The sequence below is a fragment of the Sphingomonas sp. Leaf20 genome (assembly GCF_001421535.1).
Taxonomy (GTDB): domain Bacteria; phylum Pseudomonadota; class Alphaproteobacteria; order Sphingomonadales; family Sphingomonadaceae; genus Sphingomonas.
Genome location: NZ_LMKN01000009.1, coordinates 516,412 through 631,754, shown reverse-complemented (window position 1 = coordinate 631,754; position 115,343 = coordinate 516,412). Strand labels below are relative to the sequence as shown.

Sequence of the window (115,343 nt, the reverse complement as noted above, 5' to 3'; positions counted from 1 at the left end):
GATCGCCCGTCGGGCGGAGGATGTCGAGGCCGTCCGCCGCGCCGCGCTGGATGATGAAGACGAACCGGCGGTCGGTCGCCACGGTGGCGAGCGCGAGGCCGGGGGCGACGAACAGCGCGCCCGCGCCGATCGCGGCGGTGGACAGGAAACTGCGACGGGCGATCATCGGATCATCTCCTCAGGAAATCGGGTGAGACCAGCATCAGCGCCAGCGCGCTGGTCGGGCTTTCGGCACGCGCGATCTGCTCCGCGGTCGCGGCGCCCAGCGATGCGGGCATGATCCTGGGCGCCAGCGTGCGCGCATCGATCGTATCGCCGAACGGCGCGGCCAGACGCTGCGCGATCTCGACGCGGCGCAGCAGCGCGTCCGAGCCGGCCCAGCTCGCGGCGACGTCGTCCCACCCGGCGGGCGTACCGGGTTTCCAGACACGCTGGCCGAGCTGGATCTGCAACGCGGCCATCTGCATCTGCCCAGCCTGCCGGCGACCGAGCCCGCGCAACGACGAGATCGACCATTCCCACGGCGTCTTGAACTTGGTGGGGCGAGCGACCCATGCCTCGGGCGACGCGATCAGCGCGCGGTAGAGCGTGGGCAAATCGCCCTTGCTGCGCGTGAAACTTGCCGCGAGCCGCGCGATCATCGCGGGTGGTGGCGCGTCGCCGGCGAAATGGCGGGCGAGCTTGGTCGCGACGTGCGTCGCGGTCGCGGGGGCCTGCGCGAAGTCCGTCAGCGCCGCGCGCGCCTGCGCCTCGCCCTCCTGCGGATAGGCTTTGCCGAGGATCGTGCGCGTGCCCGGCTCATGTCGTGCGGGTTTGAACGCGAACTGGTTCGCGTCTCCGTCCGCATCGCGTCCCGCGCCCAGCCCGTCGACCGTCCAGCCCGTCAACGCGCGCGCGAATTCGGTGACGTCGCCCTGCGTATAGCCCGACCGGACGCCAAGCGTATGAAGCTCCATGATCTCGCGCGCCAGATTCTCGTTCAGGCCGCGCTTGCGGTCGGGATTGCGTGCGGCGGCTGCGCTTTGGGGACCGATGGACTGGATCTGGTTCAGGTAGATGAGCATTGCCGGATGCCGTTCGGCGGCCAGCGCCATATCGGCGAAGCGGCCAAGCACGTGCGGCCGTATCGCGTCACGCTCGAATGCGGCGGCATAGGCGGTCGTCTGCGGATTGTCGGCCGAGATACAGAAATGGTTCGACCAGAAATGCACCATGCGCTCGACGAACGGCGCCTCGGTCGCGAGCGCGCTGTCGGCGCGGGCCTGGACGCCCGCGCGATAGAGCGCCTGCATGTCCTGGCGAAAATCCTGGCGCCCCGCCTTGAGATCGGGCTTCCGATCGACGCCTGTATCCTGCCGGGCGGCGCGGCGGATCGCCTGCTGCTCGGACTGATAGCGCTGCACCGCTTTCCCGGCATCGTCGAGCGCGGCGAACCCCGCGGGACGAACCTCGAACCGTTCGAACTGATCGACCAGCCAGCGGCTCGGATCGGCGGGCGGAAGGTCGCGCGCGCGCGCACCCAGACCGAAGCGGTTCAGCGCGATCGCGGCGGGCGATCGGAAGGCGGGTTGGACAGGCAATGCTCGTACCTCGATGATGTACCAGTGACTTCAACGCGCGTGGCGCCGTTTTCCGGCGCGGCGTGAATCGCGCGACGTCAGTTGCGCGGCGGGGGCACGCGCCCGGCGCGGCGTTGCATCGCGTCGGCAAGCTTCGCGCGGTCCGACTGTGTCAGCGTCGCGGCGAAGGCGACCGCGCGACGCTCCACCGCCGCCCGCACCGCCATGTCGCCGGCGCGCGCGCGGTCGAGCGCGGCGACGACTGCCGCCTGGTCAAGCACCGGCTGGCGCAGCAACAGCGCGGCCTCGGCCTTCGCGGTGCGCGCCTGCACGATCGTCGGCCGCATCGCGCGACGCGCCTCGCGCAACGCCATCCGGAATGGCCGGCGCTCGGATTTGGGCAATTCGGCGCCTGCGATCCTGAGCGACCCGGCGTTGATCATCCCGCCCCCCGTCCGTAGCGAGACGAAGCCCGCGACCAGCGCCGCCGCCAGGAACAGGTTGAGCACGACCGAGACGAGGATCGCGATACGAAGCTTGGTCATGGTCATCCCTCCTGCAGATCGACGGCACCGAACGACGTGACGTTTTCCTGCGGCGCATCGCCCGGCGACACCGTCGCGACCGCCGCGGTACCCGATGCAGCACCCGCGAGCGCCGCTGCGATCCCGATCCCGGACCACCACCAGCGAACGCGTCCGGCGGGGCTCGGGTGCGGCATGGCCCGGCGGCCGGCGATCCGGTCTGACAGCGACGATGCTGGCGCGGGAACGCTCCACGCGTCGAGCATCGTATCGACCGCCGACGCCTCCTGCAGGATCGTCACCGCCTCGGGGTGCGCCGCGAACCGCATCGCGGCGTTCCGCTGATCCTCGGGCCAGCGCGCGATGACACCGCCATAGGCATCCGCAAGTGCGCGGAAGCGATCGAGGGTCATTGGTTCACGCATGCCTCATCCTCTCGTGGCGCGGCGAGCCGCGCGCGCAGCGTCCGCCGGCCACGCGCCAGCAGCGATTCGAGCGCTTCGACGCTGATATCGAGCGCCAGCGCAGCCTGCGCGCCGGACAGATCTTGATAATGCACCAGCAGGATTGCCTCGCGCTGACGCTCGGGCAGCGCGGCGATTGCCGCGGCAACGTCCCGGCCACGCTCGGCGGCCAGCAACGTCGCTTCCGCATCGGGGGCCGGATCGATCGTCTCCGGCAGCGTGTCGGTCGTGACCTCGCGACGCCGCCGCAGGCGGTCGCGGCACAGGTTGAGCACCACGACATGAAGCCAGGTATCGAAGCGCGCCCGGCCCGGCTGCCACGCCCGCGCATGGTTCCAGACGCGCACAAACGCCTCCTGCGCGACGTCCTCGGCCTCGGTCGTGTTGCGCAGCATGCGGGTGGCGAGCCCGAGGATGCGCGGCAGTTTTGAGGCCACGAGCATCCGCGCCGCCGCCGGTTCGCCGCGGCCGACGCGCTCGACCAGCGTCGTATCGGGATCCAGATCGCTCAACCGCGTACCGTCCTACGTCCATGCCGGTCGATCCCGCATCACGTCGCGGTCGCGTCGCGTGCGGGTTTGCCCCTCCTCGCGCGCACCGCGGCGCGCTCTTCGGCGCTCAGTACAGTGTCGCCGTTACCGTCCATCCGCGTGAACCGACGCGTCAGCATGGCATCGATTTCGGCGGTGTCGAGCAGGCCGTCGGCATTTTTGTCCAGTGTCGCAAAGCGTCTGGCGGTCCCCTGCTTGCCACCGGCGGCGAGGAACTCGGCCTGGCTCACCATCCCGTCGCCATCGGTATCGCGTGCCAGCAGCCGTTCCGCATGGCGTTTCAGGAACGCCTGTCGCGTGAGACCCGCCGGCGCGGCCTGTGCTGCGCGGGTCGCCGTGGCGGCCTGCTCGACGGGTTGCGCGCAGGCTTGGACGGAGGTGAGTGCAAGCGCCAGACCTGCGCCGCGCAACGTCATTTCAACGATGGTCTTCATGGCTTTTCCTATCCGGCACACGGCCCGGAGCGAATTGGGTCATTGGTGCCGACAGGGACGGCGGCTGGCGGCGTCCCTGGTCGACCTCGTCCTAGCGGTAGCGCCAGCCGCCGTGCCAGCGATAGCGTTGGCCCCAATAGCGGCGGCCATCCCAATAGCCGCGGCCTTGGTAATAGCGTCCGACCACCACGCGTGGCGCGACGACGACGCGACCGCGATTGGGCCGGCAATAGCCACCGGGGCCACGGTGCGCACCAACGCCGCACCCCTGGCGCGCGTCGGCGGGTACCGGCACCGTCAAAGCCGCCCCGGCAGCGAGTACGGCAAGCAGGATCGTCCTCATCATGCTCCTCCTCAAGGATCCGTCGCACCGCCTGTCGCGGCTGCGAACTCCCTTTTGAACGCGACCAGGCACGGCTTCCGTCGCGATCTCGGCGAAAAAGTTCGCTGGCGCGCAGGCGTCATTACGGTGCGGATCAGGTGGCCGGGTCCTCGTTCAGGGTCCCGGGCAAGGCTCAGAGCTGGTGCGATCAGCTGTGCAGTATTCCGGGATCGGACCGGCTCGCTCGTCCCGTCTCGATATGACCGGCCATTCGCCGCTGCCAGCGCGAACCGGCTTGCTCCACGACGAGATCATACCAGTGGTCGTTGCCGGCGATCGGGTAGATGACGGTTTGCCGGGTGCCGGCCTCGAGCGTGACCATCGTTGCGGGCATGGGCGTATAGGCGTTTGCCCGCACCGTCAGTTCGCATTTGCCGGCACCATGATTGCTCAGCGTCAGCGCGATCGCGTCGCCCGTGCCGCGCCGTTCGCAGCGCAGCTCGGGTCCGGTCGGATCGCGAAATTCGCGCAGGAAGCCGTTGGGGCCATGCACCGCGAGCGCCGACATCGTCGCAAAGCGCCCGGTGACGGTCTTGCCCGCGTCGATGGTATAGAACCACGGGCCGGCCCTGCCGTCGCCACTGTAGACGCTGAACACGGCGGCGGCGCTGCCCGCATTGACGAACGCCAGCGTCCAGCCGGGCGTGCCGTCGTCGACGCCGTGGACCTCCAGCGCGTAGGGGAGGGGGCGTGCCGGACGCTGGCCCGGCTCCTGGCGGGGCAGAGCCTGGCGGGTGGGCACGGTCGGCGCGGGACGTTTCGCCGAGGCGGCAACGCGGATCGCGGCATCCGATGTGTCGGGAAACGCACGCATCGCCGACGCATCGGGATCCGCAAAGTCGAACATCGACGTCAGGTCGCCGGTCACGGCGCGCCGCCAGGGCGAGATATTGGGTTCGGCGACGCCGAAGCGGCGCTCGAGAAAGCGGAGGACGGAGGTGTGGTCGAAGACCTGCGAATTGACCCAGCCGCCCCGCGTCCAGGGCGACACGATCAGCAACGGGACGCGCACGCCCAGCCCGACCGCCTGGCCCTGGTAGCTCTCCCCGCGCGTGTCGATGCTGCTGTACCCCATCGTCGGCGAGATCGCCGGCAGTGGCGCGGGCATGTGATCGAAGAACCCGTCATTCTCGTCGTAATTGAGGATGAACGCGGTCTTGCCCCAGACCGCGGGATTGGCGGTCAGTGCGTCGAGCAGCCGTGACGTCAACGACTCGCCGAACGCGGGCGGTGCCTCGGGATGTTCGGAATATTTGGCGGAGGCGACGATCCACGACACCTGGGGAAGCGTGCCCGCTGCGACGTCGGCGGCGAACGCGGCGACGAGATGGCGCATGTCGCCATCCTTGGAATTTGCCGCGGTAGAGCCCGGCACGATCGCGCGGCCGCGACGATGCAGCACGTCGTCCTGCGCCAACCCCCGGAACGCCTTGAAATAGGCGAGCGAGTTGTCGCCGAAATTATCGTGCTCCTGATAGAGCTTCCAGCTGACGCCCGCGCTTTGCAGACGCTCGGCATAGGTCGTCCACCCCGCAGCGGCGAACCCGGGCTTGTCGCTGGCCGCGTCCCCCGTCCAGTTGCCGTCGTCCGCATTTTCGACCGCGTGCCTGCCCGCGTCGCCGACGCTCAGCCCGCTCGTGCCGGAGAACAGGAACATGCGGTTCGGGTTGGTCGGCCCGTGGATCGACGCGTAATATCCGTCGCCGATCGTAAAGGCGTCGGCCAGCGCGTAATAGAACGGGATATCCGCGCGCGCGAAATAACCCATCGTCAGCGGGGTCTTGTGCTTGATCCAGCTGTTATAGAGTGCCCATTCGGCGGCATCGCCCTTCCAGCTGTGATCGAGGCTCTTGATCAGCGGACCGCTGGTCGTGACGCTGTCCATCGCGAAGGGCAGCACGGTCGCGTCGCCGCCGGGGGTCGGCTGGTGGAACACGCTCTTGCCCGACGGCAGCATGACGGGGCGTGGGTCGCCGAAGCCGCGGACGCCGCGCAACGTGCCGAAATAATGGTCGAACGAGCGGTTCTCCTGCATCAGGATCACGACATGCTCGACGTCGGCGATCGACCCGGTGCGGCGCGTCGCGGGCAGCGCCAGCGCCCTGGCGATCGAGGCGGGGAGGGTGCCCGCCGCGGTCATCGCAGCGAGTGTCTTGAGAAAGGCGCGGCGATCGTTGGGCATGGATGTCCTGCTGCTGGCACGTATCGAGCGTCCTACGCCGCCGCGCCGGGGGCAAGCCCCGCGCGGCGGCACGGGGCTCAGAACCCCTTCTTCACCGAGACGAAGACCTGACGCGGCGCGCCCGCGAGCAACGTCTGGTTGTCGCCGCTGGCCGTGAAACCGTTCGAGCCGATCGTCGAGACATAGGTCTTGTCGGTCAGGTTGGTGACGCTTCCCTCGATCGCGATGCCGTGGAGCGGGCCCTCGCCCTCGAACCGATAGCCGATGCTGGCATCGACGAGGACACGACCGGGCACCGACTGGTCGTTGAGATAGGTGAAGTAGCGCTTGCTCATGTAGTCGGCGCCGGCGCGCGCGGTGAACCCGGCGTGTTCGAGCACGATCTCTCCCTTGAGCATGTGTTCGGGGCTGTCGACGGCCATCCTGCCATCGGTCGCGACGAGCACCGCGCCGTTGGCGGCGAGCACGTCGTCGGCATATTTCGACCTGTTGTAGGAATAGCTCGCGAACAGCGAGAGCGGCGTCACCACGCGGTAGTTCACCGCGACCTCCGCGCCATAGGTGCGCACGCTGCCGACATTGTTCAGCGTTGCCGGGTTGCCGATGATGCCCGCGCCGTTGGCGAAGCCGAGCAGGCGGTTGGAGAAGTCGATATAATAGCCGACGGCGGAGGCCTGGATCGGGCCCTGGCGGAAGCGCAGGCCCCCCTCCGCAGTCTTCGAACGCTCGGGCTTGAGCTGGTCGCGGATGGCGTTGAACCCAGCCTGCGTGGTCGAGAACGGTCCTGTCGTCGCCGACGAAACATAGGCGCGGACGTTTTCCTTATAGTCCGCGAACAGCTCGGCGCCTGGTGCAAGATTGAACAGGACGCCGGCCTGCGGCTGGAACCAGTCCTTCGCGTCGATCCGGCCGACCGCCAGCGGCGATGTCGTCGCCGGCAGCATGATCGCGCGGTTGATGACGTGGAACCCCTTCCACCCGGCGTTCAGTACGACGCGGCCGTCGGCGAGGCGCAGGGTATCGCCGACATGATACTGGATCGTGTCGGTGGTGTATTTGCCGTCCCACTGCGTCAGATAGGGGTTCTTCTGGAATTCGAGCACGTCGCGATTGGGGGTCGCGCTGTCGGTCATGCCGTAGAACCGGCGCGACTGGGTGAAGATGTTGGTCTCGTACCAGGCGCCGAGTTCGAGCGTGTTCGCGCCCGTTTCATAGGCAAGGTTGCTGAGTGCGCCGCCGCGCTTGATCGCATATTCGGTCGTGCGGAAACCGAGCGGGCTGCGCGCCGTGATCGGACTGCCGTCGGCATTGGCGGCGCCTGCGGGCGTCGGCGAATAGGGCGTGATCCATGAGCCTTGGCCCGTGTTGTCATGGTAATAGCCGGTCGTGGTGAGCGACAGTCCGGGCGTCAGGTGCGCGTCGAACGTGACGCCGCCAAGATAGTCGCGACGCAGGCCGCCGGCGTCGTAATAGGCATCGTCGACGGTGCCGAAGCCTGCGGGAAATGCCGTCCCGACGCCCGCCCAGGGCTGCGCGGCGCCCGCGGCGACCGCGGCCTGGTTTTGCGCGACCTTGGCGATCTGGAGCGCCAGCGGGTAATTGTCGGCGATGTTGTCGTTGCGCAGCCCGCGCCGGCGAATGATGTCCAGGCTGAGATCCTGGTAATCCTGTTCGCGGCGATCGGAGAAGTTCAGGAATGCCGACAGGCTGCCCAGCGTCCCCAGGTCCTTGACGATCTTGCCGTTGGCCTGGTGCTGGCGCTGGACGCCGTCGCCCTTCCACTTGTCGGTCGTCAGATAGCCGTAGCTGAGATAGCCCTTGAGGCCGCCGCCGAGGTCGCCGCTGTCGATGCGGGCGAAGGCGCGATAGGTGTTGTCCGATCCGTAGGTGCCGCCGCCCGTGACGTTGGCGGTATCACGGGGCCGGTCGCTGAAGAACTCGATCGTACCGCCCAGATTGCTCGTCGACGCGGTGCCGAGCGCGCCCGCACCCTGCGCGACGTCGGTGCGCGCGACGTTCTCCGAGATGATCGCGCGGCTGATGTGCAACCCGTTGACGTTGCCATAGCTCATGTCGCCGAGCGGCACGCCGTCGAGCGTGAAGCCAAGCTGGTTCTGGTTGAACCCGCGCAGCGAGATCCTCACTGCCCATTCATAGGCGCCGAACGGATCGGCGGCCTGGAAATTTACGCCTGGCAGCTTCTCGATCGCTTTCAGCGGGCTCGTGCCCGGCGTCAGGCGGGCGAGGTCGCTCGCATTGATGCTCTGAATCTGCCGGCTCTCGCCGAAGCCGAGGACCACGATCTCGCCGGTCGACGCGTCATCGGTGGTCGTGGTGACCAGGCCGGGGAGGGGGGCGGGGGACGCTGAGGACGGCGATGCGGGCTCGACCAGCGTCTGCGCAAGGACCGGCGAAGCGATGGCAAGTGCGGCAACACCCGCGAGCAGGCTGGAAAGACGGTTCATGGTGGTCCCCTTGGGCTGCTGTGATGCAGCTTCGGTTCGCGCCATTGCCGATCCGCGTTACCGCCCGGCGACTGTTCGGTGACGTTTTGGCTTTTGCCCGCCGCGGCGGCATATTTTCAAGGGTGGAGAAGGCGGGCCCGGTGTCCCCATCGGACGGCGGATGCACCGACGGCGTGTCACACCGTGTCGTCGATGCCGCCGGGTGTGCGCGAGAAGCGGGGGGCGGGCGCGGGGGTCCGGCTGCCGTCCGCTCCGAGATAGGTTTTCCGGTCGAGAAGGTGTTGATCACTCATCGCCTCGGCAAACGTCAGCACCGGGGTAACGCAGGCGTCCGAACCGGCGAACACCGCGCTCCATTCGTCGCGGGTTCTGCTGGCGAAGGTGCGTTCGAGGAGAAGCGTGGTCTCGCCCCATCGTGCCTCGTCTCGCATCGCTGCGGGATCGTCGGTCTCGATGCCCAGCAGGCGGAGCATCTCGGCCCAGAATTGCGGCTCGATCGCGCCTACCGAGACCTCCCGGCCATCGGCGCACAGATAGGTCCGGTAATAGGGGGCGGTCCCGGCGAGCGGATTGCGCGACTTGTCGAGCGTTATCCGCTCCGAGGGGATGAGACCCGCAAATGTCGCCATCAGGCTGCTCACGCCATCGACGATCGCCGCGTCGACAACCTGGCCCAATCCCGATCGTTCGCGCTCCCACAGCGCGGCCATGATGCCGAACGCGAGGAACAGCGATCCGCCACCGAAATCGCCGACGAGGTTGAGCGGCGGCACCGACCGCTGCCCTGGTGCGCCGATCGCTGCCAAGGCGCCGGTCAGCGCGATATAGTTGATGTCGTGGCCAGCGGTCGTCGCGCGCGGGCCGTCCTGTCCCCAGCCGGTCATGCGGCCATAGACGAGGCGCGGGTTGCGCCCGAGCATGATATCCGGGCCGAGCCCCAGACGCTCCATCACGCCGGGTCGGAAGCCCTCGATCACCACGTCGGTGTCGTCGCACAGCGCAAGCGCCGCTTCGCGTCCTTCGTCCGTACGAAGGTCGAGAATCCGTGTCGTGCGGCCCCGGTCGACGACGGGGTTCGGCCATCCGTTGCCCCCCTTGCGGTCGATCCGGACGACCTCCGCGCCAAGGTCGGCAAGCAGCATCGCGCAGTGCGGCCCCGGCCCGATGCCGGTGAACTCCACGACGCGCAGGCCGACCAGCGGGCCGGAGCGGGGCGCCACGGCCAGATCGCCCGCGCGCGGCGTCATCAGAGCGCCTCGATGATCGTCACGTTGGCGATGCCACCACCCTCGCACATCGTCTGCAAGCCATAGCGTTTGCCGCGCGCGCGCAGCGCGTGGACGAGCGTCGCCATCAGCTTGGTCCCGCTGGCGCCGAGCGGGTGGCCAAGCGCGATCGCGCCGCCGTTGACGTTCAGCCTTGCGGGATCGGCGCCGACATGCCCGAGCCACGCGAGCGGCACTGGCGCGAACGCCTCGTTGACCTCGTAAAGGTCGATATCGTCGATCGACAGACCCGCCTTGCGCAGCGACTTGTCGGTCGCAAAGAGCGGTTCCTCGAGCATGATGACCGGGTCGCCCGCGGTCACCGTCATGTCGACGATCCGGGCCATGGGGGTGAGGCCATGCGCTTTCAGCGCGCGTTCGTTGACGACGAGGACAGCGCTCGCGCCGTCGCAGATCTGGCTGGCGTTGGCGGCAGAGATGACCCCGCCTTCCTGCAGAAGCCGCACCGCGCCGATACCCTCCAGCGTGGCGTCGTACCGGATGCCTTCGTCGCGCAGATGCGGCTCGCCGTCGACGATGACCGCTGCGATCTCGTGCGTGAACGCGCCCGCCTCGGTCGCGGCAGCGGCACGGCGGTGGCTCTCGAGCGCATAGCGATCGAGCGCGTCGCGGTCGAAGCCGTGTTTCCGCGCGATCATCTCCGCACCGTGAAACTGGCTGAACTCCGCGACGCCGAACCGTGCGGCAATGCTCTCGCTCACGGGGCCGGTGCCAATGCCGGCCTGGCGGTGCAGCGACAGGTTGGTGAACATCGGCACGCGGCTCATGCTCTCGGCACCGGCGGCGATGACGACGTCCTGCGTGCCCGACATGACCGCCTGCGCGGCGAACTGGATCGCCTGCTGGGACGAGCCGCATTGCCGGTCGATCGTGACCGCGGGCACGCTGTCGGGCAATCTCGAGGCGAAGACGGCGTTGCGGCCAAACGCGAACGACTGTTCGCCCGCCTGCGTGACGCATCCCGTGATGACGTCCTCGACCGCTGCGGGATCGATCCCGGTCCGATCGAGCAGCGCGTTAAGCACGATCGCGGCGAGATCGGCGGGGTGTACGCCGGCTAGGCGCCCGTTGCGGCGGCCTCCGGCGGTGCGGACTGCGTCGACGATATAGGCATCGGGCATGATCAGGCTCCCACAAAGTGCGGTTGACGGGACGCGGGACGGGCCGTCATCGGGGCGCCATGCGGATCGCGCCGTCGAGCCGGATCGTTTCGCCGTTCAGCATCGGATTCGTGACGATCGCCTCGACGAGCTGTGCATATTCATCCGGCTGGCCGAGACGCGAGGGGAACGGCACCTGCGCACCCAGGCTGTCCTGCGCGTCCTGCGGCAGCATCGCGAGGAGCGGCGTCCAGAAGATACCCGGCGCGATCGTCATGACGCGGATGCCGTAGCGGGCGAGTTCGCGCGCGATCGGCAGGGTCATGCCGACGACACCGCCCTTGGACGCGGCATAGGCCGCCTGTCCGATCTGGCCGTCATAGGCGGCGACCGAGGCGGTATTGATGACGACGCCGCGCTCCTCGCCGATCGGATCGGCGGTGTGCAGCGCGGCGGCGAATTGCGAGAGGACGTTGAACGTGCCGATCAGGTTGATCGTGACGATCTTCGAGAAGGCGGCGAGCGGAAGCGGGTGGCCGTCGCGATCGATCACCTTTCCCGGCGGCCCGATCCCGGCGCAGTTCACGAGGATGCGGGCCTTGCCGTTCACCGCCTCCGCCTCTGCGATTGCGCCGGCGACCGCCTGCTCGTCGGTGACGTCGACCCGGATGAAATGCCCGCCGACCGCGGTCGCCAGCGTCGTACCCAGCTCTTCGTTGAGGTCGAGGATCGTGACCTTCGCGCCGTGCCGCGCGAGCCGCTCGACCGTCCCGCCGCCAAGACCCGAAGCCCCGCCGGTCACGATCGCTGCGACGCCGTCTATCTTCATAAAGTCTGATTCCTATGAAAATTGCGGAGAACTCCGGGGCGCAACTGGGGCCTGTCGGCGGCGCATCGCGGTCGAGCCGCACGCGCCAACGGTCGCCGCATCGGCTTCGGCAGGCGCCAGGGCACGATCGGCAGCGCGGATCACCGTCCGGTCTTCGTCGTGGATCAATCCACCTCTCCTCGGCCGGTTTGGTCAATCCGGCTTCTGTGTCGGGGCAGGTTTGAACGCCCCGTGCCGGTTTTGCGCTCGGGCAGCTAGGTTTTCAACATGTCTTGCGCTCGCGTTGCCACGCGCGGTCCGACCCTGACCGCGGCGTCGGCATCCGGCCCGACGCGTTCATCCAAGGCTTTCGCGGTTTCGCTCCGTCTGGGGTGTCAGAAGACATCCAAAAGGGGACCTATCCGTGCACCGCTTGCTTCTCGCGTCATCCGCCACGCTTGCCATCGCTTCTGCCGCTTCCGCGCAGACGGTGGTCGATACGAAGCGCACGACCGCCGTGCGTACGTCCACGGTCAAGAACGGTGGTGCCGATAGCGTCTCGATCGTCGCGGCGGGCAGCGTCGTGCCGACAAGCGGGACCGCGGTGACGATCGACAGCAACAACGCCGTCAGCAATGCAGGGACGATCCAGGTCACCGATTCGAACGGCGCGTCGGGCATTTCGGCGCAGGCGGGGGTGAGCGCTTCGATCACCAACACCGGCAAGATCATCATCGACGAGACCTATACCCCGATCGATGCCGACAAGGACGGCGACCTCGACGGACCGTTCGCGCAGGGCAGCGCGCGCACCGGGATCCGCACGGCGGGCGCGTTTACCGGCACCATCGCCAACAGCGGCGAGATCACCATCGAGGGGAACGACTCCGCGGGCGTCCATCTGGGCGGACCGCTGACCGGCGCATTCAGCCACAGCGGCAAGACCAACGTGCTGGGCGACCGATCGGTGGGCGTGCGGCTCGCGGCGGTGACGGGGAACGTCACGCTCGGCGGGACCATCACCGCGACCGGCCACGACGCGGTCGGCGCGCGTCTGGACGGCGATATCGGCGGCGCGCTGGTGATCGAGGGACAGATCGGGGTGACCGGCTATCGCTCGACCACGGCGCCGGCGGACCCGTCGAAGCTCGACGCCGACGATCTGCTGCAGGGCGGATCGGCGCTGGTCGTCGCGGGCAATGTGACAGGCGGGATCACGCTGTCGGGGGCAACCGACAAGCTGGCGGATGTCGTGGCCTATGGCGCGGCGCCGGCGTTCCAGATCGGCGCGGCGGACCGGGCGGTGACAATCGGCGCGATCGCCGGCAGCACGCCGGCGGCAGGGCTGGCGATCAACGGTCGCGTGACGGGCAACGGCGTCTACAGCGGTATCGCCGCCACGGGGCTCGCGATCGGCGGGCTGGGTGGTGCCGTCACGATCGCCGGCGGCGTCGCGGTGGCCGGATCGGTGCAGGCCAACGCCACCGGTGCGTCGGCAACGGGCATCCGGTTCGGCGTAGGCGCGACGACGCCCGAGTTGCGGCTGGGCGGAACCGTCGCCGTTACCGGTGGCGGTTCGACGACGACCCAGTCGGTCGCGGTGCTGGTCGACACGGGGGCCTCGGTACCCACGATCCGCAATACGGGCACCGTCCGTGCGGCGGCGACCGGTGCCAGCGCGGTCGCAATCCTCGACCGCACCGGCGGCGTGACCTTGGTCGAGAATAGCGGCGTGATCACCGCGGCGGGCGGTGACGCATCGCGGTCGGTGGCGATCGACCTGTCGGCAAACACCAGCGGCGCGGTGGTGCGCCAGACGGCTCCGACGACCGGTGCCGCGCCGAGCATCACGGGGGCGATCCGCTTCGGCACCGGCAGCGACCGGCTCGAACTCGCTGGAGGTTCGGTCAACGGCGACGTCGCGTTCGGCGCGGGGAGCAACCGGCTCGAGATGAGCGGCGCGAGCAGCTTTGCCGGCACCGCCAGCTTCGGCAATGGCGCGGACACGATCGCGATCGGCGACACGGCCCGCTTCAACGGCACGGCCGACTTCGCCGGCGGTGGCGCCGACACGCTGGCGATCAGCGGCAAGGGCGTCTTTGCCGGGCGACTGGTGAATGCCGGCAACGTCGCTGTGACGGTCGCATCCGGCGGCGGCACGCTTGCGGTGAGCGGCGGTGCGACGATCGGATCACTCAACCTGGGGGACCAGTCGGTCCTGTCGGTCGCGCTGGACAAGGCCAATCCCGTCGCGAACCTGATCACCGTGACCGGCGCGTCGACGATCGGTACGGGCAGCAAGCTCGCGCTGCGCGTCGCCGGGGGCGCCGACATCGCCGGGCAATATGTCGTGTTGCGATCGGGCACGCTGACCGGCGCGCAGAACCTGACGCTGTCGGACGCGACGGTGCCGTTCCTCTACCGGGGGGCGATCGTCGCGGCCGCGCCGAACGAGATCGTCGTCGACGTGGTACGCAAGGCGAAGACCGAGCTCGGCCTCAACACCGCCGCGACGGGCGCGTTCGATGCGGTCGATAGCGCGATCGGCAGCGATGCGAAGCTCGCCGTGGCAATTCGCGGCCTCTATGACGGCGCAGCGTTCCGCGCGGCGATCGATCAGATGCTGCCGAACTATTCGGGCGGGCTGTTCGAAAGCGTCACGCTCGCCTCGCGCGCGGCGGCATCGCAGCTGCGCGAGCCTGCCGGCGCGTTCACCGAAGAGGGCGGCTGGGGGTTCTTTCTCAGCCCGGTCGGATGGGACGCGTCGAAGGCGGAGCGCAGCACGACCGGGTACGATGTCCATGGCTGGGGTCTCAGCAGCGGGCTCGAGCGCAAGACCAGCGCGGGGAATTTCGGCGTCTCGCTCGCCTATCTCAGCGGAACCGACAATGAGGGGCTGGCGGTCAACAAGATCAAGCATAGCCAGTATGAACTCGCAGGCTTCTGGCGCGGGCATTGGGGCGGCTTCGCGGCGCAGCTGCGCGGGTCGGCGGCGTTCGTCTCGTTCGACAGCGTCCGGCAGTTCGATGCCGAACTCGAGACCGAAAACGTCCAGCGTCGCGCGGACGCCGACTGGAACGGCATGCTCTATTCCGGATCGGGTGCCGTATCGTACGAGCAGCCGATCGGGCAGTTCAGCCTGCGACCGGTGCTGGCGATCGACTATTACCGGCTGAACGAGGATTCCTATCGCGAGACCGGCGGCGGCACGGGATATGACCTGACGGTGCGCAAGCGGAACAGCGACGAGCTCGCGGTCACTGCGAGTCTTGCCGCGGGAATCAATTTCGGCGGCGACAATCGCTACGACCAGTGGAGCCGAATCGAGGTCGAGGGCGGCCGGCGCGAGCGCATCGCGGGCGCGCTTGGTCGCACGACCGCCAGCTTCGGCAGCGGCGACGCCTTCACGCTCGATCCCGAGAGCCGTGACAGCGGCTGGACCGGCAAGGTGCGCGCGATCACGGGCACGACCGAGGTGCGCCTGAGCGGGGAAGTCGGCGCAGAACAACGGCTTGGTGACGTCGCGCTGTCGGCGCGCGCGGCCCTCCAGTTCGCCTTCTAGGCGAGGGAGGCATGCCCGGCCGCTGCATGCCTGCAAGGGCAGCGCTCCACCATCCCCCCGGGTGGAGCGCCTTCTCTCTTCCCGGTGGTTCGGCTAGACGGCTGCCTTCCCGCCCCTTCGAACCGGTCATCGTCATGCCGCCCCCCGGATCTCCCACAGGGATCGAGGCCGTCTTCCTCGCCAATCGCGACAAGCTGGTCCGCTTTCTCGCCGCGCGCGGTGCTGCGGATGCGGCCGAGGATCTGGTCCACGATCTGTGGATCAAGGTGTCGGGGCGGGCAGACGGACCGATCGGCAATCCGGTCGCCTATCTGTTCCGCGCCGCGGACATGCTGATGATCGACCGGTATCGCGCGCACCGGCAGGCGACGCTGCGGGACCAGGACTGGAGCGAAGCGCAGGACGATGCCGATCCGACCGCCGAACGCGTGATCGCTGCACGGCAGGAAGCGGCGCAGGTTGCCGCCACGCTCGCCGGACTGGAAGCGCGGACCGCCACGATCTTTCGCCGCGCGCGGATCGACGGCGTGCCGCAGCGGCAGATCGCGGCGGAACTGGGGATCAGTCTCAGCACGGTCGAGAGCAATCTTCGCGTCGCCGCTCGTGCGCTCGCGGACCTGAAGGAACGGATGCGATGACCGACGCGCATATCGACGACGAGGCGTTGGGCTGGGCGATCCGCATGGCGGAACCCGATGCCGACTGGGATGCGTTCCTCGCGTGGCTGGAGGCGGATACGACGCGCTCGGGCCGCTACGACCGCGCCGTGACGATGCTTGACGATGCTGCGGTAGCGGCGGCGGCAGCGGCAGCAGCAGGCGTTGGGGCAGGGGCGACGATGGCGCCGGCGCCGGTCGAATTCGTTGCCCGACCCGCGCGACGCCGCTGGATCGGCGGCGCGATCGCCGCGACGCTCGCCGGTGCGATCGGGCTCGGCGTGTGGACACAGGCGCCGCAACCCTATGCGATCGCCACCGCGGCGGGCGAACAGCGCACCGTGCTCCTCGCCGACGGCAGCAGCATCGTGCTGGCGGGTGCATCGACCGTCTGGCTCGATCGCAGCAATGCGCGCGTTGCCACCGTCGAGCGCGGCGAGATGCTGTTTAGGGTCCGCCACGATGCCGCACGCCCGTTCGCGGTGCAGGCGGGGGCATTGCGGCTTGTCGACCTCGGCACCGTCTTCGACGTCAAGGCGGCGGGCACGCGCATCCATGTCGCGGTGGCCGAGGGCGCGGTGCTCGTCGATCCCGACGGTGCGGCGCTGCGCCTCGATCCGGGCCAGGCCATCTTCGCCGACGGCGCGACGCGGGTACGCCGCACCGTCGCGACGGCGGACGTCGGAAGCTGGCGCGAAGGGCGGCTCGCCTATGACGACGCGCCGCTGGCCGAGGTCGCGGCGGACCTGTCGAGGGAGACCGGGCGACGCGTGGTCGCCGCGCCCGGGCTGACGGCGCGGACGTTCCGCGGCACGCTGGATGTCGAGACCGTCAGGACGCGACCGGCGCTGCTGGGGACGCTGCTCGACGTGACGGTGCGCCAGGATGCGGAGGGCTGGACGCTGGAGCCGCGCGGGTGAAGATGCCGGGAGGCGCCCTCGCGGCACTCCTCGTGGCAGCGGCCCCCGCCGCTGCCGGAACGCTGACGGTCGCGCTGCCCGCGGGCAGTGTCGGGCAGCAGGTGATGGCGCTCGGCCGTGTCGCGCGTATCAGCGTCGTGGTGCCCGATCCCCGGCTCTGGGCGCGACGCGTGCCAAGCCTGCCGGCGGGAATGCATGTGGAGGCGGCGCTCGCGCTGATCGCCCGCCACGCCGGTGCGCGGGTGGAGGCGATCGGGCCGAACAGCTGGCGGCTGGTGGTGCAGCCGACGACCGCGACGACCGCAAGGCCGCTGCGCCCGTTAAGCGCGCGTCGATCCGACCTGCCTCCCGAAAAGAACGCGGACATCGTCGTCACCGCCAGCAAGCGCGATACGACGCGGGACCATTTCGCCGGCCAGTTCGCGCGCGTCGCGGGCCGCGATCTGGAGTTCGGCGGGGCGGGCGGGACGGAGCGGCTCGCCGACCGGCTGACCAGCGTCGCCTCGACCTATCTCGGCGCGGGTCGCAACAAGCTCTTCATCCGCGGCATCGCGGATTCGAGCTTCACGGGACCCACGCAGGCCACGGTCGGCCAGTATTTCGGCGACCTGCGGTTGAGCTACAATGCGCCGGACCCCGACCTGCGCCTAGCGGACCTCGCCGCGGTCGAGGTGCTCGAGGGGCCTCAGGGCACGCTCTACGGCGCGGGATCGCTTGGCGGGTTGATCCGGCTGGTACCCAACGCCCCCGATCCCTCGCGGTTCAGCGGATCGGCGACGATCGGCGGGTCCGCGACGACGCATGGCGCACCGGGCGCGGACACGCAGCTCGTCGCGAACATACCCGTCCTCCTCGACCGGTTGGCGATCCGTGTCGTCGCCAACGCGTCGAGCGAGGGTGGCTATATCGACAAGCCGCTGCTCGGCCGCACCGACGTCAATCGCACCCGCATCGAAGGCGGACGCGCCGCGGCGCATCTCGATATCGCGGCGGGTTGGAGCGTCGACCTGATCGGTATCGGACAGCGCATCCGTGGCGCGGACAGCCAGTACGCCGATCGCGACGGCCGCCCGCTCAGTCGGTCAGCGCCGGTTACCGAAGGCTTTTCGGCAGACTTCGGGCAGGGGCAGATCGTCCTTTCCGGTGGCTTCGGCGACGTGCGCTTCCGCTCGACCAGCGGGATCACCGCGCACGACCTGATGGAGCGGTATGATGCGACCGCGCCCGGCGAGCCGGTACGGCTGTTCGCGCAGGCCAACCGCACCCGGATGCAGGCCAACGAGACACGGCTATGGTCGTCGCGTGCGGATGGGTCGGGCTGGCTCGCGGGGTTCAGCTATGTCCATAACCGCACGCGTCTGACCCGGCTCTACGGCGCGCCCGACGCGCTGCTGCCGACCACCGGGGTCGTCAACGGCATCGCCGAGACGACGGTGTACGGCGAAGGCAGCGTGCGCCTGCTACCCGGATTGCTGACCACCGGGGGATTGCGCGTGACCCGCTCGGTCCTCGACGGGGAGGGCGCCGACATCGCGCAGCGCGTCACGCTGGCGCAACTGGCGACGACCGCACAGCGGGCGCAGACGATCATGCTGCCATCGGCATCGGCGCTGTTCGAGCTGACGCCGCAGGTCCAGATGTTCCTGCGGTATCAGCAGGGCTTCCGCCCCGGCGGGCTCGCGATCGAGGGCGACTTCGTACGCCGGTTCCGCAACGACCGCGTCGCCACGATCGAGACGGGGCTTCGCTCGGGCCGCCCGGGTGCGGACCGGTTCGATGCGGCGCTCACGCTCGCGCACACCTCGTGGCGCGACATCCAGGCGGATTTCATCGACGGATCGGGGTTGCCGAGCACCGCCAACATCGGCGACGGCGAACTCTGGACGATCGAGGCGACCGCGGGCGCGCGGTTGACGAAGGCGCTGCGGATCGAGGGCGCGCTGTCGTTCAACGACAGTCGCATCGACGAACCCTCGAGCGCGCGGCTGTTCGACCTCGTCGGCACCCTCGCCGCCGATCCCGCGGTCACGCGCGCGCAGCTGGCGGCGCGACTGAGCCAGATCCCCAATATCGCGCGCATCACCGCGCGCGCAGGCGCGGTGTACACGCAGCAGCTCGCGGGTGCGAAGGACATCAAGATCGACGGCTGGGTCCGGTACGTCGGGTCGTCACGGCTCGGCGTCGGCCCGGTGCTCGGCCAGAGCCAGGGCAGCTATCTCGACAGCGGCGTCACTGCCCGGCTGGGGCTCGGCGCGCTCGGCGTGACCGCGGGGATCACCAACCTTGCTGACATACGCGGCAATCGCTTCGCGCTCGGCACGCCGTTCACCACCGGTCGCGACCAGGTGACGCCGCTGCGCCCGCGAACGCTCCGGCTCGGGCTCGACGCGGCGTTCTGAGCGGGTGCCTGACAGGCTTCGTCGCTAGCGGCGAAGGCACTGTATCGTCCGCGCGTGGTCGAGATCGCCGCAGCGAACGGGGTTGCAGCACGCAAGCGCGCCGCCGGCCAGGGCGACGTGATAGGATGCCCTGCGCGTTTGTCAGGCGTCCGCGCGCAGCCGGTATCCGACCCCCAGCTCATTGGCGATGACGCTGCCGACGGGTCCGGGATGTTCCAGTTTCTGCCGCAGGTTGCGGATGACGATGCGGAGATATTCGACGCGCGGATCCTCCTCCCCGCCCCACGCCGCGGCGAGCACGCGCTGGTGCGTCACGACCCGGCCGATATGCCGCGCGAGCACCGCCAGCACGTCATGCTCCTTGCGGGTGAGGTGCAGTTCCTCGTCGCCGCGGAACACGACCCGGCGATCGAGATCGATGCTGACGTCGCCGGTGCGCACGATCTTGGGCGTGGTTTCGGGCAATCCGCGATGCCGCAGCGCCACGCGCAGCCGGGCCAGCAGTTCCTCGCTGTCGAACGGCTTGGTGATGAAATCGTCCGCCCCCAGATCGAGCGCCGTGACCTTCTCGTCGACCGCATCGCGCGCCGACACGACCAGGATCACGGCGTCGCCGTGCGTGCGCAGCAACGGGATCAGGCTCAACCCGTCGCGGTCGGGCAGGCCGAGGTCGAGCAGCACCGCGCTCGGATGTTCGACCGCCGCCTGGTGCAGCGCCTGCCGCCCGTCCTCCGCCTCGACCACGGCATAGCCCGCGCGAGTCAGCGTGTTGCGGAGCAGGCGGCGGATCGCGGCTTCGTCGTCCACCACGAGGATCTTTGCGGGCATTCAGGCAAGGCTTTCCGGTTTGAGATCGCGGACGATGAGCGCGCGCGGGAAGATCAGCGCGAAGGCAGCGCCCGGACCGTCGTCGCGGTTCCCGGCCTCGACCGTCATGTCCATCGCCTCGGCGAACGCCTTGACGATCGCGAGGCCGAGCCCCGTCCCGCCGATCGCGCGATCGGACCCCTCGAGGCGGCGGAACGTCTCGAACACTTCGGTTTCCTTGCCTGGCGGCAGTCCGGGGCCGTGATCCTTCACCGCCAGGCGAAGCTCGCCGAAGCGGTGCCGCCCTTCGATCACGATCTCGGTGCCGGGATCGCCGTAGCGCCCGGCATTGTCGAGCAGGTTGAGCAGGCAATGGTGGAGCAACTGCGGGTCGGTATAGACCAGCGGCAGATCGGGCGGGACGTCGAGCCGGACCGCATGCCCCTCCAGCGCGCGCCGCGCATCGTGCGCCGCGCCGGTCACCGCATCGCTGAGGTCGGTCGGTTCGATGTTCAGTTTCAGCGCACCTGCCTCGACGCGCGCCATGTCGAGCAAATTGGCGACGAAGCGGTTGAGCCGGGCGGCTTCGGCCTTGATCGTCGCGATCAGGTCTGGCGTCGCGCCATGCTCGAGCTGGTCCGCCGCGGCGATGACCGCGGTGAGCGGGGTGCGCAGGTCATGGCTGACCGAGGACAGCAGCGCCGCGCGCAACCGGTCGCGCGTCCGCACCGTCTCGACATCGCGCATCTCGACTTCGAGCCGCAACCGTTCGAGCACCAGCGCGGACTGATCGAGCAGGCTGCTGAGCAACGGCAGCTGGTCGGCGCGAACCGGGTCGGCGGTCGTTTCCTTCGCCACGCCGAGCACGCCGAGCACGCGGCCACCGGCTTTCAGCGGCTGGAACAGCCATTCCGATGCCGCGAGCGTGCCCGAGCCCTTGCCGGCTGCCATCCCGGTGTCGAGCGCCCAGGTGGCGGCGGCGGTGTCCATCGTGTCGAGATGGTAGGCCGCATCGCTCGCCGCGAGGATCTCGAGGTTGGTGCCCGTCCCGGCGACGAGCAGGATCACCTGTACGTCGAGCAGCCCGCCGACGTCGTCGCAAATCATCTGCGCGGCGACGTCGATGTCGTTGACGCTGGTGATCTGGCGCAGGAACCCCGCGAGCGTCGCATTGGTCCGCGCACTCGCCGCGGCAAGATCGGCCTGCGCGCGGACGCGCGAGGTCAGCTGGCTCGTCGCGATCGCGATGCCGAGCAGGACGACGACCGAGACGAGGTTCTCGGGGTTGCTGATGCTCAGCGTGCCGACCGGCGGCAGGAAGAAGAAGTTGTAGGCAAGGCTGGAGGCGATGCCCGCGTACAGCCCGGTGCGCAGGCCATACAGGCTCGCCGCCGCCATCACCGGCAGCAGATACAGCAGCGCGACATTGCCGAGATCGAGGATGTGGAGCAGCGCGCTGGCGATGCCGGTGATGCTCGCGACCAGCGCGGTCGTGATCGCGTAGCCGCCCGGCGTCCCCCACTGTGCCGGCCGGCGCCGGCCGCGCTCGCGGCCCGCCTTATCCGCGACGATGGGCAGCACATGGACGGTGACGCCGGGCGTGTCGCGGATCACACGGTCGACGACCGAGCCGTGGAGCCATTCGAACCAGCGCGACCGGTGCGACTTGCCCATCACCAGCTGCGTCGCGCGCGCGTCGGCGAGGAAGTTCTGCAGGCCCTCCACGACATCGGTCGCCGGGACAGTGGCGACCACCGCGCCGAGCTGCGTCGCCAGCGTCATCGCGGCGGCGACGCGCTGATGCTGCGCGTCGGTGAAATGGGCCGCGCGCGGGGTTTCGATGAACACTGCGGTCCACGGGCCCCGCAAGCCGTCCGCGACGCGCTTGCCCGCGCGCACCAGCGTGTCCGCACCGGGCAGTTCGTTGATCGCGACGACGATCCGGTCGCCGCCCGCCCAGGTGCCGCCCAAGCCCAGCGCACGCACGTCGTCGAGCATCCGCGCGTCGACCGCCTGTGCCGCGCGCCGCAGCGCGAGTTCGCGCAACGCCGACAGGTTGGATTTGGAGAAGAAATGCGACAGCGCGCGCGTCGCTTCCTGCGGCAGATAGACCTTGCCCGCCTTCAGCCGATCGATCAGCTCGTCGGGCGGGATGTCGACCACCTCGATCTCGGCCATTTCCAGCACGCTGTCGGGCACCGTTTCGCGGACACGGACTCGGGTGAAGCTGGCGACCACGTCGTTGAGGCTCTCGACGTGCTGGATGTTGACGGTCGAATAGACGTCGATCCCCGCGGCGAGCAGTTCCTCGACGTCCTGATAGCGTTTGGGATGACGGCTGCCCGCTGCATTGGTGTGCGCGAGTTCGTCGACGAGGACGAGGCCCGGCGCACGCGCGAGGATCGCGTCCAGATCCATCTCGTACAGTGTCCGCCCTTCATAGGGGATCGGACGGCGCGGCATGATCTCGTGCCCGCGGGTGAGCGCCTCGGTCTCCGCGCGCCCGTGCGTTTCGACGACGCCGACGACGACATCGGCCCCGTCGCGTCGGCGCGCCGCGCCCTCGGACAGCATTTCGAAGGTCTTGCCGACTCCGGGCGCGGCGCCGAGGAAGACCTTGAGACGCCCGCGACCCTCCTGCGCGGCGGCGCGCAGGAGGGCGTCGGGATCAGGTCTGCCGTCGCCCGAGACCGGCATCAGCGCGCGGGCGCGCCGGAGGCTGGCAAGGCGTCGAGCGCACGGTTGAGTGCGAGGACGTTGACGCGCGGCTCACCCAGGATCGACGCATCCGTCGCATCCGTGACCAAAGTGCGAACCCGCTCGACCGGCACGTTGCGGACTCGCGCGATGCGGGGGGCCTGCGACAGCGCGGCGGCGGGCGACAGGTCGGGGTCTAGCCCCGACCCGCTGGCGGTGACCAGATCCGCGGGCATCGGCCCGGCCACGCCCTCGGCACGGCGTTTCGCGATGTCGGGTTTCACGCGATCGACCAGCGCCTGGCTCGCCGGGCCAAGGTTCGACCCCGACGACGCCAGACCGTCATAGCCCTTGCCGGCCGCCGATGGCCGCGTCTGGAAATAGCGATCCGTCGTGAAGGCCTGTCCCACCACGGTCGAGCCGATGACAGTGCCGCGGGCATCGCGCACCAGGCTGCCGTTCGCCTGGTTCGGGAAGAACGCCTGGCCGATACCGGTCATGGCGAGCGGGTAGACGAGCCCGAGAAGGACCGCGAACAGGATCGTCATGACGATCGCCGGCCGCAGCGCGGAGGTGAAATCCTTGCCCATGTCTGTCCTTCCTTATGCGAGACCGAGGCCACCGACCACAAGGTCGATGAGCTTGATGCCGATGAACGGTGCGACGAGGCCACCCAGACCGTACACCGCGAGGTTGCGTGCAAGCAGCGGCCCGGCTGCCATTGGTTTGTAAGCGACGCCGCGCAGCGCCAGCGGGACGAGGCAGGGGATGATGACGGCGTTGAAGATGATCGCGGACAGGATCGCGCTTTCAGGGCCGCCCAGCCGCATCACGTTGAGCACGCCAAGCCCCGGATAGAGCGCGACGAACATCGCCGGGATGATCGCGAAATATTTCGCGACGTCATTGGCAACCGAAAAGGTCGTCAGCGCACCGCGCGTCATCAGCAACTGCTTGCCGAGGCCGACGATCTCGATCAGCTTGGTCGGATCGCTGTCGAGGTCGACCATGTTGCCCGCCTCGCGTGCGGCTTGCGTCCCGGTGTTCATCGCGACGCCGACATCGGCCTGCGCGAGCGCGGGCGCGTCGTTGGTGCCGTCGCCGCACATCGCGACGAGCCTGCCGCCGGTCTGCTCCTTGCGGATCAGCTCCAGCTTGTCCTCGGGCGTCGCCTGCGCGAGGAAATCGTCCACGCCCGCTTCCGCCGCGATCGCCGCCGCGGTGAGCGGGTTGTCGCCGGTGATCATCACCGTGCGGATGCCCATCGCGCGCAGCTCGCCGAACCGCTCGCGGATGCCGGCCTTGACGACGTCCTTGAGGAAGATCGCGCCGAGCAGACGCCCGTCCTGCGCCACCGCCAGCGGAGTCCCGCCCGCGCGGGCGATCTCGTCGGTGATCCTGCGGAGTTCGGTCGCCGCCGCGGTTTCGCCCGATCCGGCATTGGCGCGCAGGATCGAATCGACCGCCCCCTTCTGGATCAACGTGTCGCCGATCTGCACGCCCGAGATGCGGGTTTGCGCGGTGAACGGGATGATCTCGGCCCCGGTCGGAAGCGCGTCGGTCGTGACGTCGAACGCCTTGCGCGCAAGCACCACGATCGAGCGGCCTTCGGGCGTTTCATCGGCAAGGCTCGCGAGCAAGGCGGCCTCGGCGAGGCGCTGCGGACTGGTGCCGGAGACCGCGCGGAACTCGCTCGCCTGCCGGTCGCCGATCGTGATCGTGCCGGTCTTGTCGAGCAGCAGCACGTCGATGTCCCCCGCCGCCTCGACCGCACGACCCGACTTGGCGAGCACGTTGAAGCGCACCAGCCGGTCCATCCCCGCGATTCCGATCGCCGAGAGCAACGCGGCGATCGTCGTCGGAATCAGCGTGATCAGCAACGCTGCGAGGATCGCCACCGGGATCGACCCGTGGGCATAGGACGCGAAGCCCGGGATCGTGCCGACCGCGATCAGGAAGATGATCGTCAGCCCGACGAGCAACAGCGTCAGCGCGATCTCGTTCGGCGTCATCTGCCGCTCGGCGCCTTCGACCAGCGCGATCATCCGGTCGAGGAAACCCTTGCCGGGTTCGACCGTCACCTTGACGCGGATCTCGTCCGAGATGACGCGCGTGCCCGCGGTCACCGCCGAGCGGTCGCCGCCCGCCTCGCGGATCACCGGCGCGCTCTCGCCGGTGATCGCCGCCTCGTTGACCGAGGCGACCCCCGAAACGACGTCACCGTCGGACGGGATCAGGTCGTTGGTCTCCACCAGCACGATATCACCGACCTTGAGCTGGCTGGCGGGCACCGCATCGAACTGCCGCCCGTCCCCTTTCAGCCGCTTGGCGGTCAGTTCGGCCTTGGTCGCGCGCAACGACGCCGCCTGCGCCTTGCCGCGCCCCTCGGCGAGCGCTTCGGCAAACGTGCCGAACAACACGGTCAGCCACAGCCAGATGACGAGCTGGAGCTTGAAGCCGATCGACAGGCTATCTTGCCCGACCACGAGCAGCACGGTCATCAACGCCGCGACCACGGCGGTGACGAACATCACCGGGTTGCGGATCAGCTCCCTGGGGTTGAGCTTGAGGAACGAGGCCTTGATCGCGGGCACGACGAGGTCGGCCGTGAACAGGCTTTTTGTCTGGGTCTTTGCCATGGTGGCCCCCGATCAGGACAATGTGCCGCTGATCATCGCAAGATGATCGGCGATGGGACCGAGCGCGAGGCCCGGCAGGAAGGTGAGACCGCCCAGGATCAGGATGATGCCGACCAGCAGCCCCACCCACAGCCCGCCCGTCGTCGGGAACGAGCCTGCGCTTTCGGGCGTGTACTTCTTCGCCGCGAGGCTGCCGGCGATGGCGAGCATCGGCACGATGATGAAGAACCGCCCGACCCACATCGCGACGCCCAGCAGCCCGTTGTAATAAGGCGTGTTGGCGGTCAGGCCCGCAAAGGCGGAGCCGTTGTTGGCGACCGCGCTGGTGAAGGCGTAGAGGATCTCCGAGAAGCCGTGCGGCCCCTTGTTGAGCGGCCCTGCCAGCCCCTGTTGCAGCACCGATGACAGCGCGGTCAGCCCGAGGATCATCAACGGCAGCACCGCGATCGCCAGCACCGCGAGCTTCACTTCGCGGCTTTCGATCTTCTTGCCGACATATTCGGGTGTGCGCCCGACCATCAGCCCAGCGACGAACACCGCGAGGATCGCGAACAGCAGAAAGCCGTAAATCCCTGCGCCGACGCCGCCGATGACGACCTCGCCGAGCTGCATGTTGAACAGCGGGATCATCCCGCCGAGCGCGGTGAAGCTGTCATGCATGCTGTTGACCGCGCCGCACGAGGCTGCAGTCGTGACGACCGAGAACAAGGCGGACGCGGCGATCCCGAAGCGGACCTCCTTGCCCTCCATGTTGCCGCCCGCGACGCCGAGATGCTGGAGCACCGGGTTGCCCGCGGCTTCCTGCCAATAAGTGACGGTGACGCCCGCGAGGAACAGGATCACCATCGCCGAGAGGATCGCCCAGCCCTGCTTGGTGTTGCCCACCGCCTTGCCGAACGTCCACGTCAGCCCGAAGCCGATCAGGAAGATCGACAGCATCTGGATCAGATTGGTCAGCGCGGTCGGGTTCTCGAACGGGTGCGCGGAGTTCGCGTTGAAGAAGCCGCCACCATTGGTGCCGAGCATCTTGATCGCTTCCTGGCTCGCGACCGGGCCGAGCAGCAGCGACTGTTTCGCGCCCTCGAGCGTCTGGACGTCGACCACGCCCGCCATCGTCTGCGGCACGCCGCTGGCGATCAGGAACAGCGCGTAGACGATCGAGATCGGCAGCAGGATATAGAGCGTGACCCGCGTCATATCCGCCCAGAAATTGCCGATCGCCTTGGATTCGCGCCGCGCAAAACCGCGGAACAGCGCGAACGCCAGCGCGATGCCGGTAGCCGCGCTCAGGAAATTGTGGATCGTCAGCCCCAGCATCTGGCTGAGGTTCGACATCGTCGATTCCCCGCCATAGCTCTGCCAGTTGGTGTTGGTGGTGAAGCTGATCGCGGTGTTGAACGCGAGGTTCGGGCTGAGCCCGGCCAGCCCCTGCGGGTTGCCCGGCAGCATGCCCTGCAAGCGCAGCACGGCATAGGTGAACGCCATCAACGCGACGTTGAACAGCAGCATGTGCAGCGCATAGCGCCGCCACCCCTGCTCGGCGTCGGGATCGATTCCGGCGAGTTTGTAGAAGCCGCGCTCGACCGGGCCGAGCACGACATGGAGCGGTGTCCTCCGCCCCTCGTAGAGAGTGAAAAGCCACACGCCGACCGGTTTGGTCAGCGCGAGCAGGATGGCGACGAAGCCGAGGATCAGGATCCAGCCCTGGAATGTCATGGTGTCCGCCTCCTTCAGAAGCGTTCGGGGCGGATCAGGACCGCCACCAGGTAGACGAGAAGGCCAATCGCGGTCAGCGCCGCGAGGCAGAGATCGAGCGTCATGCGTGCGTCCTCATGCGTTGTCGCAGAGCCGGGCATAAGCGAGCGTCGCCGCCACCAGCCCGACCATGACGAGAATCCAGAGCAGGTCGTCCATCACCATCTCTCCTCAAAAGGCCGCGGTCAGCGACGCGACGATCGTGCCGCCGGCGATATTGCCGGTGCCGTCTTGTCCCTTGCTGAAACTGGGGCGCAGATAGGTCGCCTCGGCGGCCGAAATGTCAGTGTCGATGTAGCTGACGTTGAAGGTCAGGTTCCGGTAGGTGGCATCCGCGCCGAGCGACCAATCCCAGTATGCCCCGGTCGGCGATACCGCGGTGGCGTTCGGCCCCAGTCCGTCCTGCCCCCAGCTATGCCCGACATGCGCCTTGGCGGTAATCGGCGTGCCCGCCACCGCCAGCGCGCCGTCGCCCCACAGGTACAGATTGTCGTCCTTGTCGCCCGGGCTCGTATAGACGCCCGCCACCGCATCGGCGCCGGTCGCATACCATTTGCCGATCGCCTGCTGCTTGGGGGCATAGGCCGCGCCCGCGGTCAGCGTCGCCGGACCGGTCGTGCCCGTCAGCTTCACATAGGGCTCGGCGAAGTCGGTTTTATCGGCCCCGCCCGGATACATGTACCAGGTGAGGCCGACGTCGAGCGTGGCGTTGTCGGCAAGCTTCGCCTTGTAGCCGCCGATCAGGTCGAGCTCCATGTTGGCGCCGCCGAACGTGCCCCAGCCGGCAAGGTTCGATCCCCAGACGCCCGCGTACAGGCCGCTCTCGTGCGACACCGTGATGCCGCCCTGGACGGCCATTTCCCGGTCGGACTGCGACACGCCGCGGAACCGGTAGTCGGACGCGATCGCCGCCGACCCGCTGATCGTCAGCGCCGGCGGGGGGGCCGTATCGCCGGTGGCCGCGCCCGCGTCGGTCGGGCTCGACTGCGCCTTCGCAGTGACGGGGAAAGCCAGGATCGCGACGACCGCGGCCGCATGACGGAACTTCATTCTTGCACCCCTTGAACGGCGCTCGTCACGTGACGATGCCTTCAGGGATGGGCGATTAGGCGCATCCGTCGTAGCAATTCGAGATCGATTCCGGGAAAAGGCATATAGCGCGCATATAGACGGCGCTTTTTTACGCCGTCCGGCGCTTGCGTCGTCCTACCAGGCTCTGGGGTTGCTGCCGGTGCGTGCCGCCACGGCGTTTTCGATGTCGTTGAGGTCAGCCTGCGACATGATCCCTGCCGCCATCATCTTTCGCATCAGTTCATCGACCAATGCGGCGAGGAAATGGATCTCCGCCCGTTCCGACTTCGTATCTTCGCCCTGGGCATTGACGTCCATATCGCTTGTCTCCGTTTAACCGCGACGGTCATACAAGCGTTATCGAGCGCGCATAAGCCAATCGATCCAATAATCTCCGGGTCAAGGGGCGGGCGGGATCCGTGCCGAACGCACGGCCACGCTGGGGTCGCATGTGCGGTTGCGCGGGCGCGCACGGCGCCCGGGTCAGCGCCGCGGCCGTGCGTTCACGGCCTCGCTTCAGCCTCCCAGATAATGCGATTGCGCGGCATCGGTCGCGCTGATCGCGAGGATCGAGCGTGCCGTGGCAGGCGGGAGGGCCTGGCCGCGCCCGTCGCCGCTGGCGGCAATGACGCGGTTGAGCAGGTCCTGACCTTCGCGCCACCAGCCGACACCGCTTGCGGCGTTCAGATGGCCCTGCGGACCGGCATCGACGAAATGGCTGCCCCAGTCCGCCGCCATGCTGTGCGCCCGTGCCGGCGTGACCCAGGGATCATCGCTGCTCGCGACGACGATCGATGGAAACGGCAGCGGTGTGCGCGGCGTGGGTGCGAAGCCCTTGAGTTCGGCCTGTGCGCCGTTGCGATCGACATCGGCGGGCGCGACGAGCAATGCGCCCGCGACGGGCCAGCCATAGGGTTGCGGACTGAGTTCGGCCCACCACGCCACCGCCAGGCATCCCAGGCTGTGCGCGGCGAGGATGACGGGGGCCTGGGCCCGCCGGATCGCCTCGTCGAGCCGCGTCACCCAGGCGTTGCGGTGGGGCGTATTCCACATGCCGAGCTCGACGCGGACGGTGTCGGGGCGGGCATCCTCCCACAGCGTCTGCCAGTGCGAGGGGCCCGAGCCGCCGAGCCCGGGGACGGTCAGAATGGTCGGCTGAACGCTATCATATGGTGCAAACGAACCCACGGCGCGTCTCCTTTTCCAGGACCCCGTTTTCGCGGGGGGCGGGATCATGACCGCAGGACGCTCTAGGGCACGCCATTCGGTCACGATCCCTGCAGCGAACATAATCCTACCGGTTCGGTAGGCAATAGATATTGCGGCAAAAGGAAGGCAGCTTGCGGTGATCGGATCTGGGCGCGATAGCGGCGCCATGGCGAAGATACGCGCAGACCAGATGCTGGTCGACAGGGGGCTGGTCGAGTCGCGGACGCGCGCGCAGGCGCTGATCATGGCGGGGCTGGTGTTCGCGGGCACGCGCAAGATCGAAAAGCCCGGTCAGACGCTCGCCGAGGATGTCGCGCTCGACGTTCGCGGTCGCGATCATCCCTGGGTTTCGCGCGGCGGCGTCAAGCTTGCGCATGGTCTGGCGCAATTCGGCTGGGACGTCCGCGGCGCGGTGGCGATCGACGTCGGATCGTCGACCGGGGGGTTCACCGACGTCTTGCTGACCCAGGGTGCGACGCGCGTCTACGCGGTCGACAGCGGGACCAATCAGCTCGCGTGGAAATTGCGGCAGGACGAACGCGTCGTCGTCCATGAGCAGACCAGCGCACGGATCCTGACCGCGGCGCATATCCCCGAGCCAATCGACCTGATCGTCTGCGATGCGAGCTTCATCGGGCTTGCCAAGGTGCTCGAGCGGCCGATGCAGTTCGCCAGGCAAGGCGCGCGGCTGATGGCGCTGATCAAGCCGCAGTTCGAGGCGGGGCGCGACGAGGTCGGCAAGGGCGGGGTGGTGCGCGATCCGGCGATCCATGCCCGCGTCTGCGACGCGGTCGTCGCGTGGCTCGAGCAGCAGCGCTGGCAGGTCGACGGCGTGGTCGAGAGCCCGATCACCGGACCCGAAGGCAATATCGAGTTTCTCGTTGCCGCACGGACCGGAACAGTTGGCGCCGCGAAGGAAGTATAACCGCCCGATTGCCGCACATCGTCATAGAATGAACCAGTTATCGCAGCGACGGCGAATGCTTTTGGTTTACGGCGTCGCGTTCGCGCGGCAGGACGGTGCCAATCAAGGGTGAAAGGATGTTTGTGGGCGGTATCGCGTCAAAGGGTCAGTTGCGGATGTCGTTCCTGCGCTGGGCGGTGGTGACCGTTCCGCTGATCGTGCTTCTCGGGTTCCTGTCGGGTCGATCGGTGCCGGTCGGGAGCGAGAGTGCGTGGTATCAGGCGCTCGCGAAGCCCGCGCTGACGCCACCGGGCTGGGCGTTTCCGGTCGCCTGGACGACGCTCTACATCCTGATCGGGCTTGCGCTCGCGATGATCCTCAACGCACGCGGAGCCGCAATGCGGGGAACGGCGATCGCGCTGTTCGTCGCGCAGTTCGCGCTCAATCTCGCATGGACCCCCGTCTTCTTCGGCCTGCACAAGATCGGGCTGTCGGTCATGATCATCGTCGCGATGCTGGCGTTGTCGATCGCCGCAGCCATCGTGTTCGCGCGGATCAGAAAGGCCGCGGCGTGGCTGATGGTACCGTATATGGTGTGGATCAGCTTTGCCGGAATGCTTGCTTACGGTATAGGCGCGCTCAACCCCGACGCCGAAACCCTTGCGGCGCCCTCGCATACCTCCCAGATGTTGTGAGAGATGCGACCCGCAAGATACTAGCAGGATAAAGACAATGCAGTCCGAAAACCGGATGTTCGACGATTTCGTCAAGGTGCTCAACGGGGCGGCAGGGACGTTTGCGGGTGTTGGTCGCGAGGCACAGTCGGGCGTTCGCGAGCGCGCGCGCGAGTGGCTGGGCGGACTCGACTTCGTGAGCCGTGATGAATTCGATGCGGTCAAGGCGATGGCCGCTGCCGCGCGCGACGAAAACGACGTGCTCAAGGCCCGTCTCGATGCGCTCGAAGCCAAAACAAGGGCCGATATCTGACTTTTCCACAGGTTTCTGGACTTTCGGGACGATCGGGGTTGTCGGGGCATTTTTGCCTCGGCACCCTTTGTCGTGCGATAGGGAGTGCCAGGACTATATGATGCTCGATCACGCCGACCACGACCAGGAGGACGCCGCTCCCATCGACATGCTCGAGGCGTATTACGCCGCGCATGGCTGGGAGCATGAGCGTCATGACGACGAGATCGTCGCGACCGTCAAGGGCAGCTGGGCGACCTATGAGTTGCGCGCGTTGTGGCGCGAGGACGACAGCGTCCTGCAGTTCCTCGCGTTTCCAGACATCAAGGTTCCCGACGAGAGGCGACAGGCAGTCTACGAGACGATCGGCCTCGCCAACGAGCAGCTCTGGATCGGGCATTTCGAACTGTGGTCGACCAGCGGCATCCTGTTGTTCCGGCATGCGGCGATGGTCGACGGCGGCGAGGACGGCACGATGTCGTTGTCGGCCGCCGAACTGCTCGTCGAATCGGCGATCGAGGAGTGCGAGCGTTTCTATCCGGTGTTCCAGTTCGTCCTGTGGGGCGGCAAGACGCCGCAGGACGCGCTGGCCGCGGCGCTGATCGAGACGCAGGGCGAGGCGTGACCGGCGGTTTGCACCGCTGCGTGGGCGGCGGCGGATGACGGGGCGTGTCCTGCTGATCGGCTGCGGCAACATGGGCCGCGCGATGCTCGACCGCTGGCTTGCCAACGGGCTCGACCCGCGCGGCGTCACCGTCGTCAGCCCGAGCCTGCGCGCGATGCCCGCGGGTGTCAGTGTCGTCGCATCGCTGCCGGCAGCCGCCGACGCCGCTTTCGACATCGTCATGCTCGCGCTGAAGCCGCAACAGCTTGGCGCGCTGCGGAGCACGCCGCTTGCCGCCTACGCGCCGCGGCTGTTGATCTCGATCCTCGCAGGCGTGGATCTCGCCGCACTCGGCACGCTGTCGCAGGCGCAGGCGGTGGTGCGGGCGATGCCGAACCTGCCGGTCTCGATAGGTCATGGTGTGGTTGCGCTGCACGGCGCCGACGGCGACGCGACGGCGCGGCAGGCGGCCGAGGCCATGATGCAGCCGCTTGGACTGGTCGAGTGGATCGCCGACGAGGCGCAGTTCGACGCGGTGACCGCGCTGGCGGGATGCGGGCCGGGGTTCGTGTTCCGTTTCGCCGATGCGCTGGCCAGGGCGGGGGAGGCGCTGGGCCTGCCCGCGGATCAGGCGGCGCGGCTGGCGATCGCCACGCTCGACGGGGCAGGGCGGATGGCCGGTGCGTCGGACGTGTCGCCCGCGGTGCTTGCCGACCGTGTCGCCAGTCCGGGCGGGTCGACGCGCGAGGGGCTGAACATCCTCGACGACGGCGATGCGCTGGTGGATCTCCTGTCGCGGACGCTCGCGGCGTCCGCGCGGCGTAATACGGAAATGGCCGAGGCTGCGCGCACCGCCAGTTAGCGACGATGCTCCTGCAAATTGCCGCCGGCCGCCGCGCTGCGATCAGCCGCGCAGCTTGATCACCTGCTCGCGCTCGTCTTCGGGGATCAGTCCCTCGAGCACCGCCCAATAGCCGGCAACCGCACCATGCCCGGCATGATTATACGCCGCTGACATCTTCTGCCGCACTGCCTCGAACAGGTCGCTCTCCATCTTGGTGCCGACCGCCGTCAGCCGCAGCAGGCGCTGGCGGCGGTCGCGTTCGCCGGGGCGCACCTCGATGAAGTCGCGGTCGGTCAGCTCGTTGAGGACCCGGCCGAGCGATTGCTTGGTGATCGCCAGCAGCGACAGAAGCTCGCTGACGGTCATGTCCGGCTTGCGCGCGATGAAATACAGCGCGCGGTGATGCGCACGCCCCAGGCCTTGCTCGGCAAGCCCCGCATCGATCGACCGTACCAGATGGCTCTGGCCGAAATACAAGAGCTCCATGCCGCGCCGCAATTCGGGTTCGCGGAGAAACAGGGGTGATGCTTGGGACGCTGAGGCAGGCATGTTGACCGTTCTAGTCATCGGTCCTAGGCGACGGCAAGCCGTGGAAAGAGAGAAATTCGATGCATTCCCCATTGTCGCCGACCACTTCGTCGTCCTCGATGTCGCCGGAACCGGGCGCGACCTTCGCTTTTGAACGCTGTGGCAATCCGGTCGCGGCGAACGAACGGGCACAGCGACTGATCGATCCCGGCTTCGGACGCGTCTTCACCGATCACATGGCGGTGATCCGTTTCAGCGATGCCGAGGGCTGGCATGACGCGAAGATCACGACTCGCGCGCCGATCATGATGGATCCCGCGTCCTCCGTGCTGCATTATGCGCAGGAGATCTTCGAGGGGATGAAGGCGTACCGGCTCGCGGACGGCGGGACCGCGCTGTTCCGTCCCGAGGCCAATGCCCGCCGCTTCCAGGACTCGGCGCGCCGGCTGGCGATGCCCGAACTGCCCGAGGCGCTGTTCCTCGAATCGGTCGAGCGACTCGTGAAGGTCGATCAGGACTGGATCCCCGACAGCGACGGCGGCGCGCTGTACCTGCGCCCGTTCATGTTCGCGAGCGAGGTGTTCCTCGGCGTGAAACCGAGCGCGGAATATCTCTACATGGTGCTGGCCTCGTCGGTCGGCGCCTATTTCAAGGGCGGCGCGCGGGCGGTGTCGATCTGGGTCAGCCAGAACTACACGCGCGCCGCGCAGGGCGGCACGGGCGCGGCCAAGTGCGGCGGCAACTATGCCGCGAGCCTGCTCGCGCAGAAGGAGGCGATCAGCCAGGGGTGCGATCAGGTCGTCTTCCTCGACGCCGCCGAACGCCGCTGGGTCGAGGAACTGGGCGGCATGAACGTCTTCTTCGTGTTCGACGACGGCAGCCTGTCGACGCCCGCGCTGACCGGCACGATCCTGCCCGGGATCACGCGCGATTCGATCCTGACGCTGGCGCGTGCGCAGGGTATCACCGTGCGCGAGGAGCCTTATTCGATCGACCAGTGGCGCGCCGACGCGGCCAGCGGACGGCTTGTCGAGACGTTCGCCTGCGGCACCGCTGCGGTCGTCACGCCGATCGGCACGGTCGCCGCACCCGAGGGCCGCTTCACGATCGGCGGCGGCGAGCCGGGCCCGATGACACTGCGAATTCGCGAATCGCTCGTCTCGATCCAGCGCGGGCTCGCGCCGGACGCGAACGGATGGCTGCATCGGCTCGATTAAGATGCGATAGGGCTTTTCACGTCGAGGCACGCCGCTATAAGGCCGCCTCTGTTGGGGCGTCGCCAAGTGGTAAGGCAGCGGCTTTTGATGCCGCCATGCGCAGGTTCGAACCCTGCCGCCCCAGCCAAGATCCTGAATTGCGCCAGTCGAACCCCGCTGAACCGGGTTTGCAGATCCATCCGGCCGCGGGGCCTGCTTAGCCGACGATCCGGAGGATCGCACCGGGTCGGGAGCGCGTGCGACTCTGCTTGGCCGCTTCCGCTGATCGCATTTCGATCGACGCCCCCAATGCCGCACCGGGCAACTAAATTTTGCCCATGGCAAACTCGAACAGGCTGCCAATCCATACCAACGCGATAGATATTACGCCTCCGAGCGGAGGTGAGGATGCGGCGACCAACGATATTGACGACGATCGACTGGCCCACGGTCATCGTGGCGGCGGTGATTTACGACGGGTGGCTCGCTGTCACCGCGTGGCATGCGGCGATTCCGTGGCCGGTGATGATGATCGTAGGCGGCGCCTTGCTCGCCTGGCACGGATCGCTCCAGCACGAGACGATCCATGGTCACCCCACGCGCCACGCCGTCGTCAACGATGCGATCGGGGCCGTTCCGCTGTCGCTGTGGCTGCCCTATTCGCTCTATCGCCGAAGCCATCGCGCGCATCATGCGGCACACGTCATCACCGATCCGCAGCATGATCCGGAATCACGGTACCGGACAGGGGGCGGCGGCTTCACGGAGATGATAGGACGGCTTCAGGCGACGTTGCTCGGCCAGATGGTCTTCGGACCACCGATCGCGGTCGCGCGCTTCGTGGTCGCGGAGATCCGTCGCGCGACGAGCGAGCCGACGCGGTTCTGTCGCGACTGGGTCGTGCACCTCGTGACGGTCGCGCCGGTGCTCTGGTGGCTCGACCATGTCGGCTTCGGGCTCGTGTCGTACGCGCTGACCGTCGTCTATCCCGCGATGGCGGTCACGATGCTGCGGTCCTATGCCGAGCATCGCGCCGACCTCGCCAGCCCGGGGCGTGCGGCCAGCGTCGAGCGGGGCGGCATCTTCGGCGTGCTGTTCCTCAACAACAATCTGCACGCGGCGCACCATGAGCGCCCGATGCTCGCCTGGTATGACTTGCCCGCCTATCACCGTGACAACCGCGCGCGACTGATCGGCGAGGGGATGCTGGTCTATCGCGGCTATGGCGAGATCGTCCGCCGCTTTGCCTTCACCGCGCATGACGACATGGTCCATCCGCGCCATCGGAGGGCGGGGTCGTGATCCGCGCAGTCGCGTCGCTCGGCATGTATGACCATCCCGCGCAGCAGCGGGCGAACGACCTGCTGTGGGCGGCGATCGCGCGCGCGCTCCGGGAGGAGGGGGGCGACGGGATACCGGACACGCTCGACCGGACGCGCGACGTTCACGCGCTGTGGCGGGATCCCGGGCTGCTGTTCGGGCAGGCGTGCGGCTATCCACTGGTCAGCGAGCCGGATCTCGACCTCCGCATCCTCGCGCTGCCGGTCTACGCGGTGGCTGGCCGAGACGGGCCGACGCATCGCAGCGTGATCGTCTGCCGCAGCGACGACCCGCGCGGATCGCTCGCCGCGTTCCACCGGAGTTGCGCGGCGGTCAACGACCCGCGCTCGAACACCGGCATGAACCTGTTGCGCGCGACGATCGCCCGCGATGCGTTGCCGGCGCCGTTCTTCGACACGATCGTCCGGACCGGCTCGCACCGCGAGAGCGTGATCGCGGTCGGGACGGCGCGTGCCGACATCGCCGCGATCGACGAGGTGACCCATGCGGCGCTCGCGCGGTTCGAGCCCGATCTCGTGGCGCGATTGCGGATCATCGCGTCCAGCCCGGACTCGCCGACGCTGCCGTTCGTGACCGCCGCCACGACCAGCGACGACATGGTCCGCAAGCTCCGCACTGCGCTCGGCCGGGCGATCGCCGATCCTGCGCTGGCCGACGTGCGCGCAACGCTGTTCCTCACCGGTGTCGTGCCTGCCGATGCCGACGCGCTGACACCGATCGTCGCGCGGGAAACCGCGGCGGTCGGGGCTGGCCATGCCGCGCTTGCCTGAATCACCATAAGGATATGTCGATGGCGTATACCGACCACCCGCATGATATCGCATCGACGATCGCCGAGCTTCGCGCCGCGCGGACGGCATGGCGACGCGAGGCGAACGGGCGTCACACCGTAGCCCGCTTCCCGTCGCAGGCGGATATCGCGCACGTGGTCGACGATCTGGTCGCTGCGCTGTTTCCCGGCCGGCTCGGCGAGTATGCCGGTCCCGCGCACGGCGAGGATGCGTTCGTCGAGGTACGCCTTCACCGCGCGTTGTCCGGCCTGCAGCGTCAGATCGAAAGCGAGTTCGCCTATTGGCAGGAGGAGGCGATCCTGTCGTTCGACGTCAGCCAGGCGGCGATGATCGTCGGGCTGTTCGCCGCGGAGCTCGGGCCGATCCGCACGCTGGTCGACGACGACGTCCGCGCCGCGTTCCTGGGCGATCCGGCCGCGCGGAGCGCCGACGAGATCCTGATCTGCTATCCGGGCATCGTCGCGATCCTCTACCACCGGATCGCGCACGCGCTGTACGGCCTTGGCGCCCCGATCGTCGCACGGATCATTTCCGAACTCGCCAACAACCGGACCGGGATCGACATCCATCCCGGCGCGACGATCGGCCGGCGCTTCTTCATCGACCATGGCACCGGCGTCGTGATCGGCGAGACCGCGATCATCGGCGACCGCGTCCAGCTCTACCAGCATGTCACGCTCGGCGCGCGCAGTCCGCTCGGCGTGACCGACGTGTCCGCGCGCGAGCGGCTGGCACGTCATCCGATCGTCGAGGACGATGTCGTGATCTATGCGGGGGCGACGATCCTCGGCCGCGTGACGATCGGGCAGGGCGCGACGATCGGCGGCAACGTCTGGCTGCTCGAGGACGTGCCGCCGGGTGGGGTGGTCGCACAGCCGACCGCGGTGATCCTCGCGGATGCGGCGGCGGACCATCTGCACGAGACGTTACGCGGTCGCGGTGCATGAGGCGCTTCGGCCGGTGCTGCGACGAGGGTGGACCGATCCGGCCGGTGATCGGCGTCCTGTGCTGTAACGAGGTCGCGGAACGCCCGATCCAGGCGGTCGCGACACGCTTCATCGAGCCGCTCGCGCGCTATGCCGGCGCGACCGTCCTGCTGGTCCCGGCGGTGGCCGACACGATCGACGCGCGGGCGCTGGCCGCGCGGCTCGACGGGCTGTTGCTGACCGGGTCGCGCTCGAACGTCGCCGGCGCGCGCTATGGCAAGCCGGATTCGGCGGCGGATACGCTCGACCTGGACCGCGACGCGGTCGCGCTCGAGCTTGCCGCGCGGATGATCGACGCAGCGCGCCCGGTCTTCGGCATATGCCGGGGCCTGCAGGAGCTCAACGTGCTGTTCGGCGGAACGCTCACGGACGTCGTGCACGACAGCCACCACGGGGCGACCGACGACGCGTCGGCGTACGAGACTTTGTTCGATCACGTCCACGACGTCGCGCTCAGCGCGGGCGGGCTGCTCGCGACGGCAACCGCACGATCGAGCATCGCGGTCACCTCGGTCCACCGCCAGGGCGTCGATCGGCTGGGGACCGGGCTGCGGATCGAGGCACGCGCCGTTGCCGATGGCCTGATCGAGGCGTTTTCGGCACGACCGTGCGGCGCCGACGTGCTCGCGGTGCAGTGGCACCCCGAATGGAACGTCGCGGCCAGCGCCGCCAGCCGCGCGTTCTTTTCGCTGATCGGGCAATCGCTCGAGGGCGGCCGCGAGCGGTAGGACGCGCGGGCCAGCCGTCAGCGGCGACGCGCGCTCTGCGTCCGGATCCACGCCGCCGTCTCGTCGGGCCGTGTGACCAGGATCATGTGGCCGCCGTCGATCAGCGTGAGATCGGCGCCCGGCAGCGCGGCGGCAAGACCACGACCATGGACGTCGGGATCAAGCACCTGATCGCCACGCCCGTAGAGGATCGCAGTGGGGACCGACAGGCTGGGATAGGATGCGGCCATCGCCGGCAGATCGTCGTTCGCGGCAACGAGGTCCGCCGATGCGCTGCGGAAGCTCTTGGGGCGGGCGACCAGCGCGCCGCCGCCGCGCGTCACGAAGTCTGCGGGGACGGGTTCGGGTGCGAAGGCGGTTTCCGTCCCGCGCTGGCCGAGCAGGAGCGTGAGCGGCGTCGCGATCGTCCACGCGACCGCGGCACGCGCCGCACCCGAGGTGATCGCCAGCCGGTCGAACGCAGGCGGTATCATCTCCTGCGGCTGCGTCAGCGGCGCGATCAGCGCGAGACCGCCGACCTGGTCGGGGTGATCGAGCGCGAGCGCCAGCGCAACCGCGCCGCCCAGCGAATGACCGACGATCAACGGCCGTTCGAGCCCGAGCGCGGCAATGAAGGCGGCGATCTGCGCGGCCTGCGCGCGGATATTGGCCGCCGCGCCGGGGGCCGAATAGCCCGAGCCGGGGCGGTCGATCACGATCACGCGGTGATCGTTGGCGAGCCGCTCGACCAGCGCATAGCTGAAGTTGCGCATCTGTCCGGCCAGGCCGTGGATCATCACGATTGCCGGCCCGTCGCCGCGGTCCTGATAGTGCATGCGGCGGCCGTCGATATCGATGAACTGTCCGTCCGCGGGGATCAGACGTTCGACGCGGCGCTGCGTCAGCGCGGCGAACAGCGCGAGTCCACCCACGGCGGCAACGGCACCTGCCGCGACGATCGCGCCGGTGCGGACTGCGGGTGCGGGCTTCTCAGCGTCGTGCCGCGCCGCCATCGGCAAGTGACGCGTGTCGCCTGCCTTGTCGAACTTCATGGTGCCATCCTCCAGTTTTCCGAACTTCAACGCTGCCAGATCCAGCACGTAATTCTGGTGCACCTTCCACGGCGCCTTCGACCCCTGATGCGGCAAGATCGCGTTCGCCCGCTGTACATAGCCCGAGGTGAAGTTGAGCATCGGTTCGCGCGTGATCGACGCGTCGTCCGCCCGTGGCGTGCACGATCGATAGCCGTGGTCGTCCATGTGCCGGATCAACCGGCAGGCATAGCGCGCCGAGAGATCGCATTTCAGCGTCCACGACGCGTTGGTATAGCCGAAGGCAAGCGCGAGATTGGGCACGTCGCTGAGCATCATGCCCTTGTAGATCAGCCGGTCTGCGGGGTTCACGAGCGCGCCATCGACGCGCAGCGCGACGCCGCCCATCAGCCGCAGGACGAGCCCGGTCGCGGTCACGACGATGTCCGCGGGCAGTTCGCGGCCCGACGCCAGCGCGATCCCGCCCGGCGTGAACCGCGCGATCCGGTCGGTCACGATCGTCGCCTTGCCCTCGCGCATCGCCTCGAACAGGTCGGCGTCGGGCACGAGGCAGATCCGCTGGTCCCACGGCGCATAGCTCGGCTCGAAATCGCGCTCGACCTCGTAATTGTCGGGCAGCTGCGCGCGGACGCGCTTGAGGATCAGTGCCTTGAGCGTCTCGGGCTTGCGGCGCGCATAGCTGTAGGTCGCGATCCCCAGCAGCACGCTCTTCCACTTCGTCGCGGTGTCGGCGATGCCGCCCGGCAGCCGCCGATGCGTCCAGCGTGCGAAACCGTCCTCCGACGGCCGCGACACGATATAGGTCGGCGAACGCTGCAGCATCGTGACATGCGCCGCGGACTTTGCCATCGATGGCACCAGCGTCACCGCGGTCGCGCCGCTGCCGATCACCACCACGCGCTTGCCGTCATAGTCGAGGTCGTCGGGCCAGTGCTGGGGATGCACGACGCGACCGGTGAAGTCGTCGATGCCGTCGAACGCGGGCGTGAACCCCGCGGCATAATCATAATAGCCGCTGCCCATGTACAGGAAGCTGCAGGTCAGCGATGCGGGCGCGTGTTCCGGGCCGGTCTCGACGTCGAGCGTCCACCGCGCATCGGCGGACGACCAGGACGCGGCGAGGACGCGGACGCCGAAGCGGATGTGCCGATCGATCCCGAACGCGGCGGCGGTGTCGGCGATATAGTCGCGGATCGCCTCGCCCCCTGCGATCGCCTGCTCGCTCGACCAGGGTCGGAACGGGAAGCCGAGCGTGTACATGTCCGAGTCCGATCGGATCCCGGGATAGCGGAACAGGTCCCAGGTGCCGCCGATCGCGTCGCGCGCCTCGAGGATCGCATAGGTCTTTCCCGCGCACTCCGTCTGCACCCGGTAGGCCGCATCGATTCCCGACAGCCCCGCACCGACGATCAGGACGTCGTGATGCGTCTGCGCGGCGGTTGGGGACGATGCGTGCGGTGCTGCGGTTGCCACGTCAGGGTACTCCGATCATGAAGGCGGGACGACCAGCCGGCCCGCACCACATCTGGAAACGGACGTTATCACTTGGCAGCAGACGACGCAATTCCCGAGCATAAGCAGCGGCGGTACCGCGGCCTGACCGCAGACGAGCGACGCGCCAATCGTCGCGAGCGGCTGATCGCGGCGGCGATCACGGCCTATGGCCAGCACGGCTATCGGCAGACCACAGTCAGCACGATCTGTCGCATCGCCGGGCTCACCCCGCGCTATTTCTACGAGGCGTTCGGGAACAGCGAGGCGCTGCTGGTCGCCGCGTTCACCACGGTGACCGACCTCGTGATGGCGCGCGTCGCCGAGGCGGGCAGGGTGGGGGACGGCGATCCCGACGCGCGTCTCGTATCGATGCTGACGACCTATTACGGGCTGCTGCGCGACGAACCCGACATGGCACGGGTGTTCCTGCTCGAGATGTCGGGGATAGGCACCGATGTCGATGCGGTGTTCGATCGCGCGCTGCACGCCTTCGCCGACCTCGCCGCCGCCACGCTCGGTGCGGGACGCGGGGTGTCCGGCGTGCCGAGCCTCGCACGGACAGGCGCGATGTACGGCCTGCTCCATATTGCGCGCGACTGGACCGCGCGGGGGTATGTGGAGCCCGTCGACGCGGTCGTCGCCGCGGCCTTGCCATTATGCCGGTTGCTGACCGGCGACGGCGCGGCAGTCAGGGGGTGTCGCTGACCAGCGCCGCGCCGCCCTTCGCGTCGAGGTCGAGCATCGCGGCCCTGGCCGCCGAATAGCGCGGCCAGTTCGGCAGTCTGGCGCCGTTCGGGTCGCCGCGCTTGACGAAATTGACCAGATACTCGCTCGCGGTCCGCGCCGCGGCACGGTCCGTCGTGCTGGTCTGCGCGCCGTATTTGACGTCGGCGGTGTCGAAGAAGAACGGGATGTCGGTCGCATGGCCAGCCCCGTCGGGCGAGGTGTCACGCGCTGCGGTCGCGACATAGGAGAACCGATAATAATAGGTCGGCACGCCCGCCTGCGACAGCGCCTGCGCGGCGCTGCGGGCGCCGACGATCATATAGCCCTGCGGCCCGCCAATGTCGTTGCTGGTCGCGCCCACCATGACCGGGACCTTGGCGAACCGGCCGTCGCGGTACGCGGCCGCGGGATCGACGGCGATCCTGCCGTCGACGACAGGGCCGCTATAGGTCGGCGCGCTGCCGGGCGGGGTGCCCATCGACGCCAGGTTCAGCCCGTCCACGACCTGCTCGGCGGGGAGCGCGCGCAATCTCGCCAGCGCGTCCGGCGCATCCGCCGCAATCGCCTTCGACCGGGCGAAACTGACGCCGATGGTCTCGGCATCTGCAAGGCTCGGCCCGGGCCCCGCGCGCCCCGACTGGATGACGGCCTTGTGGAACAGCCCGACCCCGAGCGGCGACGACAGCAATGTGTGCACCGACATGCCGCCCGCGCTCTCACCGATGATCGTGACATTGGCCGGGTCGCCGCCGAACGCGGCGATGTTGCGCTTCACCCAGCGCAGCGCCGCGAGCTGATCCATGAAACCATAGTTCGCCAGCATCCCGCGATCCGGATCGGCCTTGGTCAGTTGCGGATGCGCGAACGTCCCGAACCGGCCGAGCCGATAATTGAAGCTGACGACCATGATCCCCTTGCGGGCGAGCGGCGCACCCGAATAGGTCGGCGGCGACGAGCCGCCGTTGACGAACCCGCCGCCGTAGATCCACACCATCACCGGCAGTTTCGCCGTCGCCCCGGCAGGCTTCCAGACATTGGCGTACAGACAATCCTCGGCGGGCGGCGTGCCGAGCGGCGCGGCATCGCTCGGGAAGGGCAGCTGCATGCAGTCATGGCCATACCGTGTCGCGTCGCGCTCGCCGCGCCAGGCGGCGATCGGCTGCGGTGCGCGCCAGCGGAGCGCGCCGACCGGTGGCTGGGCAAAGGGGATGCCCTTGAACGCGACGACGCCATCGCTTTCGCTGCCGCGCAGCGTACCGGTGTCGATCCGTACGCGCGGGGCCGGCTCACCCGTCTGCGCGGGTGCGGCGCTAGCCAGCATCGTGGCGGTCAACATGATCAAGGCGCGCATGGGTATCCCTGGTATGACGACCATCACGGCCTCCGGAGGCAAAGGTGTATGGGCGATTCCGCGTCCTGCATAGTCCGCCGGAGCAGCCGCAGGGCAGATGGTAACGATTGACACTATCTGAGCGAACAGCGTATCTAGTCTCATTCGTTACCACATCGGGAGCTGAGAGCATGGACCATATGGACGTCAATCCGATGGGTCTGGACGGGTTCGAGTTCTGTGAATTCACCTCGGCCGACCCCGACCGCATGGCGCAGCAGCTGGAGCAGTTCGGCTTCGTAGCTGCGTCGACGCACCCGACCAGGGCGGTGACACGCTACAAACAGGGCCGGATCAACCTGCTGCTCAACCGCGAGCCCGACAGCCATGCGGCGGCGTTCCACGCCAGCCACGGCCCGTCGGCGAGCGCGATGGCGTTCCGCGTCAGCGATGCAAAGGCGGCCTATGCGAACGCGATCGCCGCCGGGGCAAAGCCTGCGCCCGCGGGTGCCGTGCTCGACAACATTCCCGCGGTCGAGGGCATTGGCGGGTCGATCCTGTATCTGGTTGACCGGCACGGTGCGGCGGGATCGCTCTACGACGACTGGACGCCCGTTCCCGGTGCCGCGGAGGCGGAGGCCGAGAACAATGTCGGGCTCGATCTGCTCGACCATCTGACGCACAATGTCCGTCGCGGGCAGATGCGGACCTGGGCCGAGTTCTACGGTCGGATCTTCGGCTTCGAGGAGCAGAAGTATTTCGACATCAAGGGCAAGGCGACCGGGCTGTTCAGCCAGGCGATGATCGCGCCCGATCGCGCGATCCGTATCCCGCTCAACGAAAGCCAGGACGACAAGAGCCAGATCGAGGAGTTCCTCAAGGACTATAACGGTGAGGGCATCCAGCATCTGGCGCTGACGACCGAAGACATCTTCGCGACCGTCGAGAAGCTGCGCGCACGCGGCGTCAAGCTGCAGGACACGATCGAGACCTATTACGAACTGGTCGACAAGCGCGTGCCCAACCACGGCCATGACCTCGAGCGGCTCCGCAAGAACCGCATCCTGATCGACGGCAATGTCGGCGAGGAAGGCCTGTTGCTGCAGATCTTCACCGAGAACATGTTCGGTCCGATCTTCTTCGAGATCATCCAGCGCAAGGGCAATGAAGGCTTTGGCAACGGCAACTTCCAGGCGCTGTACGAGAGCATCGAGCTCGACCAGATCCGCCGCGGCGTCGTGACCGTCGACGCCTGAGCGTAGTTGCGGATCCCACCGGGCAGGACAGGAGCGCGTCGCGATGAACGGACAGGGCGAACGGACCGAGACGGGTGAAGGCTATGTCACCGGTTTCGGCAATCACGTCGCGACGGAGGCGGTTCGCGGTGCGCTCCCGATCGGTCGCAACAGTCCGCAGCGCGCGCCGTTCGGGCTTTATGCGGAACAGCTGTCGGGGTCCGCGTTTACCGCCCCGCGATCCGAGAACAAGCGGAGCTGGCTCTACCGGCTCCGCCCGACCGCGCAGCATCCGGCGTTCACGCCCTATGCCGGTGCCGTCCACCTGAAATCGGCACCGTTCGGGAATACGCCGCCCAGCCCCAACCGGCTCCGCTGGGACCCGCTGCCCTGGCCGGCGGCGGGGACCGACTGGCTCGACGGGCTCGTGTCCTATGGCGGCACGGGGTCGGTCGCCGAGCAGACGGGTGTGGGTATCCATTGCTACGCCGCGACCGCGGACATGGAGCGCGCGTTCTTCTCGGCCGATGGCGAACTGCTCGTCGTACCGCAGGAGGGCGCGCTGTCGATCACCACCGAGTTCGGCCGGATCGACGTCGCACCGCTGTCGATCGCGCTCATCCCGCGCGGGGTGCGGTTTCGCGTCGCGCTGACCGACGGGCGGGCGCGAGGCTATGTCTGCGAGAATTACGGCCCGCCGTTCCGGCTGCCCGACCTTGGCCCGATCGGCGCCAATGGTCTGGCCAATCCCCGCGATTTCGAAACGCCCGTCGCGTGGTACGAGGATGTCGATACGCCCTGTACCGTCGTGCAGAAGTTCCAGGGCGGGTTGTGGACGACGACGCTCGACCATTCGCCGTTCGACGTGGTCGCCTGGCACGGCAATCTCGCGCCATGTCGCTATGACCTGACGCGCTTCAACACGATCAACACCGTCAGCTTCGATCATCCCGATCCATCGATCTTCACCGTGCTGACCGCGCCGAGCGACACGCCGGGCACCGCCAATTGCGACTTCGTGATCTTCCCGCCACGCTGGATGGTGGCGGAGGGGACGTTTCGACCGCCCTGGTTCCACCGCAACGTGATGAGCGAATTCATGGGGCTGATCGCCGGCGAATATGACGCCAAGGAAGGCGGCGGTTTCGTCCCCGGCGGGGCCTCGCTGCACAACCAGATGAACGGCCATGGCCCCGATCAGGCGACCTATGACAAGGCGTCGACCGCGGACCTTAAGCCGCACAAGATCACCGGCACGATGGCGTTCATGTTCGAAACCCGCCACGTCGTCCGCACCACCGCCTGGGCCAGTGCGACCCCGACGATGCAGTTCGATTACGACGATGTCTGGAGTGGCTTTTCAAAGGCCCGGCTTTGATCGTCCCGCACGTCTTCCGGGGGCGGGGGCGGGGGCGGGCATAACGTCTCGATCGCCGCGCGCAGGTCGATGATCGGATAGGTTGCGCCGCGCGTGGTGATCGTCGCGGCGATGCGGGCCATCGCCCTGTCGCCGCCGGTATCGCTGAGCAGCTGGACCGACGAGCGTTCGACCGCGCAAAGCTCGTCGACCATGAAGCCCGCCTGATTGCCGTCCGCGGAGGCGAGCACGGTGAACGGCGCACCGTTCCCGCTATCGCCAATCCCGAGGACGCGGTGGAGATCGATCAGCGGAACGCCGCGGCCGCGGTGGATGATGTAATCGTCGATCCCCTGCGACCGATCGGTCAGCCCAAGACCCGACGTCCTGGTCGCGATGATCTCCTCGACCTGCGACAGCGGGATCGCGAAGCGCCGGTCGGCGAGCCGCACGAGCAGGAATGCGCGCAGGGCGTTGGTCCGCTCACGCTCGACGTCCGCGGCGGCCCTCGACCCGGTCCCGGCCTCCGTCTTGTCGCAGATCCGCCCGACCGTACCAAGTTGCGCATCGGCCTGCATCGCGTCGGGATCGAGCAACAGGCTCGGCGCATCGGTGCCATACAGCCCGTTGAACAGGGCGCGGTTGCCAACCACGAATTGCTGCAGCGGCTTGATCTCGTCCGACGCGATCCGCAGCATGTCGTTGACCGCGTCGATCTGAAGCCCGACCAGATGACCCGACGGCAGACGCAGGATCACCGCCGCGGTACGCTGCGTCCGGCGGCATTCGCCGAGCCGCAAAAGCCGCAGCGTATCGACGACCGGGACACGCCGGCCGTTATGCGTCAGCCAGCCGATCCAGAGATCGTCCTCGACCGGACTCGGCGCGATCGCCTGTTCGGGCACCGATGCCTCGATCACGCGCGCGGCCAGACCGAGACGCGCCGCGCCCACCGTGAACAGCAGCGTCGGCACGCCGGTCGTGACGCTGCCCGGGCGGATCGTCGCCGTCGACCGCTCGATCGCGAGCGGCATCGCCTCGAGCGCGGCAAGCGCGGCGATGTCGAGCACCAGGCCGCGCGTGTCGCCGTGGACGAACGCGGCACGGATCAGCGCCGCGCGGCTGGCCCGCGCGCCCCCGGGCTGCCCGGACGCGTCGGTTTCGTCGCGCAGGTCGAGCTGCGTCATGTCGGCGGCGTCGAGCGGCAGCACGCCGGCGATGGACTCGATCGCCAGCCCGATGACGCGGTTCGCGTCGCGCAGGATGAGGATGACGGGGCAGCGCTCTGGTGACGGCACGCCGAGCAGCGCGACCGGGTCGAGGACGGGGACGATCGCTCCGCGCAGGTCGATCGCGCCAATGACCTCGTCCCGCACCGCCGGAAAGGGGAGCAACGCCGCCGGGCGGGGGACGACCTCGCGGATTGCCTCGATCGGCACGGCGAGCGTCAGGCCGCCGACGACCACCGCGCCGTGCAGCCCCGCGGGTGCGCCCCGTGGCGGGCGGGCGGATACCGGCGCGGCGGGAGCGGGGCGGAGCGTCGGCGTCCGTCGCACGACCGCCACCCGGCGCGGCTCAGGCTGCCGCACGTTCGGTGGCGTTCGACAAGGTGCGGATAAGGTCGACGACCTTGGCGGAGGCCTCGTCCTGGACCGAGGTCGACTTGGCGATCGCGTCGATCGCATCGCCCGTCTTGTGGACGGCATCGACGATCCCCACGAACGCGTTGGTCGCCTCCTTCGAGCGTTCGGTTCCGCGCGCGATGCGTTCGAGCGACTCGTCGACCAGCCGGTTGATCTCGCGCGCCGCGGTCGAGCTGCGTTCTGCAAGCTTGCGGACCTCGCCCGCGACCACCGAGAAGCCGACGCCGTGCTCGCCCGCGCGCGCGGCCTCGATCTCGGCGTTGAGGGCGAGGAGGTTGGTCTGGCCCGCGATCTCGCCGATCACCGAGACGATCTCCGCGATTCCCGCCGCCGATTTCTGGATCAGGTCGATCGACTCGATCGCACCACCCAGCGCAGTGCGGCCTTCCTCGGCTTCGCTGCGCGTCCGCCCCGCGAGATCGGTCGCGGTGTCGGTCGCGCCGGTGATCGCGGTGATCGACTGCGTCAGCGCGCCGACATGGTCTGCCATCGACATCGAGCATGACGTGATCTGCTGCTCGAGCAGCACCTGGTCGGTCACGTCGGTCGCGTATTTGATGACGCGCAACGGGTTGCCCTTGAGGTCGAGCACGGGATTGTAGGTCGCCTGGATCCAGACGTCGCGGCCATATTTGCCGATCCGGTGGAAGCGTCCGGAATGCACCTCGCCCTTGTTCAGTTTCAACCAGAAGTCGCGATATTCCAGGCTGCGGATATAGTCGGGCGAACAGAACATCGAGTGATGCTGGCCGACCACCTCGCGCAGCGAATAGCCCGTAGTACGCAGGAAATTCTCGTTCGCCGACAGGACGTTGCCCTCGAGGTCGAACTCGATCACCGCCTGTGCGCGGTTGATTGCGTCGACCTTTGCCTGGTGATCGTTCGCCGCGAGCTTCTGCGCGGTGACGTCGACCGCGAACTTCACGACCTTGACGGGCTTGCCGTTGAGATCGAGGATCGGGTTGTACGTCGCCTGGATCCAGACCTCGGCACCGCCCTTTTTGAGGCGCTTGTATTCGCCCGCGTCATATTCGCCGCGGCCGAGCTTTTCCCAGAACACGGCATAGGCGTCCGACTGCGACGTGCCCGCATCGCAGAAGACACGGTGATGCCGACCGCGGATCTCGTCGAGCGTGTAGCCCGTCAGCGCGAGGAAATTCTCGTTCGCGTCGAGGATCGTGCCGTCCATCGCGAATTCGATCACCCCCTGTGCGCGGTCGATCGCGCGCGCGCGGCCCTCGAACTCGACGTCGCGGCGCTTCTGGTCGGTGATGTCATGCGCGAACTTGACAACCTTGCGCGGCTTGCCCTCGATGTCGAGGATCGGGTTGTAGGTCGCGCGGATCCAGACTTCGCGTCCACCGCTCGCGATCCGCTTGAAGACGCCGGAAACGAATTCGCCCGCGCGCAGCCGGTTCCAGAGATCGGCATAGTCGGGCGATGCGGCATAGCCGGCGTCGCAGAAGGTGCGGTGATGATGACCGACCACGGCGTCGCGCGCATAGCCCATCAGCTCGAGGAAATTGGCGTTGGCGTCGAGCACGGTGCCCGCGAGGTCGAACTCGATGACCGCCTGCGCGCGGTCGATCGCCGCCGCGCGACCCGCTGCCTCGACCATCGCGAGGCGCTGCGCGGTCACGTCCATCGCGACCTTGACCACGCCCGTCGGAATGCCGTCATAATCGAACAGCGGGTTGTACGACGCCTGGATCCAGACTTCGCTGCCGTCCTTGCGGATCCGCTTATATTCGCCCTGGTCGAGCTCACCCTTGCCCAGCCGTTGCCAGAACTGGCGATAGGCCGGGCTCTGCGCATAGTCCGCGTCGCAGAAAATCCGGTGGTTCTCGCCCGTGATCTCGTCGAGCTCATACCCCATCAGCGACAGGAAATTGGCGTTGGCGGTGATCACGCGCCCCGACAGGTCGAACTCGATCAGTGCGAACGCCCGGTCGATCGCGGTGATGCGGCCCTGATTGTCGACCGTCGCCTGATGCTGCGCGCTGATGTCATAGGCATAGCTCAGCACCGAGACGAGCTGGCAGTTCTTGTCGAACGTCGGCACGAAGATCTCGCGTACCCAGACATTCTGCTCCGGGCACGGGGTGTAACGGCGGATGACCGTGTCGGACTCGCCGCGCTCGAACCGGCTCCAATAGGTGTCGGCGTCGTTCGCCTGGCGCTCTGCCGCGGTCCAGAACATGTCGAACCGGCCGCCGGTCATCGCCTCGCGGGCAAGCCCGGTCAGTTCGAAGAACTTGGCATTGCCGTCGATCAGGTGTCCGTCGGGTGAATATTGGCAGATCGCGAGCGCGCCGTTGATCGCATCGAAGCGGTGCACGATGAGCGCGGTATCGTGCAGGCTGCCGGGCGTCACCGCGCCCATGAAGACCAGCTTGCCCCCGGTCCCGGACAGCGCCCCCATCAGGCCCTGGACATGCATGCAATGGCCCTGCGTATTCGCGAGCAGCCCCTCGACCGCGACCGTCGTCGCGTCACCCGTCGCCAGTTGCGCGATCGCGTCGGGGTAGTTCGGGAACAGCGTCGCGAAGGTCGCGATCGCGTCGACCGACGCGAGGATCGTCCGCGCAGCTTCATTCGTCTCGATCAGCGCGCCATCGGCGCTGAACGCGAGAACGATCATCTCGTCTGCCAGCGCGGCGGCGGCGCGCGCGCTCAGGTCGACAACAACACCTTCCAACGACATATGATGCTCCAGCCATCTTTCGCCTCATTATAGGATCGGCGCGACCGCCCCGGACCGAGGCGCGGATTTTGGCGAGGCGATCGTCGCGGCGATTGCGCTTTGCACCGGGCATCGCAGCGCCTAAGGCGCGCCTTCCCCGGGGGGCCGCTGACGCGCGGCTGAGAATTGGGCTGCAGCCCATGACCCGCTGAACCTGATCCGGCTGATACCGGCGTAGGGAGGGCCAACGGTTTTTCCGTCGTCCCTCCGCTTGGAGTGGACGTGCGCACATTCGATCGTGGCTTTTCGACATCTTCCGTTCGGCTCCCGCGCAGGCGGCCTGCGTGCGCGGCGATCGCGCTGGCGGCATCGCTTGCGGCGGCGCCTGCGACGGCTCAGACCGATCCCCGCCCCGACACGCCGTCTGCGGACCCCGCCGAGATCCGCGTCGCCGGCCAACCCGATCCCGCAGGCCTGCTGCCCGACCAGCGCGTGCCCCGCGCGCAAAGCGCGATCTCGGCCGAATTCATTGCCAAGCAGGCGCCGACGCTGAACGCGTTCCAGCTCGTCACGCTGTTGCCCGGCGCGAACGTCGCATCGAGCGATCCCTATGGTCTCTCGACGAGCTCGAGCCTCACGCTGCGCGGGCTGGGTCAGGATCAGATCGGCGTCCTGATGGAAGGCGCCCCGCAGAACGACATCGGCTATTACTTTGCCTATCCGTCGCAGTTCGCCGACCCGGAGAACCTCAGGCAGATCGCGCTGGCGCAGGGGTCGGTCGACATCGACTCGCCGACGGTGGGTGGCGCGGGCGGGCTGTTGTCGCTGAAACTCGACGATCCGGGCGCGCGACCCGGGGCGGTGGTGGACCTGTCGCTCGGCAGCTACGCCGCGCGGCGGGGCTTCGTCCGGATCGATACGGGGACGCTCGGCACCAGCGGGATCAAGGCGTTCCTGTCCTATTCCAATACCCGCGCGAACAACTGGCGCGGTCCCGGCTACGACACCCGCCAGCATATCGACGCCAAGCTGCTCCGCGAATGGGGCGCGGGCAATCGCGCCAGCCTCGCCGTGTCGTACAACGACGCCAACACGTCGAGCTACCCCAGCCCGACGCTTGCCGAATGGCAGGCGCAGGGGCGCGACTTCAACTTCGCGCGCGCGTATCGGGCGGGGTCGACCGACTATTGGCGGCTCTACCGCGCGCCGTTCCGCAACCTCTATGCCGCCGCGCCGGTGCACATCGTGCTCGGCGACCGCGTGACGCTGGATACGACCAGCTATCTCCAGTTCGGCTACGGCAACGCACCCTATGGCACGCAGCTCGCCACGACGGGCAATTTCCTCGGCAACGAGGCGCTTGCCGATCCGATCGCGCTGCCGGGCGCGATCGACGGGGTGGCGACGGTGCTCGGCAACTATACCGGCGACCAGGTCCGTGGCGGCAGCGTCGGCAAGCTGACGTTGCAGGCGGGCGTCCACCGCATCACCGCCGGGCTCTGGTTCGACTATGGCACCGACCGCGTGACGCAATCCTATACGCGCGTCGATGCCGACGGCGATCCTGCGGACCGGTGGGGATATCGCGCAAAGGCGACCCGTACCGCCGATGGCCGTCTGCTCGCCTATGAGAACCAGCGCACCGTCACCGTCACCAAGGCGGGCTTCATCGCCGACAGCATCGCGATCACGCCGCGGCTGACGATCGATATCGGCTTCAAGGGCGTCAACCTGCTCCGCAACGGCCGCAACTATCTGCCCGGTCCGCAGCGCGGGGTGCGGCGGAGCAGTTTCGCGGCATTGCCCCGCGCGGCGATCCACTACCGCCTCGACGATCGGCAACAGCTGTTTGCCAACGTCACCACCAACTTCCGCGCGCCGAACGAATTCGCGCTCTACGATTATTATTATGGCGGCGAGGTCGTGGTGCAGGGCACGAACGCGCTCAAGAACGAATATTCGGTGTCGCAGGAGATCGGGTACCGCTTCATTGGCGAAAGCCTGTCCGCATCGGTCACGGGCTTCCATTACGCCTTCAGCAACCGACAGCTCGCGACGGTGATCGATCGCGGCGGGGCGCAGGTCAACGGGACGCTCAATGTCGGCGGGCAGACATCCTATGGCGTCGATGCGGAGATCGACTATCGGCCGGTCGCCGGGGTCAGCCTGTATCTGTCGGGCGAATATCTGCGCGCGCGGATCGACGACGATCTGCCGATCGGCTCGGACTTCCTGCCGACCCGCGGTAAACGGGCGGTGTCGAGCCCGACCGTCCAGTTCGGCGCCGGCGGCCTCTACGACGATGGCCGGTTCTTTGGCAGCATTGCGTCGAAATATGTCGGTCGCCAATATTCGACCTTCATCAACGACGAGAGCATCAAGGGCTATGCGACGCTCGACCTGTCGATCGGCATGCATCTCGCCGAGTGGCTCGACGGCAAACGCACCGACCTGCGCATCAACGCGATCAACGTGACCGACCCGCATGTGCTCGCGGGCGTTCAGGCGGTCAGCACCAATGCGCGCGACGTGGCGGGGCGGGGCGGGACGATCATCACGGGCAATGCGCCGGCCTATTATGTCGGCAGCGGTGCGGCGGTGATGGGCACGCTGTCGCGCGCGTTCTGACATGACGACGCCGCCGTCCGCTGCCGGCCACCGCGTTCACGGCATGGGCACCGCGCTCGAGGCGCCGACCTGGCCTGCCATCACGCCCGAGGAAGCTGCGGCGATCCTCGCAGGCTTTCCCGCGGCGGGGCGGATGACTGCGCTCGAATGGCATTCGCCGCGCCCCTTTTCGGCGGCAACGCTCGTTCGGACGACGACGGGTGCGTTCGTCGTGAAGCGGCATCATCACCGGCTCCGCTCGCCCGCCGGTCTGGCCGAGGAACACGCGTTCATCGCGCATCTCGCCGCCCGCGGCGTCAGCGTCGCGGAGGTCCTGCGAACCGCATCGGGAGAAAGTGCGGTCACCGCGGACGGATGGACCTATGAGGTGCATCGCCAGGCGCCCGGCGCGGATCTCTACCGCGACCGCCAGTCATGGACGCCGTTCCTGTCGGGCGAGCACGCCGGGGCAGCGGGCGCCGCGCTGGCGCGGCTCCACGACGCGGCGGCCGGTTTCGATGCGCCTGCGCGCGCGGTCCAGCCCCTCGTCACCAGTCTTGCGATCTTGTCGGCCGCGGACCCGATCGTCGCCGTCGAGGCCTATGTCGCAGAGCGCCCCGCGCTCGCAGGCTATCTCGCGACCAGACCATGGCGTCGCGAGCTGGCGGCGCTGTTCGCAACCCTGGGGCAGGGACTCGCGCCACGTCTGGCGGTCCAGCCGCCGCTGTGGACTCACAATGACTGGCATCCCTCGAACCTGTTGTGGGCCACGGACGGCAGCGTAGCGGCGACGTTCGACTTCGGGCTCGCCGACCGTACCAGCGCGGTCCACGATATCGCCACGGCGATCGAACGCACGGCAGTCCGCTGGCTTGATCTGGGGCAGGGGGCGGATGACAGCATTGCCGATCCCGACGCGGCGGTCGCGCTGCTGCACGGCTATGCCACCGTCCGGCCGCTGGGCAGCGCCGACCTCGCCACGATCGCCGCGCTGTTGCCACTGGTGCATGTCGAGTTCGCGCTGTCGGAGATCGACTATTTCGCGGGAATCGCCGGCGATGAGCACGCGGCGACGCTGGCATGGGACGGATATCTGCTCGCGCATGCCGAATGGTTTCGCGCAGGCGCCGGACGCGCGCTGCTGCGTGCGATCACACAGATGGGGAGCCAACGATGACACCGCTCGAGATCGCCGCAGTGCTCGTCAGTTTCACCGGCATCTGGCTGACCGCGAAACGGCGTATGCTGTGCTGGCCCGTCAACCTCATGGCCTGCGCGCTCTATTTCAAGCTGTTCCTCGACGTGCGGCTCTATGCCGACATGGTGCTTCAGGCGCTGTTCGGGATCGCGATCGTCTATGGCTGGATTTCGTGGCAGCGCGGCGCGCGCGATGACGGTGCGATCGTCGTCGAGCGCTTGCCCGCCAGGGCCGTCGTGACCGGCCTCGCCATCGGCGCGGCGGGGGCGGTCGCCGTTGGGTGGTTCACCAGCCGGTTCACCGACGCGGCGCTTCCCTGGATGGACTCGGCGTTGACGAGCTTCAGTCTGGTCGCGCAATATTGGACCGCACGCCGGCATGCCGAAAGCTGGCTGCTGTGGATCGCGGTCGACATCCTGTATGTCGGCATGTTCGTCGTGAAGGGCCTGATGCCCACCGCGGGGCTCTATGCCGCGATGGTCGTGCTCGCGGTGATCGGATATCGGCGCTGGCGGCAGACGGTGCCCGGCTGGCGCGGCTGAGCCAAGCGCTGCGTCATCCTTCGAACTCGCGTTCGACGAACCGCATCCGCCTGACGATCGCGACGAAAAAGGCGGTCGACCACCCCAGCAGGATGATACCGTTCGCCCCCTCGATCGCGCCGACGATCCGCCAGTCGACCCCGAGCAGGACGTCGCCATAGCCGATCGTCGTATAGGTGGTGGTGGAGAAGTAGAGCGCGCTGCCGAGGTCGGCGAGCGCGCCCGTCACCAGGTACAGCGCGGCATAGGCCCAGATCTCGATCCCGTGCAGCACGAACAGTGCGATCGCTGCGCCGACGATCCCGACCACGTCGCGCCAGCGCCGACGCGGACTGAGCGTCTCGTCGCGTCGCCGGATCACCATCAACAGCCCCGCAAGCCCGGCAAGATGGACCAACGTCGTCAGCAGGACCATCGCGGTCGACGTCGCCAGCTGCGTGAAGAGGGTCACTGGCGACCCCCGCATCCGGGCCCGGCGCCGGCGGCACATACGGCACCCCTGCGGCCAGCTATCGCGCCGTCATCGCAACTCCGGCAATGCCGCGCGATCAACGCAGTCCACGCAGATCCGTATGGACCGGGCCGTCGGACCCGGCCGGATAGCCGTGACGGCGCGCCTCGCGATCCTCTTGCGCGATCGCCCGGCACAGCGGTGCGGCCTCGCAATGCGCACAATCGTGTTCGGGATCGGCGACCGCGCGGCATTGGTCGACATAGGCGGACAGCATGCCGTGATGCGCGATCTGCGCCTCGACCGACGCCGCACCCTGCATCCGCTTCGCTTCGCGTAGGACTCGCGTACGGAAGAAGCTCGGGTCGCGCGGCATCATGACGGACTCCTGTGGCGGTCGTGACAGTGTGAGCCCCGGCCGCCTGCGCGTCACTACGCAATTCTACGTAGTGCGCGATCCCGATACCGTCGCGCGGTCCCGCATCTCGCGACGGCGCGCGGGGAGTCCCCACCACGGCGTACCGGGCGAGAGGTGATGCTCGTGATGATAGCCACCGAAATGGAAACAGGTGAGCAGCGACAGAAATTGCGGAATCTTCGCGCTATGCGCGCGATGGTCGTCGAGGAACGGCTCCTCGCGCTCGCGGTGCGGCAGCCAGGTTCCGAACACGAACAGCTGCAGCACCGCCCCGAGCGCGGGCACTGCCCAGAACACGACGATATTGCCGAGCGGCGCGCCGAGGACGAGCGTGTAGACGAGCGCGACCACGGTGATCCGCACGATCTGCCCATGCGAATAATAGGTCCGGAAGAACTGCCCGAACCAGCCGAGCAGGCTCGGATCGCCGCCATGGAAATCGGGGTCGCCCGCACGCCCGGCATGCTTGTGGTGGCGGTGATGCTGCGGCAGCAGCGTCGCATAGGAAAGGCAGGCGTAGAGCGAGAGGCAGAGTGCACCGACCACGGCGTTCAGCCGCGGCTGGCCGGGGGCGAGCGCGCCGTGCATCGAGTCATGGGCGATGATGAACAACCCGGTGCTCAGCCATGTCTGGACCAGCACCATGACCAGCGCGACCGGCACGAGGCCGGGCGTCCAGCGCCACAGGAATATTCCGGTGATATGGATTGCGAGCCATGCCGTGACGATGACCGCGGCGAGCGCGAGTCCGATCTTCGATTGGCGACGTGCAGCCGTTCCGGTCATGCCGAAACGCCGCTCATCGGCGGGACACGGGGGACGCGGGCAACGGCTCGGAGGCAGGGACGGCCTCGCTTGCCCGGTCCCGCTGGTCTACGCCCCGCGGCGTGCGGCGCTGCGGGTCCGCGTTGGCGCGCAACTGCGCCTTCAGGACGGCCGGCTTGCGCGCGAACAGGAACCCGTGGCTGACCGTACCATGCTTGCCCTCGACCGCATGATGCAGACGATGCGCCTGGAGCAGACGCTTGAAATAGCCCTGTTTGGGGACCCAGCGAAACCGCCCGCGCTGATGCACGAGCATGTCGTGGACGAACGCATAGATGCCGCCATAGACCGTTATGCCAAGCGCGGCCCACCAGAGCGGTTCCCAGCGCAGTCCGACGACAAACAGGATGATCGGCACGATCGCGAAGACGATGGCGTAGAGGTCGTTCTTCTCGAACCACCCCTCGGTCTCCTCGTGATGCGACTTGTGCCAGCCCCAGCCCCAGCCGTGCATGACATATTTATGCGCCGCCCATGCAAAGCACTCCATGAAGAGCACCATGAAGACGACGATGCCGAGCTTTTCGATCCAGGACATCAGCGTCCGATCCAAAGCCCGGCGCAAGGTCCGGCGGGAGAGTTCTGCGATGCGCTCGACATGGTCAACATATACGCGCGGTACGGGGCATATGCGAGACGGAACGCCGAAATAAGAGCTCCGTGTTACCCCGTCGCACGGTCGTGCGGGGAACCTTGGAAGTGATGGGGCGACGGGCGGACCCATCGCCCCACGGAATCACGCGATGCTGTGCTTCAGCGCGCTCATCTTGTCATGGCCTTCGCGAACCGATGCGAAGCCGTCCTTGATGACACCCTGCGTTGCCGGCGACACGTCGGTATCCTTCATGGCGTCTTCGTACTTCGCCTTGATATGGTCCTCGCCGCGCTCGACCTCGTTGATGATCGCCTTGTCATCCTTGCCCGTGATCGCCTGCTTCAGATCCATGAACGTGCGGTGCGCCGCTGCGAGCATGCTCGAGTCCAGCTCAGGCTCGCCGCCGAGCGTACGGACCTGGTCCTGCAGCTTGGTCGCGACCTGTGCGCGGTCACGCGCGAAATCGGCGAACATCGTTGCGAACTGCGTCGACTCCGCGTCCTTCGCCGCGTCCTCATAGCCCTTCATGCTGTCGAGGGTCGTCTTGATCAGGCCGTTCAGGACGGAAATATCGGTGTCGCTCATGGGGTAACTCCGTTGGGGGAACCCGCACAACGATCAGCGGCAATAAGGTCCCGACCGAAAACCGCGCAGCGCTTACTCGTCCTCGGGTTCGAAACCGATGAAGACCGCCGCCTCATCGACCGTGCGGCGTTCGGACACGACGGCGTTCGCGGGGAACTGCGCGTCGGGCCAGCCGAGTGCGATGCTCTTCATGATCACCTGGTCGTCCGGGATCGCTGCATGTTCCCGGACGACGGGGGACTGCATGATGCCCTGGCTGTTGATCACCGTGCCAAGCCCGCGCGACCACGCCGCGTTGACGAGCAAGGTGGCGACCGCGCCGCAGTCGAACACGGTGTCGTCGCTGTCGGCCAGATCGCGGTCGAACGTGATGATGACGCAAACCGGCGCATCGAACTGCCGGAACCCGCGCATCACCCAGTCCTGGCGGGCGTCCGCGTCGTCGCGCGCGATCCCCATTGCGGTAAAGAGCTGCTTGGCGACACCGACCTGACGGTCGCGGTGCGCGCCCGCAAAGGCGGTGCCGGTGCGGAATTCGCGCGACTGCGGCACCCCGCCGAGCATGCGTTCGGTGTTGCCCGCCCGGATCGCATCGAGCGCCGCGCCGCCGACGACGTGGAAGTGATAGGGCTGCGTGTTCATCGACGACGGCGCGCGCATCGCCAGCGTCAGCACCTCCTCGATCAGCGCACGCGGCACCGGCTCTGCCGTGTAGCCGCGCACGCTGCGCCGCCCGAGGATTACGTCGTCGAAGTGCATGGCTCGCCCGGTCCCTTGCCCAGTGAGAATCAATGCCGCCATCGATACCGCAATATCACGCTGCGCACAGCCAGCCCCGTCGCTTCGCACGCGCGGCTGCGATGCCGCGTCGCAACAAACCGAGGCGTCCATCGTTCGTCCGGCATTCCCCGTAACCACTGGAAAGGCCGAGCATGTTCGGATTCACCAAGAAGATTCGCTATGCCGTCGTCGGCGGCGGCCAGATCTCGCAGCAGGCATTCATGCCGGGCGTCGGGCGTACCAACAATTCCGAGATGACCGCGCTCGTGACGGGCGATCCCGTCAAGGCGGACAAGCTCGCCAAGCTCTACAAGATCAAGGCCTGGTCGTACGACCAGTATGACGAGCTTCTGAAGTCGGGCGAGATCGACGCGGTCTATATCGCCACGCCCAACTTCCTTCATCTCCAATATGCCGTCCCTGCGCTCGAGGCCGGGATCCACGTCCTGCTCGAAAAGCCGATGGCATCGAGTGTCGCCGAGGCCGAGCAGATCCTGGCCGCGCAGCAGAAGAGCGGCGCCAAGCTGATGATCGCCTACCGCCTCCACAACGAGCCCGGCACCGTCGAGATGATCACGCGTGCGCGTGGCAACGAGTTCGGCGACCTACGCAGCTTCGTCTCGACATTCGCGCAGAATGTCGCGGAGGCCAATTCGCGCGGCCATAACGGCTATTGGGGCGGACCCGTGCCCGACATGGGAACCTATCCGCTCAATGCCGTGCGCAACCTGTTCGGACAGGAGCCGATCTCGGTCCACGCGGTTGGAACCAAGACGCCGAACCGCGGCTTCAACTTCCATGACACCGTGGCGGTGACGCTGCGCTTCAGCGGCGAGCGCGTTGCGCAGTTCACCGTCAGCTATGCGACCGCACCGTCGGAATTCTTCGAGCTGATCGGGACGAAGGCGAGCATCCATGCGTCACCATGCTTCATGTTCGGCGCGACGACGGGCATCGCCTATGTCGAAAAGACCAAGGAGGGCAGCAAGACGCACGACTTCGCGCCGGTCGAGCAGTTCGGCAACGAGACGCAGTATTTCTCCGACTGCATCCTCAACGACCGACACCCCGAGGCGGACGGCGAGGAGGGGCTGCTCGACATGCGCGTGCTCGCGGCGATCGAACGCTCGCTCGAGACTGGGGAGACCGTCACGCTCGACCCGGCGAGCCGCAGCCGGCACGTGGCGCCCGATCAGGCGCTCGAACTCAAGCCATCGAAGGCGCCGAACGAGGACGAAATGATCAGCATCATCCCACAATCCGCCTGATCGAAAAGCCAGGGCCGGTCGGGATCACGCTCGACTGGCCCTGGACCAGACCCGGAAAGCCCGGCGCAAGCGGCTGTGCGAGTCGAATCCAGCAACGGCGATGCAGGCCAATGGCAGGCCGCCGAACGAACTGAATTAAATCCACTTTGGTTGAAGATTTTGCGAGTATCCAAGCAGGCCAATGGCAGGCCGCCGAACGAACTGAATTAAATCCACTTTGGTTGAAGATTTTGCGAGTATCCAACGTATCTGTGATGATCAACCCCGGCAGTAACTTGGACGTCTACCGTGCGACAGCCTATCAAATGTATAAATCATTTCGTAACGCAATAGACGACATGCTGTCGGGATGGGCGCGTATTTGAATATCAAATCTGAGAGCGAGGCGGGCGCTCCCACCGAGACCTTGCTCGGGCTGCAGAACGCGATCCTCGAGATGATCGCGCGCGGCGAGACGCTCGAAGCCACGTGCGTACGTCTGTGTCTGGACGTCGAGGCGCTGGTGCCGTCGGTCACCTGCTCGGTGCTGACGGTCGACGTCGAGGGGCGGCTGCATCCGCTTGCAGGGCCCAGCCTTCCCCCCTCCTATTCGGCCGCACTCGATGGCGTGCCGATCGGCCCCTATGCCGGGTCGTGCGGGACGGCGGCGTATTTCGGCATCGATATCGCGGTCACCGATATCCGGTCGGACCTGCGCTGGGCGGATCACCGGCATCTCGTCGAACCGCACGGGTTGCGCGCGTGCTGGTCGATGCCGATCGTCAACGCGCGCGGTCAAACCGTGGCGACCTTTGCCTTTTATTACCGCGACACGCGCGGGCCGACGTCGTTCGAACGCGACCTCGTGCGGAGCTGCGTCCATCTCTGCATGATCGCGATCGACCGCCACCAGCGTGTCGTCGAGCATGAACGCCGGGCGTTCACCGACGCGCTGACCAATCTTCCCAATAGGGCCGGGTTCAATGCCGCGCTCGCCCGGCTCGACTGTACCGCATCGGGGCGGTGGGCGCTCATGGTGCTCGACCTCGACAACCTGAAGATCGTCAACGACACGTTCGGGCATCACGCGGGGGACCGCCTGTTGCGCGTCGCAGGCGAGCGGATCTCGGAGATCGTCGGCAGGAACAGCGCGTTCCGGATCGGCGGCGACGAATTCGGGCTGATCCTCGCGGACGCCGACGTGCTCAAGGACCTCGACAAGACCGCGGCGCGAATCCTGCGCGCACTGGCGGCGCCTGCGGATATCGGCGGGCAGATCATCGTGCCGCGCGCGACGATCGGCGGCGCGGTGCTGTCCAGCGAGCCATCCGCGGACCGCGTCCGCCAGAACGCCGACTTCGCGCTCTATCATGCCAAGGAGACGGGGCGCGGCGGTTTCGTCCGCTACTGGCCCGGTCTCGGCTCGACGATGACGCGGCGGCTGGACGCCATCCGCGACGTGACCGCGGCGCTCCGCGAACATCGCATCGACGCCTATTATCAACCCATCTTCCGGCTCGACACGCGCGAGATTGTCGGGCTCGAAGCATTATGCCGGATGCGCGTCGGGAACGAGATCGTCCCCGCCGCGGCGTTCCACGAGGCGACCACCGATGCGCATGTCGCGACCGCGCTGACCGCGCGGATGATGGCGCTGGTCGCCGCCGATATGCGCGTGTGGCTCGACATGGGGCTTGCGGTCCAGCATGTCGGCATCAACGTGTCGTCGGCGGATCTCAGCGGTGGAACCGTCGGCCGGGTCCTGACCGAGGCGTTCGAGCGCGAGCGTGTGCCGCTCGAGCACGTCATCCTCGAGGTTACCGAGACCGTGTATATGGGCGACGGCGACCAGGCGGTGCAGACCGCGATCCGCGCGTTGCGCGCGAAGGGGATCAAGCTGGCGCTCGACGATTTCGGGACCGGCTTTGCTTCGCTGACGCACCTCCTGACGGTCCCGGTCGACATCATCAAGATCGACAAGACGTTCATCGACCATCTCGCGCCCGACAATGTCAGCATGACGATCGTCGAGGGGCTGATCCGAATCGCCGAACGGATGAACATCCGGATCGTCGCAGAGGGCGTCGAGACCGAGGTTCAGGCGGGTCTGCTCGATGGTGCCGGCTGCGTCTTGGGGCAGGGCTATCTCTATTCGCCCGCGGTCGATCGCAATCGCACGACGGCGCTGCTCCGCGATCGGGCACAGGGTGTATCGTCGCTTCGGGCCGCAAACGGCTGACCCGGCCTGGTCCGGCCCCGGCGCAGGATCCGATCGTCCGGGCCGAAGCGGGGCGCCGCGATGACGCGACGCCCCCTGATCGGCTCAGAAGTTGACGGCCGCCCGCGCGTACAGGAACCTGCCGTTGAACCCGAACGGCGAGAACCCGCTATAGGGCAGGAACTGGTAGGTCGCGGGATAGCTGCCGCCGACGGCGGCCGGACGCGGACCGAACGGGCGGCGATCGGGGTAGACGTCGAACGCGTTGTCGACGCCCAGCGTGAGCTGGATCCCCTGCAGCTCATAGCTGAGCGAGAAGTCGGTGATCCATTTCGGACGCAGCTTCTGATCGTCGGGGCCGAGCGCGGTGAGGCTCGCCGCATCCGCGCCAAGTGGTGCGGTCGTCTCGGGCGAGATCACCGACCCATAGCGCGTCGTGCGGGCCGAGATGCCGACACCCGCGATCTTGCCGTCGGTGGCGAGTACCGCCTTGCTGCGTGGCTGGCCGCGCTCGAAGCGGATACCCTCGACGCGGCCGAACAGGACCAGCCCGGGGATCTGCGCGAGCGAGCCCAGATTGTTGAGCCGCTTGTCGATCTCGTTTTTCGTGTAGTTGTACGCCGCGGAGAAATTCCACGCGCCGAGCCCGCCGAGATTGGCGCGGTAGGTCGCGACCGCGTCGACACCCTGCGTCGTCGTGTCGAGGCCGTTGATGAAGAACCGCGCGGCGCCGACATTGGCAAAGCCGTTGGCGGCCAGCACCGCCTGGACCGCGGCGTTCTGCGCGGCCGTGCCGACGCCCGCCGCACCGAGATTTTCCGACAGCACGACGCGGTCGCGGATCTTGATGTGGAAGAAGTCGACCGTCACGTTGAAGCTTCGGAACGGGTTGAGCGTCGCACCCGCGGACAGGTTGAGCGACTTCTCGGGGTCGAGCGGCTGCGATCCGAGCGCGCGTGCGACGGGGCTGCTGACCGGGACCGTCGAAACGTCGACGGGAACGCCCGCGAGGAAGTTGGTCGAGGTCGTGGTGAAGAACTGCTGGTGCAGCGATGGCGCACGAAAGCCGTTCGACACCGAGCCGCGCAACGCGAACCCGTCGACGAACTCGTAGCGCAGCGCGAGCTTGCCGTTCACCGTGTCGCCGAAATCGCTGTAATGTTCATAGCGTCCGGCCGCGGTCGCGGTCAGGCCCGTGAACAGGTCCGCGTCGAACTCGACATAGCCGGCAAAGCTGTCGCGGTCGACGTTCGTGCGCGCCGATGCGGGCAGTCCGCCAAAGCCCTGCGCCCCTGCCGCCGCGGCACGGCCCGGGAACGAGCAGATGCCCGTGCCCCCTGCAAACACGCCGCCGAGCACGGTGCAGTTCGCCGCCGTCGTCGCGCGTGCGGGGGTGAAGAACGGTCCGGTCTGGTAGGATTGCGGATCGCCCGGACGGATCTGATAGATCTCGTGGCGATATTCGCCGCCGAATGCGAACGACAGCGGCGTCGCGAGGCCAAGGTCGAACTGCCGCGACAGGTCTGCATTGGCTAGGATCTGCGAGAAGGCGAGCCCGCCGGCGTCGAACGATCGCTGGCTCTGCGGCCCGAACGAGACGTTGATGCTGTCCTCGGTCCGATAGTTGAGCTCGTTGCGTCCGAACCCGAGCGAGAAATCGCCTTTGAAGCCGGCGATCTCGGCACGGATGCCGCTGGTCGCCGACATGTCGTCGATGTTCGACTGGATCTTCGGCAGATACCCGTCCGGCGTCAGCCCGACGAAATTGGCGTTGGTCGGCGTCGTGCCGGGGCTGATCGCGGAGAAGTCGCGGTTTGTCGCCGCCGATTGCTGCCGGTAATTTGCCGCGGACAAGCCGTCGCGGTGACCATAGGTGAAGAAGCCGTAGAACTCGGCATTGCCCAGCGGCATGCCCGTGTTGATCAGGAAGTTGAAGTCCTCGGTCTTGGCATCGCCGAAGCGGAAGTCGAGCCGATTGAACGAGGCCTCGCGCGCGTCGAAGGTCGTCGACGTCGGGCGGATATAATTGGGCCTGAGGTCGTAGCCCTGGCGGTTGGTGTAGTTGCGGTCGCGATATTCGCCGGTGAAGTTGAAGAAGCCGCCATCGCCGATCGGCACACCCATGTTGACGCCGAACGTCGTGTAGATCCCGTCGCGCGCCTTGCGCTCGCCCGACCCGTTCGCCTGCAGATACCGCGTATCGTTGGGATCGAGCGCCGGCTGGCCGTTCGCGGTGACCAGCCCGTCGAACGCCGACACGCCGTCGAGCGTGGTGATGTACTTGCCATAGCTGACCTGCGCACGGCCGCCCGAGCTCGCGGTCTTGAGCTGGACGTTGATGACGCCCGCGATCGCGTCCGAGCCATATTGCGACGAGGCACCGTCGCGCAGCACCTCGATCCGCTCGATCGCCAGCGCGGGGATCATGTTCATATCGACCGCTGCGGCACCGCGTCCGACCGTCCCGTTGATGTTGAGCAGCGCCGAGACGTGCCGGCGCTTGCCATTGAGCAGCACGAGCGTCTGGTCGGGGTTCAGCCCGCGCAACGTCGCGGGGCGGGTCACGTCGGAGCCGTCGGCGATCGATGGCTGCGGGAAGTTGAACGACGGCACGAGCTGGTTGAGCGTCTTGTTCAGCTCGCCCGTACCCGATGCCTGCAGCGCGCTGCTCGAGATCACGTCGATCGGAACGGGGCTGTCGGACACCGTACGGTTCGGCGCGCGGCTGCCGATGACGACGATCTGGTTGCGGACATCGTCCTCTTCGGTCGTGGCCTGTGTCTCCGCCGTCGTTTCCTGGCTCGGCGACGTCTGCACCGTCTGTGCGGCAACCGGCGCGGCGAACGCCATCACCGATGCGGACGCGCACAGCGCCGCAAGCATCTTTCTGTCCGTCATTATAACCCCCTGTAGCGAACGGCTTCCCCACCGCTCTTGTGCGCGACACTTTATGTCGTCCGGGGATGGCGGCAAGCTACGCGTGCAGGCGCGAGACTGATTGATCCAGCTGTGTTGCCCTGCGGCAACAGCGGTGAGCGACGTTGCGAATTAACACGGGTTGCCGCGCCGCCTCAAGCGTCATAAGTCCAGTTGTAATACCATTATAGTACCTGAAGGGACGGCCATGATCCGACAGTTTGGCAGGCAGCAGATCGCGGCGATGATGTTGACGACCGCCGCGATGCTGGCATTCGCCGGTCCTGCGTCTGCGTCCACCGGCGCGACGACGCTCCCAGCGATCTTCCCGACGCCGGTGTCGATGACGTCGGGGCAGGGGACGATCACGCTTGGCCGTTCGGTCGTGCTCGTCGCCGCGCCGGGCACCGATCCTGCGACGACCGAACTGGTCCGGACCATCCTGGCATCGGCCGGCGTCGAGACGATCGCCACCGCGCGACGCGTGCCCGCCGCGCCGGACCGCCCGCATATCGTCATCGGCGGCGGCGACAGCGCGCTCGTCCGCGACGCGCTCGCCCTCGGCAAGGCCGTGCCCGACACGCAGGCCGAGGGCTATACGATCGCGAGCGTCGCGATCGGCGACAGCGGCGTCATCACGCTCGCCGGGCATGACGCCGACGGGCTGTTCCACGCCGCACAGACCTTCCGCCAGCTGGTGAAGCGCGCCGCCGTACCCGCGCTCGTCATCCAGGATCACCCCGCGATGCCGATCCGCGGGACGATCGAGGGATTTTACGGCGCGCCCTGGACGATGACCGACCGGACACGGCACCTCGACTTCCTCGGCAGCATGAAGGCCAACACCTATGTCTACAGCCCGAAGGACGATCCGTTCGCGCGCGACCGCTGGCGCGAGGCCTATCCCGCGGCGACTTTGAGCTCGCTCGGGACGCTGGTCACGACGGCCCGACGCAATCACATCGACTTCGTCTATGCGGTCTCGCCCGGCCCGTCGGTCTGCTTTTCCGATCCTGCCGATGCCCAGTCGCTCGAACGCAAGTTCGAGGCGCTGCGCTCGATCGGCGTGCGCAGCTTCTACGTCGCGCTCGACGACATCGAATATGCCAAGTGGAACTGCGACAAGGACAAGGCGGCGTTCGGCGCGTCCGGCCCCGAGGCGGCCGGCGTCGCGCAGGCCAGGCTGCTCAATGCGGTCCAGACCTATCTGCTCGCGGAGGATCCGAAGTCGCGACCGCTGATCATGGTGCCGACCGAATATTATGACGCCAAGGAAACGCCGTACAAGGCAGCGCTCCGCAAGCATCTCGACCCGCGCGTCGTCGTGCAATGGACGGGCACGGACGTCGTCCCGCCCGCGATCTCGATCCCCGATGCAAAGGCCGCGACAAAGGCGTTCGGGCGCAAGACGCTGTTGTGGGACAATTATCCGGTCAACGACTATGCGACGACGACGGGGCGACTGCTGCTCGCGCCCTATGCCAAGCGTGAGGCGGGGCTGTCGGGTGAACTGACGGGCATCCTGTCCAATCCGATGAACCAGGAGGCACCGAGCCGGCCCGCGGTCGCAGGCGTGATCGCGTTCGCATGGAACGACGCGGGCTATGACGCGGAGCGGACGTGGCATGCGGCAGCCGCGGATCTCGCCGACGGGGATCCACGCGCGACCGATGCGCTGCTGACCTTCTTCGATACGCAGCACATGGCGCCGACCTTTGGCAGCCAGCCCTGGCAGGAACAGGCCCCGCAGCTGAAGGCGACGCTGGACAGCGTCCGAGAAGCGATTGCGGGCGAGGACGCGTCGGCGCGGGCAACCGCGATCGCCGAACTGGCAGAGCGCGCCGACGCGTTCGCCGGCGCACCCGACGTCATCCGGTCGGGCACGGTCGATCCGGGGTTTGCCGTGCAGTCGCGTCCGTGGCTCGATGCAATGCAGCTCTGGGGTCGTGCGCTGCAACTGACCGCGGCGGGGCTCGACGCCGCCAATACGGGCAGTGCCGCAGCGACGCGGTATTTTGCGGAGGCCAGCCGTCTAGCCGCCCAGGCCGCGGCGATCCAGTCGATCCCCGGCGCGACGCGCTTCGGGGGGCCGATCAAGATTGCCGACGGGGTGCTCGACCGGTTCGTTGCAGACGCGCCGACATTGTTCGCCGCCCAGCGCTGAGACCCTGCGGTCGGGCAGGGGGGGCGGGGGTCTTCCCCGCCCCGAAGGCTCAGGCGCCGCCGGCGACCGGGGCGATCGTCTGCTGGTGCTGCACCACGCGCCATTCCTCATGCTCGAGCCGACGCATCGTCGTCGTGCAATAGGCGGTGTAGCCATCGGCCCCGTCACGGCTCGCCTCGGCCTTGTACGCGATCGCGATCAGTCCTTCCTGCGGGCGCATCACCTGCTGCTCGCTGAACCGGACCTCGCTCCAGCGCGGCGTGTCGGCGACTGCCTCGATCGCCTGCTTGCCCGTCAGCACGAAGGGCTGCTCGGGCAGCACCATGACGCATTCGTCGTCGATCAGCGCGCGGTAATGCTCGGCGTCGCCCGTCCACAGGCTTTCCTCGAATTCCCAGATACGATTGTCGTCCATCATCATTCTCCCAATGGTCGATAAGCGCAGCGCCGGGCGACGACGAACGTTCCGCCTCCTGCTTGAAAACCGCGATAATTCAGGGGCGCAGGCGACGTCTGGCCGATCCACCGGCCGCCCTGCCGCAACGCCGTCGCGACCCGTATAATCGCGCTTGGCACCCGCTACCGACACCGTCTATACCGCTCGGTACTGAATAGGCCCTCATCGATGCGGGCCCGTCGGAATTGCAGGAGATGGCATGTCGATACTGATCAACGGCTCCCCGGTACCCCTGCCCGATGACCCCCGCGTCTCGTTGCTCGACCTGTTGCGCGAAGGGCTCCAGCTCGCGGGTACGAAGAAGGGCTGCAACCAGGGTGCGTGCGGTGCGTGTACCGTGCTGGTCGATGGCGAGCGGATCCTGTCCTGCCTCGCGCTCGCGGTGCAATATGACGGCCGGCAGGTGACGACGATCGAGGGGCTCGCCGAGGGCGACGCGCTCCACCCGCTGCAACAGGCGTTCGTTACGCACGACGGCTTCCAGTGTGGCTATTGCACGCCGGGGCAGATCTGCTCGGCGATCGGCATGGCAGCAGAGGCACGGCGCGGCGTGCCGAGCCATGTCAGCGCGGACCTCACCGCCGACGTCACGCTGACCCGCGAAGAGCTGCAGGAGCGGATGAGCGGCAATCTGTGTCGCTGTGGCGCGCATAACGGGATCATCGACGCGATCCGCGAAACCGTCGCGGCGGAGATGGCGGCATGACTCCCTTCACCTATGCCCGCGCGCAGGACCGGGACGAGGCGCTCCGTCTCGGGCAGGGTCGGACGACCGCCTATCTTGGCGGTGGCACCAATCTGGTCGATCTGATCCGCGAGACCGTCGCGACACCCGACACGCTTGTCGATGTTACCGGCCTGTCGAGCGCGATCGACGAAACCGACGGCGGCGGGCTTATCATCGGCGCCGCCGCGCGCAACACCGCGCTCGCCGAACACCGGATCGTCCGCGCCCGCTATCCGATGCTCGCCCGCGCGATCCTCGCCGGCGCATCGGCACAGATCCGCAACATGGCGACCGTCGGCGGCAATTTGCTCCAGCGGACGCGTTGCACCTATTTCTACGACACCGCCGGATCGCACTGCAACAAGCGCGTGCCGGGATCGGGATGCGACGCGATCGGCGGTTTCGACCGCGGGCACGCGATCCTCGGCGCATCCGCCGCCTGCGTGGCGACGCACCCGTCGGACATGTGCGTCGCGCTCGCCGCGCTCGATGCGATCGTGCATGTCGAGGGGGCGGGCGGCGCCCGGACGATTCCCCTCACCACGTTTCACCGGCTGCCGGGCGATCAGCCCGAGCAGGACACGCTGCTCGAACCCGGCGAGCTGATCACCGCGATCGAGTTGCCGCCGCTGTCGTTCGGACAGACGTCGACCTATCGCAAGGTTCGCGACCGCGCGAGCTACGCCTTTGCGCTCGTCTCGGTCGCGGCTGCCCTCGAGGTCGAGGACGGCCGTGTCACCGATGTCCGGATCGCGTTTGGCGGCGTCGCGCACAAGCCGTGGCGCGCGACGAAGGCGGAGGCGGCACTGCGCGGCGGCCCCGCCACCGCTGCCGCGTTCCGCGCCGCGGCGGTTGCCGAACTCGGCGATGCAAAAGCCTTGCGCGACAACGGCTTCAAGATCGAACTTGTCAATCGGACTCTGGTCGCAGTTCTCAGCGACCTTGCGCCGGTCGTCGACCATGGCGACCGTAACGGAGCAGCAGCATGAGCATCGTCGATACGATCAAGAACGCGGGCCAGGCCGCGGTTCAGGGCGCGATGGCCAAGCTGGTGCCGCTCGCCCCCGACAGCTGGATTCCCGGCGGCGTTCCCGATCCGCTGATCCGGCAGCAGCACGGCGTGATCGGCACGTCGGTGTCGCGGCTCGACGGGACGTTCAAGGTCCAGGGCACGGCACGGTTTGCGGCGGAATTCGCGATCCCCGGCATGACCTACGCCGCGCTCGCCTATTCGACGATCGCGCGCGGGCGGATCACCGCGATCGCGACGCAGGCGGCAGAGGCGGCGCCGGGCGTGGTGCTGGTAATGACGCACCTCAATGCGCCGAGGATGAATGCGCCGGCGGTATTTGGCTCATCACCGACCGCCGTCGGACCGTCGGACCTGCCGATCATGCAGGACGACCGCGTCCACTGGAACGGGCAGCCGATCGCGCTGGTGCTTGCCGAGACGCAGGAGCAGGCCGACCACGCGGTCTCGCTGCTCGTCACCACCTATGCCGAAGAGCTCTCGATCACGTCGTTCGCCGCGGCGAAGGCGGAGGGCCCGAAGCCCGGCCTGTTCATGGGCCAACCGCTCGTCAACGAGATCGGCGACGCGGACGCGATGCTCGAGGCGGCACCGCACCGCGTCGACCATGTCTATCGGACGCCCTGGCACAATCATAATGCGATCGAGCCGCACGCCGCCACGATCGTGTGGGAGGACGATCGGCTGATCCTTCACGACGCCAGCCAGATGGTCGCCGCGCAGGCGCAGACGATCGCTGACGTGTTCGACCTCAAGACCGATCAGGTCCGGCTGACCTCGCCCTATGTCGGTGGCGGGTTCGGCGGCAAGGGGCTGTGGGATCACCAGATCCTCGGCGCCGCGGCGGCACGGCTGGCGGGAAGGGCGGTCCGGATTACGCTGTCGCGCGAGGGCGTGTACCGGATCGTCGGCGGCCGGTCGCTCACCGAGCAGCGCGTGGCGATCGGTGCGGACGCGGACGGGCGGTTCAAGGCGCTGCTCCACACCGGCGTCGCGGCGATGACGCCGCACAACAACATGCCCGAACCCTTCATCCTCGGCACGCGCGCGGGCTATGCCGCGGACAGCATCAGGCTGTCGGTCGAGACGGTGAAGATGAACATGCTCGCCAACACCTTCATGCGCGCGCCGGGGGAATCGGTCGGCACCTTCGCGCTCGAATCGGCGATCGACGAGCTCGCGGTCGCACTCGACATGGATCCGATCGCGCTGCGGCTGCGCAACGAGCCCGACAAGGATCCGACATCGGGGCTGCCCTTCTCGTCGCGCCATATCATCGAGGCGTGGCGCACGGGCGCGGAGCGCTTCGGCTGGGCCGGGCGCAGCAACGTGCCGGGAACGCGGCGCGAGGGTGAATGGCTGGTCGGCATGGGCTGTGCGACGGGAACCTATCCCTATTACCGGATGCCGGGCGCGGTCGCGCGGATCACGCTGGGCGCCGATGGCCATGCGCTCGTCGAGGTTTCGGCGCACGAGATGGGGATGGGGACGTCGACGACGACCGCGATGGTCGCCGCCGACCGGCTCGGCCTCCCGCTCGATCATGTCTCGGTTGCCTATGGCGACACGCTGATCCCGGGCGCGATCATGGCGGGCGGGTCGCAGCAGACCGCGGCGATCGGTGCGGCGGTGATCGCCGCGCACAACGCGCTGGTCGCCGATCTCCTCAAGCTCGCGGGCAACGACTCGCCGCTGGCGGGGCTATCAGCGAAGGACGTCGGCAGCGAGGACGGCGGTCTTGCCAGCCTCGAGGATCCGACGCGGCGCGAAAGCTATGTCTCGATCCTCGCGCGTGCGCAGCGCGACGCGGTGATGGTGACCGAGGCGGGGTCGCCCCCGCTCGAACTGATGCACTGGTCGATGCATTCGCACAGCGCGATCTTCTGCGAGGTCCGCGTCAACGCGGTCACCGGCGAGACGCGCGTCGCCCGCGTCCTCGGGTCGTTCGACTGCGGTCGCATCCTCAATCCCAAGACCGCGCGCAGCCAGTTCCGCGGCGGAATCATCATGGGGCTCGGCATGGCGTTGATGGAGGAGACGCAGTTCGACGAGCGCAAGGGCCGCATCATGAACCCCAGCCTCGCCGAATATCACGTCCCCGTGCATCTCGACGTCCCCGAGATCGACGTGATCTGGACCGATATCCCCGATCCGCACACGCCGATGGGCGCGCACGGAATCGGCGAGATCGGCATCACCGGCGTCGCCGCCGCGGTCGCCAACGCGGTCTACAACGCCACCGGCAAGCGCGTCCGCGATCTGCCGCTGACGCTCGACAAGCTGCTCGACTGAGCGCTCCGTTCGCCGGTTGCGATCGTCCGATCGCAGCCGGCGGACGGTGTCAGCCGATCGCGCGGCGCGGCGGCAGCGTGACGCGCGCCGTGGCGATGGCGCCCAGCACCATCAGCGCGCCCGCCAGATACAGGATGTTGCGCGGCTCGCCGTTCAGCAGCGAGTGGTAGAAGAGCGGCACGGTCAGGCTCTCGATGATCATCGGGATGACGATGAACATGTTAAAGATTCCCATATAGACGCCGTTGCGCTCGGGCGGGATCATGTCGATCAGCATGATGTACGGATTGCCCATCATGCTCGCCCAGCCGATGCCGATGCCGAGCATCGCCACGAACAGCCCCGCCTCGTCGCGGATGCCGGGGATCGCGAGCATCGCTGCACCCGATGCGAGCAGGCACGCGGCATGCGCGCGCTTTGCCCCCCAGCGCCGCGCGAGCGGGACGAGCGCGATCGCCGCGACGAACGCCACCGCATTGTAGAACGCGCCGAGCTGTCCGACCGTCAGCACGGTGTCGCGGAACGCCACGCTCTTCGCGTCCGACGTCCCGTGCAACGAGCGTGCGACCGCGAAGGTGATGAACTGCCAATAGGCGAACATCGCATACCATTGGCACAGCATCGCCAGCGCCAGCTGCCGCATCGGCCGCGGCATCTCGACCAGCGCAGCACGCAGATCGCGCAGCGTGCCGCCGAGAGTCAGCGGTTCGGCCGCGAGCCGCGTCTTCTCCTCCGGCGGCAGGGGCAGCTCGGGGACTCGCACGACCGACCAGACGATCGTCGTCAGCGACAGGACCGCACCGATCAGGAACGCGATCCGCGTGATGTCGGGGATGCCGTTGCCATCGATCGCGTCCTTGTTGAACCCGATCCAGACGAGCAGCGACGGCGCGAGATAGGACAAGGTCTGCGCAAGCCCCGTGAACGCCGACTGCGTCAGGAAGCCCGCCGCGCGCTGGTCGTCGGGCAGGCGGTCGCCGACATAGGCGCGGTACGGCTCCATCGTCACGTTGTTGGCGGCATCGAGCACCCACAACAGGCTGGCCGCGACCCACAAGGTCGGGCTGTACGGCATCGCCAGCAGGCACAGGCTGCACAGCACCGCGCCGACGAGGAAATAGGGTGTGCGCCGGCCGATCCGGGTCGATGTCCGGTCGCTCATCGCGCCGATCAGCGGCTGAACCAGCAGCCCGGTCATCGGTCCCGCCAGCCACAGCAGCGGCAGGCTGGCTTCGTCCGCGCCCAGATAGCCGTAGATCGGCGCCATGTTCGCCTGTTGCAGCCCGAACGAGAATTGCAGCCCGAGGAAGCCGAGGTTCATCTCGATCAGCCGCGCCAGCGACAGCCGTGGCTTGGTCGGCAATCGTGATGCGGTCATCGCCGTGCCCTTTGTGCGAGTGCCAGCGCGCCGAGCAGGCCGGCACGGTCGTCGAGCCCCGGCGACGTGATCAGCGTGGCATAATCCGGCGTTCCGAAATAGCCATTGGCCAGCCGGGCGGCCTCGATACGGACGCGATCGATCAGGCCCGGCGTGCCGAGCACACCGCCGCCCAGCACGATCCGGCGCGGCGAGAGCACTGCCTGCTGCGCGACGACGAGCTGCGCGAGATAATGCGCGACGATGTCATGCGCGGGATGGTCCGCGTCGAGCTCCGACAGCGACGCCCCCCAGCGCGCCGCGATCGCCGGTCCGCTGGCAAGGCCTTCGAGACAGTCGCCGTGGAAGGGGCAGATGCCCGCGAAGTCGCGGTCGTCGGGATGACGGCGCGGCAGGATATGTCCCATTTCGGGGTGTCGGCTGCCGTGCACGGGGCGTTCCTCGACGAGCGCGCCGCCGCCGATCCCCGTGCCGACCGTCACGTACACCGCGATGTTCGCGCCGACGGCTGCACCCCAGAGGCTTTCCGCAAGGATCGCGCCGTTGACGTCGGTATCGAACCCGACCGGGCAGGCGAGCGCACGCGCAAACGGTCCGACCAGGTCCGTGCCGCTCCAGCCGGGCTTGGGCGTGTCGACGATCCGGCCCCAGCCGGGCGAGGTGCGATCGAGATCGACCGGGCCGAACGAGGCGATGCCGAGCGCGTCGAAATCGCCCCATTCGCCCTGCGCCGCGGTGAAGAAGTCGAGCGCGGCGGCGATCGTCTCCTGTGGACTGGTGGTGGCGATGCGCGCCGTGCGCAGGATCGTGTCGGGGTCGCGCGCGATGCCGAGCACGAACTTGGTACCCCCCGCCTCGATGCAGCCGAACAGCGGCCTGGCGGCGGTCACGCCGCGGGGCCCGCCCACAGCACGCTCCACGGACCGGTCATCGCATCGTCGCCGATCGCGCTGTCCGCGACCCGGTCGCGCCAGCCGGCGAGATCGCCCACCCGAACCGCGTTGGGGGAGAAATTCAGGAAGACGCGGTCGCTGCCGCACGCGATGCCGAGCAGCGCCGGTGTCTGCGTGGGGATTGTCGCGGGTGCGCCCGCGCCGCCGCTGGCGATCCGCGCAGCACGCAGCGCCCTGATATCCCCGGCGATCCGTCGTGCCGTCTTGCCGTCGAGCGCCGCCCAGTCCATCGCCGGACGGTGCAGCCAGCGCCCTTCGTGCGCCCGCTCGGGATCGTCGCGATAGTCGGTGTCGTTGAGCAGCCCGGCCTCGTCGCCCATATAGACCGTCGCCAGCCCGCCACTCGCGATCGACAACGCGTTGAGCAGCGTGATCCGACGAAACGCCATCTCGCGTTCGGGTTCAGTCTGTGCGGCTTCCAGACCCGCGAGCGAGGCCATCGTGCCGTTCGAGCCGTGCAGGACCGAGCCGTCCGACTGGAACGGTTCGCCGCGCGCCCAGCTGTCGTCCGCGCCATCGATGAACCGCGCCGCCGCCCTCAACCGCGCGACCGGATCGGCGTCGATCCCGGCCAGGTCGCCGATCACCGCGCCCCAGCCGATATCGTCGTGACAGCGCGCATAGCTCAGCCAGTTCGCACCGCGCGGCAGCCCGCCGCTTGCCGCGACGATCGCGGCGGGGAGTGCCGCCGATTGCTCGGCGAGCGCGACCCAGCCCGCCACCATCAGCGAGTTGTTGTAGACCAGGTGGCATTCGGGCTCGAACCCGCCATTCCAGTCATCGCCCTCGTCCGCCCCGAAATAGGGCGGGACGAGCGCGGTCGGCACGATCGCCTCCGCTTTCAGCAACGTCGCGGGCGCCACGATGGCGAGCGCGGCGCGCAGCGCGCGGACGATATAGTGCGCCTCGGGCCGGTTGCGGCAATCGGTGCCCATCTGCTTCCACAGGAATGCGATCGAATCGAGCCGGAATGCCTCGAAGCCGTGATTGGCAAGCCGCAGCATCGTGTCGACGATCGCGAGCATGACCTCGGGGTTCGCCCAGTTCAGGTCCCACTGGAACGGATAGAAGGTCGTCCACACCGATCCGCCCATCTCGGGCACGGCGGTGAAATTGCCCGGCGCGGTGGTCGGGAACACCTGCAGCAGATCGGCTTCATAGGCTTCGGCCTCGGCGGGATCGACGACGTGATAGAAGGCACGGTAGTGCGGATCGCCCGCGCGCGCCGCCTGCGCCCACGCATGGTCGTCGGCGGTGTGGTTGAGCGCGAGGTCGACGCACAGGCTGATACGCCCTTCGCGCAGCCGGGCGGCGAGCCGCTCGACATCGGCCATCGTCCCCAGCCGCGGCTCGACCGCCAGATAGTCCGCCACCGCGAACCCGCCGTCGCTGTCACCCGCGCGCGCCTTGAGCAGTGCGAGCAGGTGGAGATAGCGGACGCCGAGCGATTCGAGATGGTCGACCTTGTCGATCAGTCCGTCGACCGTCCCGGCGAACCGGTCGACATAGGTCGAATAGCCCAGCATGTCGGGGGCGACGAACCAGTCGGGATCGGCGAGCCGTGCCTCGTCGAGCGCGACCATCGCGGCCGGTCGCTCGGCTGCCCGCTCGCGCAGGATCGCTTCGAGCCGGGGCCAGAGCGCCAGCCCGGTGCTGCCATAGAGGCGTTCGAGCTGGCGTCGGAGGCGGGGGCCGAGTGCCAGCACGCGGCACTCGGTGCGGGAGGGGAGGTGCACGCCGGGCCGCCTGGTCAGAAGCCGAAGCGGACGGCGGCGGAGATCGTCCGACCCGTGATCGACCGCGCGCGGACGATGCCGTTGGTCGGGATCGCCCCCTCCTCGGACTCGGTGATCCCGGTCACGTCGAACAGGTTGTTGCCGTTCAGCGAGACCGTGACATTGTCCGCCGGACGGACCGAGACGAACGCGTTGACCTGCGTATAGCCCGGCATCTTGAGGACGTTGTTGTCCTGCGCATAGCTGTCGGTGGTGCCGATCACGTTCGCGCCGATCGTCACGCGGTCGAAGTCAACCTGTGGCGTCGCCTGATAAATGAACTTCGCCTGGCGCCGCGGGCGGTTGCCCTCGACCCCGGGGTTGAGCACGTCGCGCGTGATCTCGGCATCGGTATAGGTGCCGCCTGCCGAGATTGAAAACGGCCCGCGTGCGATCCGGCCCTCGAGCTCGACACCCTTGGCGTCATATTCGCGGTTGAAGAAACGCTGCGTCGTCGCCTCAAAATTCTGTTCCTCGGTGCGTGCCCAGAAGCCGGTGGCGTAGAGCGAGACGCCGCCCTGGCGGAACTTGAACCCGCCCTCGAGCTGGCGGACGAAATCGACCGCTGCGCCCTGGTCGGTCAGCCCGCCCGTCGCGGTATTGATCGAGGGGCCGAACAACAGGCGATCGGCATTGGCGCGCCCGCCGCGGCTGTAGCGACCGAACACCGCGGTGCTGTCGGTGAGGCGGAAGTTCACGCCGCCCGAATAGGACAGGTAATCATAGTTGTAATCGAGCGGCGAGCGGGCATTGGGGATCACCGCGACCTGACGCTCGGGCGCCGAGATCACGCCGTCGCCGTTGATGTCGACCGTCGTGATGCCGCTGCCGAACGAGGCGCCGAGGTCGGACCCGGCGACACTGCCGCGCGCGCGGCCGAAATCGTAGCGCAGCGAACCGTCGATGTTGAAGCGGCCGAGCTCGAGCCCGAGCTGCGCGAACGGCGCGTAGGTCGTGTAGTCGAGATCATAGGAGCGGCGGCAGCAATTGCCGAAGAAGCTCGCCGAATAGCCGGGGACGCCGTTCTGCGTCACGGGCACGCCCGCCGCGGTGCGGACGTCGACGAGTTCCGAGCGGCCCTTGTCCGCGACGGTCTGGACGGACGATGTCCAGAGCCAGTCGCTCTTGATGTCCTGACGCGAGGCATAGAAGCCGCCGGTGACCGCGAGCGACCCGCCGGCGAACGGCAGCGAGCCGTTGAGGCGGATGTCGTTGGTGATGTTGTTGAGGCTCTTCAGGTCGACGTCGAACAGCACGATGTTGGCGAGCAGGCCGTTGCCGTTGAGCGAGGCGGGGTTGGCGATGCGCTGACCCGCCTGTGCGCCGCTGGCGTAGAAGAGCTGTGCGCCCGCGCCGCCGATACCGTTGGCGATCGACTGCGCCGAATCGACGCTGGCCGGGAAGGGCGAGGTGAAGCCGCCCGAAATGTCGGCGTAGCGGAAGCGCTCGACGATGTTCCAGTCGTCCGCGAGCGGGATCTGCGTCTCGATACCCGCCGAATAGACGACCGGATGCTGGCCGTCGCGGATCGAGCGCGTGGTCAGCCGGTTGTTGCCATCGAGCGTCTGCGCGGTACGGATGTTGGCGCTGTGCAGCGTACCGTTGTTGATCGAGAAATTGGCGATGCTGCTGTAATCGGGGTCGCTGTTGCTGCCCGTGACGCGGACCGGGTTGGGCAGATAGCCGATCGCGCGGTCGTCGAGATACTTGCCGTAGAGCCGGACATAGCCGCCATTACCGAACGACTTGGTGATGTTCGCCTTGATCTGGCCACCCTTGACGCCGTCGAAGCCGACTTCGCGCTGGCCGTCGCCGATCCGGTAGAAGCCGCCGAGATGATAGGTGACGCTATCCGAGAGCTTGCCGCCCTGGTCGAAGTCGACGCGGAATTCGCGGTAGTCGAGCCCGCTCGACAGCTGGAACGCACCGCCTTCCTGCTCGCCGGTCTTCGAGATGAAGTTGATCACGCCGCCCGGCGAGTTGGACGCGAACGTCGAGGCGGAGCCGCCGCGGACCGACTCGACCGTGCGGACGTTGAAATCGGCGCGCAGGAAGATGTCGGCATTGCCGAAGGTGATGTCGCCGAATTCGAGGATCGGGAGACCGTCTTCCTGCAGCTGGAGGAACTTCGAGCCGCCCGACGCGACCGGCAGGCCGCGGACCGAGATGTTCGCGTTGCCGTCGCCGCCCGATGCCTCGACGCGGATGCCCGGCAGGTTGCGCAGCAGCTCGCCCGACGTGCGCGGCGCGAGCTGGATCAGTGCGTCGGACCCGATCGAACTGGTCGTGATCGAAGTGTTGAGGCGGTTGGTGCCTCGCGCGACCGCGGTGACGACGATGTCCTCCTGGCCGTCGATCGTCGGGGGGGCGGCGGCGGTGTCGGCCTGCGCCGTGCTCGCCTGCGACTCGGCGGCCGCGGGTGCCATCGTCTGGGCAGCGGCCATCGTCGTGAACGACGTAGCGGCGATACCGGCCAGCAGAATGTGACGTGATTTCATTGCGATCCTCCCCGTGCGTGGCCTTCTCTGAAGCCCGGAGCCGCCGAATAGCGCCGTCACAATCGATTGCAACCGCTTTCGCAATCGATTGTGAAAAACTACCGCCCGTGTGGCTCCGTCGCCGTCAGGCCGATTGTCGGATGATCAGTTCCGGGACGACGATCGCCGATCCGTCCGCGTCCGACCGGCCGGGCTCGCCCTCGATCCGCTTCATCAGGCGATCGACCATCAGCGCCGCGCCTTCGGCCAGATCCTGCCGCACCGTCGTCAGCGGCGGCGAGGTATGCGCGGCGAGCGTCACGTCGTCGTAACCGATCACCGCGGTCGTCCCCGGGACGTCGATTCCCGCCTCGGCAAGCGCGCGCAGCACGCTCATTGCCGCGACGTCCGATGCCGCGAACACCGCGTCCGGCGGCGGCGCTTCGGACAGCCGATCCGCCATCGCGACATGCACCGACTCGGGCGTCATCGCGGTCGCCAGCACGTCGCAGGTCAGTCCCGCATCCGCGGCGACCTCGGTAAATCCGGCGAGCCGGTCGGCGAATTCGGGGGGCAGCGGATCGCCGACGAACAGCAACCGCGTCCGGCCCTGGCCGATCAGGTGACGCGCCGCCATCCGCCCGCCTTCGACATTGTCCGACCCGATCGTCAGATGCGCCTGCCCTGTGCGGTTCGCGCCCCAGACGACGAGCGGGCGATAGCGTTGCGACACCCGCTCGATCACCGCGAACTGGTCCGACTGGCCGACCAGTAACAGCCCGTCGATCCGTCCGCTGTCGACAAGCCGGTCGAGCCAGTCCTCGCCGTCCGGGATCACGCGCGACAACAGGATATCATAGCCGCGCTCGACCAGCAGATCGGCGAGCAGCCCGAGCAACGTCAGGAAGAACGGGTCGGTCAGATGCTGCGTCCGTGCATGGCCCAGCGGCAGGACGAGACCGATCGCGCCGGTGCTTTTCAGCCGCAGATTGCGCGCAAGCTGGTTTGGCCGCACGTCATGTTCGCGCGCCAGTGCCTTGATGCGGTCGCGGGTCTGCGCGTTGACCGACGAATGCCCCGACAGTGCGCGCGATACGGTCGCGGTCGACACGCCGGCGAGTGTGGCCAGATCGGCGAGTTTCATTGCGATGGCATTTCCTAGGTTTAACCCTCGACGTCGCGTGTCGTACGCGCAGCGACCGCCGCTCGCAATCTCCCGGTTCGTCCGACCATTGCGGCTGCCGCGTCGTCGACCAATTCTTACGCCTAATCTGCAAGATAGCGATACCACACGCGACCTCGTCTAATTTCCCTCAACAATTGATTTGACAATTTGCTTTAGCAATCGGCAAATGACGTCAACAAGACGCCGCGCTGTGACGATCCGTACAACGGACACACCACCCGCATGGGTGGGCAGCGCGATTTCATAGGGGCGCGTGGGCGGACTTCGGTTCTCTCACCGGGAGGAGGAAGTCTGATGATTACTGGCAAGCTCGTAGTTTCGAACGTGGGGCATTCGAGGTTTGCCGGGTGCCGTCGCACGATGGCGATGCTGCTGGCGGGCGCGAGCCTGACCGCGTCGCTCGTCTCGGCCGCGCAGGCGCAAGAGGCGCCCCCGCTGGCTGGTGCGCCGACCCAGACGCCAACGCAGACCACGCCGCCGGGCCCGGCGTCGACCGCGACCGCCGAATCGGGCCAGGTCACCGCGGCCCCAGCTGATGCTACCGGGCAGAACGCCGTCGCGCAGGACCCCGCCGGCGAGGACATCGTCGTCACCGGCTATCGTCGCTCGATCGAGCAGAGCCTGACGCAGAAGCGCGAGGCCAATGCGTTCGTCGACGTCATCACTGCCGAGGACATCGGCAAGTTTCCCGACAAGAACGTCGCCGACGCGCTGCAGCGCGTCCCGGGCGTCGTCATCACGCGCGACGGCGGCGAGGGCAGCCGGGTCAGCATCCGCGGGCTCCAGTCCGACCTGACGCTGACGCTGCTCAACGGCAACTTCCTTGCCGGTGCCGACAGCGGCGATCCGCAGCGGTCGTTCAACTATGTCCTGCTGCCGTCGAATTTCATCGCCAGCACCGAAGTCTACAAGTCGCCCGAGGCGCGGCTCGAGGAAGGTGGCGTCGGCGGCACGATCATCCTCAACACGCGCAAGCCGTTCGACGTCCCCGCCTGGTCGGGGTTCGTCTCGACCGAGGGCACTTATTCGGACACGACCGAGAAGTTCGAGCCGCAGCTTGGCGGACAGCTGTCGTGGAAGAATGACGACGAGACGTTCGGCCTGCTGGTCGGCGGCGTGTGGCAGAAGCGCACGAACCGCGAACTGCGCAGCAGCTCGGAGAGCTGGCTCTGGTGGAGCGACCGCGACGCGCAGGGCAACGTGCTGACCCCCGCGACCGACGTCAACGGCAAGCCGTTCGCGAACGACGATGCGATCTCCTACTGGCCGGGGCAGGGCACCACCGCGCGCGACGGCACGCATTATTCGGGCTATTGGGCGCCGCAGTCGGTCAATGCCGAGGTGTTCGACCAGGAACGCGAGCGTTACGGCATCCAGGCGACCGCGCAGTTCCGTCCGTTCGACAACGTCACGGTCACGTCGAACTATTTCCGCTTCGGCTACAGCAGCGACTTTACCTCGAACGTCCTGAAGATCCCCGAATGGGGCTATAACGACTTCTTCACCGGGGCGACGCTCGACAAGAGCGGCACGATCTTCCAGTCGGCGAACTTCGCGGTTCCGGCGGCGGGGACGGGGTGCCTTGCACGCGCGACGCCGTGCACGATGGAAACGCCGCAGATTGCAGGCACCTACAGCCGCGAAAAGCAGGTCTCGAACACCTTCGAGACCGAGGTCAAGTACAGCCAGGACCGGTTCGACGCGGTGCTGAAACTCGGCAAGACCAAGTCGAGCGGGGGCCCTTCGACGCGGTTCAGCGTCGCCGCCAAGCCGCGCCTGACGATTCCGGGTCGCGAGCAGAACGGCAACCTCGTCAGCAACTGGGATATCTCGAACGGTATCGCCGACTTCGAATTCTCGCCCGAAATCCAGCAGAACATCCGCAACGGCATCGCCCAGATCGACGTCGGCTCGACCGGGTCGAGCTTCGTCAACAGCGACGTGGGACAGCGGTATCTTCAGCTCGACCTGACGCGCCGCTTCGACGGGTTCCTGAAGTCGGTGCAGATCGGCGGCAAATGGCGCGACCTGAGCATCCACCGCGAGACCGGACGCAACGAATGGTACGCCGATGCGGCCAACGAGATCCGCTATCAGGATACCGCGGCCGGTGCCGTCGCGCGGCCCGAATTCTTCTACGAAAACCCGATCGGCAACATCAGTGGCGGGTTTAACGCCAACGTCGTTCCCGGGATCAATTTCGACAAATATCTGAGCTATTTGAACGCCACCTACGGCAACGCGGTCCGCGTCGACGAGAAGGACTTCGTGTATGATCTGGGCGAGCGCGTGTTCGCGGGGTATGCGCAGGCGAACTTCGGTACCGGCGGTCTGCGCGGCAATATCGGTCTGCGCATGGCCAATACGCGTCAGTCGGGCAACACGTCCGACCGGCTCCAGTATCTGAACGACTATTGCGTCAACGGGCCGAACGGGTCGTTCGATCCGAACCGGCCGCTGGGCGCGGACGGCAATTGCCAGGTCCTGCCGCTGAGCGTCCGCGAGACGATCATCAATACGCGCACTGATCAGACCAAGACCTACACGGACTGGCTGCCGAGCTTCAACATCTCGTACGAAATCACCTCCGACCTGCTCGTCCGCGGCGCGGTCGCCAAGGTGATCTCGCGGCCGTCGTTCGCCAATCTCGGATCGGAACGGTCGCTGACCTATCGCTCGCCCGAATATGCGTTCGACCGCGGCCAGTTCGGCGAATTCGAAGGCTGGTCGGGCAGCGGCGGCAATGCCGAACTCAACCCGTTCTCGGCCTGGCAGTACGACGCCGGCATCGAATGGTATTTCCACCGCGGCTCGGTGCTGGGCGCGACCGCGTTCCGCAAGGACGTGTCGGACTTCGTCGTGCCGCTCGTGCTCAACGTCACGCGCGACGTCGCGGGCGAGCAGGTGCTGATCCAGCCCTATTCGACCGTCGCGAACGGCTCGAACGCGCGCTCGCAGGGTGTCGAGCTCTACGCACAGCACACGCTGTCGTTCGGCCTGGGTGCGCAGGTCAATTTCACCTACAACGACACGTCGGTCGCCGACGTGACGCTCGACGGCCAGACGGTCGGCTCGTCCGCGCTCGTCGGCAGCGCCAAGACGCAGATGAACGCCTCCCTGTTCTACGAGCATGGCAAGGTGCTGGTCCGCGCATCGTACAACCGTCGCGGCGAGGTTGTCGGCGGGCTCCAGTCGGGGCTGAACGTCTATACCGACCCCTATGAACAGGTCGATCTCAACGCCGCCTATGCGCTGACCGACCGGCTCAACATCACCGCCTCGATCATCAACCTGACCAAGTCGGAAGAGAGCCGCCATCTCGGCAACGATACCAAGGATCGCTTCACCTATCGGAACTACTTCGGGCGCCGCGCCTATGTCGGCGTGTCGTTCAACTTCTGATGGCGGGTTTCACGACGTTCTCTCCCCTGGTGGCTCCCTCGCGGAGCCACCTTTTTTTCAATAGAATTCTCGCCCCCTGGCGCGCTATCCCGGTCACGCGGCGTGCAGCACGTCGCATGCTGACGATTGCGGGTCTGCTCGGATGCGGTGCGGCGACGGCGTCGAACCCGATCGTGCCCGGCTGGTATGCCGATCCCGAGATCCGCGTGTTTGCCGGGCAATACTGGATCTACCCGACCTATTCCGACCATGTTGGAAAGCCGGTTGCGGCGAGCCGCTTTTCCCCTGCGCAAAAGCTCGCCCGACAGCGCAAGACGGTCCGTCCCTCCTACGGGATGCAGACGTTCTTCGACGCATTCTCGTCGCCCGACCTCGTCCACTGGACCAAGCACCGCCGCGCGTTCGACGTTCAGAATGCGGGCTGGGCAGCCTATGCGATCTGGGCGCCGTCGGTGATCGAGGCGAACGGGCGCTATTACATGTTCTTCAGCGCGAACGACATCCAGAGCGATGCCGAGCTTGGCGGGATCGGTCTCGCGGTCAGCACGACGCCCGGGGGGCCGTTCAAGGACGCGCTCGGCAAGCCGCTGGTCGGTGCGTTCCACAATGGTGCGCAACCGATCGACCCGTTCGCGTTCCGTGATCGCGACGGGCAGGTCTATCTCTTCTATGGCGGCTGGAAGCACTGCAACGTCGTCCGGCTGAGCCCCGACCTCAAGCGCGTCCTGCCGTTCGCGGACGGGACGACGTTCAAGGAGATCACGCCGCCCGGCTATGTCGAGGGGTCGTTCATGATCGAACGCCGCGGCGTCTATTACCTGATGTGGTCGGAGGGCGGGTGGACCGGCCCGGACTATAGCGTCGCCTATGCGACCGCGCCAAGCCCGACCGGGCCGTTCACGCCGAAGGGCAAGATCCTGGCGCAGGACCTGCGGATCGCGCGCGGTGCGGGGCATCATTCGGTCGTCAACGTGCCCGGCACCGACGACTGGTACATCGCCTATCACCGCCGGCCGCTCGACACCGATCGCGGCGAACACCGCCAGATCGCGATCGACCGCATGGTCTTTGCCGCCGACGGCACGATCAAGCCTGTGGTAATGACCAACACCGGCGTCGCGCCGCGGCCGATCCGCGCTGCGGTCAAACGCGCCGGGACGACCGCCCCCGGGCGGGACGAACATTCATCTGGGAGAGCGATGTGAGACACAGGGTAATCGCCGCATTGCGCGGCACGGTGGCGGCGGTCGCGTCGATCGCGCTCGTCGCTCCGATGCCACTGTCGGCGCAGTCGGCCGCCACCGCCAGCGCGGCAGCGCGGGACCAGCCCTCGATCGATCTCGTCAACCCGCTGATGGGCACCGACTCCGACTATACGCTCTCGTACGGCAACACCTATCCCGCGGTCGCGGTGCCGTGGGGGATGAACTTCTGGACGCCGGTGACGGGCAAGCCCGGCAGCGGCTGGGGCTACACCTATGACGGCAACAAGATCAACGGCATCAAGCAGACGCACCAGCCCAGCCCGTGGATGAACGACTATGCCGCGTTCGCACTGATGGCGACGACCGGCGCGCTCAAGGTCAAGGCGGACGAACGCGCCTCGTGGTACAGTCACAAGGCGGAGGAGAGCCGGCCCTATAGCTACAAGGTCTATCTCGCCGATTACGACGTGACCGCGGAGGTCGCGCCGACCAACCGCGCCGCGCAGTTCCGATTCACCTTCCCCGAAAGCGACGACGCGCACATCATCCTCGACGGCTATGCGGGCGGATCGATGGTGTCGGTCGACCCGGTCAAGCGGCGGATCACCGGCTATGTCCGCAACAATCACGGCGGCGTGCCGGGCAATTTCCACAATTACTTCGTCGCCGAATTCGACCACGCCTTCACCGTCAGCCGCACCTGGGACGATAACGGCCAGATCGCCGCGACGCCGGTGCGCGAGGGCGATCATGTCGGCGCGGTCGTCAGCTTCAAGACGCGCAAGGGCGAGCAGGTCGGCGTCAAGGTCGCGTCGTCGTTCATCAGCCTCGACCAAGCCCAGCGCAATTTGCGCGGCGAGATCGGCGGCGATGGCTTCGAGCAGACCAAGGCCAAGGCGAAGGCGGTCTGGCAGCGCGAGTTCGACCGGATCGAGGTGAGCGATCCCGACATCGACAACCGGCGCACCTTCTACTCCGCGCTCTACCGCATGCTGCAGTTCCCGCGGATGTTCCACGAGGTCGATGCCAAGGGGCAGACGGTCCATTACAGCCCCTATGACGGCAAGGTGCATCCGGGGTTTCTCTATACCGACAACGGCTTCTGGGACACGTGGCGCGCGGTCTTCCCGTTCTTCGCGCTGATGTATCCCGAGCGAGACAGCGAGATCATGCAGGGGCTGGTCAACACCTACAAGGAGTCCGGCTGGCTGCCCGAATGGGCGAGTCCGGGGCACCGCGACGTGATGATCGGGTCGAACTCGGCGAACCTGATCGCCGACGCGTATCTCAACGGCGTGCGCGGGTTCGACGTCGAGACCTTGTACGAGGCGATGGTCAAGAACGCGACCACGTCGAAAGGGCGCCCCGTTGACAAGAAGGGCAACGTCGTCGGCGCGGTCGGGCGCGAGGGCGTCGAATATTACAACCGGCTGGGCTATGTGCCCTATGACGTCGGCATCAACGAGAATGCCGCGCGCAGCCTCGAATATGCGACCGCCGACTTCTCGATCTCGCGGCTGGCGAGCGCGCTGGGCAAGACCGAGGACGCCAAGCTCTATGCCGCGCGGGCGCAGAATTACCGCAAGCTCTACGACACGCAGAGCGGGTGGATGCGCGGTCGCAACCAGGACGGCAGCTGGTCGACCCCCTTCAACCCGTATAAATGGGGCGACGCCTTCACCGAGGGCAATGCGCTGCACTATAGCTGGTCGGTGATGCAGGACGTGCAGGGCCTCGCCGACCTGATGGGGGGCAAGGACGCGTTCGTGAAGCGGCTCGACTCGGTCTTCACGACGCCGCCGATCTTCGACGACAGCTATTACGGGCAGACGATCCACGAGATCCGCGAGATGCAGATCGTCGACATGGGCCAATATGCGCATGGCAACCAGCCGATCCAGCACATGCCCTATCTCTATGACTGGGCAGGCGCGCCGTGGAAGACGCAATATCACGTCCGCGACGTGATGAAGAAGCTCTACGCGCCGACGCCCGACGGCTATCCGGGCGACGAGGATAATGGCCAGACCTCGGCCTGGTACGTGTTCTCCGCACTCGGTTTCTATCCGGTCACGCCCGCAGTCGGCCAATATGCGATCGGCAGCCCGCTGTTCCGCACCGTCAAGCTGACGATGCCCGGCGGCAAGCCGCTGACGATCGAGGCGGCGAACAACGGCCCCGGCAATGTCTATATCCAGTCGGCGAGCTTCAACGGGACGCCGCACGACAAGCCGTGGCTGACGCGCGAGGCGCTGCAGAAGGGTGGTACGCTGCGCTTCGTGATGGGGGCGACGCCGAACCGGAAATGGGGTGCGGCAAGCAGCGCGGCGCCCTTCTCGATGAGCGCGCCGGTGGCCAAGCCATGAGCGGCGCGCGCTTCACCCCCCGCCGCCGCGATGTCATGACCGGTGCGGCGGCGCTCGCGCTGACGACCGCGGTGCCCGGCGGGGCGGTCGCCGCGCCGCTGGCGAGCAAGCGCCCGCCGCGTGGCGAGCGTCGCTTCGTCAGCGCCGCGGTCGAGGCGGAGATCGCGCGCGTGAAGGCGAAGATCGCCGACCCCGAACTCGCCTGGCTGTTCGAGAATTGCTACCCCAACACGCTCGACACCACGGTCCGGCTGGGCATGGTCGACGGCAAGCCCGACGCGTTCGTCATCACCGGCGATATCGAGGCGCTTTGGCTGCGCGACAGCTCGGCGCAGATGCAGACCTATGTCCATCTCGCGCCCAAGGATGCGGGGCTGCGCCGGGTGTTTGTCGGGCTGATCGCTCGGCAGGCGCGCTGTATCCTGATCGACCCGTACGCCAACGCGTTCATGGACGATCCGACCGCGAAATCGAACCTCGGCGCGCGGACCGACCAGACCGAGATGAAGCCGGGCGTCGCCGAGCGGAAATGGGAGATCGACTCGCTCTGCTACCCGATGCGGCTCGCGCACGGTTACTGGACCGCGACGCGCGACAAGACGCCGTTCGACGACCAGTGGGCGCAGGCGATAGTCCGCGCGGTCGCGACCTTCCGCGAACAGCAGCGCAAGGACGGCAAGGGCCCGTATCACTTCCAGCGGCTGAACGTCTCGCCCACCGAGACGCTGATGTTCGAGGGATACGGCGCACCGACGCGCAAGGTCGGGCTGATCCATTCGATGTTCCGCCCGTCGGACGATGCGTGCCTCTACCCCTTCCTGATCCCGTCCAACCTGTTCGCGGTGTCGGCGCTGCGCATGCTGGCGACGGTCCAGCGCGAGGCGCGCGGCGATACCGCGGGCGCGGCGGACAGCGAGGCGCTGGCGACCGAGGTCGAGGCGGCGCTGCGCGCGCATGGCCGGATGCCGGACGGGCAGGGCGGTGAGGTCTGGGCCTATGAGGTCGACGGCTTCGGCAATGCGATCTTCATGGACGACGCCAATGTGCCGAGCCTGTCGGGCCTGCCGCTGCTCGGCGCGTCGGACCGCGCCGACCCGCTGTTCCGCCGCACCGCCGCGCTCGCCTGGAGCGACCGCAACCCCTATTTCTTTGCGGGCAAGGCCGCGCAGGGGATCGGCGGGCCGCATATCGGCCTCGACATGATCTGGCCGATGTCGATCGTCACGCATGCGATGAACAGCGATGACGACGCCGTCATCCGCCAGTGCCTGACATGGCTGAAGACGACGCATGGCGGGACCGGCTTCATGCACGAATCCTTCCACAAGGATGATCCGATGAAATTCACGCGCAGCTGGTTCGCCTGGGCCAACGGGCTGTTCGGCGAACTGATCCTCGATCTCGAGCGCCGCAAGCCCGCCTTGCTCGCCGCGCGCTACTGACACGGACTACGGGAGATACACATGACCACCGCCAACCGCCGCGAGGTGCTCGCCACCACCGGGCTCGCCGGCCTCGCGGGCGTGCTGCCCGTCGCCGCCGCCGGCGCGCAGGGGCAGCGCCCGATCGCGGGCAAGCCCGACCTGTTCATCGGTACCGGCGGTCACGGCCACACCTATCCCGGTCCGTCCTTGCCGTTCGGGATGGTCCAGCTCGGCCCCGACACCGACAACAGCCGCTGGGATGCGTGCTCGGGCTACCATCAGGATGACGGCTCGATCATGGGGTTCAGCCACACGCATCTGTCGGGGACGGGGATCGGCGACATGCTCGACGTGCTCGTCGTGCCGACGCGCGGGCCGCTGAAGCTTAAGCCCGGTGCTCTCGACAAGCCGCAGGAGGGCTATCGCCAGCGCTTCTCCGACGAACTCGCCGAGCCCGGCTATTACCGCGTGAAGCTCGAATCGGGGGTGCTCGCCGAGCTGACCGTGACCGAGCGGACGGGGCATCACCGCTACACCTTCCCGCAAGGCGCGGGGCACATCCTGATCGACTTCGCGCACATGATCCTCGACGTCTGGGACAAGGGCGTGCTGGTCGACGAGGCGTCGCTGGCGCTGTCGCCCGACGGCATGCTGACCGGCAGCCGTCGCGTCCACCGCTGGGCAAAGGGTCGGCGGATCCATTTCGCGATGCAGCTGTCGCGCCGCCCCGACCGTGTCGAATTCTTCGGCGACGACGACACACCGGCGCCCGCGGGCGCGAAGGCGATCATCGGCAACCGGCTGAAGGTCGCGCTGTTCTTCGACCAGGCGGGCGGCGAGCCCATCCTGATCAAGACGGGCATCTCCGCGGTGGACGTCGCGGGCGCCAAGGCCGCGCTGGCGGGCGAGGCGCCGGGCTGGCAGTTCGACAATGTGCGCCGGTCGGCGGCGCGGACCTGGCAGACGCAGCTCGACTGTATTCGCGTCGAGGGCGGCACACCCGATCAGCGCACGATCATGGCGAGCGCGCTGTACCACACGTTCCTGTCGCCGACGCTCTTCACCGACCGCGATGGCCGCTATGTCGGGCTCGACCGCAACGTGCACACAGCGGCGGCGGGCGACACCGCGTACAGCACCTATTCGCTGTGGGACACGTACCGCGCGCTGCACCCGCTGCTCAATCTGGTCCAGCCCGACAAGGCCGCGCAGTTCACGCGCGATCTGGTTCGCCAGACGATCCAGAGCCCGGCGGGCTCGCCGGTCTGGCCGCTCCAGGGTGTCGAGACCGCGTGCATGATCGGCTGGCATTCGGTGTCGGTGCTTGCCGAGGCGTGCGTGAAGGGCGTCAAGGCGGACTATGCCGCCGCCTGGCCGCAGATCCGCCGGCGCGCGTTCGACCGCAGCTTCCGCGATCTCGAAAGCACGCTCGGCCGCGGCTATTATTACGACCTTGGCTTCATCCCTGCCGACAAGGTCTGGGAATCGGTCAGCCGGACGCAGGAATATGCGTATGACGACTGGGCGATGGCGGTGCTCGCGGACGCGGCGGGCGCTTCTGCCGACGCGCAGGCGTTACGCAAGCGCAGCCTCAACTACCGCAACGTCATCGATCCGAAGATCGGCTTCGCGCGGCCGCGCTTCGCGGACGGGACTTGGTGGGCGGACTATGATCCGATCCAGCTCGGCCACAACCCCGACAAGCACCGCGACTATACCGAGGCGAATGGCTGGCAGGCGACGTTCCTCAACCAGCACGACATTTACGGGCTGATCGAGATGTTCGGCGGCGATGCCGGGTTCGTGAAGAAGCTCGACGCGCTGTTCGTCGCGCCTTCGACACTCCCCAAAAATGCGCCGCCCGACATTTCGGGGCTGGTCGGCCAATATGCGCATGGCAACGAACCCGACCAGCATGCCGCGTACATGTATGCCTATGCCGGTGCGCCGTGGAAGACGCAGGCGATGGTCCGGCGGCTGTGCACCGAGATGTACAAGGCGGATCCCGACGGCGTCATCGGCAACGACGATTGCGGGCAGACGAGCGCGTGGTTCATCTTCTCCGCGCTCGGCCTCTACCCGGTCGATCCGGTCAGCGCGGTCTATGTCTTTGGCTCGCCGCTGTTCGATGCCGCCGAGGTTGCGCTCGGCGGCGGGAAGACGCTCAGGATCACCGCGTTGGGCAATGGTCCGCAGGCGCCCTATGTCCAGTCGGTCCGCTGGAACGGCAAGCCCTGGACGAAGAACTGGATCGCGCATGCGGACCTTGCGCGGGGTGGCGAACTCGCCTTCGTAATGGGGGGAAAGCCGTCGAAGTTCGGCACCGCCAAGGCGGATCGTCCGCCGTCCTACGGCAGAACCGCCTGAGAACGCACGGACAAGGGGTTGCCGGCTGGTGCCGGGGCTGTCAGGTTTGACCAAGGAAGAGGATAAGGCATGACCGAGCGAAACGCAGGCATGACGCGCCGGAACTGGCTTGGCGGCGCGGCGGCAAGCGCGGGGTTGCTCGCGCTCCCCGGCACCGCTGCCGCCGCGGCTGCCGGCCGCACACGCCGGATCGCGCCGAGCGATCGCGTCAATGTCGCGGTGATCGGTGCGGGCGGCATGGGCTCGCAGAACATGGCCAAGCTCACCAGCCAGAACATCGTGGCGCTCGCCGATGTCGATTTCGACCATGTCGCCAAGTCGATGGTCGATTCGAACGGTGCGCTGCGTGCGGATCGGCTCGCGCTCAAGACCGCCTATGACCGGGCGACGCGGTTCGCGGACTATCGGCGGATGCTCGACACGCGCAAGGATATCGACGCGGTCGTGATCGCAACGCCCGACCATCACCACGCGTTCGCCGCGAAGATGGCGATGGAGCGCGGTCTGCACGTCTATGTCCAGAAACCGCTGACCTACAGCGTGCGGGAGGGGCGGACGCTGCTCGATCTCGCGCGGCGCAACCCGAAGCTGGTGACGCAGATGGGCAACCAGGGGCATTCGGGCGATGACGGGCGACGCGTCGTCGAGTTGATCCGTGGCGGTGCGATCGGCCGCGTGCGCGACGTCCATGTCTGGACCAACCGCCCCGTCTGGCCGCAGGGCGAGGCGCGCCCCGCGCCGGTCGCCAAACCCGCCAGCCTCGACTGGGACCTGTGGCTCGGACCCGCGGCGGTCGATTGGGGCTATCACCCCGGTTATGCCCATTTTAACTGGCGCGGCTGGGTGCCGTTCGGCGTCGGCGCGCTCGGCGACATGGGCGCGCACCTCATCGACTTCCCGGTCTGGGCGCTCGAACCCGGTCTGCCGACGCGGATCGAGACGCGGCACAGCCGCTGGGGTGGCGATACCGACCTCTGGGACGGCAAGCCGCCCGTCGAACTCGGCAGCTATCCGCTCGCGTCGATGACCACCTACCGGTTCGGCAACGCGAAGGGCGGGCCGGTGACGATGACCTGGTATGACGGCGGGATGATGCCGCCGACGCCCGATGCGATGCCGGTCGACGCGGTGATGAACCCCGAGGGCGGCGTGCTGTATGTCGGTGAGTCCGGGATGCTGATGCACGACACCTATGGCGAGAAACCAGTGCTGATCGGCGAGGGCGCGCAGGCGCGCGCCGCCGCGGTCCCGGTCTCGATGCCGCGCATCCAGGGCGGACGCGACGGCCACGAGATGAACTGGATCCGCGCGATCCGGGGCGAGGAGGCGATCTCGTCGCCCTTCTCGGTCGCGGTGCCGCTCAACGAGACGATGGTCCTCGGCATGGTCGCGCTTCGCGCCGAGCGCCCGATCGACTATGACGGACAGGCGGGCCGGGTCACCAATTTCGCCGATGCAAACCGGTTTCTCGACCGGGAATACAGGAAAGGATGGTCGTTATGACCGCTGTCACGTTGCTTTTCGCCGCTGCCGCACTCGCCGCGCAGGCGACGCCGCCGTCGCAGGCGAAACCTGCAGCCACAAGCCCGCGGCCCGAGGATACCGAGGTCTGGCAGCCCGAGCCGCCGGTCGTCGTCGCGCCGGCCTATGCAACGGTCGCACCGCCATCGGACGCGGTCGTGCTGTTCGACGGCACGTCGCTCGATCAATGGACCAGCACCAAGGGTAACGGCCCCGCCCGCTGGACGGTCGGCGACGGCGTGCTGACGGTGCGCAAGGGTACCGGCAATATCCAGACCAAGCGCAGTTTCCGCAACTATCAGCTCCACCTCGAATGGCGCGTCCCGGCCGGGATCACGGGCGAAGGCCAGGCGCGCGGGAACAGCGGCGTCTTCCTCGGCGCGACGGGCGAGGGCGATGGCGGCTATGAGCTGCAGATCATGGATAGCTACCGCAACAAGACCTATGTCAACGGACAGGCGGGTGCGATCTACAAGCAGATCGCACCGCTCGCCAATCCGACGCGCGCGCCGGGCGAATGGCAGACCTACGACATCGTCTGGACCGCGCCCGTCTTCGCCGCTGATGGCAGCGTGACCAGCCCCGCCTATGCGACCGTGATGATGAACGGCGTTCTCGTCCAGGACCATGTCGCGGTGAAGGGCGAGACCGTCTATATCGGCGCACCGCGCTACACCCCGCACGGCGCGCTGCCGATCAAGCTTCAGGATCACGGCGATCCGAGCGCGCCGATCAGCTTCCGGTCGATCTGGCTCCGCGAGCTGAAATAACGCGGGCGCCGCGCGCGATCAGCGCGCGCTGCCCTGCAACGCCAGCACCGCGGACCGCATCGCGACGATGCGGTCCTGCGCGAGGGGCGCGAGGTCGCCCCATGAAAAGGCCGACCGCTGCGTCGACACTTCGCGCCACATTCGCGCGGCGACGCTGTCGAGATCCGCGGCGGTCGGCTCGCGTCCCGTCGCGATGCAGTCGACGAGCTGGTCGGGTACGAGCGGGCTTGCACTGAACATGGTAGTCACCTCCGATGTCGAGGGACGTCTTACGCGTGGTTCATTGCCGCCAGATGACAGCCGCGTGTCTCAACGTGGTGTCGTGCGCGGCGCGGCAAGACCCGTGCTGCCGCGGATCACGAGCTCGTGCGCCAGGACCACGCGGTCGGGGCGGTCGGTGTCGCCGTTGAGGATCGCGACCAGCATCTCGACCGCGCGCTGCCCGATCAGCCCCTTGGGTTGCGAGATCGTGGTCAGCGCAGGGTGGAAATAAAGCGCGTGCGGCAGGTCGTCGAACCCGATCACCGACACGTCGCGCGGACAGTCGAGCCCCGCATCGCGGACCGCGGCGATCGCGCCCATCGCCATCTCGTCGCTGAAGCAGAACAGCGCGGTGACGCCGCCTGCGATCATCGCGCGCGCCTGTTCGAACGCCGACGCCGCGGAATAGTCGCCGATCCGCGTCTGTATCCGGTCGGCGACGCCATGTGCCTCCGCAACGGCCATGGCCCCGGCGAGGCGGTCGCGGCTGAGCGGGCTCGTGCCGGGGCCGGCCACGATGCCGATATCGCGGTGCCCCAGGTCGACCAGATGCTGGACCGCGTCACGGCCTGCTGCGGCATTGTCGATATGCACGCCCGGCACGCCGGTCTCGACATTATAATCGCAGCCATTGACGATCGGTGCGGCACAGCCCGCGCGGTCGAGCACGCGTTGCAGCGGGTCGGGCAGGCGGTGACCGAGAAAGATCAGCCCGTCGACCTCGCGCCGCGACAGCATCTCGGCATATTGGTCCTCGATGACGGGATCGTGCCGCGTATCGCCGACCACGACGCCGTACCCCGCGTCGCGCGCGGCTTCTTCCGCGCCGCGAATCACGCTCGCAAAGAACGGGTTGGAAATATCGGGGACCGTCAGCAGGATCTTCGCCGCGCGCAATGTCCGCAGCGACCGGGCGGCAACGTTGGGTCTGTACCCCAGCGCCTCGACGACGCCGAGCACGTGAAGCCGCGTCTTCTCGGCGACCCGGTCGGGGTGGCTGAGCACGCGGGAAACCGTCGCGGTGGACACGCCCGCGCTCGTCGCGACCTGAATTATCGTCGTCATCACAAACCCATGAAGCCCTGCGAAGAATATGTCGACGGCCCGAAAATGTAATCCTTTACACTTTTGCGGTCGCGCCATATTCTCGACCCCGAAGCAGCAAAAGCTGTATCGAACCAGAGAGGTGTGCATGGCACTGGCAAGCGCGGATATTCCAGCCTCGACACCACCGGTGTCGGACAAGCCGTCGTCGATATTGACGGCACGGATGAGCGTGCTGATGTTCATGCAGTTCTTCGTCTGGGGCGCGTGGAACGTCACGCTCGGGCTCGCGATGCAGACGCGCGGGCTCGGCGCGATGATCGGCAACGCCTTCTCGGTCGGGCCGATCGCCTCGATCGTCGGGTCGTTCCTGCTCGGCATGGCCGCAGCGCGCTATCTCAGCCCGCGGATGCTGATGGTGATCCTCCACCTCGTGGGCGGTGTGATCCTGTTCTTCCTGCCATCGCTCGTGACGCCCGAGACCGGCAGCACGTTCGTCTGGCTGCTGCTCGGCTACATGATCCTGTACATGCCAACCGTCGGCCTCGCCAACACGATCGCGCTCAAGAGCTTCGGCGACCGCGTCGACCGGTTCCCCTTCGTTCGCGCATTCGGGACGCTCGGCTGGATCACCGCAGGGCTGATCATCGGCTGGGCCGGCCTGTCCGCCAGCCCTGAGATCTTCCGTGTCGCCGCCGTCGTCTCGATCGCGCTCGGCCTTTACAGCTTCACGCTCCCCAACGTGGCTGCCGACACGCCGCCCGAGCAGGGGCTGGTCAAGCAGATCCTCTGCGTCGACGCGTTCGGGCTGATGCGCCAGCGGTCGTTCCTCGTCTTCATCACCTGCGCGACGCTCATCTCGATCCCGCTGGCGATGTATTATGCCTATGCCTCGCCCTATGTCGGCGCGACGGGGATCGAGAATGTCGGCGGCACGCTGGCGATCGGGCAGATGTCCGAGCTCGCCTTCATGTTCGCGATGCCGTGGCTGTACCGCCGCTTCGGGGTCAAGCCGCTGCTGCTCGTCGGAATGATCGCCTGGGCCGCCCGCTATGCGCTGTTCGCGATCGGCGACGGCGGCGACATGCTCTGGGCGGTGTATCTGGGCGTCGCGCTTCACGGCGTGTGCTACGACTTCTTCTTCGTGGCCGGCGCGATCTACACCGGCACGATCGCCACGCCGAAGGGCGTCAACGCGCAGGCGCAGGGTATGCTGACACTGTTCACCTATGGGGTCGGCATGCTGCTCGGGTCGCAGATCGGTGCGCTCCTGTACGCGCAGCTGCCCGCCGCACCGACCGTCGCCGACTGGCACCAGATGTGGTGGTATCCGGCGATCGCCGCCGCGCTGATCGCACTGCTGTTCCAGCTGACGTTCCGTGACACCAGCCGCAAGGGAGCGATGGCATGACGGGAATGAAGGGCCCGGCGATCTTCCTCGCGCAGTTCCTCGGCGACACCGCGCCGTACGACACGCTCGACGGTCTTGCCCGCTGGGCGGGGGAGCTCGGCTATACCGGCGTGCAGATCCCGTGCGATCCACGGCTGATCGACCTTGCGCAGGCGGCCGAGAGCAAGGCCTATTGCGACGATCTGCGTGGCCGGCTTGCCGAACACGGCGTCGAGCCGACCGAATTGTCGACGCATCTCCAGGGTCAGCTGGTCGCGGTACATCCTGCGTACGACACGCTGTTCGACGGGTTCGCCCCCGAGCATGTCCGCGGCAAGCCCGCCGAGCGTCAGCGCTGGGCGGTCGAGCAGCTGATGCTCGCCGCGCGCGCCAGCGCCAATCTCGGGCTCACAGCGCACGCCACCTTCTCGGGCGCGCTCGCCTGGCCCTATGTCTATCCCTGGCCCCAGCGTCCGGCCGGATTGATCGAGGAGGCGTTTGCCGAACTCGCGCGCCGCTGGACCCCGATCCTCGACGCGTTCGATGCCGCCGGCGTCGACTGCGCGTTCGAGATCCATCCCGGTGAGGACATCCATGACGGCGCCAGCTGGGAGCGGTTCCTCGATGCGGTGAACCATCACCCGCGTGCTCGGATGCTGTTCGATCCGTCGCACTTCGTCCTGCAGCAGCTCGATTATCTCGACTTCATCGATCGCTATCACGACCGCATCGCGTGCTTCCACGTCAAGGATGCCGAGTTCAACCCGACCGGCCGATCGGGTGTCTATGGCGGGTATGAGCCGTGGGTCGACCGTGCGGGCCGGTTCCGGTCGCTTGGCGACGGGCAGGTCGACTTCGGCGCGATCTTCAGCAAGCTGGCGCAATATGACTATGCCGGCTGGGCGGTTCTTGAATGGGAATGCGCGATAAAGCGCAGCGAAGACGGCGCGCGCGAGGGCGCACCGTTCATCCGCGACCACATGATCCGCCGCACCGAACGCGCATTCGACGACTTCGCGGCGAGCAACGTCGACAAGCACGCGATCCGGTCGCTGTTGGGGCTCGATCGCCGGGACGACACGGCATGAGCGGCGTCCGGCTCAAGCTCGGCATGGTCGGCGGCGGCGAGGGTGCGTTCATCGGCGCCGTCCACCGCATGGCGGCGGCGATCGACGGCGACTGGCAGCTTGCAGCCGGTGCGTTCAGCACCGACTCGGGCCGCAATACGCGGTCGGGCGATGCCCTCGGGCTCGACCCGGCGCGCGTCTATGCCTCGATCGACGCGCTGATCGCGGGCGAGCGGGCGCTCCCCGAGGGCGAGCGGATCGACGCCGTCGCGATCGTCACGCCCAATTTTCTCCACGCACCGATGGCGATCGCCGCGCTCGAGGCGGGCTTTCACGTCCTGTGCGAAAAACCCATGGCGATGAGCGTCGCGGAGGCCGAGGCGATCGCCGCCGCGGTCGAGGCGAGCGGTCGCGAGTTCGCGCTCGCCTTCACCTATTGCGGTTATCCGCTGATCGAGGAGGCGCGCGCGCGCGTCGCGAACGGCGACCTCGGTAAGGTCCGGCTGGTCCAGGTCGAATATCTCCAGGGCTGGCTCAGCCAGCCGGTCGATACCGACGGCAACAAGCAGGCCGAGTGGCGCACCGATCCGGCGCGCGCCGGGATCGGCGGATGTCTCGGCGATATCGGCACGCACGCGTTCCAGCTTGCCGAGCATGTCTCGGGCCTGCGCACCGACGCGGTCTGTGCCGAGCTTACGACGCACGTCCCCGGGCGCCGCCTCGACGACGACGTCAGTGCGTTGCTGCGGTTCGACGGCGGGGCACGCGGCACGCTCAAGGTCACACAGGTCGCAGCGGGCGAGGAGAATGGGCTCAGGCTCCGGATCCACGGCGAACGCGGCGGGCTCGAATGGGCGCAGATGGAGCCGAACACGCTGACGATGCGCTGGCTCGATCGCCCGATCGAAGTCCTGCGCGCAGGAGGGCCGGGGTTGCAGCCCGCCACCGCGTCGATGTTCCGTACACCCGGGGGTCATCCCGAGGGGTATATCGAGGCTTTCGCAACGATTTATCGCGCGTTCGCTGCAACGATCCGTGGCTCCCAGGTCTGGTTTCCGGGTGTCGACGACGGGCTGCGGACGATGCGGTTCGTCGAAGCCGTCGTCGCCAATGCCGGCTCCGACGTCAAGTGGAGCCCGATCGACACCGTTTGATTGTGTAATATCGCCCGCCGGATCGTCTGTCCCGCACCGGGGCATGACCAAGCCGCGGGTATCAGGAGGTCTGGAATGAAGCTGTCCTTGGTCTTGGGTATCGGAACAACCGTCGCGGCGCTGGGTGCCGCGCTAACCCCGCTGGTCGCGCAGACCGCACCCGCGTCCCCACCCGCCTTTGCCGCCTGCCGCGCGTGCCATACCGTCGACAAGGGCGGGCGCAACGGCATCGGCCCGAACCTCCACGGCGTCGTCGGCCGCGCTGCCGCCTCGACGCCGGGGTTCGCCTATTCGCCCGCGCTCAAGGCGTCGAAGCTGACCTGGGATGCGGCGACGCTCGATTCCTATCTCGCCGCGCCTGCCAAGAAGGTGCCCGGCACACGGATGCCGATCAGCACGCCCGATGCCGGCAAGCGCGCGGCGATCATCGCCTATCTCAAGGGGGCGGGCGGTCGATGACCCGTCCGGCACCGGATCCAGCGCGAGGCCGGGCAGCGTGAGCATGTCGCGCCGGACCGTGATTGCGGGCGGCACGATGCTCGCGGGCGGTGCCGCGACGCTGGCGGGGGGCGCGATCGGCGGAGGCGTCTCGAACGCCGCGCGCTTTTCGCTCGGCTTTGCGCCGCACGAGGGCAGCTTCGCCAGCCGCGGCGGGCTGCTCGAACAGATCGCCTATGCCGCGGACCAGGGGTTCCGCGCGTGGGAGGATAACGAGGCGGCGGCGCGTCCCGTCGCGCAGCAGGTCGCGATGGCCAGCGCGCTGTCGAAGCGCGGCATGGCGATGGGCGTGTTCGTGGCGAGCATGCCCAAATGGTCGCAGTCGCGGCCGGTGCTGGGCGGCAAGGACGATGCCGAGCGCGAGGGGTTCCTTGCCGACCTGCGCGCCTCGATCGATGTCGCCAAGCGGCTGAACGCGACGCACGCGACGGTCGTCACCGGGTTCCTCGATTCGAGGCTGCCGAACGACATCCAGACCGCGCGCGTGATCGACGTCATGCGCCGCGCCGCCGACATCGTCGCGCCGCACAAGCTGACGCTGGTCATGGAGCCGCTCAACACGCGGACCAATCACCCCGGCGTCTTCATGCAGACCATATCGCAGGGCTATGCGGTCGCGCGCGGCGTCAATTCGCCCTACGTCAAGGTGCTCGCGGACCTTTATCACGAGCAGATCCAGTCAGGGAACCTGATCCCGACGCTCGGCACCTGCTGGGACGAGGTCGGCTATATCCAGTTCGGCGACAATCCGGGACGCAACGAGCCCGGCACCGGCGAGATCAACTATGCAACGATCGTCCGCTGGCTGCGTGCCAAGCGCTATGGCGGGGTGATCGGCATGGAACACGGCAATTCTGTCGCCGGGCGGGCAGGGGAGGACCGGTTGGTCGCCGCCTATCGCACGATCGACACGGCTATCGAGGGAGAGGCAAAATGATCGATCGGAGAACCGCAATGGCGGGGATCGTGGGAATGTTCGGCGCGCAGCTGTTCGCGCCGATCGCGCGTGCGGCGGGGGTGGCGATGCCCCCCGGCGTACCCGTCATCAGCGAGGGTCCGCCAAGCGTCCAGGTATTCACGCCCGTCCAGCGCGCGGTGATGACCGCGCTCAGCGACCGCGTCGTCCCGACCACCGACACGCCGGGCGCGATCGCCGCAGGCGTACCTACCTATATCGAGAAACTGCTCGCCGACTGGGGGTTGCCCGGCGACCGCGTGCCGATCGTCGCCGGTCTCGACGCGATCGAGGCGCGCAGCCGCCAGGATTACAAGGTATCCGCCGCCAAGGCGACGCCGGCACAGCAGGATGCGTTGCTGACACTCGCGATGAACGGCGCACTTCCGACCGCGACGACGGGCGGAAAGACGTTCTTCGAGGCGTTCCGACAGCTGGTCGTCACCGGCTATTACACGTCCGAGATCGGCATGACGCAGGAGCGCGAATATCTCCCGGTGCCGGGCGAATATAACGGCGCCTTCCCCTATTCTCAGGTCAACAAGGTGTACGCCGCATGATCATCACCCGTCGCAATCTGCTCGTCGGGACGGGGAGCGCGGCCGCGGTCGCCTGCCTCGATCTCCACGCCGCCCCCGCCGCCGCCGCGCAACTCGGCGCGATCGGTATCCAGCTCTATACCGTGCGCGAGATCTTCGCGAGCGACCCTGAGGGGACCCTCGAGCAGATCGCCAAGATCGGCTACCGCGAGATCGAGTTCGGCGGCGGCGGCTATGAGAAGATGGACCATGGCAAGCTCCGCCGGACGATGGACCGGCTCCAGCTCAAGGCACCGTCGGCGCATATCGGCTACGACCTGCTGCTCAAGGATTTCGACAAGAGCATTGCGATGGCCAAGACGCTCGGCGCGACCACCGTCGTCCTGCCGTATATGACCGACGAACACCGTACCGAGGCCGGCTGGTCCGCGGCGCTCCCCAATATCGCCGCGATCGGTGCGAAGCTGAAGCAGAACAAGATGGGCTTCGCCTATCACAACCATGATTTCGAATTCACCGTCCGCCCCGGCGGTGTCAGCCTCTATGACCGGATGCTGCGCGCGATCCCGCCCTCGGTGATGAAATGCGAACTCGACCTCTATTGGGCGGCGCATGCCGGCGAGGATCTGAGTGCGCTGATCAACCGGCTCTCGGCGCGGCTCTATTCCTATCATGTCAAGGACATGCGGAAGGATCGCAGCATGACCGCGGTTGGCCAGGGGACGATCGATTTCGCCTCGCTGTTCAAGCTGCGCGGCAGCGCGGGCGTCCGCCACTTCTACGTCGAGAATGACGAGGCGCCCGCGCCCTATCTTCCCGACATCACGACCAGCTTCCAGACGCTCCGCGCGCTTCGGTACTGACAAAAACATAATCCTGGAGAGGAAAGAACATGGCTTCGACCGACAGGTTCGACGCGATCGTCATCGGATCGGGCGTCAGCGGCGGGTTCGCTGCAAAGGAACTGACTGAAAAGGGCATGCGGGTCCTGATGCTGGACCGCGGCGTCATGGTCGAACATGGCGAGGGCTATCCCTATGACGGCAAGCCCGCCTACGAGGTGCCGGCGCGCAACCGCATGCCACCGGCAATCCGCGACAGCGACTATTTCATCGCCCAGCACGGCTATGTCGCACCCAGCAACCAGTTGTTCTACAACGACGACCGGCTGAACCCCTATGCGCATGACGAGGGCAGCAAATTCTACTGGATCCGTCCGGGCGCGGTCGGCGGGAAGTCGCTGATCTGGGGTCGCTGGTGCTTCCGCTGGAGCGCGGCCGATTTCGAGGCGAACAAGCGCGACGGGATCGATGGCGACTGGCCGATCCGCTATGACGACGTCGCGCCCTGGTACAGCTATGTCGAGAAATATATCGGCGTCTCGGGCTCGCGCGAGAATCTCGCCTATCTGCCCGACAGCGAGTTCCAGCCGCCGATCCCGATGAACGTCGCCGAGAAGTGGATCAAGCCGCGGCTCGAGTCGACGTTCCCGGGCCGCAAGCTGATCAACACGCGGCTGTCGAACATGACCGAGGACAAGCCCGACCAGAACCGCACCAAATGCCAGTTCCGCAACCAGTGCGGTAATGGCTGTTCGTTCGGCGCGTATTTCTCGACGCAGGCGGTGACGCTGCCCGCCGCACGTGCGACGGGCCGCCTCACGCTGCGCTCCGACGCGGTCGTCACCAATCTCGAATATGACGCCACCCGCAAGAAGGTCACCGGTGTCCGCTTCATCGACGCGAAGACCGGCAAGGCCGAGGTCGTCAACGCCGGGCTCGTCTTCCTCTGCGCCTCGGCAATGGCGTCGACGCAGATCATGATGAACTCGCGCGCACCGGGCACGGGCCGCAGCTACTTCGATACCAGCGGCACGCTTGGCCGCTACGTCATGGACCATATCTTCCGCGTCAACATCTCGGGCGATATTCCCGGGATGGAGGAGTTCATCGAATATGGCCGCCGTCCGGGCGGGGTCTATATCCCCCGCTTCCGCAACATCGACCGCGACGACGGGGCAGGGTTCAAGCGCGGCTATGGCTATCAGGGTGGCGCACGGCGCGACCCAGCGGCCCCGGTCGGGTTCGGCGCATCGATGAAGCAGGGCATGCGCAAATATGACGGCTGGAAGTTCAGCATGGGCGCTTTCGGCGAATGCCTACCTTATGAAGATAACCGCGTCTCGCTCCACGCGAGCAAGGTCGACCGGTTTGGCGTGCCGCTCCTCCGCTTCGATGTGCGCTTCCGCGACAACGAACTGCGGATGATGGCGGATGCGCGTGTCCAAGGCGAAGCGATGCTCAAGGGCGCGGGCCTGACCAACGTCGTCAGCGAGGAAAAGGAGCATGTGCCCGGCGACGCGATCCATGAGATGGGCGGGGCACGGATGGGTGTCGATCCGCGCAAGTCGGTCTTGAACGGCTTCAGCCAGGCGCATGAGGCATCGAACCTCTACGTCACCGACGGTGCGCAGATGGCCTCGATCTCGTGCGTCAATCCGTCGCTGACCTTCATGGCGCTGACCGCACGTGCGGTCGATCATGCGGTGAAGCAGACGCGCACCGCCTGACGCGGGGCTACAGCGTGATGGCGGGTCTGGTCGCCGCCATCACGCACCCTGAAACTTCGGACCCGCGTGCAAGTGGTGGCGCCCGCACGCGCTCGCGCTGTGTTTTCCGGTCAGACATGGTAATCGCGCGCCGCGTGTCAGTGCGCGAACCGGAGACCGACGATCTTTCACCTCATGTTCACGCTGCCCTGCCTCGTGGTGATCGCACGCTGGCTGTGGCCGCTGTCGCTGCCGCTCGGGATCACGCTGCTCGTTGCGCTCCTCCTGCTGGCGGCCTCGCAATATCATCTCTGGAGCCGGCTATCGTCGGGGTCGGTGTTCGCACCCGAATTCCCGCGTGCGCTCGTCATCGCGTTCAACGTCGAGTTCGGGGCGATCATCCTGCTCGCGGTGCTGCAGATCCTGCTCGACATCGGCATGCTGGTGGCGATGGCGGTCCAGCGGGCGCCCGTCGCGGTGCCCGACGCGTGGCGCTATGCGATTGCGGTCCTGGCGGTGGCGCTCGCGGGGCTCGGCGTCGCCAACGCGGTCCGCGTTCCGCCGGTCAAGGATATCGACGTCGTCGCCCGCGACCTCCCGCCGCGCTATGACGGCTATCGCTTGCTGCAACTGACGGACCTTCATATCAGCCGGCTGTTTCCCGCGCGCTGGGCCAGCGCGGTCGTCGACCGCGCCAACGCGTCGGGTGTCGACCTGATCGTCGTCACGGGCGACTTCATCGATGGGTCGGTGGCGATGCGGGAGCGCGACGTCGCGCCGCTCGCCAGGCTGCGCGCGCCCGACGGCGTCTATGCGATTCCCGGCAACCACGAATATTTCTTCGATTACGCCGCGTGGATGCGGCATCTTTCGGGGCTCGGCATCCGGATGCTGCCCAACGCCAATATGGTGCTTGAGCGGCAGGGGGAGCGGCTCGCGATCGTCGGCGTGACCGACCTCTCGGCGCCGGGCGCGGGGCAGGCGGGGCCGGACCTCGCGACCGCGATGCGCGGCGTCCCCGCGGGCGTTCCCGTGATCCTGCTCGATCACCAGCCGCGCAACGCCCGGTACGGTGCCGAGCGCGGTGTTGCCCTGCAACTCTCCGGGCATACGCATGGCGGGATGATCCGCGGGCTCGACCGTATCGTCGCGCGGGCGAACAACGGCTATGTCTCGGGGCGCTACCGGGTCGGCGACATGACGCTCTATGTCAGCAACGGCACCGGGCTCTGGCCGGGATTCGCGCTGCGGCTCGGCACGCCGTCGGAAATGACGCGGATCACGCTGCGCAGGCCGGGGCACAGCCCGGGCTGACCGGCGTCGAGAGACGCCGCGAATGACGCCCCGGGGCGGTGCACCGCGGCCAAAAGCCCGCCCTATTAACATCGCTCAATCGGATAGTTTTTGGTGCGGGATACAATCGGATGGCGTGTCGTTTCGCGTATCTAACGAAACGGGGTCAGCTTGTTCATTCTCCATCTGGCCCTTGGGGGCTGTCTCAAGGCGCCACCGATCGACTTTGGCATAACGGCTGATTCCGGCGGCCATCTGGCGTATGTGCTCGACGCCGCGACCCGACAATCGACCAACCCGGGCGTCACTGCGGTGTCGATCGTCACGCGGCTGTTCCGCGATTCCCACTTGCCCGCCGAGCACCGGATGCCGACCGAGCGGCTCAGCGATACGCTCACCATCGACCGGATCGAGACCGGGGATGACCGGTATCTCGAGAAGGAGGCGCTCGCCGCGGATCTTCCTGCCTTTACCGAGGCGTTCTGCCGTCACGTGGCCGGGCTCGCAGTCCGGCCGACGCTGATCCACGCGCATTTCGCCGATGCCGCCGCGGTCGCGCTCGAGGTGCGTCGCCGTTTCGGTATCCCCGTCGCCTACACGCCACACGCGCTCGCGATCGACAAGCGCGCGCAGGGGCTCGCCGCGGACGGGATCGAGGCGCGGATCGCCGCCGAACGCGCTGCGATCGCCGCGGTCGACGCACTGATCGTGTCGACGCACGACGAGGCCGATCGGCAGGTCCGCGCGTACGGCGTTCCCGTCGACGGCCGGATCCACTGCCTTCCGCCCGGCATCCCGCAGCGATCGACGACCGCGCCCGCAACCGGGCTCGTCGACGGTCTCGGCCAGTGGCTCGACCATCCCGAACGCCCGATCGTGCTCGCGATCGCGCGACCGGTGGCCAAGAAGAACCTCGCCGCGTTGATGCGCGCCTACGCCGCCGACACCCGGTTGCACGAGCAGGCTAATCTCGTCATCCTTGCGGGCCAGCATGGCGGGCAATCGTCGCCCGAGGAGCGCGCGATCCTCGCCGAGTTGCACACGCTGGCGGCACAGCCGCTGCTCCGTGGTCGCGTCGCGCTTCCGCCGCGTCATCTCGCCGGCGACGTGACTGCGCTGTACGAGCGCGCCGCGGCGGGTGGCGTCTTCGTCAACCCGGCGCTGCACGAACCCTTCGGGCTGACGCTTATCGAGGCCGCGGGGGCAGGCGTGCCCGTCGTTGCCACGCGCAACGGCGGTCCCGCCGAAATCGTGCCGCGGATCGGCCACGGCATCCTCGTCGACCCGCGCGACGAGACCGATGTCGCCGCCGCGTGTCTGCGGATCATCGGTGATCCCGCCTGTCACGCCCGACTTCGAGGTGCCGCGCTGGCGCGCCATGCGTTGTACGATTGGGCGCGCTATGCCGCGGACTCGGTCGCGGTCTACCGCTCGATCTGTCGCCGTCCCGCGCTGCTCGCCTGCGACATCGATCACACGCTGACGGGATCGAGCGACGGCGCGGACGCATTTGCCGCGTGGCACCGTGATGCGGGGATGCCGTTCGTCGTTGCGACCGGCCGCGCCTTTGCCGAAGCGCGCGCGATCCTCAAGAGCTGGGGTCTGCCCGAACCCGACGCCTTCATCGTCGATGTCGGCACGCGGATCATGCGGCGCGGCGCGGATGGCGGCTGGGCAAACTGCGCCGCGTACGCCGGGTTGCTCGATCGCGACTGGAACCGCGATGCCGTCGCGTCTGCGCTCGCCGGATTGCCGATCGAGCCGCAGCCGGTCGAGACGGACGGGCCGCACAAGCTCAGCTTCTTCGGCAGCGCACGCGATGCCGAGACGATCCGGCGGACGCTTGCCCGTGCGAAACTCGAGGCGCGCGTGATCTTCTCGCACGGCCGGCTGATCGACGTCCTCGCGCCGCGCGGCGGAAAAGCGGCGGCGATCCAGGCCTATGCCGCCGGACTTGGTCTGACGGTCGCCGACTGTATCGCCGCGGGCGACAGCGGCAACGACCGGGACATGCTCGAGCAATGCGGCTTTGCGATCGTCGTCGCGAATGCGGATGCAGAGCTTGACGACCTGCCCGACCGCACGGGCCTTCACCGCGTCACGCGCCGGCATGCGGCGGGCGTGGTCGAGGGGCTCGAAACGCTCGGGCTGGCATCGGCCCCGTCGCGGCAGGCGGCATGACTCGTCCGTTCGGCTATTTCGTCCATCACCAGGGGCGCGGGCATGCGGAGCGATGCGCGGCGATCGCGCATGCATTGCCCGCCGAGCGTCCGCTGACGATCTTCTGCGCCCGCGACGACATATTTCCGCCCTTGCCCGCACAGGCGAGGATCGTTCGCATCCCGTCGCTGTTCGAGGCGACCGGCGACGAGGCGACGACGATGGACTGGGTGCCGACGCCCGCGACGCTTCACTGCGCGCCGCTCGGCTGGCCGGGCATCCGTCAGGCGATGGCGACGATCAGCGGCTGGTTCGCCAGCGCCGATCCCGCGCTGATGATCTGCGACGTCTCCGCGGAGATCGCGCAGCTGTCGCGGATCTGCAGCGTCCCGCACGTCAAGATCCTGCAGCATGGCGACCGTGGCGACGCGGGCCACCGCGCCGCCTATGACGGTGCCGCGGGGCTGCTCGCGGCGTTCCACGCCGATCTCGCGCAGCCCGACTGGGACACCGGCATGCGCGCGCGGACCTGCTTCGCCGGCGGCCTCGGCGTCGACACGCATGTGCCCGACCGCGCAGAGGCGCGCGCGCGGATCGGCGTCGAAGCCAATGTCGAACTTGTTCTCGTGCTGTCGGGCGGCGGCGGCGGCGGCTTCGGTCAGGCACCGCTCGGGATCGGCGCGCGCAGCCGACCGGCGAGCCGCTGGATCACGATCGGCCCCGTTGTACGCGACTGGCATGCGACCGAGCCGCACAATATCGAGCATCGCGGCTGGGTCGACAATCCGGCGGATTACGTCGCCGCGGCCGACCTTGTCATCGCGTCGACGGGCAATACGACCTGCCAGCAGATCCTCGCCGCCGCGCGCCCGTGGCTGGCGATCCCCGAATGGCGGTATTTCGACGAGCAGCACCGGAAGGCCGATGCGATCGCCGCGGCGGGCGTCGCCTGCGTCCGCCCGCATCTGCCGTCTTCGGCCGATGCCTGGGGTGACGCGATCGCCGAGGCGCTGGCGACGCACGCCCCCGACCGCCAGCGTCGCCTGATCGCCGCCGCCCCCGCCGCCGACGCCGCACGCTGGCTAGAGACGCTCGCCGACCGGCTGTGGACCCCGCCCGACCAGCCCGCGCGAAACGCTGCCTGATCGCTGTTCGCCTATCATTTCCATCCGATACACGGAGCCGCCATGTCCACCCTATCCGTCGTAACGCTCGCCAAGGGCCGGCCCGACCACCTCTACAATCTCGTCGTCGGTCTCTCGCGCCAGACTTTGAAGCCGACCGAACTGATCGTGGCTGTCATGCAGGACACGGCATATGATCTGCCCGAGACCGACTTTCCGGTCCGTCAGCTCATGATCGGCGGCGACGCGCTGCCGCTCGCGGTCGCGCGCAACGCCGCGGCGCGGACCGCGGTCGGCGATGCGCTGGTGTTTCTCGACATGGACTGCATCCCCGCGCCCGATCTCGTCGCCGACTATGCGGGGTATCTCGACCGGTTCGACGGGCTGTTGATGGGTGAGGTCATGTATCTGCCCGGCGGTGCGACCGCGGGCGAATGGACCAGCGATGCGTTCACGGCGATCGCCGTGCGCCATTCGGATCGCCGCGGTCCGCCCGCCGAGGGGATCGAATTGTGCAACGACTATCGCTGCTTCTGGTCGCTCAACTTCGCGATGCGCCGCGCCGCGTTCGAGGCGGTCGGCGGCTTCCATGAGGGCTATGTCGGCTATGGTGGCGAGGACACCGATTTCGGCAAGGTCCTCGCCACCGCGGGTGTCCCGATCGCCTGGATCAAGGGCGGGCTCGCGCATCATCAATACCATCCGCATCATATGCCGCCCGTCCATCATCTCGAAAGCGTGGTGCGCAATGCCGAGCTGTTCGAGGCACGCTGGGGGTATCGGACGATGGGGCACTGGCTCTACGCGTTCCGGCTGATGGGGCTGATCGACGACCGCGAAGGCGTGCCGATCCGCATCCTGCGCCGTCCCGATGCCGACGATCTCGCGCTCACCGGGCAGCAGAGCCATCAGCCCTATGCGAACACCGCGACGGTGATCCGGATGCTCGAGGCCAGGATGGCGTCGGACAAAGACGGCCGCGTCGCTGCGTGAGGATCGCGCTCCTGTCGCACGTCCGCCAGCGGATCGCGCAGCCGTTCATGGGCGGCATGGAATCGCACAGCTGGTATCTTGCCGAAGGTCTCGAGGCGCGCGGCCATGACGTCGTGCTGTTCGCGGCGGGCGACAGCGATCCGCGCTTCACGATCGACCCGGTGCTGCGCGAGCATTATGAGCGCGTCTTCCCCTGGGCGGAGCATCGCGGTTCCGCGCCGCTGATCGCGCATGTCGACCGGGGTTATGCCGCTGCCTGCGACAGGATCGCCGCGGGCGGGTTCGACGTCGTCCACAATAACAGCCTCCACCGCTTTCCGATCGAGCCCGCGCGCACCGCCGTCGTACCCACGGTCACGTCGCTGCACGTGCCGCCCTATGATGCGTTGCACTGGTTCGTGAAGGCGAGCGCGACACCGACGCACCGGCTGACCGTCACCTCGACGCCGCAGCTGCACGCATGGTGGCCCGACGGCGCTCCCCCCGAGGCGTCGGTGCTGCACAATGGCATCGACCCCGCCGCGTGGCCGTTCAGCCCCGCGGGCGACGGCAGCGCGGCATGGTGCGGGCGGATCACCCCCAACAAGGGTACGCATCTCGCGGTCCGCGCGGCGCGTGCGGCAGGAATCGCGCTGACGCTGTTCGGCTCGATCGAGGATCCCGACTATCATGCCGCCAAGATCGTCCCGTACCTCGACGGCACGATCCGCTATGGCGGGCATTGCGACGGCGCCGCGCTCGCAGCCGAGCTCGGCCGCGCGTCGGTGTTCCTGTTCACGCCGTGCTGGGACGAGCCGTTCGGTCTGGTCGCGATCGAGGCGATGGCGTGCGGCCTGCCGGTCGCCGCGATCGAGATGGGTGCCGCACGCGAGGTAATCGGCGAGGCCGGACGGTTCGCCGACGCCGACGACGTTGTGGGACTCGCCGCCGCGATCCCCGCCGCGCTGGCGATCCCGCGGAGCGTGCCGCGTGCCCGCGTCGAGCGGCTGTTCACGCGCGACCGCTGGCTCGACCGCTGCGAGGCGCTCTACGCCGATGTCCGCGCCGCACACGCGGCCGCGCAAGACGTCGCCGCATGACGATCGACGTCATCGAAGCGCAGCAGGCGGCATTGCGCGCGCTCTACGCTGCGCATGTCGGACGCGGCGACCGTTATGCGCTGGTCGACTTCCCGGACCATGCCAATGTCGGCGACAGCGCGATCTGGCTGGGCGAAGTCGCGATGCTGCGCGCGGTAACGGGGAACGATCCCGACTATGTCTGCACGTGGGACGGCTTCGATCCCGATGCCTTTGCGCGCGCCAGTCCGCACGGCGTCGTCTTCCTCCACGGCGGGGGCAATCTCGGCGACATCTGGCCGCATCATCAGCTGTTTCGCGAGCGCATGGTCGCACAGGTCCGCGACCGGCGGATCGTCCAGCTTCCCCAGTCGATCCACTTTCGCGCGCCCGGCGGGATCGCGGCATTTGCCAAGGGTGTCGCCGCGCATCCCGACCTGCACCTCTATGTCCGCGACCGGCCCAGCCTGGAACTGGCGGAGCGCCATTTCGACTGCCCCGTTGCGCTTGCCCCGGATTCGGCGTTCGCGCTCGGCCGACAGCCGCGCGGGGCCGCGGATTGCGACGTGCTGAGGCTTCTGCGCACCGACGACGAACGCATCGCGCATGATGATCTTCCACGAGGCGAGGGGCGCATCGTCACGACGGACTGGCTCGAGGACGGCGTCTTGCCCGCTTCCCGCCCCGGTCAGGCGCGTGCCGACCATTATGCGGCGCTCGCAGGCGCCCGCGTCGCGCGCGGGCTCGCCCTGCTCTCGCGCGGCCGGCATATCGTCACCGACCGGCTGCATGCGCATATCCTCGCGCTGCTGCTCGACATCCCGCACCACGTGCTCGACAACGACTATGGCAAGCTCGCGCGTTATATCGACGCCTGGACCGCCGCGTCGCCGTTGATCCGGGATCGCGCGACGACGACGTCAGCAGGTGCGGCGCTGGCATGACTGAGATCAGCCTGCTGGTCTGCACGCGCAACCGCGGCGTGTCGCTGTCGCGGACGCTCGACTCGATCACGCGGGCCGCGAGGGTCGCGGCACACGTCGCGCTCGAGGTCGTGATCGTCGACAATGGCTCGACCGACGATACCGCCGACCGCCTCCAGCTCTGGGCCGGCGCGCAGCAATTCCCGGTCGTCTGCGTTAGCGAAGCGTCTCCGGGCCTGTCGCGCGCGCGGAACGCCGGGCTTGCCCGCGTGCAGGGGCGGATCGTCGCGATGACCGACGACGACTGCGTGCTCCACACCGGCTATCTCGCCGCGCTCGCCGAGCGGTTCGCCGCGGTCGACCGGCTGGCGGTGATCGGCGGGCGGATCCTGCCCGGCGATCCCGCGGACCTGCCCGTGACGATCAAGCTCGAGGATCACCCGATGACCGCGCCGCGCGGCGCGTTTCCCGGCGGCTTCGTCATGGGCGCCAATCTGGCGTTCACGCGCGATGTCCTCACCGCGGTGGGGCCGTTCGACGAGCGGTTCGGCGGCGGCGCACGGTTCGTCTCGGCAGAGGATACCGACTTCCTGTTCCGCGCGCTCGGCCACGGGATCAGCGTCGACTATGATCCGAGCTTCGTGGTCAATCATCATCACGGCCGCCGACGTCCCGCCGACGTCGTCGCGCTACTGGCGGGCTATGGCTTTGGCGACGGCGCGCTCTACGCCAAGCACATCCTGACCGACCGCCGCATCCTTGCCGCGATCCGCGAGGATCTGCGGCTGATGCTCGCCGATGTCCGGACCTCGGCGCGGCCGTTCCCCTATATCCGGCATTTCCACGTCTTCCGCGCACGGCAGAAGATGCAGGGGTTCGCCGCCTATGCGCTCGCCTCGCTGCGCCGCCCGGGCCGCGGCGCGACGCGGGTGTCGGCGCGCTAGCCCTCGCGCGTGCCGAACGGCGGCATTCGGTTGGCGACGCGGCTGCGATCGACGAACTGGTGCTTGAGCGCCGCACCGACGTGCAGGATCAGCAGCGCATAGGTCACCCAGACGAGCACGATATGCGCCTGTTCGAACCCGCCATGCGCACCGCGCGGCAGCCCGGGGATGAACGGCCAGGACAGCCCGCCGACCAGCGGCGTCGTCGCACTCGTCAGCGACGGCTTGCCCGTCGACAGATACATCCACCCCGTCAGCGGCAGACCGATCAGGATGACGTAGAACAGCGTATGATTGATCAGCGCCAGCGTCCGCTCCCATGTCGGCAGCACGTCCGGCAGCGGGGGCGGGGGATTGGCGATGCGCCAGCCGAGCCGCGCGATGCTCAGCAGCAGGATCGCGAAGCCGACCGTCTTGTGCCAGTTGAACCACTCGGTCCGCGCGTCGCCACGGGCAAGGTCCGCGAACGTCCAGCCGATATAGATCTGCACCAGCACGAGCATCGCGATGATCCAGTGAAACGCCACCGCGCCCCGGTTATAACGGTGCGTACCGCCCGCTGTCGTCGCCATGTGTCATTCTCCCGGACGCCCCGCCTATCGCGCGGCGTCCGGACCCTAGAGCGTCAGGGGCGGGGGATCGACCCCGGAAAGCCCGGGCAGGTCAGGCGGCTGCGGCGGGGCGGGCGGTCGTCTCGGGGCAATAGCCTGCGAGAAACGCCTGATGCTGCGGCAATTTCGCGACCTCGGCGGCAATCCCCGCCTTCAGCTCGGCGAGCGACTGCGCGAGCCGATCGGCGGGCATCAGTCGGGCGAGCCGGTGCCAGTTTTTTGGCGTCAGCCGCTGTCCCAGCATCACCTGCGACCAGGAGCTCACGCGGAACAGGTCGTCGCCCGACTGGAAGGCCTGCCCGCCCTCGACGAACAGCGCAATCCGCTGCGCGAGCGTGTCGGGGATCGGCATCGTTGCGCAGCGCTTCCAGAACGGCTCGCTGCGCTGGTTGAGGTGATAATGCAGGATAATGAAGTCGCGCACCCCCTCGAGCTCGCGCCGCGACTGGTCATTGTACCGCGCGACGACCGAGGGATTGATCCCGTCGAACGGGAACACCTGCAGAAGCCGGGTCAGCGCGACCATCACGAGGTGGATGCTCGTCGATTCGAGCGGTTCGACGAACCCGCTCGCGAGGCTGAGCGCGATGCAATTCCCCTCCCATGCGCGCTGTCGCCGGCCCGTCGTGAACCGGATCAGCTTCGGCTCGGTGAGTGGGGTGCCCTCGACCGAGCCCAGCAGCCGCTCGCGCGCCGCGTCGTCCGACAGGAAGTCGCTGTCATAGACAATGCCGTTGCCCACGCGGTGCTGGAGCGGGATCCGCCATTGCCAGCCCGCGTCGTGCGCGATCGCACGCGTATAGGGGCGGGCGGGCTCGACCGACGTCGTTTGCACTGCCAGCGCGCGATCGGCGGGCAGCCAATGCCCCCAATCCTCATAGCCGACGCCGAGCGCATCGCCGATCAGCAGCCCGCGAAACCCTGTGCAGTCGAGGAAGATGTCGCCCTCGACACGGCTGCCGTCGTCGAGCGCGAGCGCGGTGATATGCCCGGTCCCGGGATCGCGGTCGACGCGCGCGATCCGCCCCTCGCGGCGCGTCAGCCCCGCCGCTTCGCACCGTGCGCGCAGATATTTCGCATAGCGGCCTGCGTCGAAATGATAGGCGTGGTTCAAGCGGCGACCGGTCTGCCCGGTCGCGAACCGGCCGGCCTCGGCAGCCTGGAGTTCGAGGCAATAGTCGCTGAATGGGCCGGCATCGCCGTTCGCCTGCGCCTCGAGCCAGAAATGCTGGAAGTCGCCCATCCACGTGGCACGGCCGACGTCGCCGAACGAATGGATATAGCGGTCGTCTGTGCGCGCCCAGCCTTCGAACGCGATCCCGAGCTTGAACGTCGCCCCCGTCGCCGCCATGAATTCGCGCTCGTCCACGCCGATCAGCGCGTGGAACGCCTGCACCGTCGGGATCGTCGCCTCGCCGACGCCGACCGTCCCGATCTCCTCGGACTCGACGAGCACGACGTCGACCAGCGGACGTAACTGCCGCATGAACAGCGCCGCGGCGAGCCATCCGGCCGTGCCGCCGCCGGCAATGACCACGCGAGTCTTCGCTGGGGTATCCATCGAATGTCCCTTCATCGATTGAGGCGTTGCAACAGCGTGGCGCGCAGCCGCCGCGCGGCGATCGCGTCGAGCGGAGCAAGCGCGCCCCGCGCGTCCATCGGCAAATGCGCACCGGCGCGCGCGGGATCGCCGAAGACATAATAATCGAACAGCGCCTGCCACCCGCGCTTCTCATGGTCGGGCCGGTCGCGCAGGCTGAGCAGCGCGTGCAGCAGCGTATTCTGCGGTGTGTCCATGAAACGTGGCGTCGGGTTCCACCAATAGTTGATCATCGCGTTGAACGGATCGAGCGCCTCGACCTGATGCCACCACAAGGCGGGATAGATCAGCGCGTCGCCGGGCTCCATCTCCGCCACCTCAGCCGCCGCGAGCGCATCGGCGAAGCCTGGATGGCGGGTGAAGTCGGGCGCGTCGAAATCGACCATCGAGACGACCTGGCCGGCGGGCGTCGGTTCGAGCGGGCCGGGATAGAGGTTGGCGACTTGATCGGGCGGGAACAGCGTGAACCGCCGCCGCCCGACGAGCGTCACCGCGATGTTGTTCGACATGTCGTGATGCGCCGACGCGATCGTGCGATTGCCAATCCAGATGCTCACCAGCGGCGGATGGGCGAGCAGTTGGGGATCGCCGAACGGGAGAACGGCCTCGTCCCTGAGACCCGGGAGATACTGGTCGATATCGGTCGAGCCGATATAGATGGTCGGCGCGTCGGCATCGTCGACGCTGGCGAGCAACTGGTCGAGATAGGCGGACAGCGATCCGCGTTCGCGCGCGAAATTGAGTGCGGTGCACTCGGCATTGTACCCGAAGCGCCCACCGATCGCGGGGTCGCCGATATAGGCCGTCACCGGCTGTCCGCCATCGAACTGCTTGAGCCAGGCGACCGCCGCGGCGGGACCCTGACGTGCCGCGGTGACGAGCGGCACGTCGTGGGCAAGACCGCGCAGGATCGTCGGGCGGCCCTCGGCGATCAACTCGGCGACGGGCAGCGTCCGCGCGTCCGCCCCTTCGATCACGCGCGTCCGGCGGGCGATGGCGGGCACCGTCATCAGCCGATCTGCGCGAGCAGCTGGTGCTTGCGCGCGATCAGATGCTGGATGTTGCCGAGCGATGCCGCGGCAAGGATGGCGAGCCGCAGGATGCCCGAGCGGTGGAGGTGCTCGAGCGGCGCACCGCTCAGCGTCGCGAGCTGCTCGAGGTCGACGACGAGCACGTCGGGCACGGTGTAGCGACGCTCGTCACTGACATCGATGGTGAGCGTGACCGGCGCGAGCAGGCCGGCCTGGTCGAGCGCGGTGTAGGCGGCCGGCGCGGTCTCCATCCCCTCGTAGAGCAAACGCAACACGCCGGTGACATGATCGAGATACGGCGTGTTGCCACCATGCTCGAGAAACAGCGGCAGACCCGTTTCGTCACCGACGCGCGGATCGTCGAGATCGACGTGGAGCATCGCCTCTCCGACACCGTCACCTGCGCCGACACCGACACCGATATCACCGTGCGCGGCGCGGACCATGCCGATCGAAAAGGGCCCGCGCCGATGACTCGCGGGGACGTAGCGGCTCGTCCACATGTCGTCGGCGAGGAAGAGATTCTCGTCGCGGTCGAGCCCCAGCAGCGCATAGGCCTGAAGACCCTCGTCGCGACGGCGGAAGACGATCGCGAATTCGCGTTGCAGTTCCTCGAATTCGGCGGGGAAGACCAGCGCCTGATTCGCCGCGTCGTTGAACGCGGCACCGGCGCGCGGGCTGACGCGCAGATCGGCGTGGTCGATGTTGTTGATCTGTACGGGGTTCATCCGCTCCGGTCCCATTTTTCGTCCGGGTCTATCAGCCAGGGGGCGGCGGACAACAGGAAAAGGCCGCGGCACGGTGCTGCGGCCCTTCCATCGTCCGGCGTGCGCCGAAGCACACGCCGGCCGGTGATCAGAAGCGGTACCGCGCGCCGAGATAGAAGCGCGGCTTCAGTTCCTGCACGTAGACGAGGTTCGTCTCGGTGCGGGCATATTGGCGGAAGGGTTCGCTCGTCAGGTTGACCGCCTCGAGCGAGATCGAGAAGCTCTTCGCGATGTCGTAGCTTATGCTCGCATCGAGCGTCCCGAACGCCGCGGTGAACAGCGGGTTGCGGTTGCCGCCCTGGTTGGTGCCCGACAGATATTTGTCGCGCCAGTTGTACGAGACGCGCGCCGAGAGTCCGTCCTTGTCGTAGATCGCGGTCAGGTTGGCGCTGTCGCCCAGGCCGGTCAACGCGAAGATGTTGACGTTGGGATCGGCATAGGGGTCGACGTTCACGTCGCCATTGACCTTGGTGTACGACACCGCGAAGCCGAAGCCTGTCTGGCCGAAGAAGTTGGTCCAGGCGACTTCAAACCCGTGGATGTTGCCCTCGCGGTTGTTGACCGGCCCGCTGATCGCGAAGTTGAACAAGGGATCATTGGCATCGGCAACGATATCGACCGAATTCGCGAGGTCGACGACGAACTGCGTGCTCAGGCCGCCTGTGGCGGGATCGATATTGCGCTGGAACGCGGCGGACGCTGCCGCCTGGTTGCCGTTATTCTGCGTCAGCAACGCAGTATAGGAGAACAGGTTGATGTCGCTGAGCGGCAGGCCATTGGTCCTGAGATAGTCGAGCGCGATGCCCGACCGTGAACCGGCCGCACCTGAACCGGGGTCACGCAGACCGAACAGATTGCCGCTGGTGACCTGGTTGCCGATGAAGTTGCGCACGTCCTTGTTGAAGAAACCGACCGACACGAAGCTCGTCGGCTTGTAATACCATTCGAGCGATACGTCGAAATTGTCCGAAACCAGCGGCAACAGCGCCGGATCCTGGCGGTTTGCGCCGGCGGGCGCGGCACCAAGCGCGGTCGGACGGTTGGGTGCCCCTGCACTGACGGAGGCGAACAGATTGCCGTAGTCCGGACGGGCAAGCGTTCGGCTGAACGAGGCGCGCGCCATGACGTTGTCGATCGGCTCGATGTTGAAATCGAGCGAGGGCAGCAGATTGTCGTAGCTCGCCTTCACCGTGACGGCGCCGCTGGGCGGTCCGCCGTCGACCGCGAAGTCATTGTCCTGCGACCAGCGGATCCCGCTCGGGACCGACTGGATGCCGATCGACGTGACCCGTGTCTTTTCGTACCGCACACCGATCAGCGCGTTGGCGCGACGTCCCCCGAGTTCGCCGGCCCAGGTCATCTGACCATAGGTCGCCCACGTCTTCTCGCCGACGCGATCGTCCGCGGACGGGCTGGGCGAAACCGCATTGCCGCGCGCCGCATAGAAAGGCTCGAAGACGTCGAGCAGATCGACCGCGTTGGCGCGGAATGCGACCAGCGCGGACCCCGTCGACTTCGGGTCGTACTTGTCGAACTTGCACGTGAGGCAGAAGGTGTCGACGAGATCGCCGGCGAGCTCCTCGACGCGGCCGGTGTCGGTAATGCCCCAGTCGCCCAGCGTCTGGATGCTGTTGACCGTGGTCGAGCGCA

Annotated in this window: 94 protein-coding genes, 1 tRNA gene and 1 riboswitch (2 of these 96 only partly in view); of the genes, 49 read left to right on the top strand and 46 right to left on the bottom strand. The window is 67.6% G+C overall.

The window, feature by feature from the left end:
* The 12 genes from ASE72_RS16240 to ASE72_RS16185 form a co-directional block, all read right to left on the bottom strand.
* Nucleotides 1-166, bottom strand: the beginning of a protein-coding gene (locus ASE72_RS16240; RefSeq protein ID WP_056023674.1) for a DUF1501 domain-containing protein. 980 nt of this gene lie to the left of the window's left edge; 166 of the gene's 1,146 nt are visible here — the first part of the coding sequence; its start codon is at nucleotides 164-166; its stop codon lies beyond the left edge, outside the window.
* 4 nt (nucleotides 167-170) lie between these two features.
* The gene (locus tag ASE72_RS16235) at nucleotides 171-1,580 is read right to left on the bottom strand and encodes a DUF1800 domain-containing protein (protein ID WP_056023671.1); all 1,410 of its coding nucleotides are present in this window, start codon (nucleotides 1,578-1,580) and stop codon (nucleotides 171-173) included.
* A gap of 77 nt (nucleotides 1,581-1,657) precedes the next feature.
* Nucleotides 1,658-2,104 carry a periplasmic heavy metal sensor gene (locus tag ASE72_RS16230; protein ID WP_056024365.1) on the bottom strand — a complete coding sequence of 149 codons (447 nt, stop codon included), beginning with the start codon at nucleotides 2,102-2,104 and terminating at the stop codon, nucleotides 1,658-1,660.
* A gap of 2 nt (nucleotides 2,105-2,106) precedes the next feature.
* Nucleotides 2,107-2,508 (bottom strand): hypothetical protein, encoded by a 402-nt coding sequence (locus ASE72_RS16225; protein ID WP_056024362.1) that lies wholly within the window; start codon nucleotides 2,506-2,508, stop codon nucleotides 2,107-2,109.
* Complete coding sequence (locus ASE72_RS16220) at nucleotides 2,493-3,059, bottom strand: RNA polymerase sigma factor (protein WP_056023668.1); 567 nt, start codon at nucleotides 3,057-3,059, stop codon at nucleotides 2,493-2,495. Before ASE72_RS16220 ends, ASE72_RS16225 begins: the two co-directional genes overlap by 16 nt.
* Nucleotides 3,060-3,097: 38 nt before the next feature.
* On the bottom strand, nucleotides 3,098-3,532 hold the full coding sequence (locus ASE72_RS16215) for a hypothetical protein (protein WP_056023665.1): 435 nt from the start codon (nucleotides 3,530-3,532) through the stop codon (nucleotides 3,098-3,100).
* A 91-nt stretch (nucleotides 3,533-3,623) separates the two neighbouring features.
* Nucleotides 3,624-3,875 (bottom strand): GCG_CRPN prefix-to-repeats domain-containing protein, encoded by a 252-nt coding sequence (locus ASE72_RS16210; RefSeq protein WP_056024358.1) that lies wholly within the window; start codon nucleotides 3,873-3,875, stop codon nucleotides 3,624-3,626.
* A 187-nt stretch (nucleotides 3,876-4,062) separates the two neighbouring features.
* Nucleotides 4,063-6,096 carry a phosphocholine-specific phospholipase C gene (locus ASE72_RS16205; RefSeq protein ID WP_056023662.1) on the bottom strand — a complete coding sequence of 678 codons (2,034 nt, stop codon included), beginning with the start codon at nucleotides 6,094-6,096 and terminating at the stop codon, nucleotides 4,063-4,065.
* Nucleotides 6,097-6,173: 77 nt separating this feature from the next.
* Entirely contained in the window at nucleotides 6,174-8,561 is a 2,388-nt protein-coding gene (locus ASE72_RS16200) for a TonB-dependent receptor (protein WP_056023659.1), read from the bottom strand.
* A gap of 176 nt (nucleotides 8,562-8,737) precedes the next feature.
* Nucleotides 8,738-9,808: a CaiB/BaiF CoA transferase family protein gene (locus tag ASE72_RS16195; RefSeq protein WP_056023656.1), complete on the bottom strand. Its 1,071-nt coding sequence runs from the start codon at nucleotides 9,806-9,808 to the stop codon at nucleotides 8,738-8,740.
* Nucleotides 9,808-10,968 carry an acetyl-CoA C-acetyltransferase gene (locus tag ASE72_RS16190; RefSeq protein WP_056023653.1) on the bottom strand — a complete coding sequence of 387 codons (1,161 nt, stop codon included), beginning with the start codon at nucleotides 10,966-10,968 and terminating at the stop codon, nucleotides 9,808-9,810. The genes ASE72_RS16195 and ASE72_RS16190 overlap by 1 nt, the downstream gene beginning before the upstream one ends.
* Nucleotides 10,969-11,014: 46 nt before the next feature.
* Complete coding sequence (locus ASE72_RS16185; RefSeq protein WP_056023652.1) at nucleotides 11,015-11,776, bottom strand: SDR family NAD(P)-dependent oxidoreductase; 762 nt, start codon at nucleotides 11,774-11,776, stop codon at nucleotides 11,015-11,017.
* A gap of 403 nt (nucleotides 11,777-12,179) precedes the next feature.
* Between ASE72_RS16185 and ASE72_RS16180 the strand changes: the two genes are divergently transcribed.
* The 4 genes from ASE72_RS16180 (at nucleotide 12,180) to ASE72_RS16165 (ending at nucleotide 19,292) form a co-directional block, all read left to right on the top strand.
* The gene (locus ASE72_RS16180) at nucleotides 12,180-15,317 is read left to right on the top strand and encodes an autotransporter outer membrane beta-barrel domain-containing protein (RefSeq protein WP_056023649.1); all 3,138 of its coding nucleotides are present in this window, start codon (nucleotides 12,180-12,182) and stop codon (nucleotides 15,315-15,317) included.
* 134 nt (nucleotides 15,318-15,451) lie between these two features.
* Nucleotides 15,452-15,955, top strand: coding sequence for an RNA polymerase sigma factor (locus ASE72_RS16175; protein ID WP_056023644.1), 504 nt, complete (start codon nucleotides 15,452-15,454; stop codon nucleotides 15,953-15,955).
* On the top strand, nucleotides 15,952-16,893 hold the full coding sequence (locus ASE72_RS16170) for a FecR family protein (protein WP_056023641.1): 942 nt from the start codon (nucleotides 15,952-15,954) through the stop codon (nucleotides 16,891-16,893). The genes ASE72_RS16175 and ASE72_RS16170 overlap by 4 nt, the downstream gene beginning before the upstream one ends.
* A gap of 2 nt (nucleotides 16,894-16,895) precedes the next feature.
* On the top strand, nucleotides 16,896-19,292 hold the full coding sequence (locus tag ASE72_RS16165) for a TonB-dependent receptor (RefSeq protein ID WP_056023638.1): 2,397 nt from the start codon (nucleotides 16,896-16,898) through the stop codon (nucleotides 19,290-19,292).
* A 141-nt stretch (nucleotides 19,293-19,433) separates the two neighbouring features.
* Here the strand turns inward: ASE72_RS16165 and ASE72_RS16160 are convergent, their stop codons facing one another.
* The 9 genes from ASE72_RS16160 to ASE72_RS16120 all read right to left on the bottom strand — a co-directional run bounded on the left by ASE72_RS16160 (nucleotide 19,434) and on the right by ASE72_RS16120 (nucleotide 29,449).
* Nucleotides 19,434-20,120: a response regulator transcription factor gene (locus ASE72_RS16160; RefSeq protein WP_056023635.1), complete on the bottom strand. Its 687-nt coding sequence runs from the start codon at nucleotides 20,118-20,120 to the stop codon at nucleotides 19,434-19,436.
* A complete protein-coding gene (locus tag ASE72_RS16155) occupies nucleotides 20,121-22,796 on the bottom strand; it encodes a sensor histidine kinase (RefSeq protein ID WP_056023632.1) in 2,676 nt (891 codons plus the stop codon).
* A complete protein-coding gene (kdpC, locus tag ASE72_RS16150) occupies nucleotides 22,796-23,386 on the bottom strand; it encodes a potassium-transporting ATPase subunit KdpC (protein ID WP_056023629.1) in 591 nt (196 codons plus the stop codon). The genes ASE72_RS16155 and kdpC overlap by 1 nt, the downstream gene beginning before the upstream one ends.
* Nucleotides 23,387-23,398: 12 nt before the next feature.
* A complete protein-coding gene (gene kdpB / locus ASE72_RS16145; RefSeq protein ID WP_056023626.1) occupies nucleotides 23,399-25,435 on the bottom strand; it encodes a potassium-transporting ATPase subunit KdpB in 2,037 nt (678 codons plus the stop codon).
* Between the two features lie 12 nt (nucleotides 25,436-25,447).
* Nucleotides 25,448-27,151 (bottom strand): potassium-transporting ATPase subunit KdpA, encoded by a 1,704-nt coding sequence (gene kdpA / locus ASE72_RS16140; protein WP_056023623.1) that lies wholly within the window; start codon nucleotides 27,149-27,151, stop codon nucleotides 25,448-25,450.
* 14 nt (nucleotides 27,152-27,165) lie between these two features.
* A complete protein-coding gene (gene kdpF, locus ASE72_RS16135) occupies nucleotides 27,166-27,255 on the bottom strand; it encodes a K(+)-transporting ATPase subunit F (RefSeq protein ID WP_056023620.1) in 90 nt (29 codons plus the stop codon).
* A gap of 106 nt (nucleotides 27,256-27,361) precedes the next feature.
* Nucleotides 27,362-28,240: a TorF family putative porin gene (locus ASE72_RS16130; RefSeq protein ID WP_056023616.1), complete on the bottom strand. Its 879-nt coding sequence runs from the start codon at nucleotides 28,238-28,240 to the stop codon at nucleotides 27,362-27,364.
* A 156-nt stretch (nucleotides 28,241-28,396) separates the two neighbouring features.
* On the bottom strand, nucleotides 28,397-28,579 hold the full coding sequence (locus ASE72_RS16125) for a hypothetical protein (RefSeq protein WP_056023613.1): 183 nt from the start codon (nucleotides 28,577-28,579) through the stop codon (nucleotides 28,397-28,399).
* A gap of 198 nt (nucleotides 28,580-28,777) precedes the next feature.
* Nucleotides 28,778-29,449, bottom strand: a complete 672-nt coding sequence (locus ASE72_RS16120; protein ID WP_156350551.1) for an RBBP9/YdeN family alpha/beta hydrolase — start codon at nucleotides 29,447-29,449, stop codon at nucleotides 28,778-28,780.
* A 187-nt stretch (nucleotides 29,450-29,636) separates the two neighbouring features.
* Here ASE72_RS16120 and ASE72_RS16115 point away from each other — a divergent pair, with 187 nt between their 5' ends.
* The 5 genes from ASE72_RS16115 (at nucleotide 29,637) to ASE72_RS16095 (ending at nucleotide 32,806) form a co-directional block, all read left to right on the top strand.
* Nucleotides 29,637-30,395 carry a TlyA family RNA methyltransferase gene (locus ASE72_RS16115; RefSeq protein ID WP_056023609.1) on the top strand — a complete coding sequence of 253 codons (759 nt, stop codon included), beginning with the start codon at nucleotides 29,637-29,639 and terminating at the stop codon, nucleotides 30,393-30,395.
* Between the two features lie 116 nt (nucleotides 30,396-30,511).
* Nucleotides 30,512-31,069 (top strand): TspO/MBR family protein, encoded by a 558-nt coding sequence (locus ASE72_RS16110; protein ID WP_235532398.1) that lies wholly within the window; start codon nucleotides 30,512-30,514, stop codon nucleotides 31,067-31,069.
* A 37-nt stretch (nucleotides 31,070-31,106) separates the two neighbouring features.
* Complete coding sequence (locus ASE72_RS16105; RefSeq protein WP_056023606.1) at nucleotides 31,107-31,361, top strand: accessory factor UbiK family protein; 255 nt, start codon at nucleotides 31,107-31,109, stop codon at nucleotides 31,359-31,361.
* A gap of 97 nt (nucleotides 31,362-31,458) precedes the next feature.
* Complete coding sequence (locus ASE72_RS16100) at nucleotides 31,459-31,965, top strand: YbjN domain-containing protein (protein ID WP_056023603.1); 507 nt, start codon at nucleotides 31,459-31,461, stop codon at nucleotides 31,963-31,965.
* Nucleotides 31,966-31,999: 34 nt separating this feature from the next.
* On the top strand, nucleotides 32,000-32,806 hold the full coding sequence (locus tag ASE72_RS16095) for a pyrroline-5-carboxylate reductase family protein (RefSeq protein WP_056023600.1): 807 nt from the start codon (nucleotides 32,000-32,002) through the stop codon (nucleotides 32,804-32,806).
* A 42-nt stretch (nucleotides 32,807-32,848) separates the two neighbouring features.
* Here the strand turns inward: ASE72_RS16095 and ASE72_RS16090 are convergent, their stop codons facing one another.
* Nucleotides 32,849-33,355, bottom strand: a complete 507-nt coding sequence (locus ASE72_RS16090) for a MarR family transcriptional regulator (protein ID WP_056023597.1) — start codon at nucleotides 33,353-33,355, stop codon at nucleotides 32,849-32,851.
* 80 nt (nucleotides 33,356-33,435) lie between these two features.
* Between ASE72_RS16090 and ASE72_RS16085 the strand changes: the two genes are divergently transcribed.
* The 6 genes from ASE72_RS16085 (at nucleotide 33,436) to ASE72_RS16060 (ending at nucleotide 38,358) form a co-directional block, all read left to right on the top strand.
* On the top strand, nucleotides 33,436-34,533 hold the full coding sequence (locus ASE72_RS16085) for a branched-chain amino acid aminotransferase (protein WP_056023594.1): 1,098 nt from the start codon (nucleotides 33,436-33,438) through the stop codon (nucleotides 34,531-34,533).
* A gap of 52 nt (nucleotides 34,534-34,585) precedes the next feature.
* Nucleotides 34,586-34,660, top strand: a tRNA-Gln gene (locus tag ASE72_RS16080).
* A gap of 260 nt (nucleotides 34,661-34,920) precedes the next feature.
* The gene (locus ASE72_RS16075; protein WP_056023591.1) at nucleotides 34,921-35,814 is read left to right on the top strand and encodes a fatty acid desaturase; all 894 of its coding nucleotides are present in this window, start codon (nucleotides 34,921-34,923) and stop codon (nucleotides 35,812-35,814) included.
* Nucleotides 35,811-36,623 (top strand): phosphate/phosphite/phosphonate ABC transporter substrate-binding protein, encoded by an 813-nt coding sequence (locus ASE72_RS16070; RefSeq protein ID WP_056023588.1) that lies wholly within the window; start codon nucleotides 35,811-35,813, stop codon nucleotides 36,621-36,623. The genes ASE72_RS16075 and ASE72_RS16070 overlap by 4 nt, the downstream gene beginning before the upstream one ends.
* A gap of 20 nt (nucleotides 36,624-36,643) precedes the next feature.
* On the top strand, nucleotides 36,644-37,591 hold the full coding sequence (gene epsC / locus ASE72_RS16065; protein ID WP_235532397.1) for a serine O-acetyltransferase EpsC: 948 nt from the start codon (nucleotides 36,644-36,646) through the stop codon (nucleotides 37,589-37,591).
* Nucleotides 37,588-38,358, top strand: coding sequence for a gamma-glutamyl-gamma-aminobutyrate hydrolase family protein (locus tag ASE72_RS16060; protein ID WP_056023582.1), 771 nt, complete (start codon nucleotides 37,588-37,590; stop codon nucleotides 38,356-38,358). The genes epsC and ASE72_RS16060 overlap by 4 nt, the downstream gene beginning before the upstream one ends.
* A 17-nt stretch (nucleotides 38,359-38,375) precedes the next feature.
* Here ASE72_RS16060 and ASE72_RS21115 read toward each other — a convergent pair whose 3' ends face one another.
* Nucleotides 38,376-40,862 carry an alpha/beta fold hydrolase gene (locus tag ASE72_RS21115; RefSeq protein ID WP_162235484.1) on the bottom strand — a complete coding sequence of 829 codons (2,487 nt, stop codon included), beginning with the start codon at nucleotides 40,860-40,862 and terminating at the stop codon, nucleotides 38,376-38,378.
* Nucleotides 40,863-40,934: 72 nt separating this feature from the next.
* On the opposite strand from ASE72_RS21115, the gene ASE72_RS16050 reads away from it, so the two are divergent.
* Nucleotides 40,935-41,588, top strand: coding sequence for a TetR/AcrR family transcriptional regulator (locus ASE72_RS16050; protein ID WP_056023579.1), 654 nt, complete (start codon nucleotides 40,935-40,937; stop codon nucleotides 41,586-41,588).
* On the opposite strand, the gene ASE72_RS16045 is transcribed toward ASE72_RS16050, so the two are convergent.
* The gene (locus tag ASE72_RS16045; protein WP_156350549.1) at nucleotides 41,572-42,960 is read right to left on the bottom strand and encodes a carboxylesterase/lipase family protein; all 1,389 of its coding nucleotides are present in this window, start codon (nucleotides 42,958-42,960) and stop codon (nucleotides 41,572-41,574) included. The genes ASE72_RS16050 and ASE72_RS16045 overlap by 17 nt on opposite strands.
* A 170-nt stretch (nucleotides 42,961-43,130) precedes the next feature.
* Between ASE72_RS16045 and hppD the strand changes: the two genes are divergently transcribed.
* Together hppD and hmgA are read left to right on the top strand one after the other, a co-directional pair.
* Nucleotides 43,131-44,195, top strand: a complete 1,065-nt coding sequence (hppD, locus tag ASE72_RS16040; protein ID WP_056023573.1) for a 4-hydroxyphenylpyruvate dioxygenase — start codon at nucleotides 43,131-43,133, stop codon at nucleotides 44,193-44,195.
* A 43-nt stretch (nucleotides 44,196-44,238) separates the two neighbouring features.
* Nucleotides 44,239-45,552 carry a homogentisate 1,2-dioxygenase gene (gene hmgA, locus ASE72_RS16035; protein ID WP_056023570.1) on the top strand — a complete coding sequence of 438 codons (1,314 nt, stop codon included), beginning with the start codon at nucleotides 44,239-44,241 and terminating at the stop codon, nucleotides 45,550-45,552.
* Here the strand turns inward: hmgA and ASE72_RS16030 are convergent.
* Together ASE72_RS16030 and ASE72_RS16025 are read right to left on the bottom strand one after the other, a co-directional pair.
* Entirely contained in the window at nucleotides 45,510-47,087 is a 1,578-nt protein-coding gene (locus tag ASE72_RS16030) for a chemotaxis protein CheW (protein ID WP_162235483.1), read from the bottom strand. The genes hmgA and ASE72_RS16030 overlap by 43 nt on opposite strands.
* A gap of 19 nt (nucleotides 47,088-47,106) precedes the next feature.
* Nucleotides 47,107-49,878 carry a methyl-accepting chemotaxis protein gene (locus ASE72_RS16025; protein ID WP_156350547.1) on the bottom strand — a complete coding sequence of 924 codons (2,772 nt, stop codon included), beginning with the start codon at nucleotides 49,876-49,878 and terminating at the stop codon, nucleotides 47,107-47,109.
* A gap of 127 nt (nucleotides 49,879-50,005) precedes the next feature.
* A riboswitch (TPP riboswitch) is annotated at nucleotides 50,006-50,115 on the top strand.
* A 96-nt stretch (nucleotides 50,116-50,211) separates the two neighbouring features.
* On the opposite strand from ASE72_RS16025, the gene ASE72_RS16020 reads away from it, so the two are divergent.
* Genes ASE72_RS16020 through pnuC form a run of 3 tightly spaced genes read left to right on the top strand, consistent with a single transcriptional unit; the run spans nucleotide 50,212 to nucleotide 54,204 of the window.
* The gene (locus ASE72_RS16020) at nucleotides 50,212-52,485 is read left to right on the top strand and encodes a TonB-dependent receptor (protein WP_056024346.1); all 2,274 of its coding nucleotides are present in this window, start codon (nucleotides 50,212-50,214) and stop codon (nucleotides 52,483-52,485) included.
* Nucleotide 52,486: 1 nt separating this feature from the next.
* The gene (locus ASE72_RS16015; RefSeq protein ID WP_056023563.1) at nucleotides 52,487-53,641 is read left to right on the top strand and encodes a phosphotransferase enzyme family protein; all 1,155 of its coding nucleotides are present in this window, start codon (nucleotides 52,487-52,489) and stop codon (nucleotides 53,639-53,641) included.
* On the top strand, nucleotides 53,638-54,204 hold the full coding sequence (pnuC, locus tag ASE72_RS16010; RefSeq protein WP_056023559.1) for a nicotinamide riboside transporter PnuC: 567 nt from the start codon (nucleotides 53,638-53,640) through the stop codon (nucleotides 54,202-54,204). The genes ASE72_RS16015 and pnuC overlap by 4 nt, the downstream gene beginning before the upstream one ends.
* Nucleotides 54,205-54,217: 13 nt before the next feature.
* Here pnuC and ASE72_RS16005 read toward each other — a convergent pair whose 3' ends face one another.
* The 6 genes from ASE72_RS16005 to ASE72_RS15980 all read right to left on the bottom strand — a co-directional run bounded on the left by ASE72_RS16005 (nucleotide 54,218) and on the right by ASE72_RS15980 (nucleotide 57,837).
* A complete protein-coding gene (locus ASE72_RS16005; protein ID WP_056023556.1) occupies nucleotides 54,218-54,655 on the bottom strand; it encodes an ion channel in 438 nt (145 codons plus the stop codon).
* 97 nt (nucleotides 54,656-54,752) lie between these two features.
* On the bottom strand, nucleotides 54,753-55,034 hold the full coding sequence (locus tag ASE72_RS16000) for a hypothetical protein (RefSeq protein ID WP_156350545.1): 282 nt from the start codon (nucleotides 55,032-55,034) through the stop codon (nucleotides 54,753-54,755).
* 63 nt (nucleotides 55,035-55,097) lie between these two features.
* Entirely contained in the window at nucleotides 55,098-55,859 is a 762-nt protein-coding gene (locus tag ASE72_RS15995; RefSeq protein WP_056023550.1) for a fatty acid desaturase, read from the bottom strand.
* A gap of 13 nt (nucleotides 55,860-55,872) precedes the next feature.
* Nucleotides 55,873-56,436: a sterol desaturase family protein gene (locus ASE72_RS15990; RefSeq protein WP_056024343.1), complete on the bottom strand. Its 564-nt coding sequence runs from the start codon at nucleotides 56,434-56,436 to the stop codon at nucleotides 55,873-55,875.
* Nucleotides 56,437-56,634: 198 nt separating this feature from the next.
* Entirely contained in the window at nucleotides 56,635-57,078 is a 444-nt protein-coding gene (locus tag ASE72_RS15985; protein ID WP_056023546.1) for a ferritin-like domain-containing protein, read from the bottom strand.
* A gap of 72 nt (nucleotides 57,079-57,150) precedes the next feature.
* A complete protein-coding gene (locus tag ASE72_RS15980; protein ID WP_056023543.1) occupies nucleotides 57,151-57,837 on the bottom strand; it encodes a nitroreductase in 687 nt (228 codons plus the stop codon).
* A 173-nt stretch (nucleotides 57,838-58,010) separates the two neighbouring features.
* Here ASE72_RS15980 and ASE72_RS15975 point away from each other — a divergent pair, with 173 nt between their 5' ends.
* Both ASE72_RS15975 and ASE72_RS15970 read left to right on the top strand, forming a co-directional pair.
* A complete protein-coding gene (locus tag ASE72_RS15975) occupies nucleotides 58,011-59,126 on the top strand; it encodes a Gfo/Idh/MocA family protein (protein ID WP_056023540.1) in 1,116 nt (371 codons plus the stop codon).
* Nucleotides 59,127-59,487: 361 nt separating this feature from the next.
* Nucleotides 59,488-61,344 carry a putative bifunctional diguanylate cyclase/phosphodiesterase gene (locus ASE72_RS15970; protein ID WP_235532396.1) on the top strand — a complete coding sequence of 619 codons (1,857 nt, stop codon included), beginning with the start codon at nucleotides 59,488-59,490 and terminating at the stop codon, nucleotides 61,342-61,344.
* Nucleotides 61,345-61,428: 84 nt separating this feature from the next.
* On the opposite strand, the gene ASE72_RS15965 is transcribed toward ASE72_RS15970, so the two are convergent.
* Entirely contained in the window at nucleotides 61,429-64,221 is a 2,793-nt protein-coding gene (locus tag ASE72_RS15965; RefSeq protein WP_056023534.1) for a TonB-dependent receptor plug domain-containing protein, read from the bottom strand.
* A 226-nt stretch (nucleotides 64,222-64,447) separates the two neighbouring features.
* Here ASE72_RS15965 and ASE72_RS15960 point away from each other — a divergent pair, with 226 nt between their 5' ends.
* Complete coding sequence (locus ASE72_RS15960) at nucleotides 64,448-66,403, top strand: beta-N-acetylglucosaminidase domain-containing protein (protein ID WP_056023531.1); 1,956 nt, start codon at nucleotides 64,448-64,450, stop codon at nucleotides 66,401-66,403.
* Between the two features lie 49 nt (nucleotides 66,404-66,452).
* Here ASE72_RS15960 and ASE72_RS15955 read toward each other — a convergent pair whose 3' ends face one another.
* Nucleotides 66,453-66,818 carry a DUF4440 domain-containing protein gene (locus ASE72_RS15955; protein ID WP_056024340.1) on the bottom strand — a complete coding sequence of 122 codons (366 nt, stop codon included), beginning with the start codon at nucleotides 66,816-66,818 and terminating at the stop codon, nucleotides 66,453-66,455.
* Between the two features lie 241 nt (nucleotides 66,819-67,059).
* Between ASE72_RS15955 and ASE72_RS15950 the strand changes: the two genes are divergently transcribed.
* Genes ASE72_RS15950 through ASE72_RS15940 form a run of 3 tightly spaced genes read left to right on the top strand, consistent with a single transcriptional unit; the run spans nucleotide 67,060 to nucleotide 70,909 of the window.
* A complete protein-coding gene (locus tag ASE72_RS15950; RefSeq protein ID WP_056023528.1) occupies nucleotides 67,060-67,566 on the top strand; it encodes a 2Fe-2S iron-sulfur cluster-binding protein in 507 nt (168 codons plus the stop codon).
* Complete coding sequence (locus ASE72_RS15945) at nucleotides 67,563-68,576, top strand: FAD binding domain-containing protein (RefSeq protein ID WP_056023525.1); 1,014 nt, start codon at nucleotides 67,563-67,565, stop codon at nucleotides 68,574-68,576. The genes ASE72_RS15950 and ASE72_RS15945 overlap by 4 nt, the downstream gene beginning before the upstream one ends.
* Nucleotides 68,573-70,909 carry a xanthine dehydrogenase family protein molybdopterin-binding subunit gene (locus ASE72_RS15940; protein WP_056023523.1) on the top strand — a complete coding sequence of 779 codons (2,337 nt, stop codon included), beginning with the start codon at nucleotides 68,573-68,575 and terminating at the stop codon, nucleotides 70,907-70,909. Before ASE72_RS15945 ends, ASE72_RS15940 begins: the two co-directional genes overlap by 4 nt.
* A 49-nt stretch (nucleotides 70,910-70,958) precedes the next feature.
* Here the strand turns inward: ASE72_RS15940 and ASE72_RS15935 are convergent, their stop codons facing one another.
* The 5 genes from ASE72_RS15935 to ASE72_RS15915 form a co-directional block, all read right to left on the bottom strand.
* Nucleotides 70,959-72,287 (bottom strand): MFS transporter, encoded by a 1,329-nt coding sequence (locus ASE72_RS15935; protein WP_056023521.1) that lies wholly within the window; start codon nucleotides 72,285-72,287, stop codon nucleotides 70,959-70,961.
* Nucleotides 72,284-73,195, bottom strand: a complete 912-nt coding sequence (locus ASE72_RS15930) for an ROK family protein (RefSeq protein WP_235532395.1) — start codon at nucleotides 73,193-73,195, stop codon at nucleotides 72,284-72,286. The genes ASE72_RS15935 and ASE72_RS15930 overlap by 4 nt, the downstream gene beginning before the upstream one ends.
* Nucleotides 73,174-74,976: an alpha-amylase family glycosyl hydrolase gene (locus tag ASE72_RS15925; RefSeq protein WP_156350543.1), complete on the bottom strand. Its 1,803-nt coding sequence runs from the start codon at nucleotides 74,974-74,976 to the stop codon at nucleotides 73,174-73,176. Before ASE72_RS15925 ends, ASE72_RS15930 begins: the two co-directional genes overlap by 22 nt.
* 14 nt (nucleotides 74,977-74,990) lie before the next feature.
* Nucleotides 74,991-77,513: a TonB-dependent receptor domain-containing protein gene (locus ASE72_RS15920; RefSeq protein ID WP_056023516.1), complete on the bottom strand. Its 2,523-nt coding sequence runs from the start codon at nucleotides 77,511-77,513 to the stop codon at nucleotides 74,991-74,993.
* Nucleotides 77,514-77,637: 124 nt separating this feature from the next.
* Nucleotides 77,638-78,636, bottom strand: a complete 999-nt coding sequence (locus ASE72_RS15915) for a LacI family DNA-binding transcriptional regulator (RefSeq protein ID WP_056023513.1) — start codon at nucleotides 78,634-78,636, stop codon at nucleotides 77,638-77,640.
* A 336-nt stretch (nucleotides 78,637-78,972) separates the two neighbouring features.
* Between ASE72_RS15915 and ASE72_RS15910 the strand changes: the two genes are divergently transcribed.
* The 7 genes from ASE72_RS15910 (at nucleotide 78,973) to ASE72_RS15880 (ending at nucleotide 91,733) form a co-directional block, all read left to right on the top strand.
* Nucleotides 78,973-82,080, top strand: coding sequence for a TonB-dependent receptor (locus ASE72_RS15910; RefSeq protein ID WP_056023510.1), 3,108 nt, complete (start codon nucleotides 78,973-78,975; stop codon nucleotides 82,078-82,080).
* Between the two features lie 116 nt (nucleotides 82,081-82,196).
* Nucleotides 82,197-83,285 (top strand): glycoside hydrolase family 43 protein, encoded by a 1,089-nt coding sequence (locus ASE72_RS15905; protein ID WP_056023507.1) that lies wholly within the window; start codon nucleotides 82,197-82,199, stop codon nucleotides 83,283-83,285.
* A gap of 68 nt (nucleotides 83,286-83,353) precedes the next feature.
* Nucleotides 83,354-85,651 carry a GH92 family glycosyl hydrolase gene (locus tag ASE72_RS15900; protein WP_056024334.1) on the top strand — a complete coding sequence of 766 codons (2,298 nt, stop codon included), beginning with the start codon at nucleotides 83,354-83,356 and terminating at the stop codon, nucleotides 85,649-85,651.
* Nucleotides 85,648-87,093 carry a glycoside hydrolase family 125 protein gene (locus tag ASE72_RS15895; protein WP_056024331.1) on the top strand — a complete coding sequence of 482 codons (1,446 nt, stop codon included), beginning with the start codon at nucleotides 85,648-85,650 and terminating at the stop codon, nucleotides 87,091-87,093. Before ASE72_RS15900 ends, ASE72_RS15895 begins: the two co-directional genes overlap by 4 nt.
* A 21-nt stretch (nucleotides 87,094-87,114) precedes the next feature.
* Complete coding sequence (locus ASE72_RS15890; RefSeq protein ID WP_056023504.1) at nucleotides 87,115-89,442, top strand: GH92 family glycosyl hydrolase; 2,328 nt, start codon at nucleotides 87,115-87,117, stop codon at nucleotides 89,440-89,442.
* Between the two features lie 69 nt (nucleotides 89,443-89,511).
* Entirely contained in the window at nucleotides 89,512-90,945 is a 1,434-nt protein-coding gene (locus ASE72_RS15885; protein WP_056023501.1) for a Gfo/Idh/MocA family protein, read from the top strand.
* Complete coding sequence (locus ASE72_RS15880) at nucleotides 90,942-91,733, top strand: 3-keto-disaccharide hydrolase (RefSeq protein ID WP_056023498.1); 792 nt, start codon at nucleotides 90,942-90,944, stop codon at nucleotides 91,731-91,733. Before ASE72_RS15885 ends, ASE72_RS15880 begins: the two co-directional genes overlap by 4 nt.
* Before the next feature lie 18 nt (nucleotides 91,734-91,751).
* Here ASE72_RS15880 and ASE72_RS15875 read toward each other — a convergent pair whose 3' ends face one another.
* Both ASE72_RS15875 and ASE72_RS15870 read right to left on the bottom strand, forming a co-directional pair.
* Entirely contained in the window at nucleotides 91,752-91,973 is a 222-nt protein-coding gene (locus tag ASE72_RS15875; RefSeq protein ID WP_056023495.1) for a hypothetical protein, read from the bottom strand.
* 69 nt (nucleotides 91,974-92,042) lie between these two features.
* Nucleotides 92,043-93,059, bottom strand: coding sequence for a LacI family DNA-binding transcriptional regulator (locus tag ASE72_RS15870; protein ID WP_056023492.1), 1,017 nt, complete (start codon nucleotides 93,057-93,059; stop codon nucleotides 92,043-92,045).
* Between the two features lie 127 nt (nucleotides 93,060-93,186).
* On the opposite strand from ASE72_RS15870, the gene ASE72_RS15865 reads away from it, so the two are divergent.
* From ASE72_RS15865 to ASE72_RS15795, 15 genes are all read left to right on the top strand, one after another.
* Nucleotides 93,187-94,449 carry an MFS transporter gene (locus tag ASE72_RS15865; RefSeq protein WP_082446158.1) on the top strand — a complete coding sequence of 421 codons (1,263 nt, stop codon included), beginning with the start codon at nucleotides 93,187-93,189 and terminating at the stop codon, nucleotides 94,447-94,449.
* Entirely contained in the window at nucleotides 94,446-95,516 is a 1,071-nt protein-coding gene (locus tag ASE72_RS15860; RefSeq protein WP_056023489.1) for a sugar phosphate isomerase/epimerase family protein, read from the top strand. Before ASE72_RS15865 ends, ASE72_RS15860 begins: the two co-directional genes overlap by 4 nt.
* Nucleotides 95,513-96,649: a Gfo/Idh/MocA family protein gene (locus tag ASE72_RS15855; protein ID WP_056023486.1), complete on the top strand. Its 1,137-nt coding sequence runs from the start codon at nucleotides 95,513-95,515 to the stop codon at nucleotides 96,647-96,649. The genes ASE72_RS15860 and ASE72_RS15855 overlap by 4 nt, the downstream gene beginning before the upstream one ends.
* A gap of 75 nt (nucleotides 96,650-96,724) precedes the next feature.
* Entirely contained in the window at nucleotides 96,725-97,108 is a 384-nt protein-coding gene (locus ASE72_RS15850; RefSeq protein ID WP_056023483.1) for a c-type cytochrome, read from the top strand.
* A gap of 43 nt (nucleotides 97,109-97,151) precedes the next feature.
* Nucleotides 97,152-98,084, top strand: a complete 933-nt coding sequence (locus ASE72_RS15845) for a hydroxypyruvate isomerase family protein (protein WP_235532394.1) — start codon at nucleotides 97,152-97,154, stop codon at nucleotides 98,082-98,084.
* Nucleotides 98,081-98,662, top strand: a complete 582-nt coding sequence (locus ASE72_RS15840) for a gluconate 2-dehydrogenase subunit 3 family protein (RefSeq protein ID WP_056023477.1) — start codon at nucleotides 98,081-98,083, stop codon at nucleotides 98,660-98,662. Before ASE72_RS15845 ends, ASE72_RS15840 begins: the two co-directional genes overlap by 4 nt.
* Nucleotides 98,659-99,504 carry a sugar phosphate isomerase/epimerase family protein gene (locus tag ASE72_RS15835; RefSeq protein ID WP_056023474.1) on the top strand — a complete coding sequence of 282 codons (846 nt, stop codon included), beginning with the start codon at nucleotides 98,659-98,661 and terminating at the stop codon, nucleotides 99,502-99,504. Before ASE72_RS15840 ends, ASE72_RS15835 begins: the two co-directional genes overlap by 4 nt.
* A 29-nt stretch (nucleotides 99,505-99,533) precedes the next feature.
* The gene (locus ASE72_RS15830; protein ID WP_056023470.1) at nucleotides 99,534-101,210 is read left to right on the top strand and encodes a GMC oxidoreductase; all 1,677 of its coding nucleotides are present in this window, start codon (nucleotides 99,534-99,536) and stop codon (nucleotides 101,208-101,210) included.
* Between the two features lie 174 nt (nucleotides 101,211-101,384).
* Nucleotides 101,385-102,503: a metallophosphoesterase gene (locus ASE72_RS15825; RefSeq protein ID WP_056023467.1), complete on the top strand. Its 1,119-nt coding sequence runs from the start codon at nucleotides 101,385-101,387 to the stop codon at nucleotides 102,501-102,503.
* Between the two features lie 150 nt (nucleotides 102,504-102,653).
* Nucleotides 102,654-104,663, top strand: coding sequence for an HAD family hydrolase (locus ASE72_RS15820; protein WP_056023464.1), 2,010 nt, complete (start codon nucleotides 102,654-102,656; stop codon nucleotides 104,661-104,663).
* Nucleotides 104,660-105,787: a glycosyltransferase gene (locus tag ASE72_RS15815; protein WP_056023461.1), complete on the top strand. Its 1,128-nt coding sequence runs from the start codon at nucleotides 104,660-104,662 to the stop codon at nucleotides 105,785-105,787. Before ASE72_RS15820 ends, ASE72_RS15815 begins: the two co-directional genes overlap by 4 nt.
* Before the next feature lie 42 nt (nucleotides 105,788-105,829).
* Entirely contained in the window at nucleotides 105,830-106,759 is a 930-nt protein-coding gene (locus ASE72_RS15810; RefSeq protein WP_056023458.1) for a glycosyltransferase family 2 protein, read from the top strand.
* Nucleotides 106,756-107,838: a glycosyltransferase gene (locus ASE72_RS15805; protein ID WP_056023455.1), complete on the top strand. Its 1,083-nt coding sequence runs from the start codon at nucleotides 106,756-106,758 to the stop codon at nucleotides 107,836-107,838. Before ASE72_RS15810 ends, ASE72_RS15805 begins: the two co-directional genes overlap by 4 nt.
* Nucleotides 107,835-108,761, top strand: a complete 927-nt coding sequence (locus ASE72_RS15800) for a polysaccharide pyruvyl transferase family protein (RefSeq protein ID WP_056023452.1) — start codon at nucleotides 107,835-107,837, stop codon at nucleotides 108,759-108,761. Before ASE72_RS15805 ends, ASE72_RS15800 begins: the two co-directional genes overlap by 4 nt.
* Nucleotides 108,758-109,684 (top strand): glycosyltransferase family 2 protein, encoded by a 927-nt coding sequence (locus tag ASE72_RS15795; protein ID WP_056023449.1) that lies wholly within the window; start codon nucleotides 108,758-108,760, stop codon nucleotides 109,682-109,684. Before ASE72_RS15800 ends, ASE72_RS15795 begins: the two co-directional genes overlap by 4 nt.
* On the opposite strand, the gene ASE72_RS15790 is transcribed toward ASE72_RS15795, so the two are convergent.
* The 5 genes from ASE72_RS15790 to ASE72_RS15770 form a co-directional block, all read right to left on the bottom strand.
* Nucleotides 109,681-110,256: a cytochrome b gene (locus ASE72_RS15790; RefSeq protein WP_056023445.1), complete on the bottom strand. Its 576-nt coding sequence runs from the start codon at nucleotides 110,254-110,256 to the stop codon at nucleotides 109,681-109,683. The two genes, ASE72_RS15795 and ASE72_RS15790, sit on opposite strands and share 4 nt — an antisense overlap.
* Nucleotides 110,257-110,347: 91 nt before the next feature.
* Nucleotides 110,348-111,856 carry a tryptophan halogenase family protein gene (locus tag ASE72_RS15785; protein WP_056024325.1) on the bottom strand — a complete coding sequence of 503 codons (1,509 nt, stop codon included), beginning with the start codon at nucleotides 111,854-111,856 and terminating at the stop codon, nucleotides 110,348-110,350.
* A gap of 11 nt (nucleotides 111,857-111,867) precedes the next feature.
* Entirely contained in the window at nucleotides 111,868-112,905 is a 1,038-nt protein-coding gene (locus ASE72_RS15780) for a cupin-like domain-containing protein (RefSeq protein WP_056023443.1), read from the bottom strand.
* On the bottom strand, nucleotides 112,905-113,654 hold the full coding sequence (locus tag ASE72_RS15775) for a SapC family protein (protein ID WP_056023441.1): 750 nt from the start codon (nucleotides 113,652-113,654) through the stop codon (nucleotides 112,905-112,907). Before ASE72_RS15775 ends, ASE72_RS15780 begins: the two co-directional genes overlap by 1 nt.
* Before the next feature lie 127 nt (nucleotides 113,655-113,781).
* Nucleotides 113,782-115,343, bottom strand: partial view of a TonB-dependent receptor gene (locus ASE72_RS15770; RefSeq protein WP_082446231.1) — the end only. It continues 1,648 nt past the right edge of the window; the window shows 1,562 of its 3,210 coding nt (coding positions 1,649-3,210); its start codon lies off the right edge, out of view; the stop codon is at nucleotides 113,782-113,784.

What these genes read in the sequence shown, in the direction of transcription:
- ASE72_RS16230 (WP_056024365.1), bottom strand. Translation starts at nt 2,104, where the DNA reads ATGACCAAGCTTCGTATCGCGATCCTCGTCTCGGTCGTGCTCAACCTG.
- ASE72_RS16225 (WP_056024362.1), bottom strand. Translation starts at nt 2,508, where the DNA reads ATGCGTGAACCAATGACCCTCGATCGCTTCCGCGCACTTGCGGATGCC.
- ASE72_RS16215 (WP_056023665.1), bottom strand. Translation starts at nt 3,532, where the DNA reads ATGAAGACCATCGTTGAAATGACGTTGCGCGGCGCAGGTCTGGCGCTT.
- ASE72_RS16210 (WP_056024358.1), bottom strand. Translation starts at nt 3,875, where the DNA reads ATGAGGACGATCCTGCTTGCCGTACTCGCTGCCGGGGCGGCTTTGACG.
- ASE72_RS16205 (WP_056023662.1), bottom strand. Translation starts at nt 6,096, where the DNA reads ATGCCCAACGATCGCCGCGCCTTTCTCAAGACACTCGCTGCGATGACC.
- ASE72_RS16200 (WP_056023659.1), bottom strand. Translation starts at nt 8,561, where the DNA reads ATGAACCGTCTTTCCAGCCTGCTCGCGGGTGTTGCCGCACTTGCCATC.
- ASE72_RS16195 (WP_056023656.1), bottom strand. Translation starts at nt 9,808, where the DNA reads ATGACGCCGCGCGCGGGCGATCTGGCCGTGGCGCCCCGCTCCGGCCCG.
- ASE72_RS16190 (WP_056023653.1), bottom strand. Translation starts at nt 10,968, where the DNA reads ATGCCCGATGCCTATATCGTCGACGCAGTCCGCACCGCCGGAGGCCGC.
- ASE72_RS16185 (WP_056023652.1), bottom strand. Translation starts at nt 11,776, where the DNA reads ATGAAGATAGACGGCGTCGCAGCGATCGTGACCGGCGGGGCTTCGGGT.
- ASE72_RS16175 (WP_056023644.1), top strand. Translation starts at nt 15,452, where the DNA reads ATGCCGCCCCCCGGATCTCCCACAGGGATCGAGGCCGTCTTCCTCGCC.
- ASE72_RS16170 (WP_056023641.1), top strand. Translation starts at nt 15,952, where the DNA reads ATGACCGACGCGCATATCGACGACGAGGCGTTGGGCTGGGCGATCCGC.
- ASE72_RS16165 (WP_056023638.1), top strand. Translation starts at nt 16,896, where the DNA reads ATGCCGGGAGGCGCCCTCGCGGCACTCCTCGTGGCAGCGGCCCCCGCC.
- ASE72_RS16160 (WP_056023635.1), bottom strand. Translation starts at nt 20,120, where the DNA reads ATGCCCGCAAAGATCCTCGTGGTGGACGACGAAGCCGCGATCCGCCGC.
- ASE72_RS16155 (WP_056023632.1), bottom strand. Translation starts at nt 22,796, where the DNA reads ATGCCGGTCTCGGGCGACGGCAGACCTGATCCCGACGCCCTCCTGCGC.
- kdpC (WP_056023629.1), bottom strand. Translation starts at nt 23,386, where the DNA reads ATGGGCAAGGATTTCACCTCCGCGCTGCGGCCGGCGATCGTCATGACG.
- kdpB (WP_056023626.1), bottom strand. Translation starts at nt 25,435, where the DNA reads ATGGCAAAGACCCAGACAAAAAGCCTGTTCACGGCCGACCTCGTCGTG.
- kdpA (WP_056023623.1), bottom strand. Translation starts at nt 27,151, where the DNA reads ATGACATTCCAGGGCTGGATCCTGATCCTCGGCTTCGTCGCCATCCTG.
- kdpF (WP_056023620.1), bottom strand. Translation starts at nt 27,255, where the DNA reads ATGACGCTCGATCTCTGCCTCGCGGCGCTGACCGCGATTGGCCTTCTC.
- ASE72_RS16130 (WP_056023616.1), bottom strand. Translation starts at nt 28,240, where the DNA reads ATGAAGTTCCGTCATGCGGCCGCGGTCGTCGCGATCCTGGCTTTCCCC.
- ASE72_RS16125 (WP_056023613.1), bottom strand. Translation starts at nt 28,579, where the DNA reads ATGGACGTCAATGCCCAGGGCGAAGATACGAAGTCGGAACGGGCGGAG.
- ASE72_RS16115 (WP_056023609.1), top strand. Translation starts at nt 29,637, where the DNA reads ATGGCGAAGATACGCGCAGACCAGATGCTGGTCGACAGGGGGCTGGTC.
- ASE72_RS16110 (WP_235532398.1), top strand. Translation starts at nt 30,512, where the DNA reads ATGTTTGTGGGCGGTATCGCGTCAAAGGGTCAGTTGCGGATGTCGTTC.
- ASE72_RS16105 (WP_056023606.1), top strand. Translation starts at nt 31,107, where the DNA reads ATGCAGTCCGAAAACCGGATGTTCGACGATTTCGTCAAGGTGCTCAAC.
- ASE72_RS16100 (WP_056023603.1), top strand. Translation starts at nt 31,459, where the DNA reads ATGATGCTCGATCACGCCGACCACGACCAGGAGGACGCCGCTCCCATC.
- ASE72_RS16095 (WP_056023600.1), top strand. Translation starts at nt 32,000, where the DNA reads ATGACGGGGCGTGTCCTGCTGATCGGCTGCGGCAACATGGGCCGCGCG.
- ASE72_RS16090 (WP_056023597.1), bottom strand. Translation starts at nt 33,355, where the DNA reads ATGACTAGAACGGTCAACATGCCTGCCTCAGCGTCCCAAGCATCACCC.
- ASE72_RS16085 (WP_056023594.1), top strand. Translation starts at nt 33,436, where the DNA reads ATGTCGCCGGAACCGGGCGCGACCTTCGCTTTTGAACGCTGTGGCAAT.
- ASE72_RS16075 (WP_056023591.1), top strand. Translation starts at nt 34,921, where the DNA reads ATGCGGCGACCAACGATATTGACGACGATCGACTGGCCCACGGTCATC.
- epsC (WP_235532397.1), top strand. Translation starts at nt 36,644, where the DNA reads ATGGCGTATACCGACCACCCGCATGATATCGCATCGACGATCGCCGAG.
- ASE72_RS16060 (WP_056023582.1), top strand. Translation starts at nt 37,588, where the DNA reads ATGAGGCGCTTCGGCCGGTGCTGCGACGAGGGTGGACCGATCCGGCCG.
- ASE72_RS16045 (WP_156350549.1), bottom strand. Translation starts at nt 42,960, where the DNA reads ATGCGCGCCTTGATCATGTTGACCGCCACGATGCTGGCTAGCGCCGCA.
- hppD (WP_056023573.1), top strand. Translation starts at nt 43,131, where the DNA reads ATGGACCATATGGACGTCAATCCGATGGGTCTGGACGGGTTCGAGTTC.
- hmgA (WP_056023570.1), top strand. Translation starts at nt 44,239, where the DNA reads ATGAACGGACAGGGCGAACGGACCGAGACGGGTGAAGGCTATGTCACC.
- ASE72_RS16025 (WP_156350547.1), bottom strand. Translation starts at nt 49,878, where the DNA reads ATGTCGTTGGAAGGTGTTGTTGTCGACCTGAGCGCGCGCGCCGCCGCC.
- ASE72_RS16015 (WP_056023563.1), top strand. Translation starts at nt 52,487, where the DNA reads ATGACGACGCCGCCGTCCGCTGCCGGCCACCGCGTTCACGGCATGGGC.
- pnuC (WP_056023559.1), top strand. Translation starts at nt 53,638, where the DNA reads ATGACACCGCTCGAGATCGCCGCAGTGCTCGTCAGTTTCACCGGCATC.
- ASE72_RS16000 (WP_156350545.1), bottom strand. Translation starts at nt 55,034, where the DNA reads ATGATGCCGCGCGACCCGAGCTTCTTCCGTACGCGAGTCCTACGCGAA.
- ASE72_RS15995 (WP_056023550.1), bottom strand. Translation starts at nt 55,859, where the DNA reads ATGACCGGAACGGCTGCACGTCGCCAATCGAAGATCGGACTCGCGCTC.
- ASE72_RS15990 (WP_056024343.1), bottom strand. Translation starts at nt 56,436, where the DNA reads ATGTCCTGGATCGAAAAGCTCGGCATCGTCGTCTTCATGGTGCTCTTC.
- ASE72_RS15985 (WP_056023546.1), bottom strand. Translation starts at nt 57,078, where the DNA reads ATGAGCGACACCGATATTTCCGTCCTGAACGGCCTGATCAAGACGACC.
- ASE72_RS15980 (WP_056023543.1), bottom strand. Translation starts at nt 57,837, where the DNA reads ATGCACTTCGACGACGTAATCCTCGGGCGGCGCAGCGTGCGCGGCTAC.
- ASE72_RS15975 (WP_056023540.1), top strand. Translation starts at nt 58,011, where the DNA reads ATGTTCGGATTCACCAAGAAGATTCGCTATGCCGTCGTCGGCGGCGGC.
- ASE72_RS15965 (WP_056023534.1), bottom strand. Translation starts at nt 64,221, where the DNA reads ATGACGGACAGAAAGATGCTTGCGGCGCTGTGCGCGTCCGCATCGGTG.
- ASE72_RS15960 (WP_056023531.1), top strand. Translation starts at nt 64,448, where the DNA reads ATGATCCGACAGTTTGGCAGGCAGCAGATCGCGGCGATGATGTTGACG.
- ASE72_RS15955 (WP_056024340.1), bottom strand. Translation starts at nt 66,818, where the DNA reads ATGGACGACAATCGTATCTGGGAATTCGAGGAAAGCCTGTGGACGGGC.
- ASE72_RS15950 (WP_056023528.1), top strand. Translation starts at nt 67,060, where the DNA reads ATGTCGATACTGATCAACGGCTCCCCGGTACCCCTGCCCGATGACCCC.
- ASE72_RS15945 (WP_056023525.1), top strand. Translation starts at nt 67,563, where the DNA reads ATGACTCCCTTCACCTATGCCCGCGCGCAGGACCGGGACGAGGCGCTC.
- ASE72_RS15940 (WP_056023523.1), top strand. Translation starts at nt 68,573, where the DNA reads ATGAGCATCGTCGATACGATCAAGAACGCGGGCCAGGCCGCGGTTCAG.
- ASE72_RS15935 (WP_056023521.1), bottom strand. Translation starts at nt 72,287, where the DNA reads ATGACCGCATCACGATTGCCGACCAAGCCACGGCTGTCGCTGGCGCGG.
- ASE72_RS15920 (WP_056023516.1), bottom strand. Translation starts at nt 77,513, where the DNA reads ATGAAATCACGTCACATTCTGCTGGCCGGTATCGCCGCTACGTCGTTC.
- ASE72_RS15915 (WP_056023513.1), bottom strand. Translation starts at nt 78,636, where the DNA reads ATGAAACTCGCCGATCTGGCCACACTCGCCGGCGTGTCGACCGCGACC.
- ASE72_RS15910 (WP_056023510.1), top strand. Translation starts at nt 78,973, where the DNA reads ATGATTACTGGCAAGCTCGTAGTTTCGAACGTGGGGCATTCGAGGTTT.
- ASE72_RS15905 (WP_056023507.1), top strand. Translation starts at nt 82,197, where the DNA reads ATGCTGACGATTGCGGGTCTGCTCGGATGCGGTGCGGCGACGGCGTCG.
- ASE72_RS15900 (WP_056024334.1), top strand. Translation starts at nt 83,354, where the DNA reads ATGCCACTGTCGGCGCAGTCGGCCGCCACCGCCAGCGCGGCAGCGCGG.
- ASE72_RS15895 (WP_056024331.1), top strand. Translation starts at nt 85,648, where the DNA reads ATGAGCGGCGCGCGCTTCACCCCCCGCCGCCGCGATGTCATGACCGGT.
- ASE72_RS15890 (WP_056023504.1), top strand. Translation starts at nt 87,115, where the DNA reads ATGACCACCGCCAACCGCCGCGAGGTGCTCGCCACCACCGGGCTCGCC.
- ASE72_RS15885 (WP_056023501.1), top strand. Translation starts at nt 89,512, where the DNA reads ATGACCGAGCGAAACGCAGGCATGACGCGCCGGAACTGGCTTGGCGGC.
- ASE72_RS15880 (WP_056023498.1), top strand. Translation starts at nt 90,942, where the DNA reads ATGACCGCTGTCACGTTGCTTTTCGCCGCTGCCGCACTCGCCGCGCAG.
- ASE72_RS15875 (WP_056023495.1), bottom strand. Translation starts at nt 91,973, where the DNA reads ATGTTCAGTGCAAGCCCGCTCGTACCCGACCAGCTCGTCGACTGCATC.
- ASE72_RS15870 (WP_056023492.1), bottom strand. Translation starts at nt 93,059, where the DNA reads ATGACGACGATAATTCAGGTCGCGACGAGCGCGGGCGTGTCCACCGCG.
- ASE72_RS15865 (WP_082446158.1), top strand. Translation starts at nt 93,187, where the DNA reads ATGGCACTGGCAAGCGCGGATATTCCAGCCTCGACACCACCGGTGTCG.
- ASE72_RS15860 (WP_056023489.1), top strand. Translation starts at nt 94,446, where the DNA reads ATGACGGGAATGAAGGGCCCGGCGATCTTCCTCGCGCAGTTCCTCGGC.
- ASE72_RS15855 (WP_056023486.1), top strand. Translation starts at nt 95,513, where the DNA reads ATGAGCGGCGTCCGGCTCAAGCTCGGCATGGTCGGCGGCGGCGAGGGT.
- ASE72_RS15850 (WP_056023483.1), top strand. Translation starts at nt 96,725, where the DNA reads ATGAAGCTGTCCTTGGTCTTGGGTATCGGAACAACCGTCGCGGCGCTG.
- ASE72_RS15845 (WP_235532394.1), top strand. Translation starts at nt 97,152, where the DNA reads ATGTCGCGCCGGACCGTGATTGCGGGCGGCACGATGCTCGCGGGCGGT.
- ASE72_RS15840 (WP_056023477.1), top strand. Translation starts at nt 98,081, where the DNA reads ATGATCGATCGGAGAACCGCAATGGCGGGGATCGTGGGAATGTTCGGC.
- ASE72_RS15835 (WP_056023474.1), top strand. Translation starts at nt 98,659, where the DNA reads ATGATCATCACCCGTCGCAATCTGCTCGTCGGGACGGGGAGCGCGGCC.
- ASE72_RS15830 (WP_056023470.1), top strand. Translation starts at nt 99,534, where the DNA reads ATGGCTTCGACCGACAGGTTCGACGCGATCGTCATCGGATCGGGCGTC.
- ASE72_RS15825 (WP_056023467.1), top strand. Translation starts at nt 101,385, where the DNA reads ATGTTCACGCTGCCCTGCCTCGTGGTGATCGCACGCTGGCTGTGGCCG.
- ASE72_RS15815 (WP_056023461.1), top strand. Translation starts at nt 104,660, where the DNA reads ATGACTCGTCCGTTCGGCTATTTCGTCCATCACCAGGGGCGCGGGCAT.
- ASE72_RS15810 (WP_056023458.1), top strand. Translation starts at nt 105,830, where the DNA reads ATGTCCACCCTATCCGTCGTAACGCTCGCCAAGGGCCGGCCCGACCAC.
- ASE72_RS15800 (WP_056023452.1), top strand. Translation starts at nt 107,835, where the DNA reads ATGACGATCGACGTCATCGAAGCGCAGCAGGCGGCATTGCGCGCGCTC.
- ASE72_RS15795 (WP_056023449.1), top strand. Translation starts at nt 108,758, where the DNA reads ATGACTGAGATCAGCCTGCTGGTCTGCACGCGCAACCGCGGCGTGTCG.
- ASE72_RS15790 (WP_056023445.1), bottom strand. Translation starts at nt 110,256, where the DNA reads ATGGCGACGACAGCGGGCGGTACGCACCGTTATAACCGGGGCGCGGTG.
- ASE72_RS15785 (WP_056024325.1), bottom strand. Translation starts at nt 111,856, where the DNA reads ATGGATACCCCAGCGAAGACTCGCGTGGTCATTGCCGGCGGCGGCACG.
- ASE72_RS15780 (WP_056023443.1), bottom strand. Translation starts at nt 112,905, where the DNA reads ATGACGGTGCCCGCCATCGCCCGCCGGACGCGCGTGATCGAAGGGGCG.
- ASE72_RS15775 (WP_056023441.1), bottom strand. Translation starts at nt 113,654, where the DNA reads ATGAACCCCGTACAGATCAACAACATCGACCACGCCGATCTGCGCGTC.